The 81,777-nt window shown below is 44.4% G+C and carries 80 protein-coding genes, 4 pseudogenes and 1 other annotated feature (1 of these 85 cut by a window edge); of the genes and pseudogenes, 39 read left to right on the top strand and 45 right to left on the bottom strand.

Features of this window, described 5'->3' with window-relative positions; translation table 11 throughout:
* The 3 genes in view from mraY to HNQ43_RS00575 are tightly spaced (each overlapping or abutting the next) and all read left to right on the top strand, a layout consistent with a single transcriptional unit that may run on beyond the window.
* Nucleotides 1-552, top strand: partial view of a phospho-N-acetylmuramoyl-pentapeptide-transferase gene (mraY, locus tag HNQ43_RS00565; RefSeq protein ID WP_183373903.1) — the 3' portion only. Its footprint begins 429 nt before the window's first position; the window shows 552 of its 981 coding nt (coding positions 430-981); its start codon lies off the left edge, out of view; its stop codon occupies nucleotides 550-552.
* Nucleotides 534-1,871 (top strand): UDP-N-acetylmuramoyl-L-alanine--D-glutamate ligase, encoded by a 1,338-nt coding sequence (murD, locus tag HNQ43_RS00570; protein ID WP_221247951.1) that lies wholly within the window; start codon nucleotides 534-536, stop codon nucleotides 1,869-1,871. The genes mraY and murD overlap by 19 nt, the downstream gene beginning before the upstream one ends.
* Entirely contained in the window at nucleotides 1,868-2,692 is an 825-nt protein-coding gene (locus tag HNQ43_RS00575; RefSeq protein WP_183373801.1) for an undecaprenyl-diphosphate phosphatase, read from the top strand. Before murD ends, HNQ43_RS00575 begins: the two co-directional genes overlap by 4 nt.
* 39 nt (nucleotides 2,693-2,731) lie before the next feature.
* On the opposite strand, the gene trpS is transcribed toward HNQ43_RS00575, so the two are convergent.
* Nucleotides 2,732-3,715 (bottom strand): tryptophan--tRNA ligase, encoded by a 984-nt coding sequence (gene trpS / locus HNQ43_RS00580; RefSeq protein ID WP_183373803.1) that lies wholly within the window; start codon nucleotides 3,713-3,715, stop codon nucleotides 2,732-2,734.
* Nucleotides 3,716-3,824: 109 nt separating this feature from the next.
* Here trpS and HNQ43_RS00585 point away from each other — a divergent pair, with 109 nt between their 5' ends.
* The 9 genes from HNQ43_RS00585 (at nucleotide 3,825) to HNQ43_RS00625 (ending at nucleotide 11,866) form a co-directional block, all read left to right on the top strand.
* Nucleotides 3,825-4,271 (top strand): Spx/MgsR family RNA polymerase-binding regulatory protein, encoded by a 447-nt coding sequence (locus HNQ43_RS00585; RefSeq protein WP_183373805.1) that lies wholly within the window; start codon nucleotides 3,825-3,827, stop codon nucleotides 4,269-4,271.
* A gap of 114 nt (nucleotides 4,272-4,385) precedes the next feature.
* The gene (gene ppdK / locus HNQ43_RS00590) at nucleotides 4,386-7,013 is read left to right on the top strand and encodes a pyruvate, phosphate dikinase (protein ID WP_183373807.1); all 2,628 of its coding nucleotides are present in this window, start codon (nucleotides 4,386-4,388) and stop codon (nucleotides 7,011-7,013) included.
* Between the two features lie 111 nt (nucleotides 7,014-7,124).
* Nucleotides 7,125-7,658 carry a sugar O-acetyltransferase gene (locus HNQ43_RS00595; RefSeq protein ID WP_183373809.1) on the top strand — a complete coding sequence of 178 codons (534 nt, stop codon included), beginning with the start codon at nucleotides 7,125-7,127 and terminating at the stop codon, nucleotides 7,656-7,658.
* Nucleotides 7,651-8,196 (top strand): NAD(P)H-dependent oxidoreductase, encoded by a 546-nt coding sequence (locus HNQ43_RS00600; protein WP_183373812.1) that lies wholly within the window; start codon nucleotides 7,651-7,653, stop codon nucleotides 8,194-8,196. Before HNQ43_RS00595 ends, HNQ43_RS00600 begins: the two co-directional genes overlap by 8 nt.
* The gene (locus HNQ43_RS00605; protein WP_244956997.1) at nucleotides 8,189-8,731 is read left to right on the top strand and encodes a YfcE family phosphodiesterase; all 543 of its coding nucleotides are present in this window, start codon (nucleotides 8,189-8,191) and stop codon (nucleotides 8,729-8,731) included. Before HNQ43_RS00600 ends, HNQ43_RS00605 begins: the two co-directional genes overlap by 8 nt.
* 18 nt (nucleotides 8,732-8,749) lie before the next feature.
* Complete coding sequence (gene ybaK, locus HNQ43_RS00610) at nucleotides 8,750-9,235, top strand: Cys-tRNA(Pro) deacylase (RefSeq protein WP_183373816.1); 486 nt, start codon at nucleotides 8,750-8,752, stop codon at nucleotides 9,233-9,235.
* Between the two features lie 99 nt (nucleotides 9,236-9,334).
* Entirely contained in the window at nucleotides 9,335-9,712 is a 378-nt protein-coding gene (locus HNQ43_RS00615) for a glycine zipper domain-containing protein (protein ID WP_183373818.1), read from the top strand.
* Nucleotides 9,713-9,974: 262 nt separating this feature from the next.
* Nucleotides 9,975-10,565, top strand: a complete 591-nt coding sequence (locus HNQ43_RS00620) for a TetR/AcrR family transcriptional regulator (RefSeq protein WP_183373820.1) — start codon at nucleotides 9,975-9,977, stop codon at nucleotides 10,563-10,565.
* Nucleotides 10,565-11,866, top strand: a complete 1,302-nt coding sequence (locus HNQ43_RS00625; RefSeq protein ID WP_183373822.1) for an alpha-amylase family glycosyl hydrolase — start codon at nucleotides 10,565-10,567, stop codon at nucleotides 11,864-11,866. Before HNQ43_RS00620 ends, HNQ43_RS00625 begins: the two co-directional genes overlap by 1 nt.
* An 85-nt stretch (nucleotides 11,867-11,951) precedes the next feature.
* Here HNQ43_RS00625 and HNQ43_RS00630 read toward each other — a convergent pair whose 3' ends face one another.
* The 6 genes from HNQ43_RS00630 to HNQ43_RS00655 form a co-directional block, all read right to left on the bottom strand.
* Entirely contained in the window at nucleotides 11,952-13,634 is a 1,683-nt protein-coding gene (locus tag HNQ43_RS00630; protein WP_021858595.1) for a recombinase family protein, read from the bottom strand.
* 91 nt (nucleotides 13,635-13,725) lie between these two features.
* A complete protein-coding gene (locus HNQ43_RS00635; RefSeq protein WP_021858596.1) occupies nucleotides 13,726-13,899 on the bottom strand; it encodes a transposon-encoded TnpW family protein in 174 nt (57 codons plus the stop codon).
* Nucleotides 13,900-14,374: 475 nt separating this feature from the next.
* Complete coding sequence (locus HNQ43_RS00640) at nucleotides 14,375-14,617, bottom strand: helix-turn-helix domain-containing protein (protein WP_002604473.1); 243 nt, start codon at nucleotides 14,615-14,617, stop codon at nucleotides 14,375-14,377.
* Nucleotides 14,601-15,038: a sigma-70 family RNA polymerase sigma factor gene (locus HNQ43_RS00645; protein ID WP_002604474.1), complete on the bottom strand. Its 438-nt coding sequence runs from the start codon at nucleotides 15,036-15,038 to the stop codon at nucleotides 14,601-14,603. Before HNQ43_RS00645 ends, HNQ43_RS00640 begins: the two co-directional genes overlap by 17 nt.
* A 473-nt stretch (nucleotides 15,039-15,511) precedes the next feature.
* Complete coding sequence (rlmN, locus tag HNQ43_RS00650; RefSeq protein WP_002584956.1) at nucleotides 15,512-16,495, bottom strand: 23S rRNA (adenine(2503)-C(2))-methyltransferase RlmN; 984 nt, start codon at nucleotides 16,493-16,495, stop codon at nucleotides 15,512-15,514.
* Between the two features lie 16 nt (nucleotides 16,496-16,511).
* Nucleotides 16,512-16,697 carry a cysteine-rich KTR domain-containing protein gene (locus tag HNQ43_RS00655; protein WP_003431289.1) on the bottom strand — a complete coding sequence of 62 codons (186 nt, stop codon included), beginning with the start codon at nucleotides 16,695-16,697 and terminating at the stop codon, nucleotides 16,512-16,514.
* A 398-nt stretch (nucleotides 16,698-17,095) separates the two neighbouring features.
* Between HNQ43_RS00655 and HNQ43_RS00660 the strand changes: the two genes are divergently transcribed.
* The 3 genes and pseudogenes from HNQ43_RS00660 to HNQ43_RS09130 all read left to right on the top strand — a co-directional run.
* Entirely contained in the window at nucleotides 17,096-17,452 is a 357-nt protein-coding gene (locus HNQ43_RS00660) for a helix-turn-helix transcriptional regulator (protein WP_118413017.1), read from the top strand.
* Between the two features lie 240 nt (nucleotides 17,453-17,692).
* Nucleotides 17,693-18,022, top strand: a complete 330-nt coding sequence (locus HNQ43_RS00665; protein ID WP_117515670.1) for a plasmid mobilization protein — start codon at nucleotides 17,693-17,695, stop codon at nucleotides 18,020-18,022.
* A gap of 47 nt (nucleotides 18,023-18,069) precedes the next feature.
* Nucleotides 18,070-18,831: pseudogene (locus HNQ43_RS09130) on the top strand (relaxase/mobilization nuclease domain-containing protein); the annotation flags it as partial.
* Nucleotides 18,832-18,939: 108 nt separating this feature from the next.
* Here the strand turns inward: HNQ43_RS09130 and HNQ43_RS09140 are convergent.
* The 29 genes and pseudogenes from HNQ43_RS09140 to HNQ43_RS00815 all read right to left on the bottom strand — a co-directional run.
* Nucleotides 18,940-19,356 (bottom strand): annotated as a pseudogene (locus HNQ43_RS09140) (VirB6/TrbL-like conjugal transfer protein, CD1112 family); the annotation flags it as partial.
* A gap of 79 nt (nucleotides 19,357-19,435) precedes the next feature.
* Nucleotides 19,436-19,525: pseudogene (locus HNQ43_RS09075) on the bottom strand (Maff2 family mobile element protein); the annotation flags it as partial.
* Between the two features lie 98 nt (nucleotides 19,526-19,623).
* Nucleotides 19,624-21,243 (bottom strand): recombinase family protein, encoded by a 1,620-nt coding sequence (locus HNQ43_RS00685; RefSeq protein WP_176256251.1) that lies wholly within the window; start codon nucleotides 21,241-21,243, stop codon nucleotides 19,624-19,626.
* A 111-nt stretch (nucleotides 21,244-21,354) separates the two neighbouring features.
* Complete coding sequence (locus HNQ43_RS00690; RefSeq protein ID WP_002571011.1) at nucleotides 21,355-21,543, bottom strand: transposon-encoded TnpW family protein; 189 nt, start codon at nucleotides 21,541-21,543, stop codon at nucleotides 21,355-21,357.
* 14 nt (nucleotides 21,544-21,557) lie between these two features.
* The gene (locus tag HNQ43_RS00695; RefSeq protein ID WP_119189892.1) at nucleotides 21,558-22,400 is read right to left on the bottom strand and encodes an ATP-binding protein; all 843 of its coding nucleotides are present in this window, start codon (nucleotides 22,398-22,400) and stop codon (nucleotides 21,558-21,560) included.
* The gene (locus tag HNQ43_RS00700) at nucleotides 22,397-23,128 is read right to left on the bottom strand and encodes a replication initiator protein A (protein ID WP_207721383.1); all 732 of its coding nucleotides are present in this window, start codon (nucleotides 23,126-23,128) and stop codon (nucleotides 22,397-22,399) included. The genes HNQ43_RS00695 and HNQ43_RS00700 overlap by 4 nt, the downstream gene beginning before the upstream one ends.
* Nucleotides 23,129-23,263: 135 nt before the next feature.
* On the bottom strand, nucleotides 23,264-23,650 hold the full coding sequence (locus tag HNQ43_RS00705) for a cysteine-rich VLP domain-containing protein (RefSeq protein WP_119189890.1): 387 nt from the start codon (nucleotides 23,648-23,650) through the stop codon (nucleotides 23,264-23,266).
* The gene (locus HNQ43_RS00710; RefSeq protein ID WP_119189889.1) at nucleotides 23,640-25,265 is read right to left on the bottom strand and encodes a relaxase/mobilization nuclease domain-containing protein; all 1,626 of its coding nucleotides are present in this window, start codon (nucleotides 25,263-25,265) and stop codon (nucleotides 23,640-23,642) included. Before HNQ43_RS00710 ends, HNQ43_RS00705 begins: the two co-directional genes overlap by 11 nt.
* Entirely contained in the window at nucleotides 25,237-25,635 is a 399-nt protein-coding gene (locus HNQ43_RS00715; protein WP_183373823.1) for a plasmid mobilization protein, read from the bottom strand. Before HNQ43_RS00715 ends, HNQ43_RS00710 begins: the two co-directional genes overlap by 29 nt.
* Before the next feature lie 532 nt (nucleotides 25,636-26,167).
* Complete coding sequence (locus tag HNQ43_RS00720) at nucleotides 26,168-26,365, bottom strand: helix-turn-helix domain-containing protein (protein ID WP_070087581.1); 198 nt, start codon at nucleotides 26,363-26,365, stop codon at nucleotides 26,168-26,170.
* A complete protein-coding gene (locus HNQ43_RS00725; RefSeq protein ID WP_244956998.1) occupies nucleotides 26,358-26,822 on the bottom strand; it encodes an RNA polymerase sigma factor in 465 nt (154 codons plus the stop codon). Before HNQ43_RS00725 ends, HNQ43_RS00720 begins: the two co-directional genes overlap by 8 nt.
* A gap of 483 nt (nucleotides 26,823-27,305) precedes the next feature.
* Nucleotides 27,306-28,124, bottom strand: a complete 819-nt coding sequence (locus HNQ43_RS00730) for a TrmH family RNA methyltransferase (protein ID WP_070087583.1) — start codon at nucleotides 28,122-28,124, stop codon at nucleotides 27,306-27,308.
* The gene (locus tag HNQ43_RS00735; RefSeq protein ID WP_204224281.1) at nucleotides 28,121-28,525 is read right to left on the bottom strand and encodes a hypothetical protein; all 405 of its coding nucleotides are present in this window, start codon (nucleotides 28,523-28,525) and stop codon (nucleotides 28,121-28,123) included. The genes HNQ43_RS00730 and HNQ43_RS00735 overlap by 4 nt, the downstream gene beginning before the upstream one ends.
* Before the next feature lie 178 nt (nucleotides 28,526-28,703).
* Entirely contained in the window at nucleotides 28,704-29,570 is an 867-nt protein-coding gene (locus HNQ43_RS00740) for an AraC family transcriptional regulator (RefSeq protein ID WP_070087584.1), read from the bottom strand.
* A gap of 190 nt (nucleotides 29,571-29,760) precedes the next feature.
* Nucleotides 29,761-31,680: a TetM/TetW/TetO/TetS family tetracycline resistance ribosomal protection protein gene (tet, locus tag HNQ43_RS00745; RefSeq protein WP_070087585.1), complete on the bottom strand. Its 1,920-nt coding sequence runs from the start codon at nucleotides 31,678-31,680 to the stop codon at nucleotides 29,761-29,763.
* Between the two features lie 375 nt (nucleotides 31,681-32,055).
* Nucleotides 32,056-32,196: a Maff2 family mobile element protein gene (locus HNQ43_RS00750; protein ID WP_183373824.1), complete on the bottom strand. Its 141-nt coding sequence runs from the start codon at nucleotides 32,194-32,196 to the stop codon at nucleotides 32,056-32,058.
* 2 nt (nucleotides 32,197-32,198) lie between these two features.
* Nucleotides 32,199-33,548 (bottom strand): annotated as a pseudogene (locus tag HNQ43_RS00755) (VirD4-like conjugal transfer protein, CD1115 family); the annotation flags it as partial.
* A gap of 35 nt (nucleotides 33,549-33,583) precedes the next feature.
* On the bottom strand, nucleotides 33,584-33,775 hold the full coding sequence (locus HNQ43_RS00760) for a transposon-encoded TnpW family protein (RefSeq protein WP_087385489.1): 192 nt from the start codon (nucleotides 33,773-33,775) through the stop codon (nucleotides 33,584-33,586).
* Between the two features lie 122 nt (nucleotides 33,776-33,897).
* On the bottom strand, nucleotides 33,898-35,775 hold the full coding sequence (locus tag HNQ43_RS00765; RefSeq protein WP_183373825.1) for an AAA family ATPase: 1,878 nt from the start codon (nucleotides 35,773-35,775) through the stop codon (nucleotides 33,898-33,900).
* Nucleotides 35,776-35,790: 15 nt separating this feature from the next.
* Nucleotides 35,791-37,302 carry a MobQ family relaxase gene (mobQ, locus tag HNQ43_RS00770; protein WP_130870849.1) on the bottom strand — a complete coding sequence of 504 codons (1,512 nt, stop codon included), beginning with the start codon at nucleotides 37,300-37,302 and terminating at the stop codon, nucleotides 35,791-35,793.
* A gap of 230 nt (nucleotides 37,303-37,532) precedes the next feature.
* Complete coding sequence (locus HNQ43_RS00775) at nucleotides 37,533-37,838, bottom strand: DUF3847 domain-containing protein (protein ID WP_425321243.1); 306 nt, start codon at nucleotides 37,836-37,838, stop codon at nucleotides 37,533-37,535.
* 121 nt (nucleotides 37,839-37,959) lie between these two features.
* Nucleotides 37,960-38,793, bottom strand: coding sequence for a methyltransferase domain-containing protein (locus tag HNQ43_RS00780; RefSeq protein ID WP_002584969.1), 834 nt, complete (start codon nucleotides 38,791-38,793; stop codon nucleotides 37,960-37,962).
* Between the two features lie 185 nt (nucleotides 38,794-38,978).
* Nucleotides 38,979-39,275 (bottom strand): P-loop NTPase family protein, encoded by a 297-nt coding sequence (locus HNQ43_RS00785; protein ID WP_070087571.1) that lies wholly within the window; start codon nucleotides 39,273-39,275, stop codon nucleotides 38,979-38,981.
* Between the two features lie 133 nt (nucleotides 39,276-39,408).
* Complete coding sequence (locus tag HNQ43_RS00790) at nucleotides 39,409-39,603, bottom strand: transposon-encoded TnpW family protein (protein ID WP_022030172.1); 195 nt, start codon at nucleotides 39,601-39,603, stop codon at nucleotides 39,409-39,411.
* Between the two features lie 78 nt (nucleotides 39,604-39,681).
* Nucleotides 39,682-41,532, bottom strand: coding sequence for a recombinase family protein (locus HNQ43_RS00795; protein WP_221247955.1), 1,851 nt, complete (start codon nucleotides 41,530-41,532; stop codon nucleotides 39,682-39,684).
* 47 nt (nucleotides 41,533-41,579) lie between these two features.
* On the bottom strand, nucleotides 41,580-41,885 hold the full coding sequence (locus tag HNQ43_RS00800) for a conjugal transfer protein TraG (protein ID WP_183373827.1): 306 nt from the start codon (nucleotides 41,883-41,885) through the stop codon (nucleotides 41,580-41,582).
* On the bottom strand, nucleotides 41,882-42,370 hold the full coding sequence (locus HNQ43_RS00805) for a PcfB family protein (protein ID WP_118412974.1): 489 nt from the start codon (nucleotides 42,368-42,370) through the stop codon (nucleotides 41,882-41,884). The genes HNQ43_RS00800 and HNQ43_RS00805 overlap by 4 nt, the downstream gene beginning before the upstream one ends.
* Before the next feature lie 6 nt (nucleotides 42,371-42,376).
* Nucleotides 42,377-43,276 carry a DUF6017 domain-containing protein gene (locus HNQ43_RS00810; protein ID WP_118412973.1) on the bottom strand — a complete coding sequence of 300 codons (900 nt, stop codon included), beginning with the start codon at nucleotides 43,274-43,276 and terminating at the stop codon, nucleotides 42,377-42,379.
* A 370-nt stretch (nucleotides 43,277-43,646) separates the two neighbouring features.
* A complete protein-coding gene (locus tag HNQ43_RS00815) occupies nucleotides 43,647-45,734 on the bottom strand; it encodes a glutamine synthetase III family protein (protein ID WP_183373829.1) in 2,088 nt (695 codons plus the stop codon).
* A 198-nt stretch (nucleotides 45,735-45,932) separates the two neighbouring features.
* Here HNQ43_RS00815 and HNQ43_RS00820 point away from each other — a divergent pair, with 198 nt between their 5' ends.
* From HNQ43_RS00820 to HNQ43_RS00870, 11 genes are all read left to right on the top strand, one after another.
* Complete coding sequence (locus tag HNQ43_RS00820) at nucleotides 45,933-47,102, top strand: AI-2E family transporter (protein ID WP_183373831.1); 1,170 nt, start codon at nucleotides 45,933-45,935, stop codon at nucleotides 47,100-47,102.
* 66 nt (nucleotides 47,103-47,168) lie between these two features.
* Nucleotides 47,169-48,113: a helix-turn-helix transcriptional regulator gene (locus HNQ43_RS00825; RefSeq protein ID WP_183373833.1), complete on the top strand. Its 945-nt coding sequence runs from the start codon at nucleotides 47,169-47,171 to the stop codon at nucleotides 48,111-48,113.
* A gap of 4 nt (nucleotides 48,114-48,117) precedes the next feature.
* On the top strand, nucleotides 48,118-49,584 hold the full coding sequence (locus tag HNQ43_RS00830) for a DUF2779 domain-containing protein (protein ID WP_244956999.1): 1,467 nt from the start codon (nucleotides 48,118-48,120) through the stop codon (nucleotides 49,582-49,584).
* 2 nt (nucleotides 49,585-49,586) lie between these two features.
* Nucleotides 49,587-50,558, top strand: coding sequence for a zinc dependent phospholipase C family protein (locus tag HNQ43_RS00835; RefSeq protein ID WP_183373835.1), 972 nt, complete (start codon nucleotides 49,587-49,589; stop codon nucleotides 50,556-50,558).
* Nucleotides 50,559-50,632: 74 nt separating this feature from the next.
* Nucleotides 50,633-51,475 (top strand): sulfide/dihydroorotate dehydrogenase-like FAD/NAD-binding protein, encoded by an 843-nt coding sequence (locus HNQ43_RS00840; protein WP_183373837.1) that lies wholly within the window; start codon nucleotides 50,633-50,635, stop codon nucleotides 51,473-51,475.
* 1 nt (nucleotide 51,476) lies between these two features.
* A complete protein-coding gene (gene gltA / locus HNQ43_RS00845) occupies nucleotides 51,477-52,853 on the top strand; it encodes an NADPH-dependent glutamate synthase (RefSeq protein WP_183373839.1) in 1,377 nt (458 codons plus the stop codon).
* A gap of 445 nt (nucleotides 52,854-53,298) precedes the next feature.
* Nucleotides 53,299-53,859, top strand: coding sequence for an elongation factor P (gene efp / locus HNQ43_RS00850; protein WP_183373841.1), 561 nt, complete (start codon nucleotides 53,299-53,301; stop codon nucleotides 53,857-53,859).
* Between the two features lie 103 nt (nucleotides 53,860-53,962).
* Complete coding sequence (locus tag HNQ43_RS00855; RefSeq protein ID WP_183373843.1) at nucleotides 53,963-55,342, top strand: glycine--tRNA ligase; 1,380 nt, start codon at nucleotides 53,963-53,965, stop codon at nucleotides 55,340-55,342.
* 11 nt (nucleotides 55,343-55,353) lie between these two features.
* Nucleotides 55,354-57,111, top strand: a complete 1,758-nt coding sequence (dnaG, locus tag HNQ43_RS00860; RefSeq protein WP_183373845.1) for a DNA primase — start codon at nucleotides 55,354-55,356, stop codon at nucleotides 57,109-57,111.
* Nucleotide 57,112: 1 nt separating this feature from the next.
* Nucleotides 57,113-58,294, top strand: coding sequence for an RNA polymerase sigma factor RpoD (rpoD, locus tag HNQ43_RS00865; RefSeq protein WP_183373847.1), 1,182 nt, complete (start codon nucleotides 57,113-57,115; stop codon nucleotides 58,292-58,294).
* Nucleotides 58,294-58,953, top strand: a complete 660-nt coding sequence (locus HNQ43_RS00870; RefSeq protein ID WP_183373849.1) for a tRNA (adenine(22)-N(1))-methyltransferase — start codon at nucleotides 58,294-58,296, stop codon at nucleotides 58,951-58,953. The genes rpoD and HNQ43_RS00870 overlap by 1 nt, the downstream gene beginning before the upstream one ends.
* A gap of 30 nt (nucleotides 58,954-58,983) precedes the next feature.
* On the opposite strand, the gene ispH is transcribed toward HNQ43_RS00870, so the two are convergent.
* Nucleotides 58,984-59,889: a 4-hydroxy-3-methylbut-2-enyl diphosphate reductase gene (ispH, locus tag HNQ43_RS00875; RefSeq protein WP_183373851.1), complete on the bottom strand. Its 906-nt coding sequence runs from the start codon at nucleotides 59,887-59,889 to the stop codon at nucleotides 58,984-58,986.
* A 42-nt stretch (nucleotides 59,890-59,931) separates the two neighbouring features.
* Here ispH and HNQ43_RS00880 point away from each other — a divergent pair, with 42 nt between their 5' ends.
* Nucleotides 59,932-61,296 carry a DEAD/DEAH box helicase gene (locus tag HNQ43_RS00880; RefSeq protein WP_244957000.1) on the top strand — a complete coding sequence of 455 codons (1,365 nt, stop codon included), beginning with the start codon at nucleotides 59,932-59,934 and terminating at the stop codon, nucleotides 61,294-61,296.
* A complete protein-coding gene (locus HNQ43_RS00885; RefSeq protein WP_221247956.1) occupies nucleotides 61,293-62,141 on the top strand; it encodes a deoxyribonuclease IV in 849 nt (282 codons plus the stop codon). The genes HNQ43_RS00880 and HNQ43_RS00885 overlap by 4 nt, the downstream gene beginning before the upstream one ends.
* A gap of 14 nt (nucleotides 62,142-62,155) precedes the next feature.
* On the opposite strand, the gene ispG is transcribed toward HNQ43_RS00885, so the two are convergent.
* Complete coding sequence (gene ispG / locus HNQ43_RS00890) at nucleotides 62,156-63,214, bottom strand: flavodoxin-dependent (E)-4-hydroxy-3-methylbut-2-enyl-diphosphate synthase (protein ID WP_183373853.1); 1,059 nt, start codon at nucleotides 63,212-63,214, stop codon at nucleotides 62,156-62,158.
* Nucleotides 63,215-63,306: 92 nt separating this feature from the next.
* Here ispG and HNQ43_RS00895 point away from each other — a divergent pair, with 92 nt between their 5' ends.
* The 3 genes from HNQ43_RS00895 to HNQ43_RS00905 all read left to right on the top strand — a co-directional run bounded on the left by HNQ43_RS00895 (nucleotide 63,307) and on the right by HNQ43_RS00905 (nucleotide 66,471).
* On the top strand, nucleotides 63,307-65,391 hold the full coding sequence (locus HNQ43_RS00895) for a peptidoglycan D,D-transpeptidase FtsI family protein (protein WP_183373855.1): 2,085 nt from the start codon (nucleotides 63,307-63,309) through the stop codon (nucleotides 65,389-65,391).
* A gap of 64 nt (nucleotides 65,392-65,455) precedes the next feature.
* Complete coding sequence (gene rpmG, locus HNQ43_RS00900; RefSeq protein WP_183373857.1) at nucleotides 65,456-65,605, top strand: 50S ribosomal protein L33; 150 nt, start codon at nucleotides 65,456-65,458, stop codon at nucleotides 65,603-65,605.
* Nucleotides 65,606-65,859: 254 nt separating this feature from the next.
* Nucleotides 65,860-66,471 carry an MBL fold metallo-hydrolase gene (locus tag HNQ43_RS00905; RefSeq protein WP_183373859.1) on the top strand — a complete coding sequence of 204 codons (612 nt, stop codon included), beginning with the start codon at nucleotides 65,860-65,862 and terminating at the stop codon, nucleotides 66,469-66,471.
* Here HNQ43_RS00905 and HNQ43_RS00910 read toward each other — a convergent pair.
* Genes HNQ43_RS00910 through HNQ43_RS00940 form a run of 7 tightly spaced genes read right to left on the bottom strand, consistent with a single transcriptional unit; the run spans nucleotide 66,468 to nucleotide 69,938 of the window.
* On the bottom strand, nucleotides 66,468-66,863 hold the full coding sequence (locus HNQ43_RS00910) for a hypothetical protein (RefSeq protein WP_183373861.1): 396 nt from the start codon (nucleotides 66,861-66,863) through the stop codon (nucleotides 66,468-66,470). The genes HNQ43_RS00905 and HNQ43_RS00910 overlap by 4 nt on opposite strands.
* Complete coding sequence (locus HNQ43_RS00915) at nucleotides 66,832-67,224, bottom strand: competence type IV pilus minor pilin ComGF (protein ID WP_183373913.1); 393 nt, start codon at nucleotides 67,222-67,224, stop codon at nucleotides 66,832-66,834. The genes HNQ43_RS00910 and HNQ43_RS00915 overlap by 32 nt, the downstream gene beginning before the upstream one ends.
* The gene (locus tag HNQ43_RS00920; protein ID WP_183373863.1) at nucleotides 67,187-67,354 is read right to left on the bottom strand and encodes a hypothetical protein; all 168 of its coding nucleotides are present in this window, start codon (nucleotides 67,352-67,354) and stop codon (nucleotides 67,187-67,189) included. The genes HNQ43_RS00915 and HNQ43_RS00920 overlap by 38 nt, the downstream gene beginning before the upstream one ends.
* Entirely contained in the window at nucleotides 67,338-67,727 is a 390-nt protein-coding gene (comGD, locus tag HNQ43_RS00925) for a competence type IV pilus minor pilin ComGD (RefSeq protein ID WP_183373865.1), read from the bottom strand. Before comGD ends, HNQ43_RS00920 begins: the two co-directional genes overlap by 17 nt.
* Nucleotides 67,705-68,001 (bottom strand): competence type IV pilus major pilin ComGC, encoded by a 297-nt coding sequence (gene comGC, locus HNQ43_RS00930; protein WP_183373867.1) that lies wholly within the window; start codon nucleotides 67,999-68,001, stop codon nucleotides 67,705-67,707. Before comGC ends, comGD begins: the two co-directional genes overlap by 23 nt.
* Nucleotides 68,002-68,014: 13 nt before the next feature.
* Nucleotides 68,015-68,911: a type II secretion system F family protein gene (locus HNQ43_RS00935; RefSeq protein WP_183373869.1), complete on the bottom strand. Its 897-nt coding sequence runs from the start codon at nucleotides 68,909-68,911 to the stop codon at nucleotides 68,015-68,017.
* Nucleotides 68,904-69,938 (bottom strand): ATPase, T2SS/T4P/T4SS family, encoded by a 1,035-nt coding sequence (locus HNQ43_RS00940; protein ID WP_183373871.1) that lies wholly within the window; start codon nucleotides 69,936-69,938, stop codon nucleotides 68,904-68,906. Before HNQ43_RS00940 ends, HNQ43_RS00935 begins: the two co-directional genes overlap by 8 nt.
* Nucleotides 69,939-70,038: 100 nt before the next feature.
* Nucleotides 70,039-70,232 (top strand) — a binding site (T-box leader).
* A gap of 36 nt (nucleotides 70,233-70,268) precedes the next feature.
* Here HNQ43_RS00940 and leuS point away from each other — a divergent pair.
* The 8 genes from leuS (at nucleotide 70,269) to ppk1 (ending at nucleotide 81,615) form a co-directional block, all read left to right on the top strand.
* The gene (gene leuS, locus HNQ43_RS00945) at nucleotides 70,269-72,665 is read left to right on the top strand and encodes a leucine--tRNA ligase (RefSeq protein ID WP_183373873.1); all 2,397 of its coding nucleotides are present in this window, start codon (nucleotides 70,269-70,271) and stop codon (nucleotides 72,663-72,665) included.
* 182 nt (nucleotides 72,666-72,847) lie between these two features.
* Nucleotides 72,848-74,476, top strand: a complete 1,629-nt coding sequence (locus HNQ43_RS00950) for a peptide ABC transporter substrate-binding protein (RefSeq protein WP_183373875.1) — start codon at nucleotides 72,848-72,850, stop codon at nucleotides 74,474-74,476.
* Nucleotides 74,477-74,555: 79 nt separating this feature from the next.
* Nucleotides 74,556-75,500: an ABC transporter permease gene (locus tag HNQ43_RS00955; protein ID WP_183373877.1), complete on the top strand. Its 945-nt coding sequence runs from the start codon at nucleotides 74,556-74,558 to the stop codon at nucleotides 75,498-75,500.
* Between the two features lie 2 nt (nucleotides 75,501-75,502).
* Nucleotides 75,503-76,447 carry an ABC transporter permease gene (locus HNQ43_RS00960; RefSeq protein ID WP_183373879.1) on the top strand — a complete coding sequence of 315 codons (945 nt, stop codon included), beginning with the start codon at nucleotides 75,503-75,505 and terminating at the stop codon, nucleotides 76,445-76,447.
* Nucleotides 76,448-76,450: 3 nt separating this feature from the next.
* Nucleotides 76,451-77,548, top strand: coding sequence for an ABC transporter ATP-binding protein (locus tag HNQ43_RS00965; protein ID WP_183373881.1), 1,098 nt, complete (start codon nucleotides 76,451-76,453; stop codon nucleotides 77,546-77,548).
* Complete coding sequence (locus tag HNQ43_RS00970; protein WP_183373883.1) at nucleotides 77,541-78,464, top strand: ABC transporter ATP-binding protein; 924 nt, start codon at nucleotides 77,541-77,543, stop codon at nucleotides 78,462-78,464. The genes HNQ43_RS00965 and HNQ43_RS00970 overlap by 8 nt, the downstream gene beginning before the upstream one ends.
* Nucleotides 78,465-78,580: 116 nt before the next feature.
* A complete protein-coding gene (locus HNQ43_RS00975; protein WP_183373885.1) occupies nucleotides 78,581-79,483 on the top strand; it encodes a Ppx/GppA phosphatase family protein in 903 nt (300 codons plus the stop codon).
* A 5-nt stretch (nucleotides 79,484-79,488) separates the two neighbouring features.
* A complete protein-coding gene (ppk1, locus tag HNQ43_RS00980; RefSeq protein ID WP_183373887.1) occupies nucleotides 79,489-81,615 on the top strand; it encodes a polyphosphate kinase 1 in 2,127 nt (708 codons plus the stop codon).
* The last annotated feature ends 162 nt before the right edge of the window (nucleotides 81,616-81,777 follow it).

Raw genomic sequence — 81,777 nt, forward strand, 5'->3', positions numbered from 1 at the left:
TGGATCCCTTTGCTGAATGTGTCTTTTGATATAGGTCTTTTGTATTTCTTTTTGATCTTTTTTATGTTTACAGCTGAAACGAATGCAGTCAATCTGACCGATGGTTTGGATGGTTTATGTGCCGGACAAATGATCATCGCTTTGATCCCTTTTGGAATTTTTTCGTGGCTTGCCGGTTACCATAATCTGGTATTCTTCTTGGTTCTTGTCATCGGTGCTTTGTTTGGGTATTTGTATTTTAACAAACATCCTGCAAAGATTTTTATGGGCGATACTGGTTCTTTGGCCTTGGGCGGATTATTGGCCGGTGTTGCGATGATTTTAAAACAAGAGATCTTATTGATTTTGATTGGCTTTGTATTTGTCATGGAAGTTTTAAGTGTCGTGATTCAGGTAACCTATTATAAGCGTACCAAAAAACGTATTTTCAAGATGGCGCCGCTGCATCATCATTTTGAATTATCCGGGTGGAGTGAGACGCAAGTCGTACATCGGTTCTGGCTTGCCGGCGTTGTGTTTGCCTTGATTGGACTATGGATGGGAGTGCATTGATCGTGGAGAATGTTTTAGTGATCGGAGCGGCTCGCTCGGGCGTAGCTGTCAGCCGTCTTTTGGTGAAGATGGGTTATCATGTCTTATTGACGGATCAAAAGGAGATCCTGCAGAAAAATGAATTAGAATCATTGGGAATCGAAGTGTATGAAAAAGGGCATCCCGATTCATTAAAGGAAAGACAATATGCTTTTTTGGTCAAGAATCCGGGAATTCCTTATACGGCTCCTTTTGTCGCTTATTTTGTTGAGAAAAAGATCCCGATCTATACGGAGATCGAGATCGCGTTTCGAGCTCGAAAAGATTTTTCTTATGCTGCAGTGACGGGAACCGACGGCAAGACGACCGTGACGACTTTGCTTTATGAAATGCTCAAAAGTGAAAAACCGGCTCTAGTGGCCGGAAATATTGGAACTCCGTTAAGTGAATGTGCTTTAACGGCAGAGAATCAAGAATATGCAGTAGCCTTAGAGCTCAGCAATTTTCAACTTTTGGGAATTGATACTTTTGCACCTACGGTATCTACGGTTACAAATTTGGCACCGGATCATTTGGATTATATGGATTCTTTGGAATCTTATTATTCTTCCAAAATGAAGATTTATGAGCACTGTGATCCGCAAGCTTGGTTTATTCGAAATGTGGATGATGAAAATATCGTTCACTTTGCTCAAAACATTCCTTGTAAGGTGATTGATTTTTCCTTGTTGCGCAAAGATGTAGATTTGTATAAAGATGATACCTATGCTTATCTGCATGATCAGATCTTGTTTAAACTTTCTGATTTAAAGATTGTTGGCGATTTCAATGTAGGCAATGCGATGATGGCTGCCTGCATGGCGTATCGCATGGGGATCTCTTTAGAGTCTATTTCGCGTGTGATCGCATCTTTTCATGGCGTAGAACATCGTATCGAATATGTCGGCACGGTTCGCGGGGTTCGCATCTACAACGATTCGAAAGCGACAAACACGCATGCGGCGTGTGCGGCTTTGAGCGCTTTTGATCAAAATGTGATCTTATTGTGCGGGGGAAAAGATAAACATATTTCTTTTGATGATCTTAAACAGTTTGATTCAAAGATCAAGCACTGTTTCTCATTTGGACAGACTCAGGATGCGTTCCAATCCATCTTTACCCATCAAACCTCATGCCAGACTATGGAGAATGCATTGAAAAAGGCATTTGATTGTGCAAGACCAGGCGATGTAATCTTATTGAGCCCGGCTTGTTCAAGCTTTGATCAGTTTAAAAACTTTGAAGTAAGAGGTGAGATTTTCAAGGATCTTGTCGCACAATTGGGAGGAGAAGCAATATGAGTTTTTTGTTCGATTTATTGAAATCGATCCTGTTTGGTATCGTTCAGGGGATCACGGAATGGCTGCCGATTAGTTCTACAGGACATTTGATTTTATTAGACAGCATTATTCCTCTGGAGCCGGATGCCTTTTTTGAGGTGTTTAAGGTCGTGATCCAGTTTGGCAGTATTCTTGCGGTGCTGGTTCTGTATTATCATCGTTTAAATCCCTGGAGCAAGAAAAAATCGCCAGCGAAAAGAAAGGAAACTTTTGATCTTTGGAAGAAAGTGATCATTGGTGTGATTCCTGCCGGTGTTTTAGGTCTTTTGTTTGACAACATCATTGAAGATTACTTGAGTGCTTATTTTATTATCGCCATCGCTTTGATTGCGTATGGTGTGATTTATATCATCGTCGAAAAGCATCCCAAAAAACCTAAAATCGTCAATTTGGATCAATTGGATTATAAAACAAGCTTCCAGATTGGCTGCTTTCAATGTTTGGCGTTGATTCCAGGTACTTCGCGTTCTGGTTCTACGATTTTGGGCGGTCTTTATTCCGGGTGTTCCAGGACGGTGGCCAGCGAATTTTCGTTCTTTATCGCAATTCCGGTTATGCTGGGGGCCAGCGGTTTAAAAGTAGTAAAATATTTTATGGAGTCGGGGTTCTTCTCTTTTGGGCAGTTGATTATTCTGCTGCTTGGAACCTTTATCAGTTTTGTCGTATCTCTATTCGCGATTCGTGGTTTGCTGAGTTATGTTAAGAAACATGATTTTACTATTTTTGGATGGTACCGTATCGTATTAGGAATCTTGGTTCTTTTATTCTTTTATATATTATAGAAAAAGAGTTGTGCAGATTTTATTTCTACACAACTCTTTTTAGATGTTAAAGCCTATTTTTCGATAAACTTTTTGAATCTTTTTATCGGCGATTCGACTGGCTTTTTGGGCTCCTTGAGCCAAGACTTCATCGACGATCTTTTTGTCGAGGACGTTTTTGTATCGAGCCTGCAGATCGCTCAGGAAGTCAAAGACGGTTTGCCCAATCTCTTGTTTGAGTTCTCCATAACCCTTTCCTTGGTATCGTGAAACGATAGAGTCAATGGGTTCTTTCGATAAAACAGACTGGATCGTCAACAAGTTTGCCAATCCTGGCTGATTTTCAGGATCATACTGAATGATGCCCAGCGAATCTGTTACGGCCGATAAGATCTTTTTGCGGGCCAGATTGGGATCGTCCAAAAGATCGATCGTGCCCTTTGGATTGGTTTCTGATTTTGACATTTTTTTGGTCGGATCTTGTAAAGAATAAATCTTTTGACCGACAGTTGTCATTTTTGGTTCCGGAATCGTGAAAGTATCCGAATAGCGGTTGTTGAAACGTTCGGCAAGATTTCGCGCCAGTTCTACATGCTGTTTTTGATCGATGCCTACAGGGACATATTTCGGATCGTACAATAAAATATCGGCTGCCATCAGGCATGGGTAGGTAAACAGCCCGGCGGTAATGCCTGTTTCCTGTTTTGCGACTTTGTCTTTATACTGAGTCATGCGTTGGAGTTCACCCATATAACTCATACATGTCATGACCCATCCTAACTTCGCGTGGGCGGCGACATCGCTTTGCAGAAAAATCGTGACTTTGTTTGGGTCCAAGCCGCTGGCCAGATATAGAGCGATCAGATCTTTTGTGTTCTTTCTAAGCTCTTTTGCTTCAATAGGAATCGTGATTGCGTGTTGATTGGCAATAAAGATATAGAGTTCATATTCATCTTGAAACTGAACGAACTGAGATATAGCTCCGATATAATTTCCAAGGGTCAAGCGACCGGTGGGCTTGATCCCGCTTAACATTCTTTCCATAAACAACCCTCCAGAGTACGGCTTTTATTTTACATCAATTATCTGGGAAAACCAATGGTATTTTCAAAGCATAATGTTATAATAGGAATACGGAAATGGAGGGATGGCTATGGTGATCATCTATACCTCACCTGGTTGTGCCAGCTGCCGCAAAGCAAAACAATGGCTGAAAGACAACCAAATTGAATTTGTCGAAAAAAATATCTTTACGACCTTATTGGATGAAGAAGAGATCAAATATATTCTTTCACGATGCGAAAACGGAACAGAAGATATTATTTCTGTACGCTCGAAAGCTTTTCAATCATTAAAAGAGGATATTAATGATCTGAGCATGAATGAGCTGGTTGCTTTGATTCAAAACAACCCATCCATCTTAAAACGCCCGATCATGTTGTCAAAGAGGAGCATTGTTGTTGGTTATGATGACGATGAGATCACAGCTATGATGCCTGCGAAGTTGCGTCCGATTGTTGAGAGTTCTTGTAATCCATCTTGCCCGAACTATGCGGTTTGCGGAAGCGTTCGTCTTCCTGAATCAGAAATGACGGCTTAAACGACCTCGGTGTCGTTTTTTTTATGTCTTTTCTATGCCTATGAAAGAAAAAGTGCTATAATATTGGAGGTTGAAAACGTTTACATTACAGACGTAAAAAGAAGGAGGATTTAAATGACGAAAAAATATGTGTACCTTTTTCAAGAAGGTGACGCAAATATGCGTGAACTCCTAGGCGGTAAGGGTGCCAACCTTGCGGAAATGAGCAAGTTAGGGATGCCTGTGCCAAATGGGTTTACCATCACAACGGAAGCATGTAATCAATATTATGAGGATGGCGAAAAGATCAACGATGAGATCCAGGCCGAAATCATGGAATATTTAGGAAAATTAGAAGCTGAGACCGGAAAGCGTTTTGGTGATGCTCAAAACCCGTTATTAGTTTCTGTGCGTTCGGGAGCACGTGCAAGCATGCCGGGCATGATGGATACGATCTTGAATCTAGGCATCAACGATGTCGTTGCCCAAACTATTGCCCAAAAGAGCGGCAATCCTCGTTTTGCCTATGACTCTTATCGTCGTTTTATCCAGATGTTTGCTGACGTAGTCAAGGGATTAAGCAAGAAGCGTTTTGAAGAGATCATTGACGAAATCAAGGCTGAACGCGGGATCAAAGACGATTTGGAATTAACGGCAGATGATATGAAGACGTTGGTAGAACGTTTCAAAGAATTCTATCAGTCTGAACTTCATGAAAGCTTCCCAACGGATCCAAAGACGCAAATGATGGAAGCTATTGAAGCGGTATTTAAATCATGGAATAATGAGCGTGCAATCTACTATCGTCGTATGAATGATATCCCTAGCGATTGGGGAACTGCCGTCAATGTACAGATGATGGTATTTGGAAACATGGGTGAAGATTGCGGTACAGGGGTTGCCTTTACTCGTAACCCGGCTACGGGAGAGAATAAACTGTATGGTGAATTCTTGATGAACGCCCAAGGTGAAGATGTTGTTGCCGGGGTTCGTACTCCTCAAAAGATCGATCAATTGAAAGAAATCAGTCCTACGGCTTATGACCAATTCGTTGATATTTGCTCAAAGCTGGAACATCACTACAAAAATATGCAAGATATGGAATTTACTATTGAAGGTGGTAAATTATTCATGTTGCAGACACGTAACGGAAAACGTACTGCTCAGGCTGCGCTGAAAGTTGCATGCGATATGGTTGATGAAGGTCTGGTCACAGAAGAAGAAGCGTTGATGATGGTAGAGCCTCAACAATTGGACGCTTTGCTTCATCCTATGTTTGATCCTGAGGCTCTTAAAGCTGCAACGCCTATCACATCTGCATTGCCGGCAAGTCCAGGAGCCGGGTCCGGACAGATCGTATTCTCGGCAGATGAAGCAAAAGAAGAAGCAGAGGGCGGAAAGAAAGTTATCCTTGTCCGTTTGGAAACAAGTCCGGAAGACATCGAAGGTATGGCCGTATCTGAAGGAATCTTGACGGTTCGCGGTGGCATGACTAGCCATGCAGCTGTTGTTGCCCGCGGTATGGGAGCATGCTGTGTCAGTGGTGCCGGCGATATCGAGATGCATGAAGAAGAAGGATATTTCACTGTTGGCGGAAAAGATTATCATAGAGGAGATTGGATCTCTATCGATGGTTCTACGGGAAATGTTTATGGTGAAGCAATCAAAACCGTACCGGCGGAGATCAGCGGTAATTTTGAACGCTTTATGGGATGGGCCGATAAAGCTCGTACATTAAAGATTCGTACGAATGCCGATACGCCTCGCGATGCTGCGCAAGCCGTGAAGTTCGGTGCGGAAGGAATCGGTTTGGTTCGTACGGAACATATGTTCTTTGATGGGGACAAGATCAAAGCGATCCGCGAAATGATCGTTGCCAAAGATGAAGAGCAGATGGAAGCTGCTTTGAATAAACTGGAACCGATGCAACAAAAAGACTTTGAAGGAATCTATGAGGCTATGGAAGGCCGTCCAGTAACCATTCGTTACTTGGATCCGCCTTTGCATGAATTTGTTCCAACAGATCCAGAAGATATCAAGGATCTGGCTTGCGAGATGAATATCCCAGTGGCGAATCTGGAACAAGTTATCGCATCTTTGCACGAAGTCAACCCGATGATGGGACACCGCGGCAGCCGTTTGGATGTTTCCAACCCTGGCATTGGTCGTATGCAGACTGCAGCGATTATTAAAGCCGCTTTGAAGGTGAATAAAGAACATCCGGACTGGAATATCGAGCCGGAGATCATGTTGCCTCTGATTGGTGATATCAAAGAACTAAAATATGTTAAGAAGATCGTGACTGAAACAGCGGATAAGATTTTAGCCGAAGCTGGTGTAGAGATGAAGTATCATGTCGGTACGATGATTGAAGTGCCGCGTGCTGCATTGCTGGCGGATGAAATTGCTGAAGAAGCCGAATTCTTCTCTTTTGGAACCAATGACTTAACCCAGTTGACATTTGGTTTCTCTCGCGACGATGCGGGTAAATTCTTGCCAGAATACTACGATGCCAAAATTTATGAAAACGATCCTTTTGCTCGCTTAGATCAAAAAGGTGTTGGTAAATTAGTTGCATTAGCGGCAGAATTAGGACGCAAAACTCGTCCGAATATCAAGTTAGGTATTTGTGGAGAACATGGAGGGGATCCATCCAGTATAGAATTTGTGAACAAGCTAGGCTTAAATTATGTTTCTTGTTCACCATTCCGTGTACCGATCGCTCGTTTAGCTGCTGCTCAAGCTGCCATTAAACAAAAATAAGGATTAGGAGATGCCAGTCATCTCCTTTTTAGGTAGACTATTATGAAAGAAATCGAAAAAATGAGACAAGGGAAACTGTACAATCCTTTTTTACTGGAGGAGGATTCGTGGATGCAGATCCGGAAAGCTTTAAAAGATTTTAATCAGAGCGATTATTGGATCGACCGCAAGCCGTTAGACTCTTTACGAAGTTTTTTTCACCAATCTTATCCGGATCTCTCATTGATTCCGCCGTTTTATTGTGATCATGGGAAGAATATATCGATAGGAAGGCATTTTCAGGGCAATACGGGGATCGTGATCTTGGATGAAGCGCAGGTAACGATTGGAAATGATGTTTTTATGGGACCTAATGTTTCTCTTTATACACCGATCCATCCTTTATCGGCATCCATTCGTAACAAGGATCTGGAAATGGCACGTCCGATCGTGATTGAAGATTCAGTATGGATTGCGGGAAATGTTATCATCAATGCAGGTGTTACGATCAAAAAGGGAAGTGTGATCGGATCTGGAAGTGTGGTAACACACGATATTCCGGAAGGCGTGTTTGCGGCAGGGAATCCATGTCGGGTGATTCGTAAGATCGATGAAAAAGAAAACGACATTTGGCAACGGCTTTACAAGGAGTATCTTTGTGGATAATATTTTATTTGTGAATGCCTGCATTTCCAAAGACTCTCGAACTCTTAGGCTCGCCAGACATCTGTTGGAACATATTGAAGGACCCGTGATGGAGCTGGATCTTCAAAAAGAAGAAATGATTTCTCTGGATTCAAGACAATTAGAACAACGAGAACACGGAATATATCAAACATCTTACGCAAAGCTTTTATCATCGGCAGAGATTATCGTAATTGCAGCTCCTTTTTACGATCTGTCGTTTCCTTCGCTTTTGAAAACATTTATTGAGATGTGCTGTGTACAGGGAATTGCGTTTTATTATGATGAAACGGGACAATGTCACAGCTTATGTCGCGCTAAAAAAATGTTTTATGTAAGCACAGCGGGAGGTAGTTTTGATCCGCGTTTTGGCTTTGATTATATTAAAGAGGTTTTTTCAATGTTTTTTGGCGTCAAGGATTCGACCTTATTTATGGCTGAAAATTTAGATCTTTTTGATCAGGATCCAGAAGCCATCCTTCATCAGGCTGAAGTAGAAATGGATGCATATTTTGAATAAAAAAATTCTTTTGATCAGCGACAGTCATCGCTTTTTAGATCATCTGCCGCGATTAGTTAAAAAATATCGAAAATCTGTTGATCTGATGATCCATTGTGGTGATTCCGCTTTGCCAAAAAACGATCCTGTTATGTCTTTGTTTGATATAGCGGTTCGTGGAAATCACGATGAAGAGGCTTATCCTTCCTATGTTAAATATGAACATATTTTGGTTACCCATGGACATTTGTACAATGTCTATGATGGTTATGATGAATTGATCAGGCTTTGTCAAAAAGAAAGATGTTCTCTGTGCTTTCATGGACATACTCATGTTCCTACGATCAAAACGATTCAAGGAATCACGTTTATTAATCCTGGCAGCACCATGGTCAATCGAGGGTCTTATGATTATGGAACGTATGCGATCGTACACTTATTCAATGATATTCAGACAACTTTTTATCGAAGTGATACGGATGCGATCTGCTCGGATGCGATCTTGTTGGAGGGCCTGCGTCAACTGGAACTGTTTAAGCGATGGAGAAAAAAATAACAGAAAGAATGTGACAAGATGAAAAAGATGCCAAAAACAAATGCGATGCGCCAGCTGGACTCGCAAAAAATAGATTACTGTGTTCATGAATATCCTCACCATGGTCAGGAGGCAGTCGATGGCAATGAGGTTGCTCAATTGTTGGGAATCGATCCTGCTTGTGTTTTTAAAACGTTAGTTACCAGAAGTCACACTCATGAGATTTTGGTCTATATGATTCCTGTAAATACCAAGTTGGATTTAAAAAAATGTGCGAAAGCAGCTCAAGTCAAAAATACGGAAATGGTTCCAGTCAAGGAAATCCAATCCTTGACAGGGTATATACGAGGCGGCTGTTCTCCTTTGGGTATGAAGAAAAAATATCGCACTTTCATCGATCAAAGTGCTCTTAAACAAAATCATATCGTTTTTAGCGGCGGTAAGATCGGGATACAGATAGAAATGGATCCCCGGGCACTGATCGATGTTTTTCATGTCGCTCCATTTGACCTGGTTTTTGATTGATGTTTCTATTCTGTACCGAAAACAAAGAGAGGTAGAGGTGCATTAACTGAAATGTAATCAATGTGATTTTTCTATAAATCGGAATTTGGAGGAGCATAAATGAAACAAACAACAAAGAATGCGGGGACAGGCGTGGCATTAGGAATGTGTTTTGGTGTAGCTGTCGGCTCTGCTATTGAAAGCTTAGGAATACCTATGGGGCTTTGTCTTGGAATGCTGATTGGTCTTATCATTGGAGCAAATAAGGATGAAATTGTTAATAAACAAGTCGCAGAAAAAGGATATAAAATAAAAGCGATAGAAAAAAAAGAGGGATCCAATGAATATGGTATTACACTTGTAGATAATCAAGGTAGTGAACGAACGGTTTCAATATGTTCAGGAACGATGGAAACAGAATTGTTTAAAGTGGGAGATATTGTGTTTATCGATGAGGACGGAGACATAGAACAAGCCTTTGATGAAGACCAGAGATAAGCTAGATCAGGTATTTGGCACTATATCTAAAAAAAGAAACAATCTCTGTTCGTTTTTATATGATGCAAGTTTTAAAACTCTATTTGGCGATGAACAGCTAATTATTCGATAAACAATGGATTTTGTAATGTATGTGAAAAGCGAGTCTTCTTTATTTTAGTATTGAAAAGTTCCTACGGGAACTTTTTTTCTAGTGATAAGCATGATATAATTCAATTGTTAGACATATGTAAAAGCTTATACGTGTGTAAAGGGAAAAGATATGAAATATGATCATACAAAAAAAACAAACCGGTTTGCAGCCAGAACGTTAAAAGATTTTTCAACCACGATGTTTTCTTTATTAGAAGACAAACCGTTTGAATCGATTACAGTTCTTCAGATTTGCCAAATCGCAAATTATCCTCGCGCTACTTTTTATAATTATTTTGAAGATAAACATGATCTCTTAGAGTATTGTTGGAGTTTGATCAAAGACCGGATCCGGTTGGAAGAAGCACTGGATATCTGTCATCCTCATGAAACTTTTGAACTCTTTGGAAGGTTATACGATTGTTTTAAAGAACACGAAAAGCTCTTGACGAGGATCATGGCTCATAATCCGATCGAAGGAGAACTTTTTGCCAGCTTCACGCGCTACTTGAGCGTTAATGTTTTACGGATAGTGGAATCACTGAATATTCAAAGCGAGACCATCCCTTTACCTCTGGCTGTTTCTTTTTACTCAAATACGATCATGTTGGTATTGGAATATTGTTTTTTGGAAAAAAAGAGGATCTCAAAAGAGCAGGCTATGATCTATCTTCGTTATCTTTTGATTAAGGAGAGCACAAAAAAAGGAGGACCCGTTTAATGTGGACAAATCAGAGTGTGTTTTATCAAATATATCCTTTAGGAGCATTTGGTTGCCCTTTTGAAAACGATGGACAACAAAACCACAGACTGTTGACGATGAATAATTATCTAGAAGATCTTAAGCGGTTGGAAATCGATTGCATCTTGTTTAATCCATTATTTCAAAGTCACACTCACGGCTACGATACCATGGATTATAAACAGGTGGATGTTCGTTTGGGGACTAATGAAGATCTTGCTTTGGTGATCGATAAACTTCATCAAAATGGGATCAAAGTTATTTTTGATGCGGTATTCAATCATGTCGGACGCGGATTTTTTGCGTTTCAGGATGTGATCGAACATCGTGAAAATTCGATTTATAAAGATTGGTTTTCTATTAATTTTTGGGATAACAACAACTATGATGATCATTTTAGTTACCAAAATTGGGAAGGGAACAATAATTTAGTGAAGTTAAATCTCCAAAATAGGGAGGTTGTCGATTATTTGTTGAGTGTTGTCGATTTTTGGAAAGACCAGTTTCATATCGATGGTTTGCGTTTGGATGTGGCATATTGTTTAGATCGGGAATTTTTGAAGTCTTTGCGAAGTCATTGTAAGACAAAAGATCCGGAATTCTTCTTATTGGGAGAAACTTTGCATGGTGACTATAACCAATGGGTCAATGATGAGATGTTAGATTCCTGTACCAATTATGAGTGTTATAAGGGGCTGTATTCCAGCTTTAACTCTTTAAATCTTTTTGAGATCTTGCATTCTTTCCATCGCCAGTTCGGCAAAGAGCCATGGTGTCTGTATCGAGGAAAGCAACTCTTTTCTTTTGTAGATAACCATGATGTGGAACGTATTGCTTCTCGTCTTCAGGATCCAAAACATCTCCCTTTGATTTATACGATGTTGATGACAATGCCGGGGATTCCGTGTATCTACTATGGCAGCGAATGGGGAATCGAAGGAAAAAAGAACTGGAACGATACGGAACTTCGGCCAGCAATCGATCATCTGTTGTGGAATCCTTTGACGGATCATATCCATAAATTGATCCAGATCAAACATCAGCATTCTGCCTTATGGTCTTGTGACTATCAACAGATAGCCTTAACTAACAAGCAATGCATTTATCAGATGAAAAGTAAAGAAGAGACACTATGGATCTGTATCAATCTCGATCATGAAATGTTTGCTTTTGATGTGAGTCTATGTCAAGAGGTGAAAGATTTGTTGACAGGGACATCCCTTTCAATCGATCATTCGATACAGATGGAACCAGTTTCTTCCATGATTTTACAATTGTAAAAAAAAACCGATTAAAGGTGCCTCCCGATAAGAAAACATCGTGGGGCAAGAGAGAAACGGTATAGCTTCGGCTATGCCGTTTTTCTCATTCTTGCCTTGATGAAGTGACTTTGGATACTTCCAGGGCCCCAATGCCCTTATAGTAGATGTCAATTTCCTGGGTACGGTTCTTGCCCTTCGAATCGCTGGCAGCATGGACAACAATCTTCTCGATAAACTCATGCAAGATACACGGAGTCAATTCGGGAATTTCCGTATACCGTTCGACAACGGAGAGAAACCTTTCCACATTGGCGCTTTTGCGTTCCTCCGCCTCGATTTCACCACGAAGGGTAGCCGCTACCTCTTGAAGCTGATGCTGCTCTTGCTCGTAGCCGACGGAGAGCTTTTGAAAACGCTCGTCAGAAAGTTTTCCAGAAATGGTATCTTCATAAAGACGCTTGAAGATGGTATCCAGTTCTGCGATCCGCTTTTCGGCATAGACCAATGTTTTCTGCCGTTTTGCCAAACCTCGGTTACGCTGGCGCATATCCGCATCCATGACCATCTTCACAAAATCGTCTTTGCGCTGTGATGCGAAGGAAACAATCTCGCGCAGATTTTGCAGAACTAATTCTTCCAGGATAACAGTTCGGATAGAATGTGTCTGCCCACATACATCACGGCTTTTCCGATAGCCGGAACACAGGTAATATTCCTGATCGCGCCGGAAATTGGTTGCCCTGCATTGGTACATGATGGAGCCGCAATCGGCACAGAACATCATGCCGGAGAACATTCCCATTTCTCCCATCTTTGTAGGGCGGCGCCGCGATTGCCTTGCGAGCCTTGCTGCATCGGCAATCGCCTCCGTCCAGATGGCTTCGTGGGTATTCTCAAAAATCTTCCATTCGCTTTCAGGATTGTGCAAGGTCTTTTTACTCTTGTAGGATTTTTTACGGGTTTTGAAATTAACTGTGTGCCCCAGGTATTCACGCCAGCGGTCCATGATGTCGGCAATCGTAGAAGAATCCCAAGCGTAAGGAGAACCTTTCTTTGTGACATTGGTTGTTCTGCCCTTGCTCGCATAGTAAGCAGCCGGAGTAAGAATTTTTCTTTCCGTCAGTTTTCTTGCAATCTGCGAGGGTCCCAAACCATCCATGATATAGAGACCAATTTCATAAACTACCTGGGCGGCTTCTTCATCCTTCACCCATTGCTTTTTGTCATCAGACGATTTCATGTATCCATACGGAGGCAAAACAGTCAAATGTTCTCCTGCATTGCCTTTCACTTTCATAACGGCACGGATTTTTTTGCTGGTGTCTTTGGCGTACCATTCATTGATGATATTGCGGAAGGGCGTAAACTCGTTGTCACCCTGAGTGCTGTCCACACCATCATTCACCGCAATAAAGTGAATATCATGTTCGGGAAACATGATTTCCGTATATATGCCGACTTGCAGATAATCACGTCCGAAACGTGACATATCCTTGATGATGACCCTCTTGACAAGGCCAGCCTCAATGTCTGCAATCATCTGCTGAAAGCCTGGGCGGTTGAAGGTCGTACCTGAGATGCCATCATCAACATAGAATTTGAAATTGCTGTATCCATGCTCACGGGCATATTTTTCCAGGATTTTTTTCTGGTTTACAATGCTATTGCTGTCACCCTGCAATTCATCATCACGGGATAAGCGACAATACAAAGCTGTAAGTTCTTCGGAGCTCATAGCCGTGTAAGGGAATTGAAGCGCGGCAGCGGTGTTTGACTGATAATACATAAATACCTCCTATCCGGCAGTCAAACACGATATTGAAGTCCAACTTCATTATACCGCGCTTTCTTTTCCCTGTCTGCCTGTTAGGAGGTTTTCAAGTCACAGTTTGTTTCTGAATATCGGCTTTTATCAGGTTCTCCAGTTTGGAGGCTATCGTCTGATTTCCCGTTTGAGGGAAAAAGGAATTGACGATAAAGGTCGTGTTGCCGATCTTCTTTTTGCTCCGCATAGGCGGGGCATATTTATTTTCAGATTGATTTTTCTGCATGATAAAGCCCCTTTCATGCCATTTCATTAAAGCTATAAAAGAGGCAGAAAACGGATGGCTGCTGGCCGCAGCTCCACGGGAATCTCACCCCGGCCCATGCTGATGGGTGTGCCGCGCAATGCTTTGAGGGCGTTCAACGCGGGAGTCTCATTATCCTGCCTGCGCGTCCTCGCCCACAGGCTGCCACACCTGTTTTGCGGCCTGATGTTTGTCGCTCTCCTGTTTGGTAGGGGTCCCGTCCTGCGGACTTGCAACAGGGTCATGGCGCACCGGCCGACCGGCTCAACGCAGACAGATCGTATCCGTCTGCCTTATACTGCGCCGGAGGCCTCCCGCCGGGCTTTCTTTGTCAAAGAACAATAGGCTTTGTCGGCCTGCAAAAGCACATCAACAGCGGATATGCTTTTGCGGAACGACAAATAGCCCATAACGGGAAGCGTGGAAAGGGGACACGCTCCCCGCATGGGCTAAAAGATTATCCTACATGAAAAGCAAGGGTGCGGGTAATAAGGCGCACTTGCAGCCTGTTACGCATTTCCTCGTCCACATAGGAATAGGTATTGCCCGCGTCGTCTTTCAGCGTGCGGGTACAAAGTTTCGCTATGTAACCCTCGTAGTGCTTCAAGATCGCGCACATGGCGGTTGTGTCGCCGTTTGCCGCTGCGGAAATGACAGGGAACGGCAACAGATTTTCAGACTTCCTAACGGTATTCATCATCTGCTTTTCCCTCCAAATACTGTTTGATTTTCGCAAGCGCGGATTTCCTGTGCCGGAAAACCGTCGTGCGTACAACATTCAGCAGTTCGCCAATTTCCGCGTCGCTCATATCCAAGAAGTAGGACAAAAGGATAATGTCGCGTTTCCTTTCGGGCAAAGCGTTAAGGGCTTCGGCAAGCAGTTCATTTTTGACGAGTACATCAAAGCCGGACACTTGAAAACGGAAATAATCGCTTTCGTATTCGTCCGTTGTGAAAAGCTGCGCGAGTTCGCTTTCGCTCAAATCCGAAAAAGTAACTTCGCGTGCTGCGCGTTTCGCAAGAGTGCGACGGTGGCTTTTCGCTTCGCCGACCAAAGTTTTCTTTGCTAATGCGTCGTACTGATGTTGTATTCTTTCCTTGTCGGAAGAAGATAGCTCCATAGAGTTCACCTCCTTCCCGCGTGGAGTAGAGGACGGGAGTTAAGGGCTTGTCCTCTCTGCCCCTTTCGCTCCGTACCCGTTCGGGAGATGGCTCTTGAGTGCGCTTTTCAGAAAAAAGTTGAAAAAAGCAAAATGCGCCCGTCCGCAAGACGCGGACGGGCGCAAAGGAAATGTAAGCAGTAGCTAAATGTATTGACAGTTCACATTCATAGCCGGAATATCCCGCTTGCGGAGCATAGCTTTTTTTGACCGCAAAGCATTAGGCGGGTTACAGTAAATAAAAATGGACACGGCGATACCTCCCCGATACCGCCGTATCCTTAAAAAAGGGCGACTTTAATACACTACCCGCAATCCATTCTATAATAGGGAACAGCGGCTTTTGCGCAATATTAAATAAAAAAGCCGATAACACATAGGTTTTTTGACCTAATGCGTTATCGGCTCTGCGTCTATGCGTCTGGCACTTTTAATCATTTTTTTTTGAATTTATTATATGTGTTAGCTAACTGTCCACAAGCCGCGTTAATCTCTCTGCCATGAGAAACTCTCATAGTAACTTCAAGTCCTGCTTGCTCTAATTGATGTTTGAATGCAACTATTTCCCGTTTCTGTGGTGCTTTAATTCTTGAATTGCTTGTTGGGTTGTATTGTAACACGTTAATCATAACTTTTTTGCCCCGAAACCATTTTGCAAGTTGTCTTACATCTGAGGGCCGGTCATTTATACCCGGTAAAAGCAAATACGCAAAGACAATTTTGCGATTATGCCTTTCAGAATAGGATAAGGCTTGCTTAACAACATCTTCAATAGCATATATGCGCATGTGAGGAATAATACGATTTCTTGCAGATTGTGTTGCTGCGTGTAAAGATATTGTCAACTGAATTTTAAGATGTTCCTCGCGCAATTTTTTTAATTGATCGACCGGACCAACTGTTGATATGGTAATGCCGTCGGTTGGAAAGTTGAGCCCATATCTATCTCGGAGAATATGGATTGCTTTTATCAAGTTGTCATAATTGAATAAAGGCTCTCCCATACCCATAAAAACGATACGGTTTACTTTTCGACGCAACAATATAATCTGTTGTACGATTTCTGACGATGTTAGATTACGAACAAAGCCATTTCGCCCGGACTCACAAAAAATACAACCAACAGGACAACCGACTTGTGTGCTCACGCAAACAGTTCCACCATCTCGCCGCTTGATAAAAACCGTTTCAATGTATTTGTTGTCTTTCAGTTCGTAAACATACTTTTCAGTATCACTGCTTTTGCAAATATTTTTTACCAACATTGATAGATTTTTTTTGCGTGGTAATTGCTTATATAATTCTTCATATAAGGCTTTTGCTTCATTCTCGCCAATAACTTCCGACATTTCTTTGTAAGTAAATCCGTATGGATCATTCCGTACTTCCGCAGGCGTATATTTAGGTAAACGTTTCATTTTTATATCCTTTCTTCTAAATAATAAAAGTTTGTTTTTCTGTATTTTTGATTACAATCTCTAATTTTTCTACATCAATGATATGCGTCAATTTGCATTTAGGGCAGAAAAGAGGAAAATCTTTTAATACAGTATTATGAAATACTTGAACTCTCGTCTTTCCGTTACAAATCGGACATTTTATCCAATATTTTTTAAGCATTATATTTCACTCGTCCTTTTTACACAAAAAAATGCAGGTCAATCCTCAACATGAGCATTGACCTGCATTTATAATGCACAGAGCAGTACAACAAAACTAAGGCATAGCTTGCACTATGTCTATACTATATCTATACGTCGTTAGTTTTTTGTATAGCATCCGCAAAATAAGCATGACAAAAAAGCCCATGTTGAAAATGGGAAAATCCTTTTTTTCAATGCTTATCTAATACGCATGCTATGCAACATAAACGCCGCCTCCTTTTACATAAATTTTATTTTATCAGAAAATCAGTCTACTGTCAATACACAACAGGAAGTATTTAACCTAATGATATGAATTGTGTGGACATATCCAAAAAGAAAGGTGAACTGTAAAATGTAACAGGGTGAATGAAAATGGCAAAAAGACCCGTACCATTGTACGACTTTAAGGCTTTCGGGGCAGCTATAAAAGCCGCGAGAAATGAATACGGCGAGAGCCGCAAAAAGGTAAGCGACGAGTTATATATTTCCCCGCGCTACCTTGCGAATATCGAGAACAAGGGACAACAGCCGAGTTTACAGGTATTCTATGACCTTGTAACCCGGTATCATATTTCGGTAGATCAATTTTTCTTCCCGAACAGCAATGCGGAGAAATCCACCGGGCGGCGGCAGCTTGACGCGCTGCTGGACGGTATGAGCGATAAGGGCATACGGATTGTAACCGCAACGGCAAAGGAAATAGCGGAAGTAGAAAAGGCGGAGGACTAACCTCTCTCATAAGGGAAGTGCAGGATTGCAGCGCATGGCGACTGCAATCTTTTTTTACGTTCAAAATCAAGATAGCACGCAACAAATATCGCCTTTCGGTAGGGGTATGGAGTAGATAGCAAGCACAGCAAGCGAGTACCCGCTTGCGATTTTTGGCTTTAGGGAACCCTCCCCCTAAACCCGAAAAATGCTTGTTGGGAACATCCCAAACCCTGATACGAAAAGAGGCGAGATACCACGATGGCAAACCGAAAACGAAATATCCAGGTGAAGTTCTATGTGACCGCCGAGGAAAAGGAACTGATGGAACAGAAGATGGCCCAGCTCCAGACAAAGCGGATCGGCGCCTACCTGCGGAAGATGGCGATCGACGGATATATCATCCAGGTGGACACCAGGGACATTAAGGAGATGAACAAACTTCTGTCCGCCATTGGCCGGAACATCAATCAGATTGCCAAGCGAGTCAACGCCGGAGGCCCCACCTATCAGGCCGACATGGAGGAAATCCGGGAAAGGCTGGATCAGATATGGCAGTTACAAAGACGCATCCTATTAAGTCAACGCTGAAAGCTGCGATTGACTATATCTGCAATCCTGACAAGACGGACGGGAAGATGTTGGTGTCCTCCTTCGGCTGCGCCGCCGAGACCGCCGACATTGAATTTGAATGGACACGCCGCCATGCCATTGACAAAGGTACGCACCTGGGCCGCCACCTGATCCAAGCCTTTGAACCTGGGGAGGTCACGCCAGAGGAAGCCCACCGGATCGGCATGGAACTGGCACGGGAAGTCCTGGGCGACAAATATGAATTTGTCCTCACCACTCACATTGACAAGGATCACGTCCATAATCACCTGATTTTCAATGCGGTCAGCTTCACCGACCACAAGCACTACCATTCCAACAAGCGCAGCTATCACGAGATACGCCGGGCCAGCGACCGGCTGTGCAAAGAACACGGCTTGTCCGTCATCGTCCCTGGTCGGGATAAGGGCAAGAGCTACATTGAGCATCAGGCCGCACAGAACGGCACCAGCTACAAGGCAAAGCTGAAAGCCGCCATCGACCGGCTGATTCCCGTATCCTCCAGCCTGGAAGATTTGCTTGCCCGGTTGCAGCGGGAAGGGTACGAAATCAAGCGGGGAAAATATATCTCCGCCAGGGCGCCGGACCAGGAGAGGTTCACCCGGCTCAAAACCCTGGGCGCCGATTACACGGAAGAAGCCGTTGTCTCCCGCATTGCCGGGGACGACTATCCGGCGGAGGTGGTCAAATCCCGCTTCCTGAAGCTGAACAGTTCCCACATCGAGTATGTGCTGGACCGGATGCGGGACAACACCACCTATGTCCGCAACATCAAGAAATATCTGCTGGCTGCCCTGTATAACGCCCCGGCCACCATTGACAGCTACTATGCGTCCCTGGTGAACCACGCTCCAGTCGGCAAGCTGGGTCTCCAGATCGCCCACCACGCCGGAGATGTCGATGCCCGCGTCCGAGATAATGACCCCCGCCGACTGACTGACCACATTCTGCGCCACATCGAACACCGCCATGACGATGTTCCAGGTGTTCGTGACGATCAGCACCGCGCAGAAGGTTTTGAAAATCCACTTGAAGAAAATCCAGGTGTCGAAGTCGTGGAGGTTGTTCTTCTCGATAATAAGCTGAATCAGCTCATAGCACATGACAAAGGTGAGAATAATGCCCGCGATGGGGACGATCACCGTCTCCGAGAGGTTGCGGATCATGTTGAAGATGCTGCTGTTCCAGGCGGCGGGCGTCATGCCGACCTCCCCGGCGATCTCGCCCACCTTTGTGTTCAGGGTATCAAACATCCCGGTCAGGTTTGAAATGATACCGTCAATGAGCAGTTCCTTGAACCACTCCTGGATCATATCCAATATCAAGGGAGATCACCTCCTTTGCGGGGGCTCCCGCTATCAAGCGAAAGCCCCCGCCGGTTTTGGAGAAACATTAGGTGGTGGACAGCAGACCGGACAGCAGAGGGATCAGGGTGATGCCGATGAGGGCAACGCCGCCGCCCGCCATGAGCTGCTTGATGCCCTGGCTTTTTGCTTATGTGCGATAAAGAAGTAATAGAAGTGTAAAAAATTTTGCCGTTCCTATCCGGCACTTGGCCATTGTGTCGGATAGGTCGGGCGTTAGGCTTCGGGCAAGTCAATCTTGCCGACAAAGCTGTAATAAATCTCAATATCCTGCCTGCGGGTGCCGTTCTCGTCATAACTGCACTCATGCACGACGATTTTCTCAATCATTTCCCGCAAGAGGGTGGGGGTAAGTTCCTCAAAGGCAAGGTGCTTTCGGACGATACCCATAAACTTTTCCGCGTTGACGGTGGCGGCCTGCGACTTGTCCAGTTCCTCCTGCAAAGCGGCGGCGCGGTCTTTCAGTTCCCGCTGTTCCTGCTCATAGTCTGCCGACAGTTCCATGAAACGCTCGTCGCTGATTTTGCCGTTCACATTGTCCTCATACAGCCGCTTGATAATGCGGCTCACTTCGGAAATGCGCTCCTGTGCCTGTTCAAGCTGCTTCGTGGCTGCGGCGGTCTTTCTCTTGCCGCCGATCTCGTTCTGCTGGATAAGCAGCTTCACAAAGCGGCTCTCATGCTTGGCGGCGTATTCGGTCACTTGCCGGAGATTGGAGAGGACACCGGCGGTCAACAGGTCGGTGCGGATAAAGTGCGCCGTACAGTCGCGGGTGCGCTTCTTGTAGCTGCCGCAGATGTAACAGTCCTGCTTGCGGTTCTTGTTCTGATACCGCTGCTGGTACATCACATGGCCGCAGTCGGCGCAGAACAGCATACCGGAGAACAGCCCCACTTCATCATAGCGGTTCGGGCGTTTGCGCTGCTTGCGTAATTCCTGCACGCGCTCCCATGTTTCCCGGTCTATGATAGGTTCATGGTGGTTCTCAAAAATGGCCTGCTTCTCCACGGGGTTTTCTACACTGTGCTTGACCTTGTAAGAGGGCTTCTCCGTCTTGAAGTTTACCAGACAGCCGGTGTACTCCCGGTTTTCGAGGATATGAACAACGGTGTTCGTCGCCCATTTGCACTCATAGCCGGGGTGGTAGCGGCGGGTGCTGCCCGTCCTGCGGTATTCCAGCGTTCCCGGCGTGGGGATTTGCTGCTCCGACAGCATACGGGCAATCTTGGTCGGGCCATTCCCGGCAAGGCAAAGCTGGTATATCTGCTGGACAACCGGCGCGGTTTCCTCGTCAACGAGATAGTTCTCGTCCTCGTCCATGAGATAGCCATAGACCGGCTTGCTGGTAACGGGCTTGCCGCTCATGCCTTTTGCTCGTTTTACTGCTTTGATTTTCTTGCTCGTATCTCTCACCAGCCATTCGTTGAACAGATTTCGCAGAGGGGTAAAATCGTTGTCCATGCCGCCGTTTGCGCTGTCCACATTGTCGTTGACAGCGATAAAACGCACTCCCTTTTGAGGGAACAGCATTTCCGTGTAAAACCCTACCTGCAAGTAGTTTCGCCCTAACCGGCTCATGTCCTTGACGATGACCGTACCCACTTTCCCGGCTTCAATGTCTGCAAGCATGGCTTGAAAACCGGGGCGCTGGAAGTTCGCGCCGGAAAAGCCGTCGTCGGTGTACCAGCGCAGGTTGGTAAAGCCATTCTGTTTTGCAAAGGCTTCGAGTATCCTTTTTTGGTTCGATATGGAATTACTCTCACCTTGCAATTCGTCCTCATGGGACAATCTCGGATAAAGGGCGGTAATGAGGTTTTGGGTGGCTTGTCTTAACATAAAATCCTCCGTTTCCGACAGCCAGCCCCACTATTCCGTAGCTTTATTGTACCACGGAATAGCGGGGGCTGTATAGCGGCAAAAGTGTCAAATCTGCTTCTTTATGGTTTGTCAAATTGCCGGTTTTTGTGTAGCAGCGGCTTCCGCTTCCAGTACCCGCGCCATTTTGTCGGCGGCGGTGGTGGTAGTGTCTTTCTTGAAATAGCCGGACACGACAAGGACGGAATTGCCCATGCGGATTTCCGTCACGCAGTCGGGGCGGCGGGCGGTGCGGGTGTCGTGCTGCTTGTTATCTGTCATAGGCAATACTCCTTTCAGTCGGTAATCAGTTTCTTCATGCTCTCCATTTTCCGCTGCGCGGCTTCCTGCCGGAAGTTGTCGCCGGTAAAGCGTACCGGGACGCACATGGAAAGCAGGCGGTCATAAATCCGGGAATGGGCGGTGTCCTCCGGGTTGTGCAGGTCGTCCAGCGTGAGGTTGGTCGTGACGATCAGCGGCTTGCCGCTGCGGTAACGGCTGTCAATCACATTGAAAACCTGTTCCAGCCCGTACTCGGTGCCGCGCTCCATGCCGAAGTCGTCAATGATAAGCAGCGGATAGCGGCAAAGGCGGGAAATGTACTCGTTGCGGTTCTCAAAGCTGGCGGCAAGGTCGTTGAGGATAAGGGCAAAATTCGTCATGTGGACGGGGATTTCTTTCTCCATAAGGGCGTTTGCGATACAGCCCGCAAGGTAGCTTTTCCCGGTTCCCACGCCGCCCCAGAACAGGCAGCCGATATTGTCGGTTCGCATATCCTCCCAGTGTTCCACATACCGGCGGGCAATCCCTGTCTGCGGGTTCCTGCCGTTGTCGTTCTCAAAAGTCCAGTCCCGCATGGTGGGGTCGGTAAAGCCCCGGCGTTTCAGTTCCTCTACGGTGTCAAGGTGCCTGCGCCGCTTCTCGGCGGTCTCCCGTTCCTCGCGGGCGGCTCTCTGGCAGTCGCACTCTGCCGGGTGGCGGTCGCGCCCAAAGATAGCGGCCTTGTCCGGCGCAAAATAGGCTTCTTTCGGCTTGCGGCACTTGCCGCAGTAGAGTAAACCGTCCTCGCCAGTGTAGTCCTCCGGCTCCGGGGTGGCAGCCGTCATATTCTCCAAAACAGCGTTGATTTCGTTCTTCATAAACTCTCGCCCTCCTTGCATGAGTAGTCAGGGATGCCCTTTTTCGGGGCGCCCTTTTTGTCGTTCCCCGCCCATATCCGAAGGGCGGCGGCATAGTTCTGGTAGCTTTTCCCGCTGGCGGCAAGGTAGCGGCTCATTTCCTCGATGAACCGTTCCAGCCTGTCGGGGTACTCTGCCTGCAACTCGTCGTATTCGGTCTGTGACAGAAAAATATTCTGGTATCGGCCATAGGGCGCGGGCGGCTCCCCACTCACTCCCTTTGTTTGGTTCTCTGTAAGGTTGTTTATAGTAGTTTGGTTAGGGGACGGTTTTCCGACCATCATAAGGTCGGTTTTCTGACCATCAGTTGGTCGGTTTTCCGGCTCTATGAGGGTCGGTTTTCCGGCCATCAGTTGGTCGGAAAACTGTACCTGTGGCACACGCGGCACTTTCACATACAGTCGGTTCGGTGCGGAGAAGCCGCCCCGTTCCCGTTCCAGCAGCCCCGCCGTGTCCAGTTCATTCAGCGCCCCCTTTATGGTGGTGCTGCCTTTATCCAGTATTTCGGCTATCTCCGCGATGGGATAGATAATATAAATCCTGCCCTCGCCGTCCTGCCACTTGTTCTTCTGGGAGAGGGTGGAGCGGTCTAACAGCAGCGCATAGAGCAGCTTGGCGGTCTGGGAAATCTCCATTTTCAGCAGGAAACGGGGATAGGGCAGATAGGCGGGCAGCTTCGTGTCTGCCATGATATAATCAGCGATAGGATCACCTCCCTGTGTTCGGGTTGATTTTGGCGGTTTGTACGCATTTAGGACGGCGTTTCCGGGGGAAAAGGATAAATGTATCGCGTACCCTTTGACACCCACGAAAAAAGCCTTGATTTATGCGGGTTTGAAAGGCTCTAAAGCGTGACATTTCTGCCTTTGTTTCCGCTTTCGCTCGGCGGCTTTGATTTTCTTCATGCGTCCGGCGCAGCCGGGGCAGTATTTTCCCCGGTTGGATTTGGGGACAAAGGCCGCGCCGCAGACGGCGCACCGTTTCCGGCTCCCCCGGTACAAGAGGGCTGCGGCCAGCTCCCCGTCAAGGGGCAGGACAGCCACACGGAACCAGCGGCACATGAGGGAAAAGGAAATGCTCTGGACGCATACGCAAGGCTCCCCGTCGTCCAACAGCAGGCAGTTCCCCTCGTCGTAGTTACAGCACTCATGCACCAGCCGCCGCGCCCGCCGGTGCTGGCGGTAGTCCATTCTCGGCAGCTTATCGCTCATGGCTCTGCTCCTTTCTGCGGTGCGGCTCGCTCCGGCGCAAAATCTGGTCGATGTTCCGCTTGACGGTCTGCAACTCCGTGTACCGCTGCTTCTGTTCGTGGTAGGTGTTATACAGGCTGGATTTCTTGGAAACAAGCTGCTCGATCTCGTCCTGCAACGCTTTCCGGGCGGGCAGCTTGGTAATGCCATGCTCCCGGAAATACCGGGCGGCTGCGTCGGCTATGATAAAATCGCTCTCATGTGCCTGCCGGTATGCGGCGCGGGCTTTCTCGGATTTCTGCGCTTTCAGCCCGTCGCGGGCGGGCTTGGTCTTGGCGTAGGCAAGTACCTGCCGCTGCAACTCCTTTTTCCCTTGCAGCTTCGTTTCCAGTGCTTTCAGCTTGCCGCTGGTCTGGCGCATTTCCTGATAGGCGGTATCAACGGCGGCTTCCAACTGCTCCGGGGAAGTGAAGCCGTATTCCTGATACACATTCAGCGTCGCGGCCATTTGTTTGAGGTTGTGCATGGTCGCCCAGCGTTCATAGCCCCGGCCTTTGCCCTCGGCTTTCTTCTGCTCAATGTCCACAAGCCGCTGCACACCGTCCTGTTTCGGGGCGGTTTGAGGGGCTTTTGTGGGCTGTATGCCGGTTTTCCCACGCCGGGGGTATTCGAGTATGGCCGCGGCCTTTTCTGTGGCTCTGGCGGCGTTCTGCTCCAAAACGGCAAGGACAGCGGCGCGGTCAAAGTCGTCACCCAGCTTCCGGGCGGTAATGGGCTTTGTCCTGTCCGGCGTAAGGTAGGAAAGCCGCCCCCGGCTCTCCTTGACGGCCACGCCCTCCCGCAGCAGCAGAGAGGAAAAGTCCTCGAATGAGGCCGCTGTAGACAGCGCGGCGCGTATGGTCTGCCGCAGCTTCTCCTTGTTCGTTTCAAACTTGGTCTGCCGGGGCGTGATACCGCCTGCAATCATGGGGGCGTTCTGCCTGTCCAGTGCGGCCTGTCCCTTTTTCTGCGCCCAATACTCCCGGTCTGTGACGCGGTTCTTGCTGCCGTTCAAGAGGTCGATTTGGTAAAGCCCCTCCCGGTGGCACATCTCCATGACTTCGGACTTGAAGTAGCGCAAGGCCGCGTCGGTACAGCGGTGCTTGCAACCGGCTTTCGTGTCGGCTGGCCTGTCCATGTAGGGCAGGAACGGCACTTCCTCAATCCGCAGGCTGTTAATGACGATATGCACATGGATATTTCCGCTGTGGTTATGCCCGTCCGGGTGGGTGCATACAAGGGCTTGGTGGCCGGGGAAATGCTCGGCGCAAAACTTCTCGCCCAACTCCTGCGCCCGGTCTACGGTCAAGCCGTTGTCCGGGCCGTCCCGTGGGTCAAAGCTGATGATATAGTGGTGGCTTTTCACATCTTCCCGCCGCTGGTTCTTCTCATAGCGGAGATTTGCTCGCATACAGGCAACGGCAAAATCCTCCCCGCCGCAGTTCAGCGTGGACAGCCGGTAGTCCTCGCGGGGGATAAGCCTGCCGGTTTCATCAAGGACGGGTTTCATGGTAAACTCGTCATGCTCAAAAAGCAGGTATTGCTCGGCGGCTCCGTAGTCGGCGTTTTTAGAGTTGATATGCTTGAGTGTTGCCAACTGCGTCACCTACTTTCTTGAGGACTTCATACTTGAGGGCGGCAAGGTCGGCTATGGCGGCGCGTACCTCACCGGACAGCGCATTGTAGGGCGCGCCGTACTCATTCAGATACCGGGCTATCTGGTTGAGGTTGCCGCCGATCCTGCCGTACTCGGCTGTGAGTTTCCCGACAGCGGAAAGCAGCTCGTCATTGACCGCTGACACATGGATAACGGGGCGTATGGCGGTGCGCCGTATCGCCTGCCGGAGAAATTCGGACTGGCTGATACCATAGGGCGCAAGCCGCGCTGTGAAGTCGGCATACTCATCTTCGGACAGCCGGGTTTTCACAACGCGGCTGCGGTGGGGCGTGTTGTATTTCTTTCGCATGGTGTGACCTCCTTTCTCGCCCGTAAGGGCGCATGAGCAGGGTTTGGGGAAGGCACTCCCCAACAAGTTTCCCGCGAGGGGCAAAACTGCAGAATTGCGGATTTTGGCACCGTGGTAGAAACTTGCTCTTAGTAAGCCGCAGACTGCCCCTGTCCGGGCTTTTCCGTACATAGAGCGAACGGGGCGGGGCTTTCAGCCCGCTGTGCGCGGTCTTTTTTTTCTTTCGCCAAAGATACATTCAAAAGGCCGCCAGCTACCCGCTGTCCGGGGATTTTTCAAATTTTCTTTTGCCTTAGTAATCCGGGAAACAGGATTTTGGCAACCTACGGGGCAGAGAATTTTTCCTTTCACTCCCTACAACACTGCGTTTTGAAATTTGCCAAACGGAGCAGGCAGCTTTTTCTGGCTTCACCTACCTACTACGGGTGACTTTGCGATTTTGCCAAATGGACAACAAAAAAAGCAGCAAATCTTTTTCAGACTTACTGCTTTCACTGGCCGCTGGTGGGCGGCTGGTATTCAGTTTTGGGGCTTATCGGTCAAAGCGAAACTTGAATAGTGCGGAGATTAGCTGCTGCTTCACATATTCCTCAACCTCGGCGTTAACCTGACCGTGTACTTTGGAAAAGTAGCGGATATATCCGGCATAGTGGGAAAGGACGGTGTCGATTGCGTCCGGGTCGCCCTCATGGGCTTTGACGATTGTTTCATAGGGGAGAAGTTTACTCATGGTCTTTTCCCTCCATGAGCCGCCGTAGCCGCTGCAAGGCAAGCTGGATATGCCGCCCCGCTGTGCTGCGTGTCCGGCCAATATGTACGCCGATCACTCGCTGCGGCTGGCGCAGGAAATAGTAACGGAAAATCTCTTCCTGTGTCTGCTCCGGCAAGAGGGCAAGGGCGGCGGCAAGTTCCGCATGGTACAGAACGGCGGTCTGGCCGCAGGCGGTAAAAAGATATTCTTCAAGCTGCTCCGGTTCGGCAAGCTGGACAAACTTCTCATTCATCAGATAGTCAAGAGAAACTTCCCGTTCCCACCTCCGGCGCAGCTTTAAGATTATATCTATGGCTGCGTGACGAATGACAATCTTGCAAAAGGCATTGAATGTGTACTGGATATGCACTTTGTAGGCTTCATCTTCGGTCATGGAAATTCCTGTTTTTTGGCGAGCAATTTTCCCCATTTTCATCGTTATGATTCCCTATAATCAGCACTGTATATTCATGCAGTTTTACAGAATATCAATACATTACCGTAAAATCAAGGACGCATTCGCGCCGCTATCGCGGTTGAAATCCTTGATTTTACGGTAATGCATCGATAATGGTAATCAAGGCATGAATGAGTAATTATAATTATCTGACAATGATAATTTTAAGGAGGTGCCGCGCCAATTATGGGGAATTGACCTCGCTCATAAACAAATTCCCCCTCTCTGAATAATAGTGCGGGGCGGCAGCACTCCTTGCTGTCGCCCCTTGATTGCCTATCTGCAAAGGCGGGCGGGGCTGTCAACGGCGGCGCATATGCGCCGTTCATCTTGACTGTTGACTGGCTCGGCTGGCTTTGCCATTTGAGTGTAATTGCTTATTCTTTTTTTATTTGCAGACTTTTGAGGTAGAACGCCTGCTCCTCCCTTTTCTCTGGCTCACTCTCAAAAGGGTTATGCTGTCTAATTCATTCGTTGTCTTACTATTTCATACATCATTATAGATGCAGCACAACTGACATTGAAAGAACTGGCATAGGAATCTTCAGCCATAGGAATCGTACATAAAACATCACAATATTCCTTAAATGCCTTATTTAATCCCATGGTTTCATTTCCCATCATTAACATAACCGGGGTTTTCAAGTCCTCATGATAGATAGGCTTTTCGTGGTGGGCTGTTGTGCCTATGATCTTAAAGCCAGGGTATTTTATTCTAAGGCTTTCAACGAATTTATATAAATCCTCATTGTGAATGATTCGAATCACCGGAAGATTGAAAAAAGAACCCATCGCCGAAACAATTACATCAGGCTCATACAAATCAACCGCATGTCCAGTAATTATCAACATATCTACTCCCAACGCATCACATGAACGTATCATCGTACCTAAATTTCCTTTATTAGAGGGCCTGTCAAATAACACAATAAATGGATTGGAAGATAACGCAACATTTTCTAACCTGTCTTCCCTCATTTCAATAATAGCCAATAATTCAGAAGTTTCTTCTTTTCCACTTAATTCCTTTAGCAACTGTGCCGTAAGAGTATAATTGACTTCTGTTTTTACTGTTTCTATCATATGTTTTGCCCAGCCTGACAGATTATTCTTGTCATAAATAAAAGAAATAATCTTCCAGTTATTTTTAACCGCTTCATTTAAACTTCTTACGCCTTCAACAATAAATTGATTATATTTATATCTTTTATTTCGATTATGCTTCAATACTTCAAATCTCTGGTAATCATTATTTTTATTTAATATAGAAACAACTTTCATTTCAATACCTGCCTCATCATACTTTGGTTTTCGAATTTTTCACCCATTGTAAGCCCATTTTTGAAAAAATAAGGGAAAATGATTTCCCGGTTTTTCTGTGGCAGGGATAACAGGACGGCGGCAAGTTTTCCATTGGTGAGGATAACTGCCTGACCGCATATCGTTATAGGGTGTTCTTCATGGGGTGCTTCAAAATATTCGTCTGTTGTGCCTAAAGGGTAAAACTTTTCTTCTGTGAGGTATTCAAGGGATATTTCTTTTTGCCGCCGTCTGCTCCTGTCACGCCATGCGTTGATAGCCGCATAGTGTATGACGGTCTTGCAAAGCCATTGAACGTGTACATGATGTGTTCTTTGTATGCTTCTGTGCAAGGCATAGATGATTCCCCCTTTCTCCCACATAGGGCGTTGTATGGTTGACGGGTTTCATTTATAATATCAGAGGGCGGCAGCACCCCTTGCTGTCGCCCCTTGATTGCCTACCAGCAAAGGCGGGCGGGGCTGTCAACAGCGGCGCATATGCGCCGTTTATCTTGACTGCCCGCTGGCTCGGCTGGCTTTCCTATTTGAGTGTAATTGCTTATTCTTTTTTTGTTACTGGAATCCAAATTTCACTGTATGCGTAGTTGGGCTTTTTGTCGTCCATTTTTGTAAAAGAGAAAGAAAACGGCTCTGCCAGTTCATAATCTGCCGTCATAAACCATTCGGAGTAGATTCTTGCCATTGTATCCTGCAAAGTAAACGGGAAGATTCCTTCATTTGGAAAAACTGCCCACGTATGAGCTTTAACAGGAAATGTGTCCAGATTACTGCTAATGTCATTTTTAGTTGTTAAAACTCCAATTAAATGCGTTAATTCACCAGCTTCTTCAAGAAAGTTCGTATCTGATTCATAGGAAACATTTACAGTTTCATATGGCTCAATGTTTTGCAACCGGTGCATTTCTTCTTTCTGTTCCTGTGTTATGCTTTGTGCCAGTTCCAAAATAGCGTTGTTTACTCCCTCATATTGTAACGGCACTCGTTTACTTACACCTGCAAACGTAAAAGCAGGTTTTTCAACAATTTTATATTCCATTAAAGTTCCTCCCTTCATAGTTACAACAAATTGTAACTTTTGGCATGATTTACATTGTTTCAACTTTGCGACTTGTGACGGTAAGATACCGCTCCATTTTTTAAAGGCACGTGTAAATCCGTCTACGGATTGATACCCATATTGATAAGCGACATCTGTTACCTGCGCCCCCTGCAACAATTCTTTGTTAGCTTCTGAAAGTCGTCTGTTTTTTACATACTCATTCAGCGTCATATTGGTAAGCGCAAAAAATATTTTTCTAAAATGATAATCTGAAACATTTATATGCTCAGAAATCTTCTCAAGTAAAAACTCGTCCTCCAGGTGCGCTTCAATATAGTCCATCGCGTCATTCAATTTCTTTAACACATTGCCCCTCCTTCCGAATAAGAATATCACAATTTAGAAAGATATGTTCGACATTAGCATACAAAATTAGTCGGGTTATAAATAAAGGCCGTTTGCTCAATATAAGTTTACACAAAACCGACTTGAAAACAAAACTAACATAGACTCTCCTTATATTCAAAGATTTTTATCCGTGATAACGCACAAAATATTACGTTATTTTCTGAAACATATGCCGAACCTTATCTAAACGGCTGTTAGGACGGCGTGGCTGCAATACAGGCTCCCCGGAAATTTCTTGGTACCCTTTTAATTCGGTAAGGCAGACGCTTCTCCCATTTGTATAAAAATTTAAATCATTCCTATATTCGCCGATGCAGCGGGCGGGGATTTCTCCCGTAAAAATAACTTCATCATTTTTAAGCAAGGTTGATTCAATCACTGCACAATACTTCGGTGCGTCATTATAAGCCCGTGAAATATATTCCTGCGGTGCAAAAAGGGTAAAGGAAAGGTATGGTTCCAATAATTGTGTTCCTGCTCTTTTCAATGCCTGTTCTAACACGATAGGAGCAAGGGAACGAAAATCTGCGGGGGTACTAACTGGACTGTAATAAACTCCATAGTCAAAACAAATTTCACAATCTGTCACTTCCCAACCGTATAAGCCTTGCTCCATTCCATAACGCACCCCTTCCATAACGGCATTTTGAAAACTTTGGTTTAAATAGCCGAGAGATACTTTGCTTTTAAACCGGGTTCCACTTCCGGCAGGAAGTGGCGTTACAGTTAAGCCAATGGATGCCCAAAACGGATTCGGCGGCACTTCAATATGAATCGTGTAACTGGCTGTTTTTAATGGCCTTTCCAGATAAATGACCGTAGGTTCTTTCACATTTATGTTCACATGGTATCGCTCTACTAACAGAGAGCATACAACCTCTAACTGGACTTTTCCTAAAAAAGAAATGATGATTTCATGCGTTATCGTATCCACATAGTAATGCAACAGCGGATCTGTATCTGCAATTTCCGTCAGGGCATTCAGCAGGAGGTCTCTTTGTTCCTGATTTTGCGGCTCCACCGTCGTCCGAAGCAAAGGAATCGGATTTTTTTCCCATGCCTTGCGCGGCAAAAGTTCTACATTTCCGAGAGTATCATTCAGCTTCAGAGTGTCATTGGTCAAAATAACAATTTCTCCGCAACAGGCTGTGTCCGCCGGTATAATCTCTCCGTTTGACGGAATCCTCATTTCTGTGATTTTTAGTTTTTGATTTTGGGGCAGGAGAATCGTATCCCGTAAATGAAGTGTCCCGCTGTATAACCGCAAATAAACGAGCCGCTTTTTCTGGTCTGTGTACTCGATTTTAAAAACGCTTCCGCATAGCTCGGATTGATCGTTGTCCGCACCAGAAGTAAATGTTTCTGCAATCACTTCAATCAGCTTTTCAGTTCCGATATTGTTCTTTGCACTCCCATGATAAATAGGAAACAGGGAACCGTTTTGCATTCTTCTGCATTTCTCCCTCTGTAAATCTTGTATTTTCAAAGGTTCCCCCGCAATATATTTTTCCAAAAGTTCATCATTTCCAGCAATAATAGAATCCCATTTTTCTATATCCTCAATGTCTGTCAGAGACACTTCCGGAGTGAGCGAAACATCTTGCATAACCATGACATCATCAGAAAGTTTTTCTCTGATATTTTGATAAACGCTCTGTAAGTCAATGCCCTCCTGGTCTATCTTATTTACAAAAATAATCGTTGGGATTTTCATTTTCTGGAGCGCATGGAACAGTACCCGTGTTTGTGCCTGCACGCCGTCCTTTGCGGAAACTACTAAAATTGCTCCGTCAAGAACAGCAAGTGAGCGATATACTTCCGCCAAAAAGTCCATATGGCCGGGGGTATCGACAATATTGATCTTATAATTCTTCCAGCCGAAAGAAGTGACGGCCGTTTGAATGGTAATCCCACGCTGGCGTTCCAACAGCATGGTGTCTGTCCGCGTTGTTCCCTTATCTACACTCCCTAATTCCGGAACGGCTCCGCTGGTATAGAGCAGGCTTTCTGTCAAAGTCGTTTTTCCTGCGTCTACATGAGCAAGAATGCCGATATTGATTATTTTCATGTGTTTGTCCTCCATTCAGCCCCCAAAGGGCATAAAAATCCCCAGCAGCAAAATACTTTTACCGCTGGGGATATAGCGAATAGACATACACATACATACAACGCACTGCAAGCAGCGGTCGCTCTTTTGATATGTCAAATATATAAGGCAAAAGTATTCTTAAAAAGGGTACAAAAAACTAAGCCCCTTGCAAGGGACGGTTACAATTCTTTGTTCCCACTATTTGATTATAGTTAATTAAGAATACCTTGCCGCATATTTTTAACTCCTTACTTGGAATAGAAATATTATAGCATATCGGCATTGAAAAAGAAAGTCCTGAAACAAAATTTACGGAATAGTAGGCTGCTGTCTATCAATCTCTTGTGTGTTTCTTTATGACACATGAGCATTGGAGGCAGGGTTGTCCTGGCCGTAACCTTCCAGAAGGTTGATGCCGCCCCACACGCACAGGCCGCCGCCCAGGGCGATGACCAGAGTCTGCAAAACGTCGATAGCGTTAGTAAAAAAGCTCATATTCACATTTCCTTTCGTTCAGTTGAATTGTTGGGTTGAAGGTCGGTGGCTTTCAATTCGTACAGATCGAAAGGCTCGTCCGGCTTCACAATGGCCGGTCTGCGTTTCATGTACCGTTCAATGTCAAAGGTGTTTTTCTTGTCGGCGTCGGCAAGGTACTTGTAGCGGGGATGGCGGGTTATATCAAACTTGTCGCTGAAAAACGGCCGCACCCCTCGAAGCTGCAAAATACACTTGCCGCCGTCCATCACCGCTATCTCGTCCTGGGTCATCAGCTCCTTTCCTAATTTCTGATAGTTGAGGCCGTGGGAAACCTGGCTGCCCCGGTTCTCGGATTGATTGAAGCTGTCGATGGTCTCCTTGCCCAGCAGCTCCGAGATTTCTTTCAGGGTGGATTTCTCCTTGCCTCCCAAAAACAAGGTGGTGTCGCAGTTGCCCACAATGGTGTCTGCGGCGTCCTTGTAGATGGTCTTTAACTGACTTTGGGACTGCAAAATAATAGAAGCCGAGATTTCCCGGCTCCGGATGGTGGCGACCAGCTTGTCGAAGTTGGGTATCTGCCCGATATTGGCGAACTCGTCCAGGAGGCACCGCACATGGACGGGCAGCCTGCCGCCGTACACGTCGTCCGCCTTGTCGCAAAGGAGATTGAATAACTGGCTTTGCAGCATAGCGATAACGAAGTTGAAGGTGGTATCCGTGTCGCTCATAATGAGGAACAACGCCGTTTTCCGGTCGCCCAGGGTGTCCAGCTCCAGTTCGTCGTCCGACATGATCTCCCGCAGCTCCGCAATATCGAAGGGGGCAAGGCGGGCGCCGCAGCTAATCAGGATGGATTTCAAGGTCTTGCCGGCAGCCAATTTGAATTTGCGGTACTGCTTCACAGCGAAGTGGTCCGGGTGCTCCTTCTCCAGCTTGGCGAACAGAATATCCACGGGCGACTGAAATTCCTCGTCGTCCTCTCTGGCCTCCGATGCGTTGATGAGCTCCAGCAGCGTGAGGAAGTTCTTTTCTTCCGGCTCCGCCTCGTACCAGATGTACCCGATCAGGGCGCAGTACAAAAGCCGCTCGGCCTTCACCCAAAAATCTTCCGAGGATTTTTCTCCGTCGCCTTTGGTGTTGGCAATGATGACATTGACCAATTTGAGGATGTCTTTCTCCGACCGAATATAGGCGAAGGGGTTGTATTTCATGCTCTTTTTGAAGTTGATGGTGTTGAGGACTTTAATGCGGTACGGCTCATAGATGACCTTCCCGCGGGCGTCCCGCAGGGGTTTTCCGTTCTCGTCCAGCTTGGGGGCGCCCCGCCGCAGCATGGTCCCCACCTCGGACAAAAGCTGTCCTTTCGGGTTTTGTCAATAAGGAACAAGAAAAAAGTATCTTGCTTTTAAGCGGTTTCATCGCCGCTGTCGTTCTTGATAAGGCGCACAACCTTGTCCGTAAAGGTTTCCCGGCTGGTTTCGCTGAAATGGATATGAATGTCAAAGGTCGTGCCGCCGATGTTCTTCACAAGGTCGGGTTTGGCGGTCAGAGGGGAAGCGGCTGCGGGGGCGCTGGTCTTGCTGGTTTCATTGTTCATAGGCTGCTCCTTTCTATGAGAAAAGCCCCATGCGGCAGCACATGGGGCGGTGGTTGAGGGTTGAAGTGGCGAAGTGGCAAAGTGGCAAGGTATCTGGGTTTTGCCACTTGGATTTTGCCACTTCATTTTTTGAGGGCGTGATACCATGCCGCGCCGATACGCTTTGAGGTAATGCGCCCGTCAAGGTTTTTCTTTGCCGCCCGGACGGTACGGGCAGAAATCCCGGCTTCGGCTGCGGCCTTATCAATGTCCTCGCTGGCAAGTTCTTTCCCGTCTGCGAGTAAGTCAAGTATCAGTTTCTCGGCTTGCTCGGTCTTGGTGGCGGTGTTCCCGCCCGCGCCGGATAGCAGCTCGTCGGCGGTTATGTCGTATTCGCCTATCCATGAAAAGCCTGTTTCCGGGTCAAGGCAAAAAGCAACGGGCTTGCCCTCCGGCGCAAGGGAAGATTTGTCATGGACGATAACGCGCACATTTGGCTCCCGCTTCACGCGCCCGATCAGCAGGACGCTCCTTGCTGCGGCGCGGAAGTCAATAGAACCTAAGCCCCGGTATGCGCTCTGTCCTCCGGCGGCTTTGTTCAAGTGTCCGATAAGGATAACGGCGCACCCGGTACGCTCGGCAACATCGGCAAGGTGGCGGAACATGGGGCGCACTTCGTTTGCCCTGTTCATGTCGGTCTTTTCGCCCATGTACGCCTGTATGGGGTCAAGGATAATCAACCGCGCCCCGTTCTGCGTGATTGCCTTTTCTATGCGCTCGTCGGAGAGGGTAAGCTCCCGTTTGGCTTCATCAATCACAAGCACGCGGTCAAGGTCGGCTTCGGCTTCTATCAAGCGGGGCTTGACGGTATCGCCCAGCCCGTCCTCGGCGGTCTGGTAAATCACTTGGAATGGCGGCAAGGGCTTCATTCCCGGCAGCGTTCCCCCGGTGGTGCAGGCGGCGGCAAGGCGTAGGGCAAAGGTGGTCTTGCCCTCGCCGGGGTTGCCTTGCACAATGGTTACTTTCCCAAAAGGGATATACGGCTCCCATAGCCATTCAACGGTCTGTGTGTCAACCTCGCTCATGCGGATAATCTCGACGGTTTCTTCCTGCGGCGGTTCTTTCAATCCGTAAACCGCTTCCCGGATATACTTCCCGTCTGTGATTTCTGCCCGGTGCTGCAATACCTCGTTCCAGTCCTTGTAAAGCGGCACAAGGCGGTGGACGGTCAAGCCCTCCGGCACAAGCTCCGCAAGGCGGCTGCAAGCGTCGTTTCCGGCTTGGTCGCTGTCAAGGCAGAGGTAAACGGTCTTGATGTTCGGGCGGTCAGAGAGGAAACGCAACAGGGCTTTTTCTCCCACGCCGCCCAATGACAAATAGCTCTGCTTCTGCCACGCCTTTTTGAACAGGCAGAGGAAAGAGAGCAGGTCAACGGGGGCTTCAAAGACAAAAAGCCTGTCACCCTCGCCTCGGTAGCAGAAATTAAAGGCTTTGTCGCTGCCTTTCACATCAAGCCGGAAGTTTCCCGCCGTTCCCTTGCTGTGGGCGTAGCGCGGTATTCCGTCCTCGTCCCTCCCCACAAATACGGCGTTGTGGTGGGCTGCGTCCTCGTAAATATCGCCGCGAGCAAAGAAAAAGCCCGTCACATCTTCATCAATGCGGCGGGCTGCTGTGAGGTAGTTCCTCGCTGTTTGGTTGTCGCTGTTTGGGGGCGGTAGCCGGAAATCGGAAAGGGACGCGGGGCAAGGTCTGTCCGGCGGCGGTGCGGCTCCCTTTTCTCCTGTGAGAAGTTCCACGGCTTCGGTGAAGCTCTTTCCGAAAAACTCCATGACAAAATCAACGGGGCCGCCGCCCTTGCTCTGGCTGTGCCTGTACCACTTGTTTCCCCGGACGGTCAGGCTGTCGTGCCGTTTCCAGCGGTATTCATTCCCGGCGCGGGTAAGCTGCTCGCCCTGTGATTGCAGGAAAGAAACAAGGTCGGCTTGGTTCGCCCGGTCTATCTGTTCTTGGGTGTAGTACAAAAATCTCAACTCCTTTCATCGTTCTAAGTCATGCCGCTTGGCGCGGGTCTGCTCTGGCTGGTCGGCTTTCAGCGCAATATCAACGCACTTGCGGATATTGTGCAGCTCGGCAACCTCGGCGCGGGTTTCTTTCAGCTTGGTATATTCCGCTGTCCTCTGTCCGCTGAGGGTGGCATACTCTTTTTCCCATTCAGAAATAGGCAAGGGGGGCTTTGTCCCTTTCGGCAGATTTGCATGGAGATAGCGGCTCGCTGCGTTCCATAGGGTAAGCTCGGCGCGGTGGGTTTCCTCGTACTTGTCGCGCTTGTTCGTCCAGCCATTTTTCAGCTTTTTCAGTTCGTCGTGAATGGGCTTGTACTCGGTGTAGTTCCTCCCGTACTCAATCAGCTTTTGCAATTCTTTCATGCGCTTCTCGGCGGTTTTCATGCCCTCCCGGATAGCGTCGGCTTGGTCGCTGACAGAGGAAAGGGCAGCGTCCAGCTCCGCAAGGGTGGAAATGCCGCGCTCCGCAAGGAAATTGACTGCCTGTGATACGGTTTTCAGTTCATCGGCTGCGTGCTGCCTTTGCCAATACTGCGAATACTTCCGGCTCTTTTCCCTCTGAACGCTCATATACTTTATCAGCAGATTTGCAAGGCCGGGGGATTGCGGGGGCTGCTCCGGGGCGGTTTCCCGCGCCTTGAACAGCTCGCCAATCCATTCTTTGAGCTTTCCAATCTGCGCCCGGATTTCCCGGATAAGGCGGTTTGCCTTTTGGATATTCCGGTTCAGCTCGCCTTTCTCGGTGGCTATGCCTTTCTTCTCCATTTGACAAGCCGCTACGCCCATGTGGACGGTAGGCAGCTCGTCAATGCCGCGCTCGGCGTTGCTGCGGTGGTCGATACGCTCCGGGCTTCCGGCGCGTTCAAGGTAGGCGTTTGAAATATCCGCCCATGCCTTGCGCCATAAAAGCGCGTTGCCCTTGTCGTTCCAGCCTGTGAGGTCAACTTTGTGCGTCTTGTATCTGCCGCTTGGCAAGCGAATACGCTCGCCGTTTTCGTCAAGGTCATATTCCTTTTTGGACTTCGCCGCCCATGCGCCGCGCTCGTCAAGGGGGCGCATGGTAAGCATGATATGACAATGGGGGTTGCCGCTGCCGGTGTCGTGAATGGCAAAATCAACGCACATTCCTCTGGAAACAAATTGAGAGGAACAGTATTCCCGGACGAGCCGGATCTGTTCCTCTCTGGATAATTCTATGGGGAGTGCTGCGTCAATCTCTCTGGCAAGCTGGGCGTTCCCGGCTTTCTCGTAAAGTTCCACGCTGTTCCATAGGGCAGCGCGGTCAGAGAAAGAGGGCGGGGCATGGGGCGGCAGTAGGATTTCCGTATGGACAACGCCGCGCTTGCGGGTGTAGTCATGGGTCATTCCGTCCCACTCGTTTGTGATTTTCTCGCCGCTTCGATAGGCGGCTGCGGCAACGGCTGACTTGCCTTTTCCTCGGCTCACAATGCCGATGTTACAATGGTAAATGGCTATGGGTATCACCTCCCGGATAGGATAATAAAACCCGCAAAAATAGTACAGACGCCGGGGCGGGTGTACTGTTTTTGTGGGTGTGCAGGGATAGCCGCGAAGCGGCGCAAGGGGTGCAGCCCCTTGTTGCGGCAAAGCCGCCATATCGGAGCGCGGGGAAAGTTCCCTGTGCGGAGATAAAGCCCTCGGCAGAGCGCACACGCCCGCAAGGGTGTATAAGTGCGCCCTTTGTTCCAAAGGGATTATTCCGCGTTCCCGTCCCCGGCTCGTTTTTTCAAAAACTCCTGTGCTGGCTCGCTCGTCAAGGCAAGCCGGAGAAAGGCGGCGGCTTCTTCGTCGGTCATGGTCTTTGCTTCTGGCACAATGCTCTCAAAGACCGCACCCCGGACGATCAGCCGATGGCTGCGCGTCCTGCGTTCCTCTTGGGATAACTTTTGCCGCAACACCTTTTCCCGATTTTCAAGCTGCCGGATTTTCTTCTTCCCGTCCTCAATCTCGGCTTGCAATTCCTCGCGTTTTTTTCTCTCGGTTTCGTCATGGGTGGTCACTCCTTTCTACCTGTCGGCACAGAAAAAGGACAGTCGATTTCCTCGGCTGTCCTTTTGATTAGGGTGTTTGGTTTACTCCGTTCTGCTCAATAAATGGGAATATTAAATATCAATACGCCCTTTAATACATTCCTATTAAAACATCAGCTTCGATTGTCAAATGTGTGAGAGTACGCCAATCAACGCAATCTTTTTCAACGCAAAAGAGAAGCGGCGTCATTTCAATAAACGACATTCTTTGTTCTGATGACAACTGTACGGTGGCTGAAACCGTTTCTCTTGAAATGGTTTTAAGATATTTCTCAAAATATTCAACGACAGACTCATTTGAATAATCTGGATTTTTCAAGTGTGCTTGCACTTTAGTCCTGATTTCCCTCAAATGATTTTTCGTAGGAATTACTTTCACAACATATCCGTTAGGAGATAGCAATCGCTGAAATTCTTTGTAGTGTGCAGGCGAAAATATGTCTAAAATACAATCCATACTTCCGTCTTTCAAAGGGATTTTTGATAAGTCAGTAACAAACCACTTCACTGCTTTGCGCTTGTCTTTTTTTGATGCAATCTGTATTGCCTCCCTTGACAAGTCAAAGGCAAAGATGTTTCGTTCTGTTCTTTGCTGTATCTGCCTTGCATAGAAACCCTCGCCGCAACCAACATCTAAAATGTTTCTTATAGATGGCGTATCAGAAATAAACTGTATGATTTTCTCCAACACAACATCATACATGCCATACTCCAAAATTTGGTGCCGGTTGTCAAAAGACCGCTTGCTGTAGTTGGTTTTGGGCGATGATTTTAACAACAAATTTACATACCCATATCTTGAAATATCAAAGCAATGTCCATGTCTACAAATTAGGCTATTGCCTTGTATATCCATTGATTTTGTGCAAATTGGGCATTGAAAATAAACCTTGCTGTCTGCAAAGCGTGATAAATTATTATTCATTTGTTTTTCCTCCGTAATTACATCTCTGCTTCAATAAGCGAGTTATGCAATACGGATAACCGCAACATAACTCGCGGTTTTATCTTAATCTCATAAATGTAACCATTGTGTTGTCCTCTAATCAATTCCGCAGTATTACTCTGCTTTTAGAAAAAGTATAGCACAAAACTATGAACATTTCAACTCTATTTCAGCCTGTCGGCGACGTTGCTCTCTCTGGCATACCGCCGCGCCGCTTCCCGCCGTTCCTCGCTGTATGGGGCGGTCAGACGGAAAGAGAAGCGGCCTTTCTCAATGTCAAACTCCATGCAGCCCGTTTCCGGGTCTGCGTCGGTCTGGCGGCACACATCGGGGTGCTGCTCGGCATAGGCGGCAAGCCGCTTCTTCAAGTCGGTGTTGTGGGTACGGATATGGATCAACGGGTCTTTCTCATCAAACCAGATGTCTGTGACCTTTTTTTGCTTGGGAAGCCCTGTTCGCATAAACTCTCCTTTCTGCGCCCTCGTTTGGAGAGAGGGGCATTTTTGAGGGAATTTTCCCGGCTCTTGACTTGGGGAAAATGGGGATTTTCAAATAGAAACCGCCCCGGCGAACCATTCTTCGTCCGGGCGGTTCCTATCGCGTGATTTTCGTTTTTTCCGGCTCTTGACCGTCCTGCAAGCTGTCGGCAAGTATCACTTTGAGCAGCTTGTCGCGGAATGTTTCTGTGCCGCTGTGGTTGAAAAACAACTCCGCAACGATGGTCTGTCCGTCCCTCTGTGTCGTGATAACACTGTCGGGGGATTGAGGTGTCCCGTTCTGTTCTGCCATAGGCGGCTCCTTTCTCTGGGTGCAAAAGAGGGATTTCCCGTAGCCCGGAAAATCCCTCTTGGTTGTCAGTATTCGGTTTTACTGTGCGGGTGCTGCGGCGGCTTCCTGTGCCTTTTTCTTTGCCCGGTATTCCCGTGCTTTCATGCGGTCATACTCCCGTCGCTTTTCAAGGTTACGCGCCCGGTACTCCCTTGAATACTGCCGGTGGTAGGCGCGGCTCTTTTCCTTTTGGGCTTCCTCGATTTTCTCCCGCATTTGCCGGATTTCCTGCTCCGTTGGCTCTGTAAGCTGTGTCACTTCGTTCTCAAATTTGCCGATATAGTTGAAATATATCCCGATGTGCTGAATGGCTTGTTTTGCCCTTTTCTTGTCGCGCTCATGCACTTCAATCCGGCTGATAAACTCGTTGAGAATGGCGGGGGTCAGGTCGGTAAAGGCAGCGTAGCGTTCCGTCAGCTTCAAAAACTTCTGCGCCCGTCCGCCCGCGTTCTCAAAAGCGGATAGCTGCTCTTGCAGCTCGGCAAGCTCCGCTTTCAGCGCATAGTATTCTTCTGAATACTTCTGCGACATTTGCTCATAGCGGTCTTGCGGGATCGTGCCGAGGGCGTTGTCCTCATAGAGCTTGTTCAGCACCTTGTCAATCTGTTCAAGGCGCGTCGTGATTTGCGGGATACGCTTCTGCTGTTTCTTGGTCTTGTCGGTCTGCTGCATGGCAAGGTTCTTTTTCACTAAGGCTTCAAATTCCGCCCAGTTGCTGATAGAATAGTCCTCGATTTTCTTCAGCACTTCCGCGATGGTCTGCATGAGCAAATCCGCGTCAATGATGTGCGGGGAATGGCACTTGGGGTTTTTGGCTTTCCCCTTGTGGTACTCGCTGCAATAGGCAACGTGCCGCTTGCCGCCGTTTCTGTAATCTATGCGGATGTACATTTTTGCGCCGCAATCCTTACAGAAAAGCAAGCCCGACAAAGGGTGGATTTCCCCGTCCCCGTTGGGGCGTCTGACGGGCGCGTTTTCCAAAATCCGCTGTGCGGTTTCAAAGTCGGCGCGGTCAATAATCGGCTCATGCACATTTTCGGTTATCTGCCATTGGCTCCGGTCTACATAGTGGTTCCGCTTGTCCCGGAAATGCTTTGTAGTCTTGAAGTTGACTACATCGCCGCAATACTCCTGCCGCGTAAGGATATGGGTCAAGGTGGCTTTGTTCCACTTGTAGCGGTTATCCTCATTGAGCGCCTTGTTTTTACACGTTCCCCATCCCCGGTCTTTCATGTAGAAAGTGGGGGTAGGGATTTGCTCGTTTTTCAGATATACGGCGATTTGGTTGCGGTTCTTCCCGCCGATAAACAAACGGAAAATAAGGCGCACAACCTCGGCGGCTTCCTCGTCGATTATCCAAAAATCCTTGTTGTCCGGGTCTTTGACATAGCCGTAGGGGGCTTCGGTGGCAATCGGCTTTCCGCTCATGCCTTTGGTCTTAATGCCCGTTTTCACTTTCTTGCTGATGTCCTTTGCGTACCACTCCGACATGATGTTGATAAAGGGCGCAAACTCCAATGTGTCGGGCTTCTCGCTGTCAATGCCGTTGTTGACCGCGATAAAACGCACGTTGTTCCGTCTGAATATCTCCATAGCGTTGCCGACTTGGAGATAGTCGCGCCCCCAGCGGGTAAGGTCTTTCATAATGCAAACGCCGATTTTCCCGTTTTCAACGTCCTCCATCATGCGGGAGTAGGCAGAACGGTCAAAAAATCTGCCGCTTTCATCGTCGTCGATGTAGTGCCGGATATTCGTCAGCCGCTGCCCTCTGGCGTAGTTCTCCAAAAAGATTTTCTGGTTCTGTATGCTGTTGCTCTCGCCGCCGTCCCTGTCCTCGTCCCCTACGGAAAGACGGGAGTAAAGGGCTGTGATTTTGTTGTAATCATTCATGTGCATATCCTCCTGTGCGTCCATGTAGAGTTCCTTTACACTTAAGATTATGCACTCCATCGTGCGCTGCCGTACTCAATGCCCTTGCGATATTTCTTTGTATTCTTGCTCTTGGCATACACCGCCAGCCGAACAATGACCGCCCCGGCGATGCCCGCCAGCAGGTCCAGCGGATGCAGACTTGGCAGCCCAGAAGAAAACGCCTCCGTAAAGCCCTGGCTCAAATGCAGGAACTTTTCAGAGGCGTCAAGGCCGGGCGCAAGGCGCACCGCCTGGCAGAGCTTGTCAAAGAGATACACGAACAGCAGATACGGGAGGTTGGGGATCAGCTTTTTCTTCCAGTCAACCGTCATAATTCCACACCCCGGTCTTTGGTCTTGACCTTCTCCCGCTGGCGGTGCTGGGCTTTGGACTGCTGTTTCGCCTGCTCCAGCTCCTTGCGGATGGAGGGCTTTTTCTCTTTCTCCAGGTTCTTTGCGGAGAACTCCCGAAAGGCTGCCGTGATAACGTCGGCATCCCGGCCCTTGAAGAACACCAGGTAGCGGGGTATATCGCCGCTGGTGTCCTTTTTCAGCGCGAAGTCAATGCCGTACTTCTTGGCGGTGACGGAAAAGGCCCGGATGTTCTGGTCGGTGATCTCGATGTTTGAAACGCCGGTGTTGTGCTTCATAAGCTGCCGGAGGGTCTGCTTGCCGTGGTGCAGCTTGGTCTTGTGGCCGGTCACGCCCTTCTGCATCTCGTCCAGCACTTTTTTCATGGCCTGTTGCAGCATCCCGGCGGAGAGCTTGGTGGCCTCCACACAGAGAGTAACGGTGCGCTGGGTGACTTCTTCCTGCACGAGTGATTACCTCCTTTCTCCGCTGCCGTACAGGTCGTGGTTCACCAGGGACGCATAGTAGCTGTCAATGGTGGCCGGGGCGTTATACAGGGCAGCCAGCAGATATTTCTTGATGTTGCGGACATAGGTGGTGTTGTCCCGCATCCGGTCCAGCACATACTCGATGTGGGAACTGTTCAGCTTCAGGAAGCGGGATTTGACCACCTCCGCCGGATAGTCGTCCCCGGCAATGCGGATTGTTTCCCTGCGGGAACAGACGGTATCCACCATGAGCTCCACCAACTCATTCAGCATATCCCGATCCAGCCGGTCATCCCGGCATAGATAGTCATACTCGATATTCTCTAAAATCAGTTCCCGATAGTTCTCTCGCTCTCGCATCCAGTCCCGTCCGGTCCGGCTGACCCCCGTGGGGGTTTGGGGGCTTGATTGGATAGGATTTGATTCTTCCGTACTTGATGAATCAGTATTTGATATTTGTTTACTTGATCCTTTAGTATTTAATTGTGCGGGGTTTTCCTGTTCAGGTTTTCCCAAGACAGGAGAATCCAAGACTGGTTTTACCTGAACTGGATTTTCCCGTTCAGGTTTTCCCGGTTTAGGTTCCGGCGGTCTGGGCTGCTCCAAAATCGTGTACTCGATGCTGCCGAGCCGCCCGTTGGCGTTACGGACTCTTTCACGGATAATGTATCCCGCATCCTCCAGCTCCCGGACCGTAGCACAAATGCTGTCCACTCCATCCCGGCATATTCGGGCAAGGCCTTTGGTGGTGTAGTCCCAATCCTCCGGCAAGGACAGCATGAGGGACAGCAGCCCCTTCGCTTTCAGCGACAGCGCCGTGTTCCGCAGATGATGGTTTGCCATCACCGTGTAGTCACGGGTTTTCTCAATGCGAAATACCGCCATAATCTCACCTCCCTCCGGCGGTCTGGAAAAGTGTTCGTTTTCGGAAAAAATTCAATTCTGTGCCCATTTACTTTTCCATGTGGGAAAACCTATGGACACTTGATTTGCATTTCCTACATGAAGAAATACCTTCGATTTCTCACCCCTTTCAATACAGTTTTCCGTGTACTTGATGGAAAGTAAAAAACGCCATAGGATTTCCTATGGCGTTTGGGACAGGAAAAGGGTGCTGATATTTCACATCAGCACCCTTTATCCTGCCAGTATTAAAATTTTTGACTTCACATCGTGTTCCTTGCCTCTGAAAACATTGATTTTACTGGACTATCTCATGTTTTCTTATTAGGAGGCGGGGAATCGGGTTTCTTTTTTATTGGGTAGAGCGGAAGAGCATATCATTGTAGTCTGGCAATGGCCAGAAATCTTTAGGAATATTCTTTTCGATCGTATCTGTCAATGAACGGATTGCTTCCATTAAAGGCAAGATCTTATCAGCAGCAAAAACAGCTTTCTCTTTTTCGTTTTCCGGATTGCTCTCTAAGAGTTCTTCCAGATTTTCTAAATGTTTGGATACAAGTTCTAATGGATCGTTGATGTTGAATAAGATCTGTTCTTCTAACGGAGAATCGATACCGCTTGTTTTCTTTGTTTGGATGATCGTCGCCAATTTGGCTTCGTATTCAAAGACTGCCGGGAGAATCTGTTTTCTCAACATATAAGCCATTGTCTTGGCTTCAATCACGATGACTTGATAATAGTTTTCTAACAGGATATTCTCGCGAGCATGCAGTTCACTGGCTGAATACACTTTATGTTTTTCAAACAGAGCCAAGTTTTTCGGGTCCGTATAATGAGGAAGTGCATCAGCCGTTGTTTTGAGCTCCATCAAGCCTCGTTTTTGTGCTTCTAAACGCCATTCTTCGCTATATCCGTTACCAGAGAAGATGATGCGTTTATGATCTTTAAGCGTACGACGAATCAAATCGATGATTTTTTTTGTCAGGTCTTCAGCTGCATAGTTTTCTAGCTCATCCGCAAACTGTGTCAATTCTTCGGCAACGATCGTGTTTAAAATCGTGTTGGGACAAGAGATGTTTAATGCAGATCCTAACATACGAAATTCAAATTTGTTTCCAGTAAACGCAAACGGACTTGTCCGGTTTCGATCGGTTGAGTCTTTGGCAATCGTCGGTAAAGCGCTGACTCCCAACTCTAATTTTTTGTTGGCGCTGTCAATATATTCTTTTTCTTCTTCGATGGCTTCTAAGATTGCGGTTAATTCTTCTCCTAGATAGATCGAGATGATTGCCGGCGGTGCTTCGTTGGCCCCTAAACGATGATCGTTTCCGGCAGATGCAACAGAAATACGCAATAGATCTTGGTAATCATCCACACCTTTGATAATGGCAGCCAAGATGGTCAAAAAACGGATATTATCTTTTGGATTATCGCCTGGTTCTAAAAGATTTTCACCTTGATCGGTCGTGAAGGACCAGTTGTTGTGTTTCCCGGATCCGTTGATGCCTTCGAACGGTTTTTCATGTAGCAGACAAACAAATCCATGATGCGCAGCTACACGTTTCAGGACATCCATCGTGATTTGGTTCTGGTCATTGGCAATGTTGGCGCTGGAGAAAACGGGAGCCAGCTCAAACTGGCAAGGAGCAACTTCTTTATGTTCTGTTTTGGCATAAACCCCCAATTTCCACAGTTCTTCATCGACCTCTTCCATATATGCTTTGACGCGTTCGTCGATGTTTCCAAAATAATGATCATCCAGTTCTTGCCCTTTCACCGGCGGAGCCCCGAACAAAGTTCGGCCGGTTGCCAGAAGATCAATCCGGTCTTTGAACATTTTCTCATCGATCAAAAAATATTCTTGTTCCGGGCCAACCGTGATTGTGATCTTCTGCACATCATAACCCATTATGTTTAAAAGACGAACAGCGGCTTTGTCCAATGCATCGATACTGCGCAATAATGGTGTTTTTTTATCTAAAGCTGAGCCGTCATAGCTACAAAACAGCGTTGGTATATAAAGTGTCTTTTCTTTGACAAAAGCGAAACTGGTCGGATCCCAAGCCGTATAGCCACGGGCTTCGAATGTTGCTCTCAAACCACCGCTTGGGAAACTAGAGGCATCGGGTTCACCTTTGATCAACTCTTTTCCTCTAAAATCACTGATCACGGCATTCGGCCCAGTGGGGTTGATGAAGGCATCGTGTTTTTCAGCCGTGATGCCTGTCATAGGCTGAAACCAATGGGTATAGTGAGTAGCCCCTTTATCCATGGCCCAATCCTTCATAGCATTTGCGACGGTATCGGCAATCTCCTTTGGCAGCTCTTTACCATGTTCCATAACGGCGATCATCTGCTTATAGATCGCATGCGGGAGATATCGCTGCATGGCGGCAGGACCAAATACATCACATCCAAAATATTCGTCTACAATTTTCATATGTTGCTTCCTCCATTACGGATATTCTATCAATATTTCAAATGGATTGAAACAAAAAATCCATCCTTTGTGATTTCACGGATCTGTTTTGTATAAGTAATCTGTCGATTCTGTATAGTTCTTGTTTGATTCGATTGGAAATGGTTTTCTTGAGTTCAGTCTCGAATTGACGTAGAATAAAAACAAGTAGGTGAACGCATGAATAAAAACACACGCGACTGGGAGGCAATGATCAAGCATTTGATCTTGTTTACAGCTGTCCTTGTTTTGATTATTTTTAATTTTAATGTGATATTAGCTTTTTTAGGGAAGGTTCTTGCGATATGCAATCCTTTCATATTTGGAGCCGGGCTGGCCTTTATCTTTAATATTGTAGCTAACGCTATTATTAAATACGGGGGTAAATGGCTTCATTTTAAAGAATCAACAGGTACGCGCGCTATTGCGAATATCTTGGCTATTGTATTTGTCTTCTCCATCATCTTCGGATTCATCTTTTTATTGAGTCCGCAGCTGTTGTCATCTCTACAAAGTATAGTGGAACAAGCACCAGGGGCTATCGATCAGTTTTATAAGTGGCTTTTAGAAACCACCGAAACCTTTCCTTCCATTCACGAACCTTTGGTGAATATGCGATCTTCTTTTACAGATCTTTCCAATCTATCTTCGATGGTGCCGGATGTTTTGAGCTGGATCTTTTCGGGAGGAGCCAACAGTTTATTTGATTCGATCTATTCGGCTTTAACGACAACGATCTCTGTCGTTGCGACATCCTGTATTGCCGTGATGTTTTCTTTTATCTTATTGTTCAACAAGAAAACTTTTGTCCGTCAGCTCAAAGCCTTGTTGAAGGCATATCTTTCTACGCCTCAGTATAAGAAGACGATGCACGTTTGTCATATCATCAAGAAGACTTTTACCAGCTATATTGCCGGGACAAGCTGTGAATGCTTGATTTTAGGATCTTTAGTTTTCCTTGGGTGTACGATCTTCAAAATTCCTTATGCGGTTTTAACGGGTTTGATTGTCGCGATCGGCGCTTTTGTGCCGATGTTCGGGGCATTGGTCAGCGCTATCTTGGCGGCCTTGTTCATATCGGTAGAAGATCCCATGAGCGCTGTCTACTTTATAATAATGTTTATCTGCATACAGCAGATAGAAGGTAATTTTATTTATCCAAATGTCGTCGGACGAAGCGTAGGCTTGCCGCCTATGTATGTGATCGTAGCGGTTACTTTAGGAGGTTCTTTGGCGGGAATCATTGGAATGATCGTTTTTATTCCGGTTTGTTCTTGTATCTATCAATTGATCCGCGAAGATGTCTGGAAGCGAAACCGCAAAAAGGAAAACCAAGTACAAGACGTTTAGGGTGTGCCTAGACGTTTTTTTTCAGAGTGTTTTAGAGTACAATGGAACATGTCAGGGGGAATCGAATTGAATCGAACCGCATTAACGATTCGCATGTTGATGATCTTAAAGGCACGAGCGATTCAGGAACCGATTTCAACAGAGAAGCTAGCGGCTCTTCTTGAGACGAATCCTCGCAACATCCGTGAATATCGTAAAGAATTAGAAACAGCTGGATTTACAATCGAGCATAAAAAAGGACCTTACGGCGGATATTTATTGGAGAAGAGCGCTTTGTTTCCTGTTCCTAAATTGACTCGTTATGAAACATTGGCATTAAAAGAAGCATCTGCTTTTATTCATCAACATAAAGAGTTTACGCACTATGAGGATTTTCATCGAGCCATGGATAAGATCCTGGGCCAAGTTTGTGAACCGGATAATCGGGGGATAACTTATATTGAGAGTCCCTTTACTTCTTTTGACCAACAAGTCGAACAATGGATCGATCAGGTGCGGGAAGCCATTCAGCTTCGCCTGTGTATTCAGATCCAATATCAAGGTTCTAAGGATCCCAAACCGCAAAAGATCTTAGTTGATCCTTATGATATCGTACATTATCGAAAAGCGTATTATCTGATCGGCTTTTCCCATAGCCGAAAAGATTATCGAATCTATCGTTTTAGTTCGCAGCGCCTTTTTGATCTGCAGATCACATCTCAATCATTTCTTTGGGATACATCTTATCAGCTGCATCAGGTCATTTCACGCTTTGGCTTGATTCGTTCCGATGTTCAAAAAGTGATTGTATGGGTCGATCCTGCCATTCAATCTCGTTTTGAAGAATTTGGCAGCTGGGGTCATGAAGTAACGAAGATTGACGAGCAAAAATATGGTTTTTTATGTTTTGACCGATATGAACTATATCGGCAGATCTTTTCGTTTGACGGTTTGGTCAAGATCTTGGAACCGCAAGATTTTGTCAAGGAGTTTCAAGGAAAGATCAATCAATGGAAAGAATTTGGTGAATAAAAAAATGATGACACATGTCTCCGATTTATTACATATGCAACGGTGCCCTAAACTGGCATGGAATTACTATCATAAAAAGCAAACCCCGCTTCATTACTTTCATATGATCGAGCCCTATTCCAGCCTCTGGAAACGCTATTTGAAGATTGAAGAAGCTCCCCATGGAGAAGTGGGTGATACCAATGAGGCGACTCTTCAGAAAATGAAAGGGGCCCCTGTTTATTTGCATGCACGGTTTTCCTATCGGGAATGTCGTACACAGATCCCTATCCTGATCAAGAAGCCAAATGGATATCATGCCATATATCCGTATTTGAATAGTACGGTACATGAGAGTGAAGCACTGCGTTTTAAACTCAATCAAATGATCGCAAAACAGTGTGGAATCAACATTGTTTCTCATGAAGTCATCCTTATACAAAAGGATTATGTTCGCCAAGAATCATTAGATCTGGATTCGTTGTTTTTTCGAAGCGATTGTTTTTTTAATCGCCGCAATCATCCTTCCAAACCGATTCAGGAAGTGCTTGATGCGCTGAATCCGGATCTGGAAACCATGATTCAAGATGCGAATGTCCTTTTTGAACAAGAAGCGATAACGATGCAGCGAAATAAACAATGCACTGCTGGGCGGCGATGTACATTTTACGAAGATTGTTTTGATGATAGCTTGCTTCCGGACGATTCTTCCTTGTTCTTGACAACTTCTCAGTATAAATTGGAAGTATTTCAAAAGGGAATTGAGCACATACAAGATATGGATCTTTCCATGATCGAAGGTTCAAGACTGCAATATGCTCAAGTTATGGCAAGCCGATATGGTTCGTTTATGGATCGATGTGCTTTACAGACGTGGTTTCAACAGATTCAATATCCGATCAGTTATCTTGATTTTGAATGGGACACTTTTGGGATTCCGCCTTATCCGGGGATGAAACCCTTTGATGTTTTATGTTTTCAATATAGTCTGCATATTGAGGATCGTGATCAAATGCTGGATCATCGCGATTTTTTTGGAGTACAAGATTGTCGGGAAGCCTTCATTCGGTCGCTGATCGATAATTTACCAAAGTCTGGTTCGATCTTGGTCTATAATATGGAAGGGGCAGAAAAACTGCGCCTGCTTCAGTTAGCACAACAATTTCCGCAATACCAGAAAGCTTTAGTTTCTATTTGTGATCGGATGGTCGATCTTTCGAAACCGTTTGAAACGGGCGTCTATTATGAGAATCGTATGCGAGGTCATTATTCCTTGAAGAATATCTTACCTCTTTTTACCGATGAGGTATCTTATCAGCAGCTCGCGATTCATAATGGAATCAATGCGGTCATGGCTTATCGGACATTTGATCTTGCCGACAAGAGTGAACAAAGAAAGATTTCTCAAGACATTCGAAATTATTGCCGTATGGATACCTATGCGGAATATATCGTGTATCATGGTTTGTTAAAGAAACTCAAGGAGGAATAGCGATGCCAAATATCATCACCCACACACTTTTTGCGGACGAATTTCTACAAGAGGCTTCTCCTTCATTGAAGGAGTGGCTAGATCCTCGCAAACAACTGGTTGAAATTGGTTCCAATGGACCGGATTTCTTGTTTTTTCATGGCTTGTCGCCTTCGCGTCTTCTTCAAAAAAGCGAATTAGGACGTTTGGGAAATACGGTTCATGCGACAAAAACATCTGAGTTTTATCAAAAAGCATTGGAGTGCATTCAAAAAGAAAAGGATCAAACGATCCAAACGGATATGAAAGCTTATGTTCTTGGTCATCTGCTGCATTGGTGTTTGGATTCCACGGCTCATCCATATGTTTATTATCGGACGGGACATGGACAATCCATCAACAGCTGGTGGCATCATCGCTTTGAATCGCTGATCGATGCCATTCTTTTAAAAGTCAAACGGGAACAAACGATTCAAGAGTATCGGGCATATACTATTACTATGGCTACGTTAGAACAGGTTCGAGCTATCGCGCGAGTTTATGTTCCTATCGCAAAGGATGTCTATGACGTGAAGATTCGTCCTTATCAAATCAAAGAAAGCTTGGAAGACTGGACCTTTGTGGAAAAGCTCTTTTACGATGCATCCGGCAAAAAATTTGAAACCAGTTTTCGGATAGAAAGATTGTTTGGCTTAGAAAGTATGATCTCTGGTTTTTTTGTTCCTAATACACCAGAAGATCCTTTTGATACGATGAATCTGCTGCATAATGAATGGATTCATCCTTGTGATGATTCGATACGAAGCACAGAAAGCTTTTTTGATCTTTATGAAAAAGCCATGGACAAGGCTTTTCATGTCATTGGTTTATTCTTAGATGCTGTAGAGCATCCAGAAAGAGAAGAGGATTTTTTATCTTATATCGTAAATAAAGACTATAACACGGGATTGGATGAGAATCGAAAGATGCGTTTCTTTGATCCGGTCTTTGAATAATGAAAATTTTTTCAGTAACTAAATGTGAAAATAAATATTGATTATGTTATAATTTAGCGCGGGTGAGGAAGACGATGTATAAAATTGAGAAAAAAGAAAACTTGAATCCGACAGTGACCCGAATGGTCGTTCAAGCGCCGTTTGTGGCCAAACGGGCGAAGGCCGGACAGTTTATTATTTTACGTGTACGTGAACAAGGAGAAAGGATCCCTTTGACGATTGCCGACAGCGATCCTGAAAAAGGAACGGTCACGATCATCTTTCAGGTGGTCGGACAGACGACGATGTTGTTGAATGAAATGAAAGAAGGAGATCTTCTCCAGGATTTTGTGGGTCCGCTGGGCAAACCCAGTGCGATCGACGGCAATAAGAAAGTTTGTGTGATCGGCGGCGGCGTCGGCTGTGCGATCGCCTATCCCACCGCAAAGGCTTTCCATGAGGCCGGAGCGGATGTCACGACGATCGTTGGTTTTCGAAACAAGGATCTCGTGATCCTGGAAAAGGAATTCACCGATGTCAGCGATGCTTATTATCTGATGAGCGATGACGGCTCCGTCGGTGAAAAGGGACTGGTCACGAACAAATTGGAAGACCTGATCCTAAACGGCGAGAAATTTGATGAAGTGATCGCGATCGGACCGGTCATCATGATGAAGTTCGTCTCTTTGACGACGAAAAAATATGAGATCCCGACCACGGTCTCGATGAATCCCATCATGATCGACGGGACCGGCATGTGTGGCGGATGCCGCCTGAAAGTCGGAAACGAGATCAAGTTTGCCTGTGTGGATGGACCGGACTTTGATGGACATCTGGTGGATTTTGATGAAGCCATGTCTAGGAATATGGCCTATAAAGATTTTGAGACACATAAACGAGAAGAGACGTGCAATCTTCTGACGAAGGAGGTGCAGTAAGATGCCGAATATGAGCCCGAAGAAAATGCCGATGCCGGTGCAGGATCCTCAGGTGCGGATCACGAATTTTGAGGAAGTGGCCCTGGGCTATACGCGGGAGATGGCGATCGAAGAGGCCGACCGGTGTCTGCACTGCAAGCACCAGCCCTGTGTCAGCGGTTGTCCGGTCAATGTGCGCATCCCGGATTTCATAGAAAAAGTCAAGACGGGAGAATTCGAAGAAGCTTACCGGATCATCTCTTTGACAAGCACACTGCCGGCGATCTGCGGGCGTGTCTGTCCACAGGAGAGCCAGTGTGAGAAAGAATGTGTTCGCGGGATCAAAACAGAACCGGTTGCGATCGGGCGTCTGGAACGGTTCGTGGCGGATTATCATCGGGAACATAACGATGCTCCCTTTGAAAAGCCGGCAGGCAACGGTCATAAAGTGGCCGTCGTAGGAGCCGGGCCGGCCGGATTGACCTGTGCCAGCGATCTGGCGAAGGCCGGATATGAGGTCACGATCTTCGAAGCGCTGCATGTAGCGGGAGGGGTCTTGATGTACGGGATCCCGGAATTCCGTTTGCCCAAAGAGATCGTTCAAAAAGAGATCGGTCATTTAAAAGAGATGGGAGTCAAGATCGTAACGAATTTTGTCGTGGGACGAAGCGATTCCATCGATTCCATCATGGAACAGGGCTATGAAGCGGTGTTTATCGGTTCGGGGGCCGGTTTGCCGAACTTTATGGGTCTGCCGGGAGAAAACTGTAAAGGGGTCTATTCAGCCAACGAGTTTTTGACACGGATCAATTTGATGAAGGCATATAGAGAAGAGAGCGATACACCGGTCCAACATCCCAAAAGATGCGTGGTTGTCGGCGGCGGTAACGTGGCCATGGATGCCGCACGATGTGCCAGACGACTGGGGGCAGAGGTCCATATCGTGTATCGCCGGAGCATGGAAGAACTTCCGGCACGAAAAGAAGAGGTCGAGCATGCACAGGAAGAAGGGATCGTTTTCGATCTGTTATGCAATCCGGTGAAGGTGATAGGAAACGAAGAAGGATGGTGTACGCAGATCGAATGCATCCGAATGGAACTGGGAGAACCGGATGCCAGCGGAAGAAGACGTCCGGTACCGATCGAGGGATCGAATTTTACGATCGATATCGACTGTATGATCATGGCGATCGGGACCAGTCCGAATCCTCTGATCCGACATACGACGGAAGGTTTGGAGGTCAACCGGAAAGGATGTTTTATCTGCGATGAAGAAGGAATGACATCACGAGAGAATATCTATGCCGGCGGGGATGCCGTGAGCGGAGCGGCCACTGTCATCAATGCGATGGGGGCCGGAAAAAAGGCGGCGGCTGCCATTGATCGCAAACTTCGTTAATTCTGAAAATTTTACATTTTTGAAAAATTTACAAATGAAAGGGTTTACATTCAGCTCTTTCAGGTGTATATTGAAAACGGATAAAGTTGAAACCGGGCTCAGTTTCAACAACTCACATACTTACATCCTTCCTTATTGTGTGTGAGGAGTATTTATTCATATCGATTCCTTTCGATACTTGATAGAAAGCACTCTTGGGAGTGCTTTTTATCATTTTGGAACTATATGTATGAGATAGACAGGATAAAGGACAAAACAGAAACTTGAGTATTTTGTCTGATAATGAGTTTTTAGATGCAGTTCTTATTATTTTCAGCAGACAAGATCTTGACTTATGGTTGAAGAGTGTCAGGACCATCCGTTTTTTAGTTGATGCTTATAGGATGGTTCTTGACATTGTCGATATTTATCTTAGAATGATTAAGGAAAATAAAGGAGAGATATTATGATCAGCTCAAATGATTTAAAACCAGGACAAACAATTAACGTGGATGGTGATATTTATACTGTTTTAGATATTTCACAGAATAAAACAGCACGCAGTGCGATGGTGGTCAAAGCTAAGGTTCGCAATCTTCGTACGGGAAGCAACGTGGAACTTTCTTGGGGCGGAGGAGAAAAGGTTGAACCTGCTAATATTGAAAAAAGAGAAATGCAGTATCTGTACGACACAGAAGATTCTTTGGTGTTTATGGATAATGAAACATTTGAACAAGTAGAGATCCCTTCGGATCGTCTGGAATGGGAAAAGAAATTCTTAAAAGCCAATGATAATGTTTCTATTTCTTCTTATGAAGGAGAGATTTTAGGGGTTATTCTTCCCGATAAAGCGGTTTTGAAAGTGGTAGAATGCGAAGCGGCTGTTAAAGGGGATACGGCGACCAGCGCCAGCAAGAATGCGATTCTAGAAACAGGCTTGGAAGTGAAAGTTCCTTTATTCATCAACCAGGATGAAATGATCGTGGTAAATACTAACGATGGAAAATATTCTGGACGTGCAAAATAGAAGTCGATCGACTTCTTTTTTTTGTCTTTTTTTTGTTGTATAATAAGTATCGTCTATTTCTGTCGATTTTTGATGGTTAAAAGAAAGAAAAAGGAGAAGAGAAATGAATACTCACGATTTTAATGAAGTTGTCAATCATATGAAGACTTCCGGTTTTGTTTATCAAGGATCGGAGATTTACGGAGGCTTGGCCAATACATGGGATTTTGGACCACTGGGTGTCGAATTAAAACAGAATATCAAAAACGCATGGTGGAAACGCTTTATTCAAGAAGATCCGAATAATGTAGGTATTCAAAGCGCGATATTAATGAATCCGAATGTTTGGGTTGCCAGCGGTCATGTTGGGGGCTTTAGCGATCCATTGATGGATTGTAAAGAATGTAAGTCGCGTTTTCGTGCTGATCAGCTGATTGAAGATGCGACCCATCATGAAGTGAGCCCTAATGGATGGACCAATGAAGAAATGGAAGAATTCATTTCAAAACATGAGATCGCTTGTCCTAAATGTGGAGCGAAGAATTTCACTCCCATCCGTCAGTTTAATTTGATGTTTAAGACTTTTCAAGGTGTGTTAGAAGATGCGAAAAGCACCATCTATCTTCGCCCTGAAACAGCACAAGGTATCTTTGTTAATTTTAAGAACGTACAAAGAACGATGCGAAAAAAACTTCCTTTCGGCATTGGCCAAGTAGGAAAGAGTTTTCGCAATGAAATCACACCGGGAAACTTTATTTTCCGTACGCGTGAGTTTGAGCAAATGGAATTAGAATTTTTCTGTAAGCCGGGAACGGATTTAGAATGGTTTGATTTTTACTGTAAAGCCTGTGTACAGTTCTTGAAAGATCTAGGTCTTTCTGAAGACAATATCCGTTTACGTGAACATGCCAAAGAAGAGTTGGCTCATTATTCCAATGGGACGAGTGATATCGAATACAATTTTGCGGATCCTATCGGATGGGGTGAACTTTGGGGAATTGCCGACCGTACGGATTTTGACTTAAAAGCGCATCAGACAACCAGCAAACAATCTTTGGAATATTTTGATCCTGAAACGAACGAGAAATATATCCCTTATGTTATTGAACCAAGTGTGGGTGTCGAACGTTTATTGCTTGCGTTAATGTGTGAGGCTTATTCAGTCGAGGAATTGGAAAGAGATTCTCGTGTAGTTCTAAAGCTGCATCCTGCTTTGGCTCCGTACAAAGTAGCGGTACTGCCTTTATCGAAAAAGCTTTCCGATCAAGCTATGAATGTGTTTGAAGACTTGTCAAAATCTTTTGCTTGTACTTTTGATGAGAATCAAAATATCGGTAAGCGTTATCGACGTCAGGATGCGATCGGAACACCTTATTGTGTAACCATCGATTTTGATACAGAACAAGATGGTTGTGTTACAGTACGTGATCGCGATTCTATGGAACAGGAACGTATTGCGATTTCTGATCTTAAACAATATATTGAAGACAAAATTCAGTTTTAGTAGGTGGTAATTTGAGTTGGATCCGTGAAGAAGATATGCGGGCGATTCGCCAACAAGCGGATATCGTGGATGTGATGAGTCATTATCTTTCTTTGAACAAAAAAGGAAAAAATTATGTGGCGGTCTGTCCTTTTCATGATGATCATGACCCCTCTTTATCTATTTCTACCGATAAGCAGATCTTTAAGTGTTTTGTTTGTGGTACCGGCGGAGATGTTTTTGGATTCGTCCAGAAAATAGAGAATATTTCTTTTCCAGAAGCGGTCGTCAAGGTGGCGGAAATGATTGGCTATCCTCTTCATGTGGATCTTTCAATCGAACAAAAGGTCCCGGAAGAGCAACCGTATTTTGATGTATTAGAATCGTATATTCGCTTTTGTGCTTATGAACTGCAAAGCGAAGAGGGTCTGGTCTGTCAGGAATACCTTCAAAAAAGACAGATCAACGAAGATATTCGCAATCGGTTTCAGATAGGATATGCACCTGCTTCAGAGAGATCTTTAAATTTCTTTCGTGCGAAACGATATTCAGAAGATTATCTGAAAGACACCGGGCTGATCCAGGAGGGAATGTATGGAATCACGGCTTCTTTTCATGACCGGTTGATGATCCCAATTCATGATGACCAAGGACATCCGGTTGGATTTACGGCTCGCCGCCTTCTCGAAGAAGAAGCGAGTCCTAAATATATCAATACTTCTTCGACCAGGATTTATGAAAAAGGCAATTTGATCTTTAATTACCATCGGGCAAAAAATTTTGCGCGAAAAAACAACCGTGTTATTTTAGTCGAAGGGGCTATGGATGTCCTCGCTTTTGAAAAAGCGGATATCCATGAAAGCATTGCCTGTTTAGGAACGGCATGTACCAAGGCACAGCTGTTATTGATCAAGGCTTTGCGGGTGCCGGTCATAGTTTGTTATGATGGTGATCGGGCCGGGCAGGAAGCCACCTATAAGTTTTCTAAACTAGCGCTGGAATATAACTTGGATATTCAAATCGTAAAAGCATTCTCGAATCAGGATCCGGATGAGATTTTCATGGCCAGCGGCCAAAGAGGGTTACTGGATATGATTCGTAAAACGCAGTCATTGGCTGAGTTTTATCTGGACTATCTTTCGAGACTTTATGATCTGGATAACTATGAAGATAAGAAACGATTTGCATCCGAGATGCAGAATTGTATTCAAAAAACATGTAATGAATTTGAAAGAAACACATATTTTACCAAGATCCGGGCGATGACGGGTTTTGATTTGGATATCAAACAAGACGCTCCCAAAGCGGGTCCAAAAAAACGAATTCAGACTGCGGCAATCTATGTCGAACAGCCTAAGCAGGGACGTTCGCAGGCGGAAAGAGCTTGCTTGAATATGATCTTATTGAGCAAGGACGCAGCTATGCGTTTCAAAGAAGAAATCGGCTTCTTTAAAGAAGATCTATGCAATCGGTTATCGTATTATTGTTACGATCTATATCGTAAAAAGAATCGCTTTGATTTTGATGAATTGATTGCCATGATCGATGAAGAAGATCTGCAAAATTTCTTGATTTCGATAAGGCAAGATCCTTATCGGATGAAACATTTTGATGAGCGTTTCTTTACAGATAGTATGGATAAGATCAAAGAATGCACTTTGCAGGATCAAATCGACCAGCTCAATCGCCAGATTTTAGAGACCCCGGAGGGGCAGACGAAAATCGATTTGGCTATGAAGAAAAAAGAATTGATTATTCAAAAAAACAATCTTCGTCGAAAGGATGGATAGCATGACAGATTCACAAGCAAAAAATACATTAAAAAAATTTAAGACATTGGAAGATGCTCAGAATTATCTTTTGTCGCAGAAAGATTCTGGATTGGGCATCTCTCAGAACCAATTTTTAGATTCGATTACGGATCTGGGGTTGGACGATGATCAAGTAGATGAATTGTTTTCCTGGTGCGATGATAACGATATCGCATTTCAAGATGAAGACCTTGAAGATGATTTTGATTTAGAGTCTACGGATGATGATGACCTGGACTCTGATATCGATGAAACCGGTGATGAAGAAAGTTCCATTGAGGATGAGATCAGCCATTTGGAGCAGTCTTTTGCGAATTCATCTCATGCCAAGATCAACGATCCGGTAAAGATGTACTTAAAAGAAATAGGACAGATCCCTCTTTTGGACCCGAAAGAAGAGCCGATCATTGCCAAACGCATCCAGGAGGGGGATGAAGAAGCAAAACAACAGCTGATCTCCAGCAACCTTCGTCTGGTTGTCTCGATTGCCAAGAAATATGTAGGGCGCGGAATGTTGTTTTTAGATTTGATCCAGGAAGGTAACTGCGGTTTGATCAAGGCTGTTGAGAAATTTGATTACACTAAGGGTTTTAAATTTTCGACCTATGCCACTTGGTGGATTCGTCAGTCGATTACTCGAGCCATTGCTGATCAGGCGCGGACGATTCGAATTCCTGTTCATATGGTAGAAACGATCAATAAGTTGACCCGAATCCAACGCCAGCTGGTTCAGGATCTTGGCCGTGATCCGCTTCCGGAAGAAATTGCGGAAAAAATGGAGAACGTATCCGCAGATAAAGTTCGCGAGATTCAAAAAATCGCATTGGATCCAGTAAGTTTGGAAACCCCTATCGGAGAAGAAGATGATTCTCATCTAGGCGACTTCATAGAAGATAAAGAAACGCTTTCGCCGGATGATTACACAAATAACCAGCTTTTAAAAGATGAAATCAATAACGTACTGCAAGGATTGACCGAAAGGGAGGAAAAAGTTCTTCGTCTTCGGTTTGGTTTAATGGATGGCCGTACCCGGACTTTGGAAGAAGTGGGAAAAGAATTCAATGTGACGCGAGAAAGAATTCGTCAGATCGAGGCTAAGGCTTTGCGCAAATTGAAACATCCGAATCGTTCCAAACGATTGAAGGACTTTGTGAAATCATAGTGAGTGTCTCAAAAAGATTGGAAACGATCGTTTCTTTTGTACAGGGAAGAGTGCTGGCAGATATCGGATGTGATCATGCTTATGTGGTGGTTCAAAGTCTTCTAGAAAACCGTGTTCAAAAAGCTTATGCCTGCGACGTGTCTCAAGGGCCGTTACAACGGGCAAGAGCTAATATTGAAATATCTGGTTGTTCAGATAAAGTTCAATGTCTTTTGATGAATGGCTTGGATCAGCTTCCTTTTGATGTGGATGTAATCGTGATTGCTGGCATGGGCGGCCTATTGATCAGAGAGATCTTGATCCAAGGCCTTCACAACATACATCCGGGTACTCACTTGGTTCTTTCTCCGCATAAGGATGGAAAAGCTTTAAGGGAGTATTTGAGCCAAAATGGTTTTGTGATCCTTCAGGAAAAGATCGTTGAAGATGGACATTTTTATCCGGTCCTCAATGTTCTCTATGATGGTATCTCCAAACAAGATCTGAGCTTACAGGAAAGGGATTTTGGAGTACGTGTGATCGTCGATTCTGATTATCGGAATTACTTGCATCACGAAAAAGGAAAGTGGCAAAAGATTTTAAATCGTTTACCCGATTCGCAAAAAGAAGATGTACTTGAAAAAATCAAGAACATCGAAAAAATGATCAATGATCTTTAAAAAGACTGGAGTTCCAGTCTTTTTTCAAATCTATAGGATATGTTTGATGTCAATGGGCTCGACTTCGACTGAGTTTGAAGAAACAAATCGACAAATTTGATCGGTTAAATAAGTCGGCGTACTGGCACCGCTGGTGATCGCAAGATGTTGACAAGAGCGAATTTTCTCTTGATCGATTTCAGTCACATCGGCGACGCAAGCCACATATGGAATGTTTGCCTTTTTTCCGATTGCAGCCAATTTTTGAGTATTATTGCTGGTGGGGTCCCCTACAACGATCAGCCCATCGACATTTTGATTTTTTAAATCAAGAATCGCTTGTTGCCGTACACGTGTAGCGTTACAGATTTCATCATGGATCACGGCATGAGGGTATCGGTCTTTGATTGCTTGAAAGATCGACTCCAATTCTAAGATCGACATTGTAGTTTGGTTCGTTACGAAGATCTCTCCTTCGATATGAGAAGGAATATCTTGTTCAGATTCGATCAGAATGACATGATCGCTGCTGGAATAAATGGCTTCCGCTTCGGGATGTCCTTTTTTACCCACATAGAATACCCAAGCGTTTTGTATTAAATGATCTCGAACGATTTTTTGAGTCTGCGAAACAAAAGGACATGTCGCATCCACAATTTGTAATCCTTTTTGCTTTGCTTTTTTATAGACTTGCGGGCTGACGCCATGGGCAGTAAAGATGACGATTCCTTCCTGGAGTTCATCCAGAAGCTGCAGACGGGATCGATTGGGATCCTCGATCGTTTTTAAATCATATAAGGCTAACGCTTTTTTGACATAAGAGTTATGAACGAGGTTCCCTAAAATCGTGATCGGTGTATCCGGATTATCAATACGAGATTTTTTTGCTAAAGCAATTGCCTGCAGAACACCGCCACAGTATCCTTGGGGTTGTACACGGGTAATTTTTCTTTTCATGCACATATTATATCGATGTCTATTTGTTTTGAAAACTGAATTATGTTATTATTGACTGGCTTTAGAGGGGTGATGACAATGACGCAAAAGAATATTGTTCAACAAATCATGGAATTTGAGCATTTTAAAACATTGACTCCAATTCAGGAAAAGGTTGTCTTTCGCAAGAATAAAACAAGGGATTTGATTGGGATCTCAAGTACCGGTTCAGGAAAAAGTCATGCTTTTTTTATGGCCATCTTTGAGATGATCGATCCGAATCTGGAACAAGTTCAAGCGGTTATCAGCACTCCTACTCGAGAGCTGGCTTATCAGCTTTATGAACGTTGCCGGGCATTGGGGGAACATTTTGGCATTACGGTCAAAAGATATACCGGGGGTACAGAGCGGAAGACTTCCGGGAAACAGCCGCAGATCGTGATTGGAACCCCGGGACGTATGAAAGATCTCTTTATTGATCAAAATTCGCTTCGCCTGGATACTGCGAAAATCTTTATTGTCGATGAAGCCGATATGACTTTAGAATTTGGCTTTTTGGAAGACATTGATCTGATATTGTCCAAGATGAATCGCAAGATCCAGCTTATGGTCTTCTCGGCAACCATTCCGGAAGCTTTGCAGCCGTTTTTAAAAAAGTATCTGTTTGATCCTTTCATGATTTCAATTCGTGATAGTGAAGCGTTCCAAAGCGATATTGAGCATGTCCTTGTGCCATGCAAGCATTTGTCTTATGCAGAAAAACTACAGAAAGTCTTGCCTGCGATCAATCCTTATGTTTGCTTAATTTTTGCCAACACCAATCAGGAAGCCGCTTCCATTGCAGGAGAACTTCGTCAAGCCGGGTATCCGCTTGTGGAATTACATGGCGATTTAGAATCTCGTCAACGAACACAGGCCATTAAGAAGATTCAATCTCAAAGCGTTCCTTATATCGTTGCCAGTGATATTGCCAGCCGTGGTATTGACCTGGAAGGTGTAACGCATGTAATCTCGTGCGGTTTTCCTAAAGATTTAAAGTTTTATATTCATCGTGCCGGTCGAACCGGACGCGCACAGCGTGACGGACTTTGTATCGCCCTTTATCAAGAGAAGGATCAAAAAGCGATTCAGTCCTTGATGAATCAAGGAATCACTTTTTCACATCGGGATGTCCGCCAGGGAAATTGGATTTGCTTGAAACCTTTTGGTTACAAGCGCAAGCGTTCTCAAGATCCGCTGGCCAAAGAAATCGAAAAAATTGTTTCGAAAAAATCAAAAAAAGTCAAACCAAATTATAAAAAGAAACAGCGAGAAGAAATCGAGAAGCTGAAACGAAAACGAAAAAGAGAAATTATTCAAAAGGATATTCAACGGCAGAAGAAAGAAAGAGCAAAAGAAAGACAACGACAAAAGAGGAATTCCCAATGATCTATTTAGGAAGTCATGTATCTTTTAAAGCTCCGCATTATCTTTTTGGAAGCATTCAGGAATCTCTCAGTTATGGTGCGAATGCATGTATGATTTACACAGGGGCTCCTTCTAACACAAAACGGGTCTCTGCTGACAAATTTCAAATCGAAAAAGCATCAAATCTGATGAAACAAACAGGGTTTGATGCCGGCCGGATCATCGTTCATGCACCATATTTGATCAATCTTGCGAATACTGTTCAACCCGATCTTTTTGATTTTGGTGTTCGTTTCCTGCAAAGCGAAGTACAACGCACTGCCCGATTGGGGGCTTCGACTTTAGTCTTGCATCCCGGATGTCATTTGAAAGCGGGTCTAGCAGCCGGTATCGATCAGATTGTCAAAGGCCTGAATCTAGTATTGGATGCGGATTCTTCATCTGTTCGTATTGCGCTTGAAACAATGGCTGGCAAGGGAACGGAGATTGGGTTTGATCTCGAACAGCTTCAAATGATTTTAGAGCGGGTCCATCGACCGGATCGAATCGGATTTTGTTTAGATACTTGTCATTTGCACGATGCTGGTTATGACTTGCAAGATACAGAAGGCTTATTAGAAACCATTGATTCCCAATTGGGTTTAAAGCGCATCCTGGTCATCCATGTCAATGACTCAAAAAATATTCGGGGCTCGCATAAAGATCGTCATGCGAATATCGGAAAAGGCTGCATCGGTCTAGCCCCTTTAGCCAGAATTGTTCATCATCTTGCTTTACAAGAAATCACAAAGATCTTAGAAACCCCATATATAGAAAAGCGACCCCCTTATAAAGAAGAGATCGCTTTGTTGCGAAAGAGTGCTTGATGCACTCATTTTTTTTAGAAAGCTTCGATTTCTTTTTTTAATCGTGTCACCATCTGGCTTTGCGGTATTTTTTCAATGATCTTTCCGCGTTTGATCAACAGACCTTCGTTTTTGCCTCCGGCAATGGCGATATCGGCATGTTTTGCTTCACCGGGACCATTGACAGCACACCCCATAATCGCAATTGTGATATTTTTGTTTATTTTTTGAAGATACTGTTCTATTTCATTTACGACGGGTTCCATATCCCACTGTGTACGACCGCAAGTTGGGCAGGCAATCAAATTAGGAACTTGATCGATCAGACGACAAGATTTCAACAAATCTTTAACAATCGGAATCTCTTTTTGAGGACTGCCGTTAACGCTGATCCGAATCGTGTTTCCAATTCCTTCCAATAAGAGGGGGCCTAGGGCTAATGAGCTTTTTATGGCGCTTGTCATTGTCGTCCCTGCTTCGGTAACTCCCAGATGCAATGGATAATCAAAAGTTTGTGCCGCGAGGCGATAGACATCCAGGCATAGAAGAGGATCGCTGGATTTGAAAGAGAGAACGATATCTTTAAAATCTAATTCTTCCAGAATGGCAACATGACGTTTGGCGCTTTCAATCATTCCTTCAGCTGTTGGTTTTCCGTATTTTTCGTGAATATCCTTTTCCAAAGAACCGCTGTTGATACCAATGCGGATCGGAACGTGTTTTTCTTTACAGGCATTAACGACTTTTATTACATTTTCTTTGGATCCGATGTTTCCTGGATTTAGACGGATCTTATCAGCGCCTGCCTCGATACAGGCTAAGGCCAGCCGATAATCAAAATGAATGTCGGCAACAAGAGGAATATGGATTGCTTTTTGAATCTCTTTGATCGCAAGAGCATCGTTTTGATCCATACAACTCACGCGGATGATCTCACAACCCATTTCTTCCAATTCTAATATCTGTTCTATCACTTTTTCGGTTTTTTCTGTTTTGATGTTGCACATGGACTGAATATAAACATGATCATTATGCCCCATACTTACATTTTTTATGGTAACGGCTCGTGTTTCTGTGCGTTTCATGGTTATCATCTCCTGCACTTTAGTATACAAAATGCGAGGGGACAAGAACAAGTGACAAAAATATGAAAGTGTGATTAAATAAGGTCCATAAGGGGGAACGTATGGCAAAGTTTTTTCGAAATATAAAAAAACGAATCTTTATTTTCTTTACCAAGGGCGATTCGAAACCGACCGATCGTATTATCTCAAGGCGTATTTTAGGATTTGCCAGTATCGTTACCATTTTTTTTCTTGTGATCTTTGTCCGTTTGATTTATATTCAAGTGTTTTCAAATGATCGCTATACCACATTGACAAACGATTATACAAGTGTGACCCAGTATATCAGCGCTCCGCGGGGGCAGATTTTTGATCGTAATGGAAAAGTCCTGGCAAAAACTGTAGTTAGTCATAATATTGTCTATACATCACCCAATAATATGACTACGGAAGATTATCTGTTATATGCCAACCGTATCGTTTCTGTTTTTGATGTCAGTACAGAGGATTTCTCAAACACTGATCTCATCCAGGCGTATATTACATATACTTCTTTTTTAGATGAAGATGATCCCCAATACCAATGTCGTCATCTCTATAAGGACTCTGAGTGGGAAAGTCTTCAAAATGGAACCATGAGCACATCCCGGCAGACACAGATCTTATATGACCGAATCACAGAAGATGAGATCGAAGAAATGTCCGATGACGAGATAAAACTTTATGTTATCTACAATCGAATGACGACTTCAAATAGTTCTTCTTTGGAAAATGTAGTTTTGGAAGATATCAGCGATGACGATGTAGCCTATTTAGTGGAGCATAAAACAGAGTTTCCTGGTTTTGATGTTGATTTTGGCGGATGGAAACGAGAGTATCCATATGGAGAGACCTTGTCGGATGTAATTGGTTCAGTGACGACCAGCACGGAAGGTTTGCCGATAGATTATGTGGACTATTACCTGCAAAAAGGTTTTCAGTATAACTCTCCGGTTGGCGAATCAGGCCTGGAATTTTATTATAATGACTATTTGGCTGGTGTCAGCGAAGAATCTGTCATCACATACGATTCGAATGGATTAGCTCATAAAGAAGTTACACGTTCTGCTCAAAAAGGATATGATTTATATCTGACGATCGATATTGATTTACAGGAAAGCTTAGACGAGACATTGTCTTCCGTCTTGAAAGAGCATGGGGGAACCGAAGGACGTGATGAGTTTAAGAGCCTCTTTACGTGCATGATGGATCCTAATTCCGGAGATGTGCTGGCAATGTCTGGATACACAATGGATCTGGATACGAAAGATTTGACGTATTTTGCCTCAGGAAACTATGTTTCTTTGGTAAACCCTGGTTCCTGCATCAAAGGGGCTACACTTTATATGGGGCAAACGGAAGGGGTTGTATCCATCGGTGAGGTCATCAACGACGGAGTCATGAACATCGATGGGGAAGAATTCTCCTCTTATGAGAGCTATGGGCCTGTCAATGATATTCAAGCTTTAGCTGTATCCAGTAATGTTTATATGTTCAATATTGCGATTCGCTTAGGCGGAGCCACCTATGTGGAAGGTGAAAGTTTAAATATTTCCGATGTTGGAGGCACTCTTGATCTGATGCGCAGTTATTATTCGCGTTTTGGTCTGGGAAATAAAACAGGGATTGATGTGCCTGGTGAAGTAGAAGGTTATATGGGATATGGAAATCTGCCGGGAATTACTTTGAACTATTCAATCGGTCAGCTGGATATGTATACTCCTCTGCAGCTTCTTCAATATGTCTCCGTGATCGCAACTGGCGGCTCTATGTACCAAATTCATCTTATGGGGCATGTCAATGAAAGCGGCTCTGAGAATGTAGTGGAAACCCAAGGAGCAGTTTTAAAGAGTACATTATCCAATACCGAATCTCTTTCTCGGATTCAGGAAGGTTTCCGCGCCTGTGTTACGGAAGGAAACTGTGGTACGGAGATCCAGGCGCGAGTAGAAGGAGTCGCGGCCAAAACCGGCACGGCCGAAGTTGGAGAATATACGACGGCCAATTATGTTGGTTATGCGCCTTATGATAATCCTACAGTTTCCTTTGCTTGTTCGGCACCAACCAGTGCGGACAATGCACATGATTTGAAGGGTAATGCTTGTACAAATTATGTCATGCCGGAGGTCTTAGATGCTTATTTTGAGCTTTATCCGGCCAGTGAATAATCTTCTTGCCTACGAATCCTGAATATGATACAATCCATACGTAAATTTGTAAGGAGGACGGACCATGAGAGATCGTATTACATTTAAATGCTCTGTTTGTGGAGAAGAAAACTACATCGGAACTCGAAATAAAAAGAAACATCCTGAACGTATGACAGTAAAAAAATATTGTCCGAAATGTAACCAGAAAACAGAACATAAGGAGAAGAAATAAAAAAAGACCGGTTAACGGTCTTTTTTATCAGCATCACTTGTCAAGCATCTTGTCTCTTTGATCTTTTATGTCGACAGATATTTAATCAAAACCAGCGTTCCATTTTAAGATGGTTGTCAGACCCGGTACAGACAAGAGATGCTCATCTGTATCCTTAACATTTCATGCGGCACTGTTATAAGGATACGGTGTATATTTAACACTCTATCTTACTGCATGGAGTTTTGCCTTATGAAAACGAAAGGAGACCAGCTATGAATGTAAAAACATTGCCTTTAGGTCCAGTTCAAGCCAACTGTTATATCGTCACAAAAGGGAATCATGCGATTGTGATCGATCCAGGAGATCTTTTTGATTTAGATTCCATTTTAGCGCAAGGTCCATACACCTTGGAAGCGGTTTTGTTGACACACGCTCATTTTGATCATATCAAAGGAGTGGATGCGATCGTAAGATCTCATTCTGTTCCGGTCTATATTCATCCTCAGGAAGTGGCATTTTTAAAGGATCCTTCTTTGAATGCTTCCGTTGCTTTTTATGATCGAGTTTCGATTCAATCTCCGGCTTTGCCGTTACAGCCGGGAAGGATGAATCTTGCGGATTTTGAAATTGACGTTTTGTTCACCCCGGGACATTCTTGCGGTTCGACTTGTTTTATCATAGATAATGCCTTGTTTTCGGGAGATACTTTGTTTCAGTATTCCATTGGCAGAACGGATTTGCCGACCGGTTCCTTTATGGAAATGAAAGAGTCGCTTGTTCGTCTTTCTTCTTTGGATGATCAACTGATCGTGTACCCTGGCCATGGGCCCAGTACAACGATTGGGATGGAAAAACGGATGAATCCATATCTTCTCTCTCTTTAGTCTGAAGTATACTCGATATCTTGGATCCCTTGCATATCGTAATAGATGTGCATGCGGATCTTTTTTTCTTTTTTCGCATAAGTGCATTGGAAATACGTCTCATGATCTTCAAATGTGACCCAAGTATCGTGAATTTGAATTTCTTGGATCAAGATCAGATTTTCAAGATCCCAATTGCAAAACCGAATCTGATTATTATGAAAAATCAATCCTTTAACTTGGGATATACAAGCAAGATCAAACTGGCTTTGACGATCACATTGAATCAAAGATGCACTCTGAATAATATAGATGCTCAACAAAGAAAGGATCTGTATAAGCAGCGCAAAGCATAAAAGAGCTAAAGAGCTGATATATCCGTTAATAGATCTGAATTTTGTAGTGATGGCCATGTTTTGTCCAATATATAAAAATGTCTTTGTTTTCTTCCTCAAAGTGTATTTGATCCACCCCTTCCATTAATATTTCGTATCCATCTCGTTTAACAAGGCGGTTTTTATCTTGTTCGATACGAATTTCATCATGTCGATAGATCATGGTCAGTTTAGCCGCGTCGACTTGAATGTCACGAGAGCATGCGAGAATCTGACGAAGCTGTAAGATTGCCATTTGTTCCTGATGCAATGGCTCAAAACGAATGATATATGCGGCAGTTTGTAAGAATAGTACACACAGCACACAGACGATACTGCTGATCAACAGTCCTAACAAGGCTTCAATCAGAGTAAAACCATTCTTTATTGATCGTTTCATGAATCATCCAACCTCCGCTTCTTTCAAACAGATGCAAGGCCCCTAAAAGCAAGCTGGCACACAGACTGATCAGTAATAGAGCAAATAACGCATCTCCTAATAGAAAACCGTTCCTATTCAATACGAACACGTCCGCTTCCTAGTTGGAAAACCAAAGAAATTGAATCTTGTTCATTTTGACAATGAATCGTATGCGCTTGTGAGATATTTCCTTTTGCGTTGTAATGATATGTAAAAGGATCGCATGTGATGGAATGGGGAAAATCAAACCGTATCTTGTCGAAAATGGCATGATCCGTTTTAATTTCCACGTTTTTTTGTTCTTTATCCATAAACGCCTTTTCTTGAGTAAAAACGCAATACGATAAGATTTGATTTCCAAACAGTTTGAGCGATGAAGATACAGGTTTAAAGATCGTTACCAGCGTTAAAAGGGAAATGATCAAAAGAACGAACAGACCCTCTAATAAGGTAAAGGCATTATTGACTGACGGCTTGCCCATTGACGATCTCCACAGGGTTTCCATTTGGACATACTGCTTGTTCTTCTTTTAAATAACCATCGGCGATCAGTTGTGATATCGTTGGAATCGAATCGTTTTCAATTTCATAAAGTAAGATCTGTGAATCGATAATGCTCAATAAGCTTTCACATCCTTTTGCACGGATTATTTTTTCTTTTTGTTGGATATTCGGCAAAGTGATCAATAAAATGACGGTAATGATCAAAAGAACGATCATCATTTCTAAAAGCGTAAAGGCGTTCTTGTTTTTCATAAAAGGGCTCCTTTCAAAATGTATTTAGCAATTCCATTGGCATCAGCATGACTTGATAAACGATCAATACAACGGCACCGACGCTGAAATAACTGAGAACCTGGATCCATATCGAAATCTTTTTGATAGCCAGATCGATTCGTTTTTCTGTTTTTCTTTGATACAGATCTAACATAGCTTGTAAGTTGTTAGAGCGAGAACCGATGAGATAATAATGGAGAAATGTTTCATCAACACCGATATTTTGAAGGCTTTCTACAATGGTGCATCCTTGTTTTAACTGCTCTTGCAGACTTTGGGCATAGTATTGAATATATGAATGATCCTGGATCAGGCATAAAGTTTTCAATGTTCGTTCTGTGGATATGCCGTGTCCCAAACATGCCGATAATGCACAGGAAAACTGCCAGGTCATCATTGCTTTAAAAATTGGAATTTTGTTGAAAAGGTTTGATACTGCATAAATTCTGAGCTCTTTTGAACAATTCAAAATCAACAATAAGACGATCCCTATACACCCCAAAATCAGCCAGAAGGATAAAAACCATTTGATCGATTGGATGCCCAAAAAGTTTTCGGCTTGGGTAAACGATTGCATCGAAGGTAAAATCGAACTTTCAAAAAAAGTGACCATGAGATAGGAGAAGATGAAAAGAGAGATGGGATAAGCCATTTTGGCTAAAAAACGCATTGCTTTTCTTTTTCCGGCCTTCTCTAAAGAAGAAGCACACTGAATGGCTTCTTTTAAGGGTAAGATTTGACTTAAGGCATCTAAAATCTGAAAGTAGACCCCGGCAGGTGAACACAAAATAGAAACTAATGATTGTCCGGATTCTAAAGATTTCAGGATCGATTCGTGATCTTTGAATGTTTGTTCGATCATAAAAGATGTTTGTAACCCTTTATCCATCAGTAAAGGAAGCTCCTCGATCTCCTCTTTGGAGATCTTGAAGATCGTATTGTGCTTGAGAATCGTGAATTCGATGTTGTGCAATCGCCTCAAGGATCTCATCAGACAAAGAGAAGAAGTCTTTAGGATATGTTTGATTTTCGATAGCATAGTTGAGGTCTTTTCCGGATAAGATTTCATAAACGATCTCCTTTTTATTTGGGCTTGCCTGATATAAGCGCTGTCCTATCAAAACCGTCAGAGTGTTCTTTAATTCATATTTTGTGATTCCCAGATCATAGAGACGTTCCAAAGCTTCTAAAGTATTCGAGGCATGGAGTGTGGTAAATGCCAAAGAGCCGGTCAATGCGGCGCGCACCACCATTTTTGCTGTATAGGAGTTTCTTGTTTCACCGATCAATAGAACATCGGGATCGTGTCGCAATAATTCTTCAATCCCTTTTTCATAACTAAAACCAATTTCTTCATTGATCTGTAACTGAAGATACAAGGGATCTTCTATCTCGATGGGATCTTCCAAAGAGACGACTTTATGACCGGAATTTTTACTTATGGCATGGAGAATCGCATGCAAGGTAGTTGTTTTTCCGGAATTTGTCGGTCCGCAGGCAATCACTAGACCTTTTCGAGCATAAATGAGTTGTTTTAGAAAATCACGATGTGCTTGTTTCGTCGTTAATTCATCGATTGTCATGTTGATGTGGGTATTCAGAATTCGGATGACTCCCGTTTGCAAATCTTGATTGCGCAGAATGCTGAAACGATAAAATATAGTCTTCCCCTCAAGCTTCCATGCAAATTGTCCGCTTTGGGGAATGAATGGATTGGTCAGGTCCATTCCTGCGATATATTTTAAGTATTCGAAGATCGACTGGTCCCATAGATCTTGAATCAAGGGGACGATTTGTTCTCTGATTCGAAACTGGATCTCTAAATGATCGTGGATCAAAGTAAGATGGATATCGGTTGCTTTACGCATCGAAGCATATTCTAAAAGCTGATGAAGATTTTCTTGTGTGGATGTCATACAGTATTAAATACGAAGGATTTTGAAATGCGTCTAAAAAAGATCGTCTTTTTTTAGAAGTTATTGACGAAAGCTCTGAAAAGATGCTATGATTCAGAACAGTAAAGCGTTGACTTAGAGTAGTAGATGATGATTCTTTGCATAGAGAGCTGTCGGATGGTGCAAGACAGACAAAGGGTGCTTCGAACTCGCTAAGGAGCAGATAAGTAATGTTATCCGTATTTTCTGCGATAAAGAAAAAGAGGGCACGAAATTTCGTGAACTAAGGTGGTACCGCGTGCAAACGTCCTTAGAAATAAGGGCGTTTTTTATTTTAAGGAGGAATGAACTGTGTACGATCATCAATCAATTGAAAAAAAGTGGCAGAAACGTTGGCTGGATGAAAAGACATTCGCTTGCGACACTTCTGATTTTTCTAAGCCAAAATACTATGTTTTAGATATGTTCCCGTATCCTAGCGGGAATGGACTTCATGTAGGGCATCCGGAGGGATATACCGCAACCGACATCATTGCCCGAAAAAAAAGAATGGAAGGGTATAATGTTTTGCATCCGATGGGATGGGATGCGTTTGGATTGCCGGCAGAACAGTTTGCGATCCAGACTGGGCATCATCCGGCTGAATTCACTAAACAGAATATCGATCATTTCCGCGAACAGATCCAGTCGTTAGGCTTCAGCTACGATTGGGATCGTGAAATCAGCACTTGCGATCCTTCTTATTACAAATGGACACAATGGATCTTTACGCAGCTCTATAAAAAAGGATTAGCTTATGTTGATGAGATTCCGGTCAACTGGTGTCCGGAGTTAAAAACGGTATTGGCAAACGAAGAAGTTATCGATGGGAAAAGTGAACGAGGGGGATATCCGGTTATCCGCAAACCTATGCGTCAATGGGTCTTGAAGATTACGGCTTATGCGGAACGTCTTTTAAAAGATCTGGATGAGGTGGACTGGCCAACTTCTACAAAAGAGATGCAGCGAAACTGGATCGGACGAAGCCAAGGGGCAGATGTCATCTTTAAGATCGATGGTCATGATAAAGAATTTACGGTCTTTACAACGAGATGTGACACGTTATTTGGAGCTACTTATTGTGTTATGGCTCCCGAACATCCGTTTGTTAATGAAATTACGACTCCGGAACAAAAGGAAGCGGTTGAAGCTTATCAAAAAATGTGTCAGACCAAATCAGATTTAGAAAGAACGGATCTGAATAAAGATAAAACCGGAGTATTTACAGGAGCGTATGCTATCAATCCTGTAAATCAGAAAAAAGTCCCGATTTGGATCAGCGATTACGTACTTGCCAGCTATGGTACGGGTGCGATCATGGCTGTGCCGGCTCATGATACGCGAGATTATGAATTTGCGAAAAAGTTTGGATTAGATATTATTCCGGTTCTGCAAGGCGGAGATATTGAAAAGGAAGCTTTTACAGAAGATGGCATCCATATCAACTCAGAATGGTTAGATGGTTTAAATAAAGAAGATGCTATTGCGAAAATGATCTCTTGGCTGGAAGAACACCATGTTGGAGAAGCTAAGGTAACTTATAAACTTCGCGATTGGCTGTTCTCAAGACAGCGCTACTGGGGGGAACCGATTCCTGTTATCCATATGGAAGATGGTACGATGCGCACAGTAGAGCTGGATGAATTGCCACTGGAACTTCCCGCAACAACCAATTTTAAACCTAGTGATACGGGAGAGAGCCCTTTGGCTCATTGTGCAGATTGGTTACAGGTGGAAATCGATGGAGTCAAAGGGGTTCGTGAAACAAATACGATGCCGCAGTGGGCTGGATCTTGCTGGTATTACATCCGTTATATCGATCCTCAAAACGATCAAGCGATTGGTGATCCGAAACTGTTGGAACACTGGTTGCCGGTGGATCTTTATGTTGGCGGAGCTGAGCATGCTGTGCTGCACCTTTTATATGCTCGTTTCTGGCACAAGGTTTTGTATGACTGCGGAGTCGTCAAATCAAAGGAACCATTCCAAAAACTGTTCCATCAAGGTATGATCTTGGGGTCTAACGGCGAGAAAATGAGTAAGTCTCGCGGAAATGTAATCAATCCGGATGAAATTGTCGCAAGTCATGGGGCGGATGCACTTCGTGTCTATGAAATGTTTATGGGCCCTTTAGAAGCAGCATTGCCTTGGTCGACGACCGGATTGGACGGAACTCGAAAGTGGCTGGAGCGCGTCAATCGTTTCTATACGGAGGTCGCAAATATCACAGAACAAAACGATCATGCACTTGATCGAGTTTATCATCAAACCGTTAAGAAGGTATCTCATGATATTGATACTTTGAACTTTAACACGGCGATTTCTCAAATGATGATCTTTATGAATGAATGCTATAAGCAGAATACGATCTATGTGGAATATGCAAAAGGTTTCTTAAAGATGTTCAGCTGTTTTGCACCGCATTTAGGAGAAGAATTATGGTCGACAATTTTCCATCAGGAAGCTTCGATTGCCTATGAGCCTTGGCCTGCCTATGATGAAGTGATGTTAGTTGATAAAACGGTCACGATCGTAGTGCAAGTCAACGGCAAAGTACGTGCTAAGTTTGAAGCTGATGCCAATGCCGATGAACAGCAGATTCAAAACATGGCGATGGAACAAGAAAATGTACAACATCAGATCGAAGGAAAAACAGTTCGTAAAGTTATTGTTGTAAAAGGGAAGATTGTAAACATCGTAGCGAATTAGTCAATAGATAAACAACTTTGTCATTTTGATGAAGTTGTTTTTTTTATAGATTTAGTTTTGCAACTTTATGAAAATGATTTCAATGTTGAAAAAAATTTGAAAACTTCTTGCAAAATGAAAAGTTGTGTATTAAACTGATACATATGTTCAAGGAATGAACACATATAACAGGAGGGTTCGATATGAAAAAGCTATTATCTATTCTGACGGCGCTAGTTATGGCTGTCTCATTAGCTGCATGTGGATCTGGTTCTGGCTCAGATGGTAAAACGTACACATTTGCCAGCGAACTGGATATCAAGAATCTAGATTCTTGCGATGCAGATGATGGAATGAGTTTCAATGCTATGCATGCCGTTATCGACGGTTTGATGGGATTGGATGAAAACGGTGAGATCACTTATGCAATCGCTGAAGATCATCAGGTCAGCGACGATGGTCTGACTCACACATTCAAATTGCGTGATGCAAAATGGTCTAACGGTACCGAAGTTACCGCAAATGACTTTGTTTATGCATGGCAGCGTATCATCAAAAATGTTGGTAACTACGCTTATATGATGGGAACCGGCGGAGCTTCTATCGTCGGAGCCGATGAATTGATGGCTAAAACTGAAAATGGAGAAGAGTTAACGGACGAAGATCTTGATACTTTAGGTGTTAAAGCCGTAGATGACAAGACATTGGAAGTTCAATTGACTACTCCGGTGGCTTACTTTGAAGAATTGATGACATTCCCATGCTACTATCCAATCAATGAAGAATTCTGTGAAGAACAAGGAAGCAACTATGCAAAGAGTCCAGATGCTATTTTGTCAAACGGAGCCTTTGTTATGGAGACTTGGGAACCTGGTTCAACTGCTACTTTCTCTAAAAACGAAGATTACTGGAATGCGGATGCTGTGAATTTAGATACTTTGGTTTTGAACTTAGTTCAGGAACCGACTGTCGCTGCTCAGAACTTCGAAAGCGGAAATAATGATTTCGCTCCTATCAGCTCTGATCTTGTTGATCAGTATAAAGATGATGAAAGCTTTACTTCCTTTAACGAAGGATATTTGTTCTATGTACAGGTAAACTTCAATAATACAGATCTTCAGAATCAAAACTTGCGAAAAGCTCTTTCTCTGGCAATCAATCGTGAAGACTTTGCAACAAATGTTTTGAAAGATGGTTCAAAAGAAGCAAACGGATTTATCCCTTCTCAGTTATCAATTGGTCCAGAAGGACAAGACTTCCGTGATGATGCAGCAGATTATACTGAATATAATCTGGATGAAGCACAGGCTGCCATGGATCAGGCATTAGCGGAATTAGGAAAAGATTCTGTCACATTGCGTTTGTTATATGGTACAGATGAAAGTCCTATGGATACAATGGCAACCTATCTGCAAAATGCATTCTCTCAATTGGAAGGTTTGAATATTGAAATGGTCGCTACTACAAAACAAGACCGTATTTATACAAAACAGGCAAACCGTGATTTCGATTTAGCTTGTACTCGTTGGGGTCCGGATTACAGCGATCCAACAACTTACTTGAACTTAATGATCACTGGCAATACGAACAACTATGGTGATTGGACGAATGCAGATTATGATGCATTGATGAATCAGGTTGCTACTGAAGCTGATTTAGATGCTCGTTGGCAGATGATGATCGAAGCAGAAGGTATCGCAATGAGCGACTATGCCAATATCCCTGTATTTGAAAAAGGAACATCGGCTTTGCAGAATCCTGCAGTCACTGGACTTGTACAAAGACCAGTTGGTGTACCTTACACATTTACATATGTTGATATTGAGGCTTAATCAATAATTTGAGTTGATTTTTTGATAAACACAATACAGCTCATCCTGTATTGTGTTTATTTTTTAAAGGAGGATTTTGATGTCTAAATCTACAGTTCGGTATATACTTAGACGTCTAGCTATTTCGGCAGTGACATTGTTCGTGATCCTGGTTGTTTTGTTCTGTATGGTTCGTTTTCTGCCAGGTTCCCCAATCAACAATGAACACTTGAGCGATGCCCAACGTGCGGCAATTGAAGCTAGCTATGGTTTGGATTTACCTATACCGCAACAATTTATCAAATATGTTGGCGGAATGCTTACTGGTGATTTTGGTGTTTCAATGAACTTGTATCGAGATATGCAAGTATCATCTTTAGTCGCTTCCCGCGCGCCTATTTCTTTTTTCTTGGGACTGAGTGCCTGTATTTTAGGGACTATCGTGGGAATTTTACTTGGTGTCGTAGCGGCTTTGAAAAAGAATACGATCTGGGATACTTTGGCCACTGTTTTATCTGTTATCGGTGTTTCTATCCCTTCATTTGTATTCGCTATGTTGATCTTGATCATCTTCGGTACCAATTTACATATTTTACCTACGATGTATAGTTCTCGACAGCCGATTTATTCGGCGATCATGCCAATTTTAGCTCTGTCTGTCAGTGTTATAGCCAATGTGGCGCGATTCACGCGAACAGAAATGATTTCTGTCTTAAATTCGGATTACATCATGTTGGCAAAGGCAAAGGGGTTGTCGCAAAAAGATATTATTTTAAAACACGCTTTGCGTAATACCTTAATTCCTATCGTTACGATCTTGGGACCTATTTTGGTCAATTTGATGACGGGTACGATGGTTGTCGAAAAAATCTGTAGTGTTCCTGGCTTGGGAAGTTTGCTGATCAATAGTATCCAGGCTTCTGATTATAATGTAATCTTGGCTTGTTCGTTCTTATATGCAGCAATGTATATTATCATGATGCTGGTGATCGATGTTTCTTATGGATTGATCGATCCTCGCATTCGTTTGGGAAAGGATGATTGAGTATGACACAAAATCAAGCATTGAAAGAATTTCAATTTCAACCTGATGATTTTAAATTAGCTCGACATCAAGATGTTTCAGTTGTTGAACAGATTACTCCGGCACGTCCTGCCTGGAAAGATTCCGTTAATCTTTTCTTGCGAAACAAAGGTGCTGTTATCGGTATTTGCTGCATCGTAATCATTACTTTATTTGCGATTTTTGCACCGATGTTGTCTAGTTGGAAATACGATGATATTAATACAGCTCTTCAGAACATTGCCCCCAATGCTGAGCATTGGTTTGGTACAGATACCTATGGGCGCGATCTTTGGGTACGTTTGTGGCAAGGGACACGGATTTCCTTGTTTGTGGCGGTTATGGCGATTTTGATCGATGTTGTGATTGGTGTGACTTATGGAATGATTTCCGGGTATTTTGGCGGAAAAGTGGATTCAATCATGCAGCGTATCCAAGAAGTGATCAACTCCATTCCGACATTAGTCGTATTGACTATTTTATTGATGGTCATGCAGTCAAATTTATTTACGATCATTTTGGCTTTGGCCTTTACGGAATGGATTGGAATGTCCCGTATTACAAGGGCCCAGGTTCTTAAAACCAAAGAGGAAGAATTTGTTTTGGCATCAAGAACATTGGGCGCCAGCAGTTTCTTTATTATCTTTAAAGAAATTTTGCCAAACATCTATTCTCAAATGATCATCATGATCATGATGTCAATTCCGAACGCAATTTTCTATGAAGCTTATTTATCTTTCGTAGGCTTGGGATTGCCGATTCCGGAAGCTTCTTTAGGTACTTTGATCAATGATGGATTCAACACTTTGACCATTACTCCTTATCAGATGACGATTCCGGTTATTGTTTTCTCGATTTTGATGCTCAGTTTTAACTTAGTGGGCGATGGATTGCGAGATGCATTGGATCCAACGATGAAGGAGATGTAATCTATGGAAAAACAAAGAGAGAGAATCTTAAAGATCCGCGACTTGAATATCTCCTTTAAAACAAGTGGAGGAACTGTGAAAGCTGTACGCGGAGTCAACCTTGATCTTTATAAAGGAGAAACAATCGCAATTGTGGGAGAGTCTGGTTCTGGGAAATCCGTGACGACAAAAGCTATTATGGGGCTTTTGGCAAATAACGGACAAATCGATTCTGGCATGATTGAATATCATTGGAATGACGAATATACCAATGAGCCTAAAACAGTCGATATTTGTCAGCTTTCCGAAAAGGAATTGCAGTCAGAGATTCGCGGGCGAAAGATTGCGATGGTTTTTCAAGATCCTATGACATCTTTAAATCCGACAATGACCATTGGAAAACAAATCATGGAACCCATGATTTATCATTACAAGCGCACGAAAAAAGAGGCTTACGAAAAAGCTCTTGAGCTCTTGGAACTGGTCGGCATCACAGATGCAGAAAAACGTATGAAGAATTATCCACATCAACTTTCTGGCGGGATGCGGCAACGTATCGTTATTGCGATCGCCTTAAGTTGTGATCCTTATGTTCTGATCTGTGATGAACCGACCACAGCTTTGGATGTGACCATTCAAGCTAAAATATTGGAACTGATCCAAGATATCCAGAAGAAAAAAGAGCTTTCCGTTATTTATATTACTCATGACTTAGGTGTTGTTGCGAAAGTTGCAGACTATGTCAATGTGATGTATGCCGGCAAGATTGTCGAGACGGGAACGATTGACGAGATTTTCTACGATCCACGTCATCCATACACATGGGGATTGTTATCGTCTATGCCGGATCTGGACACATCGGATGATGAACTGTATACAATTCCAGGTACGCCGCCAAACTTGGCTCAAGACATTCAGGGAGATGCCTTTGCGCCTCGTAACGAATTCGCGTTGAACATTGATTTACGAGAAGATCCTCCTATGTTTGATGTGCCAGGATCCAAAAGTCATCAGGTAGCAAGCTGGCTGATGCATCCTAATGCCCCTAAAGTTGAAATGCCGGAAACTCTGCGGAAACGTTTAGAGTTGATGAAGAAGAAGGGAGGCGTGAAAGATGAATGAGCAACCAATCTTAGAAGTCAAAAATCTTAAACAGTATTTTAAAGTCAGCCGCAGATTTACTGTCAAGGCGGTTGACGGTATCTCCTTTAAGATAATGCCTGGTCAAACTTATGGTTTAGTGGGTGAATCCGGATCTGGTAAATCCACGACCGGAAGAAGTATCATTCGTCTTTATAAGCCTACAGAAGGAGAAATCATCTTTAATGGAAAGAACATATCTGGCAATATGTCAAAAGATGAACTCAAACTGTTGCGAACAAAGATGCAGATGATCTTCCAGGATCCTATGGCTTGTTTAAATCCTCGTCGAAAAGTGATGGATATTATTGCTGAAGGTCTGGATATTCATCATGAGTACGAAAATGAACAAGATCGCGAAAAGAAAGTCTATGAAATGCTGGAGCTGGTTGGACTTTCTAAAGAGCATGCTCATCGGTATCCGCATCAATTTAGTGGTGGACAACGACAAAGAATCGGAATTGCCCGCGCCTTTATCATGCATCCGCAGTTGATCATTGCCGATGAAGCGATTTCTGCTCTAGATGTTTCGATTCAGGCTCAGGTCGTAAACTTAATGAAGAAAATCCAGAAAAAGACAAATACAGCATATTTATTTATCGCGCATGATTTGAGCATGGTGAAATACATCTCCGATCATATTGGTGTTTTACATTTAGGACATCTGGTCGAGACAGGGACGACGGAAGAAATCTTTAACAATCCAATTCACCCTTATACGAAATCGTTATTGAGCGCTATTCCAGAACCAAATCCGCGAGTTGAAAAACATCGTAAATCGCAAACTTACGATTATGAATCCAGCGGAATCAATTATTTGGAAGGGACAAAACATCTGGTGGACGGCACACATTATGTTTTGGCTACGGATGAAGAATTCGCACAATGGACACGATAGATGAAAGCGATCGCTTTCATCTTTTTTTTCATTCTCGTTAAAGAAGGATTATAATTTACGTGTATTTTACAATGATTATGAAGATTTGACTTATAATTGTCTAGAAAGGAATCAGTATGCTTTACGGAATCATTGATATCGGATCCAATACGATTCGAATGAATATTTATAAAATCGAAGGGCACAATTTTAATTTACTCCTTTCAAAGAAAGAAGCCGTTGGTTTAGTGCAGTATGTTAAAAAAAGCGTGATGTCGCAAGAGGGAGTCGATCGGTTGGCAGAGTGTCTTGATCAGTTTCGGGAAATGATCGATATTCTTCATCTTGATGGTTATTCTGCGTTTGCTACAGCTTCTTTACGAAACATCAACAATTCACAAGATGTGATAGATGCTATTGACCAAAAGTGTCATGTTCATATTGATTTATTGAGCGGGGCACAGGAGGGGCGAATCTCCTTTCATGGGGCAATCTATGGCCTCTCACATCAAAATGGCATTTATGTCGATACAGGGGGCGGAAGCAGTGAAGTCATCTTGTATGATAAACGTCAAATCGGTTTTGTTGCGAGCCTGCCTGTTGGTTCTTTAAATCTATATAACAAATATGTCAAAAATATCATCCCGACAAAATCTGAAATCAAAGAGATTCAAGAAAGAATTCTGAAAGAATTGAATGCGATCGATCGCAAGAAAAGTGTCTTAAAAGCAGATGATCTTTCTGTGACGGGCGGAAGTATGCGGGCCATTCGTTCCTTATTGATATCTATGCGCTGGATTGAAAAGGAAGTCTATGAGTTTGATGCTTCCATGCTGAGAAGACTTGTCAAATCCTTGCAAGAAGATGAAAGTAAAACGATCCATCTTTTCTTGAAAGTCAAACCCGATCGTGTACATACGATGTTTACTGGCTTGTTGATCATCGATACGATTGCTCAATATACAAAAGCAAAACGGATACAAGTCTCTACGAATGGTGTGCGGGAAGGATATTTAATGGAGAAAATATTAGGAGAATAACCATTATGCATAAAAAACTGTATCCCTTTACACAAAACCGGGAACTGTCTTGGTTGAAATTCAATCAAAGAGTTTTAGAAGAGGCGAGCGACCCTCGCGTTCCTTTGCTGGAACGAGTAAAATTTTTATCCATTTTTACCAGCAATCTGGATGAATTTTTTATGGTTCGTTGTGGCAGCTTGTATGATCTTTCGTTGATCGATGATACACAGGTCGATAAAAAAAGCGGATTTACACCTTCTGAACAATTAAAAATGATTTATCAGGAAGTCCATGATCTTTATGAGATGCGTGATACAGTAGTCAAGAATATCAATCAAACGTTGGAATCGTTACATATCTCTGGTTTGTCAAAAAAACAATTGTCGAAAAAACAACTAAAGTTCATTGCGCAATATTTTGATGTACAGGTCTTTCCTCTACTAAGCCCGCAGATCATCGACCATCATCATCCGTTTCCGCATCTTATGAATAAGGCTTTATATATCATTGTCGAAGTCAAAGATGAAGGAAAGAAAAGAATCGGCATTATCCCGGTTCCAAGTTTCTTGGATCGCATCGTGTATGTTCCGGACGGAGACGGAAACTACATGCTTTTGGAGCAGATCATACTTCATAATGTAAACAAGGTTTTTTCTAATAGTGTTGTATGCAGTAAAACCATCATTCGTGTTACCCGGAATGCGGATATCAATCTCAATGAAAAAGAGATTGATGAAGACGAAGACTATCGTCAGTATATGAAAAAAATCTTGAAAAAAAGAGGCAGATTGGCTCCGATTCGCTTGGAATTCTATAAGGATGCCCCGGAAGAGATCGTTGCTTATCTTTGTCAAGAGCTGAACCTCGAAAAGAATCAAGTGTTTATATCAAAGACACCTCTGGAACTCAATCATCTTTTTGATGTAATCTCAAGGGCTCCCAGTGTCGTGACGACCCCTCTTCTTTATAAACCTTTTGAACCGCAGCCTAATAAGTATCTCCAGCTTCATCAACCGATCATCGATCAAGTGTTGAATCACGACAGTTTGCTGTTTTATCCCTTTCATGATATTGAACCATTTTTGCTGCTGTTGAAAGAGGCATCTGAAAACCCATCTGTTCGTTCGATTAAAATTACGATCTATCGACTGGCCAACCATAGCCGAATCGTCCGATATCTGGCTAGGGCGGCCGAAAATGGCAAAGAGGTCACTGTATTAATGGAACTCAGGGCTCGTTTCGATGAAAAACATAATATTGAAGCGGCCGAACTTCTTGAAGATTCGGGATGTCAAGTGATTTACGGATTTGAAAAATACAAGGTTCATTCCAAGATTTGTATGATCACGCTTCAAGATCGTCATGGGCAGTTGAAAACGATCACACAGATTGGTACGGGAAACTACAATGAAAAAACGAGCAAGATGTATACTGATATTTCTTATATCACTTCAAAAGACATCATTGGAAAAGATGCGATCTCGTTTTTTCAGAACATGGCTTTGGGAAATTTAAATGGGGAATACGATCAGTTGATCGTTTCTCCAAGTTCTTTGAAACAAACTTGTCTTCAATTGATCGAACGAGAAATCAAGAAGGTGCAGTCTGGTAAAAAAGGACAGATATTATTGAAGATGAACTCCATGACAGATTTGGATCTGATGAAAAAATTACAGGAAGCTTCACAAGCGGGTGTAAAAATCAAAATGGTGATTCGGGGAATCTGTTGTCTTTTGCCGGGATTAAAAGGATATACCGAAAATATAGAAGTATATAGTATTGTCGGACGGTACTTGGAACATTCAAGAATTTATTGTTTTGGAACCGACGAGGATCAAATCGTTTATATTTCAAGTGCGGATTTCATGACAAGGAATACCGAAAAGCGTGTGGAGATCGGCTGCCCGATCCATGATTCGAGATTGAAACAGGAGTTGTTGGAATATTTTGATATCTTATTAAAAGATAATATGAAAGCTCGAAAGCTTTGTTCAAATGGAGAATACGTAAGAATAGAAACGACAGAGGATCCATTTATTGCTCAAGAATACTGCATGCAAAAAGCAATGACGGAGGCAAAAGAAATCAACAATCAGCCAAAGATGTCATGGATCGAACAAATAAAACACTGGTTCCAAGGACAGATATAGCAAGAAGCCTTAAAAGGCTTCTTTTTTTTATCAAAAAATTATAAAAAAAGTGTTGACGAGATTTGTCAGATTTGGTAATATAACTGAGCACGGCGCGGGAAGCGGCGTGAGAGATCTTTGAAAACTGAACAAGAAACGAAACCAAGAAGGAACGTCAATTCA

This window comes from Faecalicoccus acidiformans, from assembly GCF_014202635.1.
Taxonomy (GTDB): Bacteria; Bacillota_I; Bacilli_A; order Erysipelotrichales; family Erysipelotrichaceae; genus Faecalicoccus; species Faecalicoccus acidiformans.

Bases quoted from the DNA above. Each gene is read 5' to 3' on its own strand.
- HNQ43_RS00715 (WP_183373823.1), bottom strand. From the start codon at position 25,635: ATGCGAAAGAAATACAACACGCCCCACCGCAGCCGCGTTGTGAAAACC.
- HNQ43_RS00685 (WP_176256251.1), bottom strand. From the start codon at position 21,243: ATGTTAAGACAAGCCACCCAAAACCTCATTACCGCCCTTTATCCGAGA.
- HNQ43_RS00660 (WP_118413017.1), top strand. From the start codon at position 17,096: ATGGCAAAAAGACCCGTACCATTGTACGACTTTAAGGCTTTCGGGGCA.
- HNQ43_RS00910 (WP_183373861.1), bottom strand. From the start codon at position 66,863: ATGGCCATCACTACAAAATTCAGATCTATTAACGGATATATCAGCTCT.
- HNQ43_RS00975 (WP_183373885.1), top strand. From the start codon at position 78,581: ATGCTTTACGGAATCATTGATATCGGATCCAATACGATTCGAATGAAT.
- trpS (WP_183373803.1), bottom strand. From the start codon at position 3,715: ATGGAAAGAATGTTAAGCGGGATCAAGCCCACCGGTCGCTTGACCCTT.
- HNQ43_RS00665 (WP_117515670.1), top strand. From the start codon at position 17,693: ATGGCAAACCGAAAACGAAATATCCAGGTGAAGTTCTATGTGACCGCC.
- HNQ43_RS00915 (WP_183373913.1), bottom strand. From the start codon at position 67,224: ATGAAACGATCAATAAAGAATGGTTTTACTCTGATTGAAGCCTTGTTA.
- HNQ43_RS00955 (WP_183373877.1), top strand. From the start codon at position 74,556: ATGTCTAAATCTACAGTTCGGTATATACTTAGACGTCTAGCTATTTCG.
- tet (WP_070087585.1), bottom strand. From the start codon at position 31,680: ATGAAAATAATCAATATCGGCATTCTTGCTCATGTAGACGCAGGAAAA.
- ppdK (WP_183373807.1), top strand. From the start codon at position 4,386: ATGACGAAAAAATATGTGTACCTTTTTCAAGAAGGTGACGCAAATATG.
- HNQ43_RS00750 (WP_183373824.1), bottom strand. From the start codon at position 32,196: ATGAGCTTTTTTACTAACGCTATCGACGTTTTGCAGACTCTGGTCATC.
- HNQ43_RS00780 (WP_002584969.1), bottom strand. From the start codon at position 38,793: ATGAATAATAATTTATCACGCTTTGCAGACAGCAAGGTTTATTTTCAA.
- HNQ43_RS00640 (WP_002604473.1), bottom strand. From the start codon at position 14,617: ATGATGAATACCGTTAGGAAGTCTGAAAATCTGTTGCCGTTCCCTGTC.
- HNQ43_RS00830 (WP_244956999.1), top strand. From the start codon at position 48,118: ATGATGACACATGTCTCCGATTTATTACATATGCAACGGTGCCCTAAA.
- HNQ43_RS00700 (WP_207721383.1), bottom strand. From the start codon at position 23,128: ATGGCAGACACGAAGCTGCCCGCCTATCTGCCCTATCCCCGTTTCCTG.
- HNQ43_RS00965 (WP_183373881.1), top strand. From the start codon at position 76,451: ATGGAAAAACAAAGAGAGAGAATCTTAAAGATCCGCGACTTGAATATC.
- ppk1 (WP_183373887.1), top strand. From the start codon at position 79,489: ATGCATAAAAAACTGTATCCCTTTACACAAAACCGGGAACTGTCTTGG.
- HNQ43_RS00655 (WP_003431289.1), bottom strand. From the start codon at position 16,697: ATGCTTAAAAAATATTGGATAAAATGTCCGATTTGTAACGGAAAGACG.
- HNQ43_RS00790 (WP_022030172.1), bottom strand. From the start codon at position 39,603: ATGGCAGAACAGAACGGGACACCTCAATCCCCCGACAGTGTTATCACG.
- HNQ43_RS00735 (WP_204224281.1), bottom strand. From the start codon at position 28,525: ATGTGGGAGAAAGGGGGAATCATCTATGCCTTGCACAGAAGCATACAA.
- HNQ43_RS00725 (WP_244956998.1), bottom strand. From the start codon at position 26,822: ATGAAAATGGGGAAAATTGCTCGCCAAAAAACAGGAATTTCCATGACC.
- HNQ43_RS00760 (WP_087385489.1), bottom strand. From the start codon at position 33,775: ATGAACAATGAAACCAGCAAGACCAGCGCCCCCGCAGCCGCTTCCCCT.
- murD (WP_221247951.1), top strand. From the start codon at position 534: ATGGATGGGAGTGCATTGATCGTGGAGAATGTTTTAGTGATCGGAGCG.
- HNQ43_RS00895 (WP_183373855.1), top strand. From the start codon at position 63,307: ATGGCAAAGTTTTTTCGAAATATAAAAAAACGAATCTTTATTTTCTTT.
- HNQ43_RS00630 (WP_021858595.1), bottom strand. From the start codon at position 13,634: ATGTATTATCAGTCAAACACCGCTGCCGCGCTTCAATTCCCTTACACG.
- HNQ43_RS00880 (WP_244957000.1), top strand. From the start codon at position 59,932: ATGTTATTATTGACTGGCTTTAGAGGGGTGATGACAATGACGCAAAAG.
- HNQ43_RS00960 (WP_183373879.1), top strand. From the start codon at position 75,503: ATGACACAAAATCAAGCATTGAAAGAATTTCAATTTCAACCTGATGAT.
- HNQ43_RS00820 (WP_183373831.1), top strand. From the start codon at position 45,933: ATGAATAAAAACACACGCGACTGGGAGGCAATGATCAAGCATTTGATC.
- HNQ43_RS00585 (WP_183373805.1), top strand. From the start codon at position 3,825: ATGGTGATCATCTATACCTCACCTGGTTGTGCCAGCTGCCGCAAAGCA.
- HNQ43_RS00645 (WP_002604474.1), bottom strand. From the start codon at position 15,038: ATGGAGCTATCTTCTTCCGACAAGGAAAGAATACAACATCAGTACGAC.
- HNQ43_RS00625 (WP_183373822.1), top strand. From the start codon at position 10,565: ATGTGGACAAATCAGAGTGTGTTTTATCAAATATATCCTTTAGGAGCA.
- rpoD (WP_183373847.1), top strand. From the start codon at position 57,113: ATGACAGATTCACAAGCAAAAAATACATTAAAAAAATTTAAGACATTG.
- HNQ43_RS00800 (WP_183373827.1), bottom strand. From the start codon at position 41,885: ATGACGGTTGACTGGAAGAAAAAGCTGATCCCCAACCTCCCGTATCTG.
- HNQ43_RS00620 (WP_183373820.1), top strand. From the start codon at position 9,975: ATGAAATATGATCATACAAAAAAAACAAACCGGTTTGCAGCCAGAACG.
- HNQ43_RS00595 (WP_183373809.1), top strand. From the start codon at position 7,125: ATGCAGATCCGGAAAGCTTTAAAAGATTTTAATCAGAGCGATTATTGG.
- HNQ43_RS00810 (WP_118412973.1), bottom strand. From the start codon at position 43,276: ATGGCGGTATTTCGCATTGAGAAAACCCGTGACTACACGGTGATGGCA.
- HNQ43_RS00690 (WP_002571011.1), bottom strand. From the start codon at position 21,543: ATGACAGATAACAAGCAGCACGACACCCGCACCGCCCGCCGCCCCGAC.
- HNQ43_RS00855 (WP_183373843.1), top strand. From the start codon at position 53,963: ATGAATACTCACGATTTTAATGAAGTTGTCAATCATATGAAGACTTCC.
- HNQ43_RS00840 (WP_183373837.1), top strand. From the start codon at position 50,633: ATGTATAAAATTGAGAAAAAAGAAAACTTGAATCCGACAGTGACCCGA.
- HNQ43_RS00815 (WP_183373829.1), bottom strand. From the start codon at position 45,734: ATGAAAATTGTAGACGAATATTTTGGATGTGATGTATTTGGTCCTGCC.
- HNQ43_RS00835 (WP_183373835.1), top strand. From the start codon at position 49,587: ATGCCAAATATCATCACCCACACACTTTTTGCGGACGAATTTCTACAA.
- HNQ43_RS00785 (WP_070087571.1), bottom strand. From the start codon at position 39,275: ATGCGAACAGGGCTTCCCAAGCAAAAAAAGGTCACAGACATCTGGTTT.
- HNQ43_RS00950 (WP_183373875.1), top strand. From the start codon at position 72,848: ATGAAAAAGCTATTATCTATTCTGACGGCGCTAGTTATGGCTGTCTCA.
- HNQ43_RS00695 (WP_119189892.1), bottom strand. From the start codon at position 22,400: ATGAAGAACGAAATCAACGCTGTTTTGGAGAATATGACGGCTGCCACC.
- ispH (WP_183373851.1), bottom strand. From the start codon at position 59,889: ATGAAAAGAAAAATTACCCGTGTACAACCCCAAGGATACTGTGGCGGT.
- HNQ43_RS00730 (WP_070087583.1), bottom strand. From the start codon at position 28,124: ATGAAAGTTGTTTCTATATTAAATAAAAATAATGATTACCAGAGATTT.
- HNQ43_RS00970 (WP_183373883.1), top strand. From the start codon at position 77,541: ATGAATGAGCAACCAATCTTAGAAGTCAAAAATCTTAAACAGTATTTT.
- HNQ43_RS00940 (WP_183373871.1), bottom strand. From the start codon at position 69,938: ATGACATCCACACAAGAAAATCTTCATCAGCTTTTAGAATATGCTTCG.
- rlmN (WP_002584956.1), bottom strand. From the start codon at position 16,495: ATGAAACGTTTACCTAAATATACGCCTGCGGAAGTACGGAATGATCCA.
- HNQ43_RS00575 (WP_183373801.1), top strand. From the start codon at position 1,868: ATGAGTTTTTTGTTCGATTTATTGAAATCGATCCTGTTTGGTATCGTT.
- rpmG (WP_183373857.1), top strand. From the start codon at position 65,456: ATGAGAGATCGTATTACATTTAAATGCTCTGTTTGTGGAGAAGAAAAC.
- HNQ43_RS00615 (WP_183373818.1), top strand. From the start codon at position 9,335: ATGAAACAAACAACAAAGAATGCGGGGACAGGCGTGGCATTAGGAATG.
- ybaK (WP_183373816.1), top strand. From the start codon at position 8,750: ATGAAAAAGATGCCAAAAACAAATGCGATGCGCCAGCTGGACTCGCAA.
- HNQ43_RS00795 (WP_221247955.1), bottom strand. From the start codon at position 41,532: ATGAATGATTACAACAAAATCACAGCCCTTTACTCCCGTCTTTCCGTA.
- HNQ43_RS00885 (WP_221247956.1), top strand. From the start codon at position 61,293: ATGATCTATTTAGGAAGTCATGTATCTTTTAAAGCTCCGCATTATCTT.
- comGC (WP_183373867.1), bottom strand. From the start codon at position 68,001: ATGAAAAACAAGAACGCCTTTACGCTTTTAGAAATGATGATCGTTCTT.
- gltA (WP_183373839.1), top strand. From the start codon at position 51,477: ATGCCGAATATGAGCCCGAAGAAAATGCCGATGCCGGTGCAGGATCCT.
- HNQ43_RS00720 (WP_070087581.1), bottom strand. From the start codon at position 26,365: ATGAGTAAACTTCTCCCCTATGAAACAATCGTCAAAGCCCATGAGGGC.
- efp (WP_183373841.1), top strand. From the start codon at position 53,299: ATGATCAGCTCAAATGATTTAAAACCAGGACAAACAATTAACGTGGAT.
- comGD (WP_183373865.1), bottom strand. From the start codon at position 67,727: ATGGGCAAGCCGTCAGTCAATAATGCCTTTACCTTATTAGAGGGTCTG.
- ispG (WP_183373853.1), bottom strand. From the start codon at position 63,214: ATGATAACCATGAAACGCACAGAAACACGAGCCGTTACCATAAAAAAT.
- HNQ43_RS00905 (WP_183373859.1), top strand. From the start codon at position 65,860: ATGAATGTAAAAACATTGCCTTTAGGTCCAGTTCAAGCCAACTGTTAT.
- HNQ43_RS00635 (WP_021858596.1), bottom strand. From the start codon at position 13,899: ATGCAGAAAAATCAATCTGAAAATAAATATGCCCCGCCTATGCGGAGC.
- HNQ43_RS00935 (WP_183373869.1), bottom strand. From the start codon at position 68,911: ATGGATAAAGGGTTACAAACATCTTTTATGATCGAACAAACATTCAAA.
- HNQ43_RS00705 (WP_119189890.1), bottom strand. From the start codon at position 23,650: ATGAGCGATAAGCTGCCGAGAATGGACTACCGCCAGCACCGGCGGGCG.